Source organism: Flavobacterium psychrophilum (assembly GCA_001708385.1).
Classification (GTDB): domain Bacteria; phylum Bacteroidota; class Bacteroidia; order Flavobacteriales; family Flavobacteriaceae; genus Flavobacterium; species Flavobacterium psychrophilum_A.
On record CP012388.1, the window covers coordinates 980,418 to 1,095,760 of the forward strand.

Here is a 115,343-nt window from a genome sequence, read left to right on the forward strand (position 1 = left end):
GCTACAGCCCTGAACTTGTTGTACATAGGGAAATGTTCTATAAAGAAGTTCGTTAGTATTGGGAAATGTTTACCCCACGATAACAGCAACGACATTATAGCACCGGCTAAAAAAGCATATTTGATCTTTCTTTCTTCTGCAAACATCGCCAGTACAAAAAGGAAGAACACTATAGCACCAATGTAGGCAGGAGCTGCAACGCTGTACTGGTCTCCCCAATAAGTAGGAATACCCGAACCTGCAATTTCCATAGCCTGCTGCTTAGAGATATATTCGTTTTCAGCAATCTGTTGTGTCTGAAGGAATTCTACTAGATGAGAATCTTCAGGAACCCTGTCATGGCCTGACGATCCGCCGAATAACCTTGGTGAAATTAGATCAAGGCTCTCTGCAATACCGTAACTATAGTCGGTAATATACTCATATGACATAGCATTAGTGCTTGCTTTAGGATTACCCTGGGGATCTACCGTAAGCTCACTATCGCTTCGTGTACTGTATTTAGCGTATTCTGCTGTAGCCATAAGGTTAGTAGTATTGGTACCTACAGCCAGTAAACCTGCCAGTAAAAAGATACCTAACGATATACCTAAATGCTTATACTCTTTCTTTTTAATGATATCAATAAGGAACCATATTCCCATAACCAATAGTAAAAGGAACAGGTAATACGTCATTTGTATGTGGTTGGCATTCAGCTCAAGTGCGGCCGCAGCCATTGTAAGCAATCCTCCTTTAACGTATCGCTTCTGGAAAACCAATACGAAACCGGCTATAACCAAAGGCATATAAGCAATAGCGTGGGCCTTTGCATTGTGCCCAACACCCAATATTACAATAAGATAGGTAGAAAAACCAAACGCCAACGCTCCAAAGAAAGCTTTTAGCGGATCTATTTTGAGGGTACATAACAGTACATAGAAACCTATGAAATAGATAAAAAGGTAATCTGCTGGTCGTGGCAAAAAGCGTATTGTCTCATCGATCTGCTTTACGTAGTTGTGTGGGTATTTTGCCCCTAACTGATAGGTTGGCATACCTCCGAAGGCACTATTTGTCCAATAAGGCTCTTGACCTGTTTCTTTCCTGAAATCATTTTGTTCCTTAGCCATTCCCGTGTATTGGGCAATGTCTGACTGGTATATTTTTTTACCTTGCAGTACAGGGTAAAAATAGATTAACGAAATGACTACAAATCCTAAAATGGCAAGTAAATGCGGATAAAACCTATTGATATTTTTCATAAAGTAGTTTTGTAAAAAACGCCGTGAAGATACTTAATTTTCTACAAATGCCCTTTGCTAATGTTTTCAAATTAGAAACAAAATTTAAAACTCCATACGATTATTTCACAGCAATGTGTAAAGAAATGCAAAAGTTAAAAAAAAGCCATTTTAGTATTTACAACAGTAGCGTATAATTAAAGGGCATAAAAAAACCTTTCTTTTCAGAAAGGTTTTTTTTGATATTATTCAATCTCCTCGTAGTCAATATATTCTCCAACTTTTTTCTTTTCATGGGGAATATCTTTCTTTGGAGGTGTGTTTGTCTGTTGCTGGTATTGCTGGCTCTTTTGTTGCTGCTGATTCTGAAACTGTTGGTACATGTTTTTCTCTGCCTTTCTTACAGCAGTCTGCAAGATTGCAGGCCCAAAAAGCTTAAAAAATATTTTAAATGCATAATATATAAATAAGATCCAGACTAATGTCTTTACAAGACCATAAAATGATGCGGTTTCCATTGGCAATAAAATTTTGTCAAAAATACGTAATCTGTTATTTAAAAATAAAACATGGCCTCTAAATTAATAATAAAATATACTACTTTTGGAAAACCATACGTTAAAGTATAACCAATAAACGAGCCAAACATGACCGTTTTCAGCAAATTTTTTCCACTCGCCTTACTTTTTAGCACCGGAATTGCCAGTGCACAATATACCGACCAGATCAACTCTAACCGTCCCGGCGAATCTATGGGCGGCTTCTCGGTAGGTAAAACTGTAATGCAGGTAGAAACCGGTGTTTATGGTATTAAAGAGAAGCACGACATACTTAATACCGAGACGAAAGGACTTGGTTTAGACCTCCAGCTTCGTTATGGTGCTTTCCTTGAACAGCTTGAATTTATTGCCGATATGCAATACCAGTTCGACCAGTTTGAAGATGCAATTTATACAACTAACCGTAACGATTTCAGGCAGTTTACCATTGGAGCAAAGTACCTTATCTATGATCCGATGAAAAATTACAATCCCGAGGTAAACATATACAGCTGGAAGGAAAATCACAAATTTAAATGGCACAGCCTAATACCGGCAATATCGGTATATGCAGGTGTAAATCTTATAGGTAAAAACAACCCGTATACCTTTCCTGATGATGGCTTTAGCCCAAAGATAATGGCCATCACCCAAAACCGTTTTGGAAATGTGATCTGGGTAAATAATATTATAGCTGACAAAATTACCACCGACTACCCTAGCTATGGCATAATTTCTACCCTGACAAGGGCATTTGCTGCCAAATGGTCGGGTTTTGTAGAGTTGCAGGGTTATAAGAGCGACTATTATGCTGACGTAATTGGACGTGTTGGCGCTGCTTACCTGCTAAACGACAATATGCAGCTTGATGCATCTATAAGTAAAAACTTCAAGAATACTCCATCTATATTATATGGTGGTGTTGGCTTCTCATGGCGTTTTGATGCCGACTACAGGGATATATTACTTCCAGGTAAGGCCGATGCCGAGAAAGACCAAAGTGACATGGACAAGAAGATGAAAAAGCAAAAAGAGAAGCAGGAAAAAGAAAGACTTGATAACGTACTACCCGAAGGAGAATAATAAAATGATAACGATTAAAGAAGCTAAGACCAGGAAAGAACTGAAAGATTTTGTAAAGTTCTCTTTTGAGTTGTATAAAGACAATCCGTACTGGATACCACCTATTATAAACGAAGAGCTTGACAGTTTTGATAAAACTAAAAACCCTGCTTTTGAGCATGCCGATGCTAAATTTTACCTTGCTTACAAAGATGGTAAGATAGTTGGCAAAACAGCTGCCATTGTTAATTGGCAGGAAATAAACGAGCAGCAGAAAAAGAAAGTACGTTTTGGCTGGTTTGATGTTATTAATGACATTGAAGTTACCAAAGCCCTGCTTGAAAAAGTATACGAACTGGGTCGCGAACACAACCTTGAATATGTAGAGGGACCAATGGGTTTTTCTAATCTGGATAAAGTAGGTGTGCTTATTGAAGGTTTTGACCAGATGGGCAACATGATAACCTGGTACAGCCACCCCTACTACAAAGAGCATTTTGAGAAGCTTGGCTATGTAAAAGAGAAGGAATACATCGAAAGTATTTTCAGCTTTAGTAATGTACACCCTACTGTATTTGAGAAAGCTGCCGAACTGGTTAAAAGGCGTTATGGACTTAAAGCTCTTGACTTTAAGACTACAGCAGATGTTATGCCACATGTAGACAAAATGTTTGACCTATTTAATGATTCATACAAAGACCTGTCTTCTTTTGTTGCCATTACAGATGTTCAGAAAGAGTATTTTAAAAAGAAGTACATCAGCTTTATCAATCCTGAATATATTAAGTTCGTAGAAGATAAAGACCACAAGCTGGTTGCTTTTAGCATTGTTATGCCTTCGTTTTCGGAAGCATTAAAGAAGGCGAACGGAAAACTATTCCCTTTTGGATTCCTTCACCTTTTAAAGGCCAGAAAGAAGAGCAAGGACGTTGTTTTCTATTTGATTGGTGTTGACCCGGAATATCAGAATAAAGGCGTTACAGCTATTATATTCGAAGAGTATTTTAAAGTATTTACAGAAAATAAGATAGAGAACTGCATACGTACGCCCGAACTGGAAGATAACCACGCGATACAAAACCTCTGGAAACACTTTGACCCAAAAGTTAACAAACGCAGAAGGACATACAGGAAAGATTTATAATAAATCCTTGTCAATATAAAACTCCGGAACCGTAAGTTTCGGAGTTTTTTTATAGCTATACCGACCAATAAAAAAAGCCCACGCAGTGCGTGGGCTTCAATACTATATATAAACTGCTTATTGAGCAGAAACGTCTACTTTAGTTTGTGCAGCGATTTCTTTGTACGTACCGTTTTCTAATTTAGTACGGATAGCCTCATATGCAGCAAGGGTCTCATCGATATCTGCAATAGTGTGTGTAGCTGTAGGTATCATCCTTAAAAGAATAATTCCTTTAGGTATTACCGGATACACAACAATTGAAAGGAATATACTGTAGTTCTCTCTAAGGTCGTTAACCATTACCATTGCTTCAGGAATACTTCCTTCAAGGTAAACCGGAGTAACACAAGTGTTAGTATCACCAATATTAAAACCTTTAGCTTTAAGTCCGTTTTGCAGGTAATCTACATTCTCCCAAAGTTTATCTTTAAGCTCCGGAGTAGTTTTAAGCAACTCAAGACGTTTAAGTGCTCCTTTTACCAATAGCATCGGAAGCGCTTTAGCAAACATCTGAGAACGAAGGTTGTATTTAAGGAAGTCGATAATATCTTTATCAGCCGCCACAAATGCGCCTATACTAGCCATAGATTTTGCGAACGTAGAAAAGTAAACATCAATACCATCCTGGCATTCCTGCTCCTCACCTGCTCCTGCACCTGTTTTACCAAGTGTACCAAAACCATGTGCATCATCTACCAATAGCCTGAAATTGTATTTTTCTTTAAGGGCAACGATCTCTTTAAGTTTACCTTGCTGGCCTCTCATACCAAAAACACCTTCGGTAATAACAAGGATACCACCACCGGTAGTTTCAGCCATGTTTGTAGCGCGCTCAAGGTTTTTCTCAAGGCTCTCTACATCGTTATGTTTGTATGTAAAACGTTTACCCATATGAAGACGCACACCATCAATAATACAAGCGTGAGAATCTACATCATAAACAATTACGTCGTTTTTAGAAACAAGGGCATCAATAGTAGATACCATCCCCTGATAACCGAAGTTTAATAGGTAAGCTGATTCTTTTTGTACAAAAGACGCCAGTTCCTGCTCCAGTTTTTCGTGCCATGAAGTATGGCCGCTCATCATCCTCGCTCCCATTGGGTAAGCCGCACCATATTCGGCAGCAGCCTCAGCATCAACTTTACGAACTTCAGGGTGGTTAGCCAATCCTAAATAATCGTTTATACTCCAGTTAATAACCTCTTTACCGTGAAACTGCATCCTGTTTGCCAGAGGGCCTTCCAGTTTAGGAAAAACGAAATACCCTTCAGCCTGAGAAGCCCACATTCCTAAAGGGCCTTTATTCTTCTGTATTCTTTCAAAAAGATCTTTTACCATAATTCAAGTTTTGTGCTTTTAAAAAACGCACCAAAAGTAATTATTAAATCGGTCACATCATAATAATTTTTAACAATCAATATAATAATTACACAACAGCTAAAACAATTCTAAAAATTAAATATATATTTGAAAAAAGTTACACAAATTTAAGCCGAAAACGGTTTGGGCACAGCAAAAATTGTCTGGATAATAGGTTCTACATGCGGTATAGTAGTACTGTGCATCAGCTTGTTTGTACCCTACGACACTGTGCTTACTATTACACCAACATGCTATAGTGTAAAGCAATTTGGTAAAGAATGTTTTATGTGCGGCTCCACACGTAGTTTCCTTCAGTTATCGGCAGGAAATTTTAAGGAAGGAATAGCACTCAACCGCCTCGCAGCCCTACTATATTTAATAACAGCAATCAATACAATACTTTTTATAACCTATTTTACAATCATCAATCTAAAACAACAATCAAAATGAAACAGGCCAGCTTAATTATTGGAATCTTCGCCATCGTAGGAATGTGCATAGGGTTTATCCCCTGCCTCGGATGGTTCAACTGGTTCAATATACCACTTGCAATTGTCGGTATTATACTTGGCGCATTAGCCTACAATGAGCAGCGAAATATTGATTACAGATATGACGACCCAATGATACGCCGAAACAACGATGTGCCAATCGGACTGATACTTTGTAGTGTTGCCTTTGTATTCGGAGCTTTCAGACTTGTAATTGGCCTTGGCGTTTTTTAATATCAAAACCTAATATATTTTAATGAGACTCGTTTTTGCATCCAATAATAAAAATAAGATCCAGGAAATAAAGCATCAGCTTCCTGCCGAGATAGATCTATTAAGCCTTGAAGACATAGGCTGCCATGAAGAAATTCCTGAAACCGCAGACACTATAAAAGGTAATGCCATCCTTAAAGCAGACTATGTTACCAAAAACTATGGCTATGATTGCTTTGCAGATGACACCGGACTTGAAGTTAACGCACTTAACGGTGCTCCGGGTGTATATTCTGCCCGCTATGCCGGCGAACAGAAGAATGCTGACGATAATATGAACAAATTGCTTACCGAACTGGTCGGAAAAACCAACCGTGAGGCGCGCTTTAAAACAGTGATTGCATTAAATCTTAACGGAGAACAGCATCTTTTTACGGGAATTGTAGACGGAAACATTGCTACAGAAAGGACAGGAAACGAAGGTTTTGGCTATGATCCTGTATTTAAACCTGAAGGTTTAGGTGTTACTTTTGCGCAGATTTCACTCGGCGAAAAGGCGCTCCTAAGTCATCGTGGAAGGGCTGTGAAGCAGCTTATCGACTTCCTTAAAAGTTAACTTTCTGATTTTCAAATATATTTATTAAAATAAAACTATAAACTGTATTAGTTTATCTCGCTAATAAACAGTACCTTTGCACCTATTTTAAAAATATATATGAACAAATTTGAACAATTAGGATTGAATGAATCGCTTCTGAAGGCGATAGCCGATCTAGGATTTGAAAATCCGTCAGAAGTACAGGAGAAAGCGATTCCCCTATTATTGGAAAAAGACACAGATATAGTAGCGTTAGCCCAGACGGGTACAGGGAAAACCGCTGCTTTTGGTTTTCCGCTTATCCAAAAAATAGATCCTGAAAACAGGAACACACAGGCGCTTATCTTATCGCCGACACGTGAGCTTTGCTTACAGATTACAAACGAAATTAAGCTTTACTCTAAGTACATCAAAGGCATCAACACTGTTGCTGTGTATGGTGGAGCAAGCATTACAGAACAAGCAAGAGACATTAAACGTGGTGCACAAATTATTGTTGCTACACCGGGTAGGATGCAGGACATGATTAACCGTGGACTTGTAGATGTGTCTAAAATTGATTTCTGTATTCTTGATGAGGCAGATGAAATGCTTAACATGGGATTCTATGATGATATCGTAAACATATTATCTACATCTCCAGACGATAAGAGCACATGGTTATTCTCAGCTACTATGCCGCAGGAAGTTGCACGTATCGCTAAAGAATTCATGAGAAAGCCGCTTGAAATTACAGTAGGCCACAAAAACTCTGGTTCATCTACGGTATCTCACGAATTTTACCTTGTAAATGCACGTGACCGTTATGAAGCACTTAAGCGTCTTGCTGACTCTAATCCGGACATTTTCTCGGTTGTATTTTGCCGTACTAAAAGAGACACTCAGGCAGTTGCCGAAAAACTTATTGAAGACGGATACAACGCAGCAGCACTTCACGGTGACCTTTCTCAGGCACAGCGTGATTCTGTAATGAAATCGTTCCGTAATAGGCAGATACAAATGCTTGTTGCTACAGACGTTGCAGCAAGGGGTATTGACGTTGACAACATTACACACGTTGTTAACTATCAGCTTCCTGACGAGATTGAAACATACAACCACCGTAGTGGACGTACAGGCCGTGCAGGTAAATTAGGTACATCTATTGTAATTATCACTAAAAGTGAATTACGTAAAATATCTGCTATTGAAAGGATCATCCAGCAAAAATTCCAGGAAAAAACAATTCCTTCAGGAATGGAGATCTGCGAAATTCAGCTTTTCCACTTAGCAAACAGAATTAAAGACGTTGAAATTGACCACGAAATCGACTCTTACCTTCCTGCTATCTATGAAGTAATGAAAGATCTTACGAAAGAAGAGCTTATCAAGAAAATGGTATCAGTAGAATTTAACCGTTTCATCAACTACTACAAGAAAAACCGTGACCTTTCTGCACAATCTGCAGGAGACAGGGCAGACAGAGGTGTTTCAAGAGGTAATGATGGCGCTACGCGTTATTTCATTAATATAGGATCAAGAGACAATTATGACTGGATGAGCCTTAAGGATTTCCTTCGTGACACTCTTGGACTTGGACGTGACGATGTGTTTAAAGTGGATGTAAAAGAAGGTTTCTCTTTCTTTAATACAGATGCTGAACACAGCGAAAAAGTACTTGACATATTAAACAGCTTCCAGATGGATGGCCGTAGAATTAATGTTGAGATCTCTAAAAACGACGGAAGAGACAACAATGGCGGACGCAGAGACCACAACAACAGAGGCGGCGGTGGCGGCTTTAGAGGAAACTCTGACCGTGGCGGAAGCTCTGACCGTGGTGGAAGAGGCGGCGAAAGAAGAGGCGAATCATCATCATTTGGTGGTGGAAGAAGCGGTGCAAGAAGTGCAGGTTCTGGTTCAGGATCAGGAGCAGGAAGCAGCCGCCCTCCAAGAAGAGGCGACTCTAACCGTGATTCTTCAGCTTCAAGAGAAAGAAGACCAAGAAGAAGCTAAATAAAGCTAGATTATAAACTTGTTTAAGATTTTTTGCTTCAGTCAAAAAAAATTAAACAAGTTCACATACTAACTACAAAATATCCCGTTTGTTTATTACTTTTACAAAACATAAACATTCAATGAGATATTTTGTAGTTTTTTTATTGGCTTTACTTTCGTTAAGCACCTATGCGCAGGACGCACCGGCTCCTGATAAGATTTCTGGCATTATTATTAATGAAGCCACCTTACAGCCTGTGTCTAATGCCAGCATCATAAACATTAACCGTGTAAAAGCTACAGTTACCGATAATCGTGGTAATTTCAGCATTGAAGCCGCTGCAAACGATACGCTACACGTTTCACTTGTAGGCTATCAGGCCATTAAAGTCCGCGTATCTGCCGACTGGATACGATTTAAAAACGTTACAAAAATTGAACTTACCGAAAGGGCTTATACCCTTGAGGAAGTTATCATCTCCAAATACAATCTTACAGGCTACCTTCAGATCGACTCTAAACTGGCTCCCGTAAGAGAGAACTACCGTTACGCGATATCAGGATTACCGCAAGGCTACGAAGGCGGCGGAAGCAGCTCATTTAAAAAGATTATCAGCTCGGTATTTAACCCGGCAGATTTACTACATAATATATTCGGAAAAAAGCCAACAGAAATGCGTAGGCTTAGAGAAATGAAAAAAGACGACACTGTTCGTAATGCACTAGCCGAAAAATACGACCGTGAAACACTTGCTGCACTACTTGGCGTTAATAAAAAAGACATAGCCGATATTTTAGAGCGTTGTAATTACTCCGAAGAATTCATAAAAAACTCTAACGACCTCCAGATCATGGATGCCATAAGCGGATGTTATGAAGAATATAAAGCTACAAACAGGAACTAAGTTCCTGTTTTTTTTATTTAATCAGTAAGGTATCTTTCGGTAATAAAATCAATATCCTTAATAGATTTTCGCGCCCAGTCAATGCGCTTCTCCAAAATCTCTTCGGCAGTAAGCTGCCACTGAATATCAGAACTCCTCAACTTACTACTTAGATGCTGTATGATAATAGCGGCCGATGACGACACATTGATACTCTCAGTAAACCCAAACATCGGTATCTTTAAAAAGCCATCAGCCTGGCTTAAAACTTCCTCTGAAAGCCCAAGACGCTCTGTACCAAAAAACAATGCAGCAGGCTGCGAAATATCAAAATCTTCCAACAGGCACGATTCTTCATGTGGCGAGGTAGCTATAATTCTGTAGCCTTTAGCTTTTAAGTCGGCTATACAATCGCCTATAGCATTATAACGGTTTACATCTACCCATTTCTGGGCTCCCATGGCAATTTCTTTGTCAATTGTTTTTCCGTACTTCTCCTCTATTACATTCAATTCCTGTATACCGAAGATCTCGCAGCTACGCATAACCGCACTGGTATTATGAAGCTGGAAAAGATCTTCTATAGCAACCGTAAAATGCTTTGTACGTTGCGATAGCACATTTAAGAACTTATCCCTTCGATTTTCTGTAATAATGGTTTCTAGATAATTAAGATAGTTTATATCGAAAGTATTTTTCATGGACTCAATTTGCCGTTTAAAATTTTTATATATTAGGGGTACCTAAACCAACCATAATATAAATGACACAGGAAGAATTACTGGAGCAAATCTACAAAAAAGACAGCAATGCTTTCAACTCGCTGTACAACATGTATTCAAAAAGCCTTTATGGGGTAATCTTTAATCTGATAAAAAACAAAGAAGAATCTGAAGATGTGCTTCAGGAAGTTTTTATTAAGATCTGGAAGAATATAGATTCCTATAACGATACAAAAGGTCGATTTTTTACATGGATACTGAATATTGCGAGAAATTCAGCCATTGATAAATTGAGATCTAAAGATCATAATAAGAATTTAAAAAACCTCTCCGTTGATAATTTCGTACATATCCTTGACCACAATGCCACGGTAGTCAATAAGATAGATGCCATTGGTATTCGTGAGTTCGTAAAGAAACTTAAACCTACCTGCGTACGCATTATCGAGTTATTATTTTTCAAAGGTTACACCCAACAGGAAGCCTCGGATGAACTCGCTATGCCCTTAGGTACGGTAAAGACACAAAACAGGAATTGCATTAAGGATTTAAGAACGATATTAGAAGTATAATGAACAGAGAGTATATTGAATCGGGCATTTTAGAACTTTATGTCTTTGGTGTAACAACCGAAGAAGAAAATAAAGAGGTGCAGGATATGGCCAGGCAGCATGAAGATGTTCAGGCCGAGATCCTTTCTATAGAAAAAGCCGTAATAGACCTATCTTACGCCGTATCTCCGGATCTTTCGCCGGAAGTATACCATAGGGTGCGCATGCAGCTTATAGAGAAACATTCGGGCGTGGTGCCAATGGAATCGCGCAAAAGCAGCACAGCATCGTATCTTGGATGGGCAGCAGCCGTCATATTCCTTTTCGGCATAGGCGCGCAGTACTATATGTATAACCAGGAAACACAGGAGGCACAATCGGCATCGGCTGCGCAGCGTAATAAATACGAACAGATGGTAGCCAGCCTGACCAAGGATAATACACAGAGTGAAAAAGCATTAAGCGTTATTCGTGCTAAAAACAGCAGCGTGGTTACACTTGCGGGACAGGAAGCAGCACCTGATGCTTACGCAAAAATGTACGTAAACAACGATAAGAAAGAAATTTACGTTGATATAGCAGGTCTTCCCGAAGCTCCTGAGGGTAAGGTATACCAGGTTTGGGCGATAATGCTCGACCCGCTTACCCCAACCAGTATAGGTGTGCTTGATAAAAACAAAGTAGCCGAAAGCAAAGGCATTATAGCAGTAGACAACTTTAACGGCGCACAAGCCTTTGGTATTACCCTTGAGCCCGCGGGCGGAAGTCCTTCACCTACAATGGAAATGCTTTATACTTTAGGAAAAGTATAATTTAAAAATGATATTCTAAGTAGATAATTTCTGATTTTGAAATCAGTACAACATACAATTTAAAAAGTGCACTTTGTGAAATATCTTAGTGCACTTTTTTTTACATTCTGACGCCGTTTTTACAGTACACACTTAGCATTGCTAAGTCTCTGTAATTAATACGATTGTGAAATTCCATTATAAACAATTTTAATTTATTTTTGAAAATGCAGACGTAGCAGTGCTACGTCCCTACAAAAACTAAATTGATTTAAAATGAAAAAACTGGTAATACTTTCAGGTGCAGGCATGAGTGCCGAAAGCGGCATTAAAACCTTTCGCGACGCCGGAGGACTTTGGGAAGGCCATGACGTTATGGAAGTTGCATCACCCGAAGGCTGGCGCAAAAACCAGGCTCTGGTACTGGATTTTTACAATAAACGCCGCCAGCAGCTGTTTGAAGTGCAACCCAACCAGGGACACATAATTGCTGCCGAACTTGAAAAAGACTTTGATGTACACATAATTACCCAAAACGTAGATGACCTGCACGAACGCGCGGGTAGCACAAATGTTTTACACCTGCATGGCGAACTCCTTAAAGCCCGCAGCATTCACAACGAATTTGATATTGTAGACTGGAAAACCGATATAAACACAGGCGATCTGCATACCGATGGGCATCAGTTGCGCCCGCATATTGTGTGGTTTGGCGAGGCTGTTCCGGCAATTGCCGATGCCATAGACATCATTGAAGATGCCGACTATGTAATTATCGTTGGTACATCTATGCAGGTATACCCCGCTGCAGGCTTAATAGAATATGCCCAACGTGACACTCTTTTATTTTACATAGACCCCAACCCGGCAAGCATCCCTAACTTAAAGAATGCTCTGGAAGTTATTCCTATGACTGCCAGCGAAGGCATGGCGGTGGTAAGGGAAAGATTGAGAGCATTTTAAAAATTGCACAACTACTTATTTTACTACTTTATTCATCTAGATATTTATTAATCAACTTTTTAAGATCCTTACTGCAACGGGGAGCATTAGCTTAAACAAGTTTTCCTTGCTTATCTGTTATCATATATCTTGGTATAGCCTGCACGGTTTGCCCTTTTAATATTTTAGATACTTTAGCCTGACTGCTTATTAAATTATACGCGCTGGATATTCCTTCCTCTTCAATTGCCTGTTTCCATTTTGCTTCATCTATATCAAGGGAAATGTAAACATAAACCACACCCTTCCCCTCAAAACTCTTTTTAAACTTTGGTAGTTTCATTAGTTCCTCACGGCAGGGTTTGAACCAGCTCGCCCAAAAGTCGACAAGTATTACTTTGCCTTTGTTCTCTTGGGCAATCTGGTATAAATTTTTAGGTTTGGATGTAAATCCGATCAGGAAAAATAACAGGAATGGTAAAATAAAATTTTTTTTTATAATTGTACGGTTAGGTTGGTTAAAACAAACGTTAAAATATACAACGCAGGGCATAAAAACTTATTTTAAGAGCTGTTCTTATTTTTGAATTAGGCCTTAAAAGATTATATTTGCGGAAATACCATTTTTTAGCAAATAAAACAAATGCAACAACTATCTGAACTTAATGCCATATCGCCGATAGACGGACGGTACAGGAGCAAAACGGCAGCGTTGTCAGGCTATTTCTCTGAAGAAGCACTGATTAAATACCGCGTGCTGGTAGAAATTGAATATTTTATCGCCCTGTGCGAACTGCCTTTACCGCAGCTTGCAGGTGTAGATAAAAGCACATTTGGACCGCTTCGCGACCTTTACAAAAACTTTTCTAGCGAGGATGCGCTTCAGATAAAAGAAATCGAGAAAACGACCAACCACGATGTTAAAGCCGTGGAATATTTTATAAAAGCAGGATTTGATAAACTTGGGCTTAACGAGTACAAAGAATTTATTCACTTTGGACTTACATCTCAGGACATCAACAACACTGCGATACCGCTTTCTACCAAAGAAGCGTTTGAAAACGTATACATGCCATCGCTTATAGCTGTTATCGCTAAACTGAAAGAGCTTAGCGTAGAATGGAAAGACATACCAATGCTTGCCCGTACTCACGGACAGCCTGCTTCTCCTACCCGTCTGGGTAAAGAGATACTAGTATTTGTAGAGCGTCTTGAAGAGCAGTTACGCCTTCTGTTTATGGTTCCTTTTGCTGCCAAATTTGGTGGTGCTACGGGTAACTTTAACGCACACTTTATTGCTTATCCTAAAAACGACTGGAGAAAATTCGGTAATGATTTCGTAGAAGGTACACTTGGGCTTAAGCATTCGTTCCCAACAACTCAAATTGAGCATTACGACCACTTTGCAGCATTTTTTGATGCACTTAAGCGCATCAATACAATACTTATTGACCTTGACAGGGATATCTGGACATATGTGTCTATGGATTACTTCAAGCAAAAAATTAAAGAAGGCGAAATAGGTTCATCGGCAATGCCACACAAGGTTAACCCAATTGACTTTGAAAACTCTGAAGGTAACTTAGGTATTGCTAACGCTATATTCGAACACCTTTCTGCCAAGCTGCCTGTATCAAGATTACAGCGCGACCTTACAGACAGTACCGTTCTAAGAAATATCGGTGTACCGATGGGCCATACCATCATTTCGTTTGAGGCTACACTTAAAGGACTTAACAAACTATTGCTTAACGAAGATAAGTTTGCAGAAGACCTTGAAAGGAACTGGGCTGTTGTAGCCGAGGCTATACAGACCATACTTCGCCGTGAGGCTTATCCTAACCCTTATGAGGCACTTAAAGACCTTACAAGGACGAATACGGTTATAAACAAGGAGTCTATGCACGCCTTTATTGGTAACTTAAATGTTAGCGACGAAATTAAAGAAGAACTATTACAGATAACCCCTGGTAACTATCTTGGGATCTCACCCTAATTTATAGAATATGTTAGACAGTAACACAGCAGCCGAGACATCACATCACCTGTATCCGCTAATTGGGGATTTAGGTTTGATATTAATGACAGCCGGCGTTGCTGTGTTATTGTTTAAAAAAATAAGGCAGCCCCTTGTTTTGGGCTACCTGATAGCCGGTTTCTTAGCCGGTCCGCACTTTCATTTTTTCCCTTCGGTAAAAGACACTCACAATGTAGAAGTCTGGGCAGAAATTGGGGTAATTATCCTCTTATTTAGCTTAGGACTCGAATTCAGCTTTAAAAAGCTTATGAAGGTGGGAGGTTCGGCATCTATTACCGCCGCCACCCAGATTACCTGTATGATAGGCCTCGGCTATCTTACCGGTCAGCTCCTCGGCTGGTCACAAATGGACAGCATCTTTCTGGGTGCTATACTCTCCATATCATCAACAACTATTATTATCCGTGCTTTTGAAGAACTCGGCGTTAAAAGCCAAAAGTTTGCAGGCATTGTTTTCGGTACGCTTATCGTAGAAGACATTGTAGCCATATTGCTGCTTGTATTGCTTTCTACCATAGCGGTAAGCCAGCAGTTCTCGGGTATAGAGTTACTGGAATCGGCATTGAAACTGGTTTTTTTCCTCATATTATGGTTTGTGTCAGGTATATTCTTTATCCCTACACTGCTCAGGAAAGCCAAAAATCTACTTAACGACGAAACCATGCTTATCGTTTCGCTGGCGTTATGCCTTATGATGGTTATACTGGCTACAAAAGCAGGCTTCTCTCCTGCCCTTGGTGCTTTCATCATGGGGTCTATTATTGCCGAAACAACTAAAGCAGAACGCATAGAACACCTTGTAAAACCTGTAAAAGATTTATTCGGGGCTGTATTCTTTGTATCGGTGGGTATGCTAATTAACCCTGATACACTTGCAGAATACTGGCTTCCTGTACTTATAATTACCATGGTAACAATAGTTGGTAAATCAATGTCTACCACTCTGGGATCATTAATATCAGGACAACCTTTAAAACAATCGGTACAGGCAGGTGTGAGCCTTGCACAGATAGGTGAATTCTCTTTTATTATCGCCACACTGGGTACATCGCTAAAAGTAACAAGCGAATTTCTGTACCCCATTATCGTAGCAATTTCTGCGGTGACAACCTTTACAACGCCTTTCCTTATAAAATCCTCAGGAACAATTTATAAAGTACTTGAAAAGATACTTCCGGAACGCGTATTGAAAAAAATTGAAGATTACAGTTATAGTACACAGACTATTAAATCTGAAAGCAGCTGGAAAATATTCCTTAAAGCTAACGTTACCCAAATCGTTATTCACTCGGTGATAATACTTGGCGTAATATTACTGGCATCAAACTACATTATACCGGATTCAGGCGATTCACAATGGGATCATATCCTCATCACAGGTATTATGTTCGTGATAATATCGCCTTTCCTTTGGGCTCTTGCCCTGCGAAGGGTTGCCGCTAAAGCAATGGAAGATATCAGAAGAAACAGGAAATACAGAGGCCCTGTAACCTTCATTCTGTTTATAAGGATATGCCTGGCACTATTTTACCTGGGGTTACTGTTGAATAGCTTCCTATCGCCAATTGTAGCACTATCTGCACTGGCCATTATGATTATTGCGGGTATAGCATTCCCTAAAAAACTGCAACAGGTATATTACTATCTCGAAAATCACTTTATAAAAAACCTCAACAGCAGGGAGATATCCGAAAGGATACGAAAAAAGAGCGAGCTTACCCCATGGGATGGACACATGGCAATTTTTGAAATTCCGTCAGAAAGCAATATAGCAGGTAAAACACTGAATGACTTACAGCTACGGGAAGAAATAGGCATCAATATTGCCATTATAAAACGTGGTGAAAAGACTATAAATGTTCCGCCCCGTAATGAGGTAGTATATCCTAAAGATATTTTATATGTTATTGGAACGGATGAACAGATAAAAGTGTTTGAAAGTTACCTTGACAAAAGCCGTGAAACCGCTACTCCAACTGCTTCGGAAGTTGTACTTCAGAAAATACTGCTTACCAGCGATGCTATTGTTGGCAAAAGTATAAGGGATGCACAGCTTAGGGAAAAAACCAACGGACTTGTAGTTGGTATTGAGCGTAATAATGAAAGGATATTGAACCCTGAATCGCACACGCTCCTAAAAAAGAACGATATTGTATGGCTTGTTGGCGACAAGCAATTAATAAATCAGTATTGTAAATAGTATGAATGTATGGCGAATAAGATATTAATCATTTTTGCACACCCATTGTTTGAGAAATCAAACGCTAATACTGCGCTTGTAAACAGCATACCCAATTCGCCTAATATCACTTTTCACGACCTGTACCAGGAATATCCTGATTTTGACATTGATATGAAGCGCGAACAGGAACTGCTAATGCTTCATGACATTGTTGTCTGGCATCATCCTATGTATTGGTACAGCTGCCCACCGCTTTTGAAGCAGTGGATAGACATTGTACTGGAACATGGCTGGGCATACGGAAAAGAAGGTTTTGCACTTAAAGGCAAAATTTTGCTGCAAGCCATTACTACGGGTGGAAAAAAAGAGAATTACAGCCCAATGGGCCGCGAACACTTTACAATACCTCAGCTATTAGAGCCTTTCTGCCAGACGGCGAAAGTATGCAACATGATATACCTGCCGCCTTTTGTTATACATGGCACACACGCCATGAACGAAGCAGGTTACAAAAAAAATGCTGACTTATACTCGCATGCGCTTCATTATCTCGAAAACCAGCCATTAAACGTTGCAGAGGTGGCGCAATTTCACTATTTTAACGACTGGCTTAAAACTAAACTGGTATAACACATGCAAGAAGGTTTCTTTTTCCAGGCTATAATATATCTTGCCGCAGCTGTTATATGCGTGCCTATTGCCAAAAAAATAGGCCTTAGCTCTATATTGGGCTATCTGTTTGCGGGAATCATCATCGGGCCGTATGTACTTGGCTTTATCGGTCAGGAGGGTCAGGATATCATGCACTTTGCCGAATTTGGCGTTATAATGATGCTATTCGTTATTGGACTAGAACTCGATCCTGATAAGTTTTGGCGCATGCGGCGACTCATTGTAGGTATGGGTATGCTGCAGGTAGTAGGTACTGCTGCCGTACTTTTCATAGCATGCTCCATAGTGTTGCGATGGGAGTGGCGCGCCACCCTTATCATATCGCTTGCGCTTACGTTATCATCCACCGCTATTGTAATGCAGACCTTAAAAGAAAAAGGACTCACTAACACTTCTATGGGGCGTTCGTCTTTTAGCATACTCTTATTTCAGGATATAGCGGTAATCCCTATTATGGCAATATTGCCACTACTGGCACATGGTGCTATTGAGAACGAAGGCATTAACCAATCCCTTATCACTGATTTGGATGGATGGTTGCAAACTGTTATCGTACTGGGCACCATTGTTCTTGTCTATTTCAGCGGACGCTTTCTTATCGTTCCATTATTACATATCGTTGCCAAAACAAGGTTACAGGAATTATTCACCGCTTCTGCACTGCTTTTGGTTATGGGTGTATCGTACGTTATGCAGATCGTTGGGTTGAGCCCGGCACTGGGTGCGTTCATGGCAGGACTTGTATTAGCCAACAGCGAATTTAGGCACGAACTTGAGGGCGATATCGCGCCGTTTAAAGGATTACTCTTAGGATTGTTTTTTATAGGAGTTGGAGCCTCTATTAACTTTCAGCTTATTATGGCCGATCCTGCCTTTATTATAGTATTTACAACCATATTCAACAGTATAAAATTCTTTGTACTGCTTGTTGTAGGGAAGATATACAAAAAGAGTTCCGACCAAAACCTGCTTTTCTCCTTTGCATTAAGCCAGGCTGGGGAATTCGGTTTCGTAATATTAGGCTTTGCCATACAGCTTAACCTTATCCAAAGCATTCTTGCCAACCAGATGATGGCTGTTATTGCCATTAGTATGATAGGTACGCCTTTCTTACTGCTTATCAACGAAAAGTGGATAGACCCCTACTTTGGCGTAAAGGAAAAACAATCGAAAAAGAAATTTGATAAGATAGACGAGCAGAATGATGTTATTATTGCCGGTTTCGGAAATTTCGGAAGCACAATTGTGCGTTTACTAAAAACCAATGGTATACTGGCTACCGTATTGGATATGGACTCTGACAGGGTTGATTCACTCCGAAAAATGGGCTTTAAGGTATATTATGGTGATGCCTCACGCCTTGAACTGCTAAAGGCAGCGGGTTGCGAGAACGCCAAACTATTTATAGCCGCGATAGATAACCCCCGTGTAAATCTTGAAGTAGTAGAAATGATCAAGAAACACTTCCCTAACCTAAAAATACTTGCCCGTGCCCGTAACCGAAGCGACGCGTTTGAATTGGTCGACATGGGTGTAAAAGATTTTTACAGGGAAAATATGTATAGTGCCGTTCACCTAGGTGTAGATGCCCTGGTAGAGATGGGACACAGGCGCTACACTGCCACAAGGCAGGGACAACGTTTTATTAAATATGACGAAGAGTCTATTTTAAGGCTGGCACAGAAAAGACACGATAAAAAAGCTTTCCTTATGTCTACCCTTGAAGAGATAGAACTACAGGAGCAACTGCTTCGTAACGACTTATACGCGCAGCTTGGTGCTAACGATCATGCCTGGGAAAGTGCCGAACTTAAGAAGGAACAGCAAGGCGATGTAGATGCCGTTACTGACGATTTTTAAAAACTATAAAACGTAAAAAAGGCATAAGACCGAAGCTTTGCAGCTACTGACTTACGCCTTTTCATTTACTATGTATGTCTTCGGACTTCCGACCTTAGACTTTAAAACTTATCTTGAATAATTTGGAGCCTCTTTTGTTATTGTTACATTGTGAGGGTGGCTTTCTGCGATACCACTTGATGTAAGGCGAACAAAACGGCTGCTTTCCTGTAGTGTAGGGATGTCTTTAGCACCACAATATCCCATACCTGCACGAAGGCCTCCAACAAACTGAAGCATGCTTTCAAAAAGCTCTCCTTTGTAAGGTACACGCCCTACGATACCTTCCGGAACCAGTTTTTTAACATCGTCCTCAACATCCTGGAAGTAACGGTCTTTAGAACCTTCTTTCATAGCTTCTACAGAACCCATACCACGGTATGATTTGAATTTTCTTCCTTCAAAGATGATAGTTTCTCCCGGAGACTCTTTAGTACCGGCAAGAAGTGAGCCTAGCATTACACAGTCAGCTCCGGCAGCAAGTGCTTTAGGAATATCACCGGTGTAACGGATACCACCATCTGCAATTACAGGAACACCAGTGCCTTTAAGGGCAGCAGCAACTTCAAGAACCGCAGAGAACTGAGGGAAACCAACACCTGCAACAACACGGGTTGTACAGATAGAACCCGGACCAATACCAACTTTTACAGCATCAGCACCATTTTCTGCAAGGTAAAGTGCAGCCTCCGGCGTTGCGATGTTACCAACAACAACGTCAAGTTCAGGAAACCTTGCTTTTACTTCTTTAAGAACTGTTATCACACCTTTAGTGTGTCCGTGAGCCGTATCAATAATAACAGCATCAACACCTGCATTTACAAGAGCTTCAGCACGCTGAACAGCATCGGCAGTAACCCCAAGGGCAGCTGCAACACGTAGCCTTCCGAATTTATCTTTGTTAGCAATAGGCTTTTGGGTAAGTTTTGTTATATCCCTGAAAGTGATCAGGCCAACCAGTTTATAATCTGCATTAACAACCGGTAATTTTTCGATTTTATTTTTCTGAAGAATACCTTCTGCAACCTGAAGCGTAGTACCTTCAGCAGCAGTAACAAGGTTTTCAGTTGTCATTACTTCAAGTATAGAACGGTTGTTATCTTTTTCGAACCTAAGGTCACGGTTAGTAACAATACCTTTTAGTATACCATCTGCATCAACTACAGGAATACCACCAATACCATACTCGCGCATAACATTTTTAGCATCACCTACGTTAGAAGTTAAAGGAAGCGTTACAGGATCTATGATCATTCCTGACTCTGCCCTTTTTACTTTACGAACCTCAGTTGCCTGCTGCTCGATTGTCATATTTTTGTGTAAAACGCCTATTCCACCTTCGCGTGCCATAGCAATTGCCATCGCACTTTCGGTAACAGTATCCATAGCTGCAGATACAATAGGAACGTTTAGCATTATGTTTCTTGAAAATTTAGACTGAATGCTAACTTCGCGTGGTAATATTTCGGAGTAGTTAGGAACTAGCAGGACATCATCGTAAGTAAGACCTTCGCCGATGATTTTATTAGTGTGTGCTTTCATGCTGCAATTTGTAGTTAAATTGCGTGCAAATATAACACTTTTTAACGTAATACCCAAATGGGCATTTGATAATATAAATTTATGTTAAGATAGACAATATTTATATTATTTTCGCAAGCAATTACAAAACGGCCTTATTATGGATAACTTAAAACAAAGGTTGAGATATATTATGCCTTCATATATAATTATATGTTTAGGTTTAACAATCGGTTACGCGTTATTTTATTGGTATTGGATATTTAATGCGGGGAATAAAGATATTGATGTTACTATATATGATATTCTTATTCCTATACTGCTTCCGGGTATACCGGTATTGGTCTTTTTAAGGCCTAAATTTAAGCAGTTAATAATGAAAAAAGAAAAGCAAAACATGATCTACGTTATGTTTGCCTGGATTCTATTAATGTGGCCATTGCTATGTGTAGTTTACTTTGTGGACATCAAATCGGGTGGTGTCACCACATTAAATACTATTGATATTACTACAAAAACAGAGAATACGTGGTTTTATAAGATACCCACTTTTGATACTGACAATAGAATGGCTAATTATGATTATACGGTATCTGAATATGGCAAAAAATATAACAGAAGCCTAGCTCTAGACATATATTTTGTAGCGCCTATTATAACAAAAGGTCAAATGTACGCTTCTGACTTTAAATATAAATATTGGATAAGTGAAAATTACCACCTTAGTAGAAGAAAGAACAGCAGCGACGAAGTAATTCTTGGTGAATTTCAGGAATTTACTAAAAAATCGGCTGAAGATTTTTATAGTGGTAATAGCCTTGTAAACATAGATCACTTTGAGAAAATGCAAATTGACGGGCCCAGAGACACAAGCCTGGCGGCAGCTAAAAAAATAGCCCCAAATAATATTGCGGAAAGTCCGGTATTCTTAATGCCTGAAACCAGAACTATGGCAGAAAGAAGTAATTATTATTTATTACTAACGCTTGGTGGCTTAATTGGTAACATTATTGCCTTTGTACTTCTTCTTCTAATTCCGAAATTCAAAGGCATTCCTGCAAAACCGGATGAGTTTAGTGAAACTCGCCAAAAAGTTTAGTTGCTTCGTTATAAGCACTTTCAAAACTTATTGGGTGCATATTAGTATCTGCTTTATTTGCTGTGAAATAAGAAAGTAAACGTTCGGTAGGCATATTGCCCGTAAGATCATCTTTTGCCATTGGGCATCCGCCGAAACCCTGTATAGCACCGTCAAAACGTTTGCAGCCTGCTTTATAAGCAGCATCTACTTTTTCAAACCATTTATCGGGAGTGGTATGTAGGTGCGCTCCAAATTCAATACCAGGGTATTTAGGGATCAGGTTTGCAAAAAGGTAATCGATAACATCGGGTGTAGAGCTTCCTACGGTATCGCTTAGAGAAAGTATCTTCACGCCCATAGCAGCCAGTTTCTCTGTCCACTCTCCTACTATCTCTACATTCCAGGGGTCACCGTACGGATTACCAAAGCCCATAGAAAGATAAGCAACTACTTCTTTATTAGAAGAATCGGCGATGTTTAGAATTTCCTGAAGCGTAACTATAGATTCGGCGATAGTTTTATGGGTATTACGCATCTGGAAGTTCTCTGAAATAGAGAAAGGATAACCTAGATAACGTATTTCGGCATGCTGGGCAGCAAGCTGTGCACCCTGCGTATTGGCAATAATTGCCAGTAATTTACTTTGTGTTGAAGAAAGATCAAGACCTGCCAAAACCTCAGCCGTATCCTGCATTTGCGGAATAGCCTTTGGCGACACAAAACTGCCAAAATCGATAGTATCATACCCTATTCGTAAAAGCGACTGGATATAATCTATTTTTTTCTTTGTAGGTATAAATGCCTTGATGCCTTGCATAGCATCTCTGGGACATTCTATAATTTTAATCTTTTCCATAAAGGTTCAAAGATAATAAGATTTGGCTGTTTACGAAAACGTTTTCTTTAAGGAGTTGCTTAAGTTTCTTAGGAACTCAGGTACTGAGGTATCCCCTGCACCAATCTATTTCCAACTTAAAACCTAAAAATTCAACAACTTAGCAACTAAGAACCTTTTAAGAGGCGCTTATTAATATCCTTTATTAAGCCGGGACCTTCGTAAATAAAACCTGTATACAATTGAATAAGGCTTGCACCTGCTTCAAGTTTCTCTATAGCATCTTCGGGAGTATGTATACCTCCTACTCCAATAATAGGGAATGATTTATTACTCTTCTCTGCAAGAAAACGGATAACCTCTGTAGACCGCTTAGTAAGCGGTTTACCGCTTAATCCTCCGGTTTCGTTTTTATCGGGAGATATAAGCCCTTCACGTGATATTGTCGTGTTGGTAGCAATAACGCCTGCAATTTTAGTCGTATTTACAATATCGATAATATCAAGCAACTGATCGTCGGTTAAATCAGGTGCAATCTTTAATAGTATCGGTTTTTGCTTTGGCTTTGCAGCGTTTTTATCCTGTAACGTTTGTAACAGCCTTGTCAGCGGCTCTTTATCCTGTAGTTCGCGTAGGTTTGGCGTATTAGGCGAGCTTACGTTCACCACAAAATAATCTACATGGTCATAAAGTGCATCAAAACAAATCTCGTAATCGCTTACGGCATCTTCGTTTGGCGTAACCTTGTTCTTACCTATATTACCACCTATCAGCACATGGCCTTTGACTTTAGGATTCTTTTTAAGGCGCTCTACAGCGGCTTCAACGCCACCATTATTAAAGCCCATACGGTTAATAATAGCACTATCCTGCCTAAGCCTGAACGATCTTTTTTTAGGGTTACCATCCTGCGCTTTTGGAGTAAGTGTACCAATCTCTATAAAACCAAATCCAAGATCTGAAAACTCCTTAAACATCTTCGCATCTTTATCCATACCTGCAGCAAGGCCCACAGGATTTTTGAATTTAAGTCCGAATACCTCACGCTCAAGACGCGGATCTTTTACTTCGTAGATAGACCTGAACAACGCGGGAAACCCCGGAATGCTATCTAAAAATCGTATCGACGAAAATGTAAAATGATGTATTTTTTCCGGATCAAAACGGAACAGTATCGGCCTTATTAAGGATTTGTACATAGGAGATGGTTTGGGTGCAAATTTAATACTATACTCGAAATATTACATTATAATTAAAATTAAACTATAAAAAGTTACATAAACTTGATATTACCTTGCATATGTCAATTCATGATTTCAAAAATCTGAAACAAACCCGGAAAAAGCTCATAGATAATTCTTACATTTAATATTCTATTCATGCGCGTACAAATTATGCAGAAGAGGTAATTAAAAAATGCATCAGCAAAAAATAAATATGATTCTAAAAGATATTTTCACAAACCTTGTTAGTAAGTATTCGCAGAAGGATATTTTTGAAAAATTATGGCTTGACGTTGAAAAGCACTATTCGCTACCTAAAAGATACTATCATACATTACAACATTTAGAAAACCTGTATACCCAACTGGAATCCTGCCGGGAACAGATTACCGACCTGGACACTGTATTGTTTTCATTATTCTACCATGACATTATTTATAAAGCCACGTCAAAAGATAACGAGGAAAAAAGTGCCCTTATGGCTATAAAAGTGCTTCAGGAAATTAATTATCCTAAAGAAAAGATACGGCTTTGCGGAGAACAGATACTGGCTACTAAGGATCATACAGTTAGCACTGATAACGACACTAATCTCTTTACCGATGCCGACCTTTCTATTCTTGGCAGCGATTGGAATTCATACTTTGACTACAGCAAGCAAATTCGAAAGGAATATTCCATCTACCCTGATTTTATGTACAACCCCGGAAGAATAAAAGTAATACAGTATTTTCTTGGCATGGAATCTATATTCAAAACACCGCAGTTTACACATAAGTTCGAAAAACAGGCACGTGAAAATTTAATGAACGAACTTGAGCTTCTTAAATAAATTTTAACACCCGTTTAATTATCTTTGGTTAAGGCTCCAACCGAAAAATCAACTTACTATGTCTGGCAGAAAAGACACAAACACCATTCCTGATTTCCTTACTTCAGAAGGCCAGTTAGGCGAAATGATTCGCAACTTTAATTGGGCTTCCACTTCGCTAGGGCCTATATCGCAATGGCCGCAGAGTTTGAAGACCACTATTAACCTAATGCTGAATTCCAAAAACCCGATATGGATTGGATGGGGATCGGAAAATACCTTTCTATATAACGATGCCTACATCGACGTTCTGGGTATAGATAAGCACGATTGGGCACTGGGGCAGCCTGCATCTGTTGTCTGGGAAGAAATATGGGATATTTGCGGGCCTTTATCAGACAAGGTTTATAATGAAAGTCTATCTACCAATAATGATGATGTGCAGCTTTTCATGCAAAGGGGTGATTTTCTGGAAGAAGTTTTTTACTCTTTCTCGTACAGCCCAATATTTGACGAATTTGGAAAAGTAGCCGGACTTTTTTGTCCCAATTTTGAAACAACAGCTAAACTACTTAACGCGAGGCGAAGTCGCACACTGTCTGAACTTGCTGCAAAATCGCTCATAGAAAAAACCATTGAAGCTGCGTTTGCATCTGCCGTAGCGACACTGGAAAAAAACAAAGAAGACGTACCATTTGCGCTGTTCTACCTTCTCGACGGATCAGGAAAAAAAGCTGCATTAGTGCAGCATGCAGGTATCGAGTTAGAAACAATTTCAATATTCCCGGCTCAGTTTAAAATAAGTGATAGCAATAGTTTATCGGAGGTTTTAAAAAACGGGAAACCACAAATAGTAAGCCTTAAAGAAAACCCCAACCTTATAACAGGACAGGCAGGCAAGCCGGTCAATAACGCAATTGCATTATTACTTACAACAACAGTAGGTAAACCTGCCGGCGTTTTAGTATGCGGAATTAACCCTACCCGAAGACTGGATAGTGATTATGTTGCTTTTTACGAAACGGTCGCTGCACATATTTCTGCAGCGATACAAAATGTAACAGCTATAGAAAATGAGCGCAAACGACTTGAGGAACTTGCTAAAATAGATCGTTCTAAAACCGCATTCTTCAGTAATATAAGCCATGAGTTCAGGACCCCGCTGACACTTATGCTTGGCCCTTTGGAAGAACTACTGCAAAGGGAAAACTTAAACGAAGAGGATAAAGAAACTATTAACACAACCCACCGTAATGCATTGCGATTACTGAAACTAGTAAATACATTACTTGACTTCAGCCTAATGGAAAGTGGAAGGCTAAAGGCAAAATTTACTCCTGTGAATATGGCAGCTGTAACCGAAAACCTTGCAGGGAATTTCAGAGCCATAATCGAAAAAGCAGGCCTTAGATTAATTGTTACCGCATCGCCGCTTAGCGAAAAGGTATACCTCGACAATGAGATGTGGGAGAAGATTGTCTTTAACCTTCTTTCAAACGCATTTAAATATACGCTTCAGGGAAGTATCACGGTGTCAATAACTGAAGAAAGTGATAAAGCTGTACTTAAGGTTGCCGACACAGGGGTTGGTATACCTCAAAATGAAATACCAAATATGTTTACGCGCTTTCACCGTATAAGAAATACTACCGGAAGAAGCTTTGAAGGATCGGGTATTGGCCTTTCTATGATTAAAGAACTTATTCAGCAACATGGTGGTACCATTAGCGTCGAAAGCACCGAGGGCATTGGAAGTACTTTTACGGTTACAATTCCGTTTGGAAAAGAACACCTTGCAGAAGACGCTATAACCGAAAGTTCATTAGATACTAACGATATGATTTCCGGGCATTTTCTTCGTGAAGCCGATGCCATGGTAAATGGAGAGAAGGCTGACAATAAGAAAAATTTAAGCGTAAACAACAGCAATCGCGAAAAGATACTTATTGTTGACGACAATATGGATATGAGGAAGCATTTAACCTCTATCCTTGAAAATGACTATACAATTATTTCTGCCACTAATGGACAGGAAGCTCTGGACACTATCCGCCAAATAAAACCTTCGCTTATTGTAAGCGATGTAATGATGCCCGTTATGGACGGAATAGAATTACTTAAGGAAATAAAACAAGATGAGGATATAGCCCACATACCTGTTATACTACTTACAGCCCGTGCCGGGGAAGAATCGCGGATTGAGGGTTATGAAACCGGAGCGGATGATTATCTGGTAAAACCATTTTCTGCTAAAGAAATACTGGCCAGGATTCGTTCTCAAATCAAAATTACAAAAGCAAGGGAAAGAGCATCTAAACAAATAAAGAACCTGTTTATGCAGGCACCTGTAGCCATTTGCATACTTCGCGGTGAAAACTTTATTGTAGAGATGGCAAATGAAAATATCCTTGAGTTATGGGCTAAACCGGCATCCTTAATGCTAAATAAGCCTCTACTTGAAGGGCTTCCTGAAGCGGGCGAACAAGGATATGGAAAGTTACTGGAAAAAGTATTTAAAACTGGGATTCCATATATAGATGAAGAATCACCGTTTTACTCTTTTACAAACGGCATCAAGAAGGAGGTTTATGTAAAATTCGTTTATCAACCTCTATATGAGGATGACGGTAAAATATCCGGCATAATGGTACTGGCACACGATATTACATTACAGGTTGTTTCACGTAAAAAAATTGAAGAAAGTGAAACAAAATTCCGTAACCTGATCCGACTTGCTCCTATTGGAATTGTGATCGTAAGGGGTAAAGATTTTGTGTTTGAGGTCAGTAACGATGTATACCTAAACATTCATAGTAAAAAAGCCGAAGATCTTATAGGCAACAGCATTTTTGATGTATTCCCTATTTACAGGGGCACGGGTATCGAAAAAGACCTTAACTATGTTAGAGATACAGGCAATACCGTGAACAATACAAGCAGAGCTGTTGTTTTTACAGAAAACGGAAAAACAATTACCCGTTATTTCACATCGGTTTACCAACCGTTAATAGAAAATAATAAAATTGAAGGCGTTGTTGCTGTTGTTACAGAAGTTACCGATCAATACCTTGCAGAAAAATTGAGGGAGCAAAACGAAAAAGATCTTCGCCTTATATTAGAAACCATGCCGCATATTACATTCAGGGCAGCTCCTGATGGTATGATCAATTATTATAACAATCGTTATTTCGATTATACAGGACTTACATTTGAACAGGCCAAAGGCATGGGCTGGAAAAATGTTATTCATCCTGATATGCTGGACGAAGTGTATTCAAGCTGGATGAGCTCTATAGGCAACGGCGAAGACTACAATCATTTCTTTTTAATGAAAAGGCGCGATGGTATTTATAGATGGCACATGGCACGAACAATTCCGCTACGTGATGACAAAGGTCAGATAACCGAATGGGTTGGAACACTTACAGACATCCATGAACAAAAAATGTTTGAGGAAGAACTTGAAGCGATAGTAAACGACAGGACTCAAAAATTAAATGCCACAAACAAACTATTGGGTCAAAAGAATATTGAACTGGAAAAGACCAATAAAGAGCTGGAATCTTTCAACTACGTTGCCAGCCACGATTTACAGGAGCCGCTACGCAAAATACAGACTTTTATAAGTATGATACGCGAATGGCACCTGGAAGGAGAAGCTGCCGAAAACTACATGACAAAAATATTTAATTCGGCAGGAAGAATGTCGCAGCTGATACAGGATGTACTTACGTACAGCCGAATTGCAGCCGAAGACCAATTTTCGCAAACAGATCTTAATACAATACTGGACTATGTATTTGCCGACTATGAATTGCTCATAGCCGAAAAAGGTGCTGTAATAGAAAAAGGTTACCTACCCGATGTAAAAGCAGTTCCGTTGCAAATTCACCAGTTGTTCTCCAATCTTGTAAGCAACGCATTAAAATACAGCAGTGAACATCCCGTAATTAAAATTTCAGGAGAAATGTCTACCCACCAGAATGCTGAAGGCAAAACAAAGAAATGCGTACAGATAACCTTCTCAGATAACGGTATCGGATTTGAAAATCAGTACAACGAACAGATATTTAAATTATTCCAGCGTTTGCATGGCAAAACCGAGTACAATGGTACAGGTATCGGGCTAAGTATTTGTAAAAAAATTATAGAACAGCACAAGGGCAGCATTACAGCACAATCGGCACCCGGTGAGGGCGCTACTTTCGTAATTAAACTTCCTGTTTAAACGCTGTATTGTGATTTGTAAACACGGTTAAAAAATAAATAAATCGTAAATTTGTGCTTCATTTTAAATCAAAATTAAAACATGCAGCATATTATAGACCGTTTTATCAGCTATGTTACTGTTGATACGGAATCTGATCCAAACTCTGAAACTACTCCAAGTACTGCAAAACAATGGGATCTTGCCAATAAGTTAGCTGAAGAGCTTAAAGCTATTGGTATGACCGATGTTACCATAGACGATCATTCGTATGTAATGGCTACCCTGCCATCTAACGTAGATCATGAAGTACCTGTAATTGGTTTTGTATCGCACTTTGATACGACTCCGGATTTTACAGGCGCGAACGTTAAGCCACAGATTATACCTAACTATGACGGTGGTGATATTATCCTGAACAAAGAGCTAAACATTGTACTTTCTCCTGGATATTTCAAAGATATGCTGCAATATAAGGGCCAGACGCTTATTACTACAGATGGCACTACCCTTCTTGGTGCTGATGATAAAGCCGGTATTACAGAGATTGTTACTGCAATGGAATATATGATTCAGCATCCTGAAATTAAGCACGGTAAGATACGTGTCTGCTTTACTCCGGATGAAGAGATCGGACGTGGGGCTGACCTGTTTGATGTAGCGAAATTTGGCGCTGAATGGGCTTACACTATGGATGGCAGCCAGATTGGAGAACTTGAATATGAGAACTTTAATGCTGCAGGAGCTAAAATTACCTTTAAAGGTATCAGTGTACACCCGGGCTATGCAAAAGGCAAAATGATAAACTCTATGCTTTTGGCGAACCAGTTCATTAGCCAGTTACCTGCCGGAGAAGTTCCTGAAAAAACGAAAGATTACGAAGGATTCTTCCATGTAGTAGGCATTACAGGAAGCATCGAAGAAACTACAGTACAGCTTATCATCCGTGACCACGACCGAACTAAGTTTGAGGAAAGAAAAGTAACGATCCAGACAATTACTGATGGAATTAACGCTGAATACCAAAAACAGTTTGGTGGCGATGTAGTTATACCTGAAATTAAAGATTACTACTATAACATGAAAGAAATGGTAGAGCCTGTAATGCACATTGTAGACATTGCAGAGAAAGCCATGAAAGAATTAGGTATCGAGCCTCTTATCAAACCTATTCGTGGCGGTACAGATGGTTCAAGGTTATCGTACATGGGGCTTCCTTGTCCGAATATATTTGCAGGTGGGCATAACTTCCACGGTAAATATGAGTACGTCCCTGTAGAGAGCATGCAGAAAGCTGTAGAAGTTATCGTTAAGATCGCCGAACTTACTGCTGAAAAGAAATAATTACCACCCTACAAGCTTATTGCTTGATGAGTATAAAAAAACCCAATCTTACGATTGGGTTTTTCTTTTTTATTTTGTCTCCGTTTTAAGAGGAGCATTTAATTTCTGGCTTAGTTCAAGCGATATTGCAGAACGCTCCATTTTAAGCTTTCCTGCCATCGTTTCTATCACAACAGAATCCTCAGCTAATTCAGATATCCTTCCGTGGATACCACTCTTAGTAATGATTTTGTCGCCTGTTTTTAAATTCCTTTCGAATTCTTTTTCATTTTTTTGCCTTTTCTGCTGAGGGCGTATCATTAAAAAATACACTACCACAAACATTAAAAGTATTGGTGCAAATTGTCCTAATTGTCCCATAGTAAATATTAGTGAGTTGCAGGTGTAACGCCAATTCCTCCGGCCGGAGCAGCAACGTTTGCCTTAAATTTAAGAACTTCTGAAGCTTTTTCAGTATTCACTGTTACAGTAACAGTTTTTTCCTGGTTACCGCTTTTACCTGTAGAATCAAAAATTACTTTGATATCTCCTGTAGCACCCGGTTTAATAGGCTCTTTAGTAAAATCAGGAACTGTACATCCGCAGCTTGGTTTCGCCTCGCTGATAACAAGATCTGCAGTACCTTCGTTAGTTACTTTAAATGTGTGCTCTACTTTTTCGCCTGCAGTGATAGTACCAAAATCATGTTCTGGGTTATCAAATTTAGCAACAGGAAGTGCTCCTGACTGTGCGTGTGCAACTTCAGCTTGTTTAGCTGTTTCATCATCTATGCGTAATGCTGCATTTTCTTTTTTACATGCTGTAAGCACTAAAGATGCTATGGCAAGCATAGCTGCTGTTTTTTTCAACATAACTTAAAAATTTAATCTGTTTTACATTAAACCTCTACCGGCTTTTATTAATTTATTATTGGCCTGATAATCTTTAACAAGGTTATCAAGTATTCCGTTTATAAAAATACTACTTTTTGGCGTAGAATATTCTTTGGCGATTTCAAGATATTCGTTGATCGTAACCTTAACAGGGATAGATGGGAACTTTAGGAATTCGCAAATAGCCATTTTAAGGATGATAGCATCAATCTCGGCAATACGCTCTGTATCCCAGTTTGGAGTTTTATCAATAAACTCCTTAGCCAGCTCTACATTATTAAGTACCGTTTTACGGAAAAGATCTTTTACAAAATCCTTATCATCGTGATCTTTATAAAGCCTTGGCACTCGGAATTCGTCTTTACCTTCCTGCGTGAGCTGTGTAAGCTGTTTAGCAATAAGCGTATTCACTACAGGAATATCGTCTACCCATGTAAGCTTATTATCTTCAAGGTACTCATACAATTTGTCGTTAGGCGCTACCACTTCTGTAAACAGGTTGGCTACAAAATCGCGGTCTTCCTCAAAACTGCTGGTTTTAGTGCTCATGTAGTTTTCATACACTTCGCTTTTCTTTACATCTTCAAGAAGCAGGAGAATATAATCATCATTATTTTTCCAGTTGTTTATATTACGGTCTGCCATAGCAATACTAAGCGGATTGCTTTCTGCAAGTAAATGTAATACCTGGTTATCGATGAATTTTTTGTTGGGATTGCGCTCTTCGGCAGTTGCAAGGTGTTTTTTAGACGATTTTTCTACAAAATCCTCTTCACTGTTTCTTAGCTCAACCAATGCGGAGAGCATAATAAGATACAGGTCTCGAATGTTTTCAATACTATTAAAAAGGAATTTCTCTTCCTTTTCAAGATTGTCTGAATCGTTTTGATGCATAGCATAAATTGACTGCATCACTTTAACCCGAATATGTCTTCTGTTTAACATTCGCCTATAAGAACTTTAAAAATTAAGGGAGCGAAAGAATAGTTCTTCCGCTCCGCAAAATTAAGAATAATATTTTTGTACGCTAATTATTTAGCGGTTTCTTTTTTCCTGTCATCAACACGTTTTTGCGCGATTGCCATAGCAGCCTGCTGAGTTGTGATGTTTTGAATTTCAGCAACGGTGAAGATCTCAAGGGTTGTATTGTAGATATTTTCAGTTCTTCTCATAGCTTCAGCCGAGTCATAACCTACAATTTCTGCATATACGTTAATAATACCACCTGCATTAATAAGGAAGTCAGGAGCGTAAAGAATACCTTTTTCTTTAAGTATCTGTCCGTGAACAACCTCGTTAGCAAGCTGGTTGTTTGCAGCGCCTGCAATAACTCTTGCTTTGATATTGTTGATAGTAGCATCATTAATAGTCGCACCAAGCGCACATGGAGCATAGATATCTACATCTGCACTGTAAACATCGTTACCACTATAAATAGTAGCACCATATTTGGCAGACATTTCCTGCATTCTTGCTTCGTTGATATCTGATATCTGAACCAGAGCACCTTCTTTAGTAAGGTAATCAATAAGTGTTTCACCTACGTGACCTGTACCTTGTACCAATACTTTTTTACCTGCAAGCTTATCGCTTCCAAACTGGTGCATGGCAGCGGCTTTCATACCCATGTAAACACCGTAAGCTGTTACAGGAGATGGGTTACCAGAACCACCTCTTTCTACAGATATACCTGTAACATATGGAGTAACATCGCGGATAAGATCCATATCGGCAGTTGTTGTACCTACATCTTCAGCAGTAATATATTTTCCGCTAAGAGAGTTAACATACTCACCGAATTTAGTGATCATTTCCGGAGTTTTGTCAATTTTAGAATCGCCTATGATAACAGCTTTACCTCCACCAAGGTTTAGTCCGGATATAGCCGACTTAAAAGTCATCCCGCGAGAAAGCCTTAAAACATCGTTAAGCGCTTCCCACTCATTAGCGTACTTCCACATTCTTGTTCCGCCTAATGCCGGACCTAAAACTGTATTGTGAACACCAATTATTGCTTTTAAACCAGTATCTTTGTCATGGCAAAAAACGATCTGCTCATGATCATTAAAAGATGCTTGTCCAAAAACAGGGTCTACTTTAGCTAGCTCGTTCGCCTTAATAACTTCTGTTACCATAATAATATTTTTTAAATTTGAAATTATTCAAAAACAGAAGACAAAATTACACATTTAATTAATATAAGATAAAATAAAAGCCTTTTTTTATCGATTCTACAATAATCGGTAGCTAATTTATATATATCAAAAAACCTTTAACAGAAGGGATTTTAACAAATAAGCTTAAATAAAAAACGCGTTTCGAAAAATACCATGAAAGAACTTCAGTATTTAAACAAATATTTTGTAAAATATAAATTTCAATTTCTTCTAGGAATTTTAATAACAATTGTAGCACAAATCTTCTCTTTGTTTACTCCCGAGTATATTAAAGATTCGATCACCGCTATAGAAAATTTTAAAAAAGGAGCCGCAACAGCAACAGATGTTCGTGCTGAGCTACTTACAAGCATATTAATGATTGTAGGCACAACACTTATTGCCGGTTTTTTAACCTTTTTAATGAGGCAGACGCTTATCGTAATGTCACGCCATGTAGAGTTTGACCTTAAAAATGAAGTATTTAGGCAATACGAAAACCTATCTCCAAGTTTCTACAAAAAAAATCGTACCGGCGACCTTATGAATCGTATCAGTGAAGATGTAGGCCGTGTACGTCAGTATGTGGGTCCCGCTATAATGTATACATTAAATACCGTGATAAGCTTTGCAGTGATCACGACACACATGTTTACTATATCGCCAAAACTTACTTTTTACACCCTGCTGCCGCTACCTATACTTGCCTACTCTATTTTCTGGATCAGCCAGCAGATAAATAAACGAAGTACTTTATACCAACAGAACCTTTCCAAACTTTCTACTTTTACACAGGAGATGTTTTCGGGCATACGTATAGTTAAAGCCTATTCACTGGAAAAGCAAAAAGGCGAAGACTTTAAAGCGCTTTCAAGGGACAGTGTTGCCAAAAATCTTAGCCTGGCAAAGGTAAACGCGCTTTTTGGACCATTCATGATATTACTAATAGGTATAAGCAACCTGGTTGTAATATATGTAGGTGGTATGATGTACCTTAATGGCAGCATTGCCGAAATTGGTATCATAGCCCAGTTTATACTATACATTAACCGACTTACATGGCCGGTAGCCTCTTTAGGATGGATATCTTCTATGATACAGGAAGCAGAAGCTTCTCAAAAAAGAATTAATGAGTTCCTTAAAATACAACCGGATATTCAAAACAATAATCCAAACCATACTCCTGTATTAGGACAAATTGAATTTAACGATGTAACCTTTACTTATGAGGACACCAACATCACCGCGCTCAAAAACGTATCGTTCTCTGTAAATAAAGGCGAGACACTTGCTATATTAGGACGTACGGGGTCCGGAAAATCTACCATACTCTCATTAATAAGCAGATTATATGATGTTGAGAAAGGTGAAATCTGCGTTGATGGTGAAAATGTAGAAGACCTAAACTTATACGACCTGCGCAATAGCGTTGGTTTTGTACCGCAGGATGCGTTCCTGTTTTCGGACAGCATAAGCAATAACATTAAGTTTGGTAAAGAAGAAGCTACCTACGATGAAATAGTAAGTGTTTCCCAAAAAGCTATGGTACACAATAACATTATAGCCTTCAACAAACAGTATGAAACCATACTTGGAGAACGCGGTATTACATTATCGGGTGGGCAAAAACAGCGTGTATCTATCGCAAGGGCAATGATAAAAGACGCACCTATATTATTGCTTGACGACTGCCTTTCTGCTGTAGATACAGAAACAGAAGAAGCAATACTTAATAACCTGCTGGAGTTCTGTAGAGATAAAACGACAATTATAGTGAGCCATAGGGTATCGTCTGCTAAAAATGCTGACAGGATCATCATTTTAGAAGACGGAGAAATACTGCAACAAGGCACTCACAACCAGTTAGTAAACCAACCCGGTTATTACAAAGAATTGTACTTAAAGCAACTTTCTGAAAAAGAAATGCAATAATTTGTTGGTTTATTTAGATTTTTTTTAGATTTTTGGTTTCTACATAAACCAAATTAAAAGAACGAAGGATTATGAGGGAAAATGACATGCTCGAAAAGGAAGAGATCTTTTCAAAAGTACTGAGGGCAGGGAGAAGGACATATTTCTTTGACGTAAGAGCTACTAAGGCTGATGATTATTACATAACCATTACCGAAAGCAAAAAGTTTACTGAAGAAGACGGTTCTTTCCATTTCAAGAAGCATAAAATCTATCTTTATAAAGAAGATTTCGCTGCTTTTACCGAAATACTTGAGGAAATGACCTCTTATGTACTGAACAACAAAGGCGAGGAAGTAATCTCTGAAAGACACCAAAAGGACTTTAGGAGACTGTTTGGTGAAAAAGGCGAAGAAGCCATTACCAGCGAAAGCTTTACCGATGTAAATTTTGACGATATTTAACCAACACCAACCGTCAAAAAACTAAAAAAATTATGAAGTCCGGATTCCGCTAAGGTTTTTGGACTTTTTTTATAGAATGAATTGTGCGGTAGTAGTGTCATTCTGAGCGCAGTGTAACGGAGTCGAAGAATCTCTCTCGTTAATTAGATCTCTCCACTCCGCGATGCTACTTACGAATGACAGCAGTGCTAAGATTGAAGCGTTTAGCTGCACCGCGATCACAATAAACATTACCCGCAACTCAATAGCTTCTCTAACCGATTCTCAATCCATTTTCTACTTTAAAATCGGGAGCCAGTAAAATAACATCGCCCTCCTGCCCTACAGCACCCAGTACCAGGCATTCACTCATAAACTTACCTATTTGCTTTTTAGGAAAGTTTACTACTGCAACAATCTGCCTGCCTGCCAAATCCTCCTTATTATAGCGTTTGGTAATCTGCGCTGATGATTTTCGTATGCCAATTTCAGCACCAAAATCAATAGTCAATTGGTATGCAGGTTTACGCGCCTCAGGAAAATCATTTGCTTCAATAATAGTTCCAACACGCATTTCCGTTTTTTCAAATTCTTCCCAGGTCAGCATTATCAATTCTTTTAGTTTAAAGTTAAAATCCTTATCTTGCTAAGATAACAGATTCTTACAAAATGGCAAACACATCATCAAACATGCTGCCTTTGGGCACAACTGCACCTGCATTCTGGCTTAAGAACACAAATTCCAACGGCCACTACTCTTTTGCACAGCTAAAAGGCGAAAAAGGTACACTTGTCATGTTTATATGCAACCATTGCCCTTTTGTACATCATGTTATGGAAGAGATCATTATGATTGCCAACGACTACCGCGTACAGGGCATTGGCATTCTAGCCATAAGCAGTAATGATATCGACCGATACCCTATGGATGGGCCGGAAAAAATGGCTGAATTTGCGTTTGAAAATAAAATGGATTTCCCTTACCTGTATGATGTTACCCAGGAAGTTGCAAAGGCTTTTGATGCTGCGTGCACCCCAGATTTTTACCTTTTCGACAGTGAAGACAAACTGGTATATCGTGGACAGATAGACGATTCACGCCCGGGAAACAATATTCCTTTAAGCGGTACCGACCTGAGAACTGCTATCGATGGCGTACTATACAACAGGAGTATACCTGAAAATCAAAAACCAAGCGTAGGTTGTGGAATTAAGTGGAAAATTGTAACGAAATAATTATTCTTGTTCAAGAACAATATCAATCGGCTTATTCATTTTTCTACCGAATTTAATAGCCGCCTGCTGGCTTTCGTTAGAACATAACACATACATATTGTAACTGTGTATTGGCAGTATAAGTGTTTTAAATTTACCTCCGTTTTCTTTACCGTCGATATCTACAATCTTTATGGCAAAACGATCTGCCTGAAATGTATTTGCAACCGATAAAAGGTAGTTATCTTTAGCAAACGGGAAAAAGTAACGCTCTTTCTTCGCTACAGCGCCTTCTTCAAGCCTTTTATTATCATCCCCGATACGATAATTCGATGTAAACTCCATTGGTTTGTTAGCACCTTTAAAGCTGTACATATTATTTATATTTATAAGATCTCTTCCAAGACTATCAACAACTGTAATCTTAAGGTTTTTGATGTTTTCTTTCTTACCCGCTTCGTGCACATCTAAAACAACATAGGATGTAAAATCGTAACCGCAATGCATAGCATTACCGCCGGGAAGCTGTGCCTTTACAGATAAAGCCAAAAGAGAAAGTATAATAAGTAACGTGTATTTCATAATATATGTGTTGTTGCAAAAGTATGATTATACCCTGTTACTTTCAAAAAGTATTCCAATATTGTTTATTATTACTGGTTGTTGGTTGGCAAATAAAAAAAGAAGGCCGCCCTTACCGGACAGCCTTCTAATATCTCATATCTCAATACTGAGAACTATTTTACATCTACAAGCTCAACATCAAAGATGAGTGTAGCTCCCGGAGGAATAACACCACCTGCACCACGCTCACCGTAACCTAAGTGAGATGGGATAACGAAACGAGCTTTATCACCTACCTGAAGTAAGGCAATACCTTCATCCCATCCTTCGATAACATGCCCTTTTCCAAGAGGAAAATCAATTGGCTGTTTTCTTTTGTATGAAGAATCAAATTCCTGACCGTTTTCAAGAGCACCTTTATAGTGTACAGAAACCGTTTTACCTTTTTCAGCTTGTTTTCCGTTACCTTTCTGGATGATTTTGTAACGTAGTCCGCTTTCGGTTTGCTCAAAACCTGCAGCAAGTTTCTCCATAGCTTCCTCAGCTTGTTTTTTAGCTTCAGCAAGGCGTTTTTCACGAGAACCTTCAAAAGTCCTGAACGCTTCAATAGCATTCCATTTCTGAGCTTCCTCACCTACACGGATAATTTCAACGCTTTCAAGAGCATCGCTACCCTGAATAGCATCAACTACATCCTGACCTTCAACAACTTTACCAAATACGGTATGCTTGTCATCTAACCATGGCGTAGCCACGTGAGTGATAAAAAATTGAGAACCATTTGAACCCGGACCTGCATTAGCCATAGAAAGAACACCCGGTGCATCATGCCTAAGCGATGGGTGGAATTCATCATCAAATTGGTAACCTGGGCCACCTGTACCTGTTCCAAGGGGGCATCCACCCTGAATCATGAAATCAGCGATAACACGGTGAAATTTAAGTCCGTCGTAATATGGTTTGCCCTGAGGCTTAATATCGTTTTCAAGGTTACCTTCTGCAAGGCCAACGAAGTTACCAACCGTACCCGGTGTAAGATCGTGTGTAAGTTTCACAAGGATAGCACCTTTAGCTGTATTGAATTTTGCGTAAATTCCGTTTTCCATTATGTCTGTTGTTTATTTTGAAGAGGCAAATTTACGAATTAATTCACTATTTTCAGTATCTCATTTTCATAACAAAAAGGTAAATTTGGAATTAAGAAAGCTAATCAATCAAAAAAGATGAAAAAAGAAGACGACTATCTATCTATAAATAAAAAAGCGTGGAACGATAAAACCGAAGTGCATGTAAATTCCGGATTTTATGACCTGCCGGGTTTTCTTGCCGGAAAATCAACCCTACAAGACATTGAACTGGCATTACTAGGTGATGTATCAGGCAAAAAGATATTACACCTGCAATGCCATTTTGGACAGGACACTATATCCTTCGCCCGTATGGGTGCCGAAGCTACCGGCGTAGACTTTTCTGAAAAAGCCATTGAAACCGCCCGTGATCTGTCTATTAAAACGGAAGCCTACACACGTTTTATCTGCTCTGATATTTACAGCCTCCATGAACATCTAAATGAAGAATTCGATATCGTGTTTACGAGCTATGGCACTATCGGCTGGCTGCCAGATCTTGAAAAATGGGCTTGGACAGTTTCTAAATTCCTGAAACCGGGTGGTACATTTGTATTTGCCGAATTTCACCCCGTTGTATGGATGTTTGATCCTGCCTTTGACAAAATAGCCTATCGCTATTTTAAAAGCGATGCCATTATAGAAACAGAACTGGGCACTTACGCAGACCTAACCACACCTGCCGAATACGAAATGGTAACCTGGAATCATAGCATAAGCGAAGTGGTTAACAACCTTATAGGGGCCGGACTTGAGATCAATTCGCTTAATGAATACGACTACTCACCATACAATTGTTTCCGCAGTACCGAAGAGTTTGCACCTGGCAAATACAGGATTGCGCATTTAGGCAACAATATACCTATGGTATACTCTATCAAAGCTACAAAAAAGTAATGCTTATTATTACTACTTTTGCGTAAACCTAAGTTAACAATGGAAAGCATATTCACCCCTCAGGGAAATAAAAATATAATAGACCGCATCGAGCAGCTAAGCCCAATAAGCCTCTCTCAATGGGGTAAAATGACAGTTAGCCAGATGCTGGAACACTGCCAACAACCTATAAAGGTAGCCTACGGCACGCTACACGTAAAACCGCAACGCCTTATGAGTTTCTTATTTGGCAAATCGGCTAAAAAGAAACTAGCTACCAAACAGCCGTTTGGAAAAGGAATGCCGACAGCGCAAGAGTTTAAAATATCGCACGAGCCTAATTTTGAGTCTGCCAAAAAGGAACTTATTGAACTTATTGAAGTGTTCGCGAAAGAAGGCCATGCAGCAATAAAGTTAGAAAAACACCCTTTCTTCGGCCACATGACCCACCATGAATGGGATTTACTTCAATGGAAACACCTTGACCACCATCTAAGGCAGTTTGGAGTATAAAAGTTATCTTGTTGTTGTGGATTTGATTATTCGTTATCAAATAACCGTATAATCAAATCCACAAACCAACAATCTTTGTAACTTTGCCACTCTGAAACTCTGAAACTTTATAAATGCGCATAGATATCATTACCGTACTTCCTGAATTGTTAAGAAGCCCATTTGAGGCCTCTATTCTTAAACGTGCACAAGACAAAGGCATCGTAGAAGTACACCTACACAATCTTAGGGATTACAGCACCAACAAACACAAAAACGTAGACGACTACCAGTTTGGCGGCGGCGCAGGCATGGTAATGAGCATTGAGCCTATAGACGCATGCATATCTAAACTAAAAGCAGAACGCGAATACGACGAGGTTATTTATATGAGCCCCGATGGCGAGACCCTTAATCAGGGAATGGCCAACCGCATGTCGCTTTTAAAAAACATCATTATACTTTGCGGACACTATAAAGGAGTAGACCAGCGTGTACGCGATCATTTTATTACAAAAGAGATTTCTATTGGTGATTTTGTACTTTCCGGTGGCGAACTGGCAGCCGCCGTTGTAGCCGATAGCATTATCCGTCTTATACCGGGAGTACTGAGCAACGAAACGTCAGCATTGACGGATAGTTTTCAGGATAACCTATTATCCCCTCCTATATACACACGCCCTGCGGAATATAAAGGATGGAAAGTTCCCGATGTATTGCTTAGCGGCAACTTTGCGGTTATAGACAAATGGCGTGAAGATATGGCGATGGAACACACAAAAACCAGAAGACCCGATCTATTAGAGTAGTTTAAAGTTTAGGATTTAAAGTTGCTTTGACTGTAGTAAAAAAACGCTACCGTTGAATCCCGAACATTTTCAGGAAAAAAACTTTAAAAATAAACGTCAAACATTAAACTTTAAACAAAAAAAATTATATTTGCACCCTAATTCGGATCAACCTCTGGCGAAAATCGTGAATGTTGCTTTGAATCAACTATTTAAAAATAAAAATCATGTCTGATTTAATTAAATTTGTACAAGACGAATTTGTAACAAAAAAAGATTTCCCTGAATTTAACGCAGGAGACACTATCACCGTTTATTATGAAATTAAAGAGGGTGAAAAAACAAGAACTCAGTTCTTTAAAGGTGTTGTAATCCAAAAAAGAGGCCCTGGAAGTACTCAAACATTTACTATCCGTAAAATGTCTGGTGCAGTTGGTGTAGAGCGTATTTTCCCGCTTAACATGCCGGCACTTCAAAAAATTGAACTTAACCAAAGAGGTAAAGTTAGAAGAGCTCGTATATTCTACTTCCGTGAACTTACTGGTAAAAAAGCTAAGATCAAAGAAAGAAGAAGAAGATAGTCTTCCCTCTTGGAACATATACAGAAACCTGCGCATTGCGCAGGTTTTTTTATGCCTTAAAATGAATGTGCTACAATTGCACAAATTATATACTCTATGATGGAGCAGCCATGTAAAAGAATTGGTGAAAATCTGTGGAATTCGTGGCTAAACTTTTTTTCTTTACTACCTTTGGGGTATGGATCCGATTTTTATTAAAATAGCCGACATTCGCGGCGGTGTACACTTTGTAAATATCAAGCATATTTATGAAGTAGAAGAAGTTACAAGCGCAAAAGCAAAACTTACCCACGTAAGATATTATTCAATTCCCGACTGCAAAGGACAGATAAACAAGGTAATCACAAAAGAATTTACCAATGTGCTGCTGGAAAGGATCAATCAGCTTAAGGAAAAGCCGTAACACTAATATCGGAAGGTCTTACTTAAAATATTGCGAATAGTAAAATAACTACAACGTTTTTTTACTAATTTACCAACACCCTGTTACATAAGATTTTCCTATATTTGCGAGCCTTGTTTTCTGTTGGGCTGCAGAAACTGCGACTGAGGGAAAACAACTCAAACAAACACACAAATAATATTAATAATCAGCCTTTCAGCGTTTGCCGAAAGGGTCATTAAACAACAAACACAATGTCCAAAACATCAAAAATCATTTATACGATAACTGATGAGGCCCCTATGCTGGCTACCCATTCATTACTTCCTATCGTGCAGGCGTTTACTGCACCTGCAGGAATAGAAGTTGAAACACGTGACATATCTCTTGCCGGAAGGATACTTGCCAACTTCCCGGAAAACCTAACCGAAAGCCAGAAAATTGGCGACGCGCTTACAGAACTTGGCCAACTGGCTAACACTCCTGAAGCTAACATCATCAAGCTTCCGAACATTTCGGCTTCTGTACCTCAGCTTAAAGCTGCTATCAAAGAACTTCAGTCTCAAGGTTATAACATCCCTAACCTTCCCGAAGAAGCAAAAACTGACGAAGAAAAAGCTGTAAAAGCTAAATACGCTAAAGTATTAGGATCTGCTGTTAACCCGGTATTACGTGAAGGTAACTCCGACCGTAGGGCACCAAAAGCAGTTAAAAACTACGCTAAAGCGCACCCGCACTCTATGGGTAAATGGGCTTCTGACTCTAAAACCCACGTTGCAAGTATGACAGAAGGTGACTTCTACGGCAGCGAAAAATCGGTTACTGTAAAAGAAGCTACCGATGTGAAAATTGAATTTACTGCTAACGACGGTACTGTTACCGTTCTTAAAGCAAGTACGCCGCTTAAAGCCGAAGAAGTTATTGACAGCTCTGCATTAAGCATTAATAAACTTAAAGCTTTTATTGCTGAAGAAGTAGAAAGCGCTAAACAACAGGGCGTTTTATTCTCTGTTCACCTTAAAGCTACCATGATGAAGGTTTCAGACCCTATCATTTTTGGTGCTATTGTAGAAGTATTCTTCAAAGATGTATTTGAAAAATATGCTGCATTATTTAAAGAGCTGGGCGTTGATACCCGCAACGGTCTTGGTGATGTTTATGCTAAAATTGCAGGACATGCCCAGGAAGCTGAAGTTAAAGCGGCTATCGATGCGGTTTACACTAAAGGCCCTGCTATTGCAATGGTAAACTCTGACAACGGAATCACTAACCTTCACGTGCCAAGCGATGTTATTGTTGATGCTTCTATGCCGGCAATGATTCGTACATCAGGACAGATGTGGAACGCTGAAGGAAAAAGCCAGGATACTAAAGCTATTATCCCGGACAGATGTTACTCTGGCGTTTATGTTGCTACAATTGAAGACTGTAAACTTCACGGTGCATTTAACCCGTCTACTATGGGAAGCGTACCAAACGTTGGGCTTATGGCTCAAAAAGCAGAAGAGTACGGATCTCATGATAAAACATTCCAGGCTACGTCTGACGGCGTTGTTAAAGTTGTAGACAACAATAATGGTACTGTATATATGGAGCAGAAAGTTGAGGCTGGTGATATCTTCAGAATGTGCCAGACTAAAGATGCACCTATTCAGGACTGGGTTAAACTTGCTGTAAACCGTGCAAGATTATCTGCTACTCCGGCTATCTTCTGGTTAGACGAGAACAGGGCTCACGATGTACAGATCATCGAAAAAGTAAAAACATACCTTAAAGACCACGATACTAACGGACTTGATATTCGTATCATGAACCCGGTTGATGCTACTAAATTCTCTCTTGAGAGAATCCGTAAAGGTGAGGACACAATATCGGTAACAGGAAATGTACTACGTGACTACCTTACTGACCTGTTCCCTATCCTTGAACTTGGTACGTCTGCAAAAATGCTTTCTATCGTTCCGTTAATGAACGGTGGCGGATTGTTTGAAACCGGTGCGGGAGGTTCTGCCCCTAAACACGTTCAGCAATTTGTAGAAGAAGGTTACCTTCGTTGGGATTCTCTTGGTGAATTCCTTGCGCTTGGTGTATCTTTAGAGCACCTTGGTCAGACTTTAGGTAACGATAAAGCACTTGTATTAAGCGAAACGCTTGATGCTGCTAACGAGAAATTCCTTGAAAACGACAAGTCTCCTGCTCGTAGGGTTGGCGAAATTGATAACCGTGGTTCTCATTTTTACCTTGCTCTTTACTGGGCACAGGCACTTGCTGCACAAACTAAAGATGCCGAACTAAAAGCTAAGTTTACAGAGATTGCAAAAGACCTTACTGAAAACGAAGCTAAAATTGACGCTGAACTTATTGGTTCGCAAGGTAAAGCTCAGGAAATAGGCGGTTACTACCACCCTAACTATGAGCTTACAGACAAAGCAATGAGGCCTAGTGCAACATTTAATGCTATACTTTCTAAACTGGTTTAATCCCTGGTTTATCATATTATTTAGAAGCTATCCGAAAGGGTAGCTTTTTTTATGTAAAAAACTACACTCCTACTACGTGCTAACCTTTACTCACACCAGTTAGTATAATAAATAGGCTATTTCGTATTAATTAATTGTAATATAATGTAACATATGATACTTTAGCTCGTCTAATGCCGTTATAACAAAGGTTCAGAAACAAACCGTAATTATTTGGGGAAATAATCATATTCTGAATAAGAGTTCAATCATCAATCAATCCCGGATTGCCTAACCACAATCTGAAAAACAAACAAAGCATGATCTTACAAAAAAAAGGATACTTTACCGTACTCCTTCTGTTGATTTTTAGTACTGTATTTGCACAGGAAAAATTCACACTAAGCGGCACCATCGCCGACGACAGCAGCAACGAAACCCTTATTGGCGCCAGCATATATATTAAGGAACTGCAAAAAGGAATCACTACTAATGAATATGGCTTTTATTCCATTTCGCTTCCCGCAGGAACTTATACGGTTCAGGTTAGCTACGTAAGCTTTATTACACGTGAAGAAACTATTACACTAAACAGCAACATCCGTAAAAACTACAACCTGTCTACCGACAGCAAGGAGTTGGAAGAGATAGTAATATCTGATAATGTAAAAAGGGCTGATATAAAGCGGCCTGAAATGAGCGTTAACAGGCTATCGGCAGAAGAAATAAAGAAAATGCCGGTAGTGATGGGGGAAGTAGATGTTTTAAAATCGCTGCTGACTTTACCCGGAGTAACTAACGCAGGCGAAGGCGCTTCAGGCTTCAATGTACGTGGAGGATCTGCAGATCAAAATCTTATACTGCTTGATGAAGCCACCATTTATAATTCTTCCCACTTATTTGGGTTTTTCTCTGTTTTTAATTCAGACGCTATAAAAGAACTTAAGCTTTACAAAGGTGGTATTCCTGCCCGTTTTGGCGGAAGGTTATCTTCGGTTCTTGATATTTACCAAAAGGAAGGCAATAAGAAAGATTTTCATATGACGGGCGGTATCGGTGCAATTTCAAGCCGCATACTGGCGGAAGGGCCTATCGTTAAAGACAAAGCATCTTTTCTTATAGGCGGAAGGGCATCGTATGCTCACCTGTTCCTTAAACTCGCAGACAACGACAACTCTGCTTACTTCTACGACCTCAATACTAAATTAAGCTATAAGCTAGGAGAGAATGACAACCTGTACCTTTCAGGTTATTTTGGGCGTGATTTACTTGACATCAGCGATAATTTCAGCAATGTATATGGTAATGCCGTTTTAAACCTTCGTTGGAATCACCTGTTCAGCGACAAGCTATTCTCAAACACCAGTTTGATATATAGCGATTACTATTATGGACTTGAACTTGGCTTTATTGGTTTGAAATGGGATTCAGGAATCAAGAATTACAACTTTAAATACGACCTTAAACATTACCTTACCGATAAGCTGAAACTGAATTATGGTGTTAATGCCATTTACTACGATTTCAACCCCGGTACTGTAAAGCCTGTCGGAGAAGATTCTGCTATTAATTTCAGGCAATTGGAAAAGAAACATGCCTTTGAGCCTGCGTTGTATATTGATGCCGAACAGGAACTTACTGACAATATTTCGGTAAGTTACGGACTACGTTACAGTATGTTTTATCGTTTAGGCCAGCAAAATGTAAATGTTTATGCTAATAACCAGGCGGTAACTTTTGACAATGAACTTAAAATATATGAAAAGGCTACGCCAACAGGTACGCAGCATTACGGCAGCGGTAAAACTATAGCCGATTTCAACAATTTTGAACCGCGTGTGGGCGTTGCCTTTAAACTTGACAATAACCAGTCGATTAAAGCGAGTTACAACCGCATGGTGCAATACCTTCACCTCATAACAAACACCTCATCTCCTACTCCACTTGATGTTTGGGCACCTAGTGATAACTTTACCAAACCGGAATTATTGGATCAGGTTGCTTTGGGATATTTTAGGAATTTTAAAGATGACACTTACACCCTTGAAGTTGAGTCATTTTATAAAAAGGTAAAGAACAAACTGGACTATATAGACGGTGCCGACCTTATTGCTAATGAAGCTATTGAGCAGGTGTTACTTAACGGACGCGCAAGATCGTATGGCTTAGAAGTGCTTTTCCGCAAGAATAAAGGAAAGCTGACAGGCTGGGTGTCCTATACGCTCTCGCGAACTGAACAACAAACTCCCGGCAGGACTCTTGAGGAGACAGGTATTAATAATGGCCAATGGTACCGTGCAGGTTATGACAAGACACACAACCTATCCATTACCGGATCATACCAGCATACCGACAAATGGTCGTTTGGGGCGATTTTCGCACTACAATCGGGACAGCCGGCAACCTTTCCCGACGGTCAGTACCAGTATGGCAACATAAATATTCCTGTATTTGGAGCACGTAACGAAGACCGCCTGCCTATGTACCACCACTTAGATGTTTCGGCAACGTATGTTCCGAAGCCCGAAAAGAAAAAAGGATGGCAGGGCGAATGGGTGTTTAGTATCTATAACCTGTACAACAGGCAGAATGCTGCATCTATGACTTTCAGGCAGAATGAAGACAGCGGAAGAAACGAAGCCGTAAGGCTTTCAATCTTCGGTGTGATTCCGAGCGTTACGTACAACTTTAAATTTTAAGCATCATGAAAAACATAAAATATATACTCCTCTTAACTATTGGTTTGCTGTTCACCGCCTGTGAAGAAGTCGTAGACGTAGACCTTGATACAGCAGAGCCACGCCTTGTGGTTGATGCGAACATCAATTGGATTAAAGGAACAGACGGCAGCCAGCAAACTGTTAGGCTTACCACTACCGGAAGCTATTATGAAGATATTGTACCTGTAGTATCGGGCGCAACGGTTTTTGTAACCAATAATGACACTAATACTGTATTTACCTTTACTGAAGACGCAGGAACAGGAAACTACAACTGCACTAACTTTGTGCCGGTAATAGGCAATAATTATACATTGACCGTTGTATATGAAGGTGAGACTTATAATGCGACAGACAAACTCTACACAACGCCGGATATCACAAGGATTGTTCAGAACAACGAGGGTGGTTTCCTTAACGAAGACGTTGAAGTAAGGTTGTTCTTTATGGATGATGGCAATGAAGACAATTACTACCTTACACGTTACGATACTGATGTATTGCCGTTTCCTGACTATGATGTTCTTGATGACGAATTTTTCCAGGGAAATGAAATGTTCAATTTCATTTCAGATGAAGACTTTAAAGCCGGTGATGTTATCCATATCAAGCTCCAAGGCATTTCTGAACGCTACTATAATTACATGAGCATACTTACCGAACTCGCCGGTGGCGGTGCGGGAGGTGGTCCTTTCCAGACACCACCTGTAAATGTGAGAGGGAATATCCTTAATCAAACGAATCAGGGCAATTTCGCGTTAGGATATTTCAGGCTTGGCGAAGTAACCGCTGTTGATTACACAATTGAGTAATTACGGCATTATGTTTGTGCCTTGTTGGTAAACAAAAGCTTATGAAAAAATTTACGCTGTTGTTAATCATACTTTGTGCGTCATTACACTCCTGTGAAGAAGTGGTAGATGTACAAACCGGTACTATGGAACCAAAATTGGTTGTAGACGCTTCTATCAACTGGATAAAAGGTACATCAGGTAAATATCAGGTCATAAGGCTTAGTACAACTGCAGATTATTATGATGAACAGGCTCCATCGGCAAGTGGTGCTATAGTAGAAGTTAGTGCCGGTAATGGCCAAAGATTCACTTTTTTGGAAGATGATGCTATAGCCGGTAACTATTTGTGCGATGATTTTGTCCCGCTGCTTTACGAAACCTATACATTAACAGTAATATATAAAGGTGAGACATATACGGCTTCGGAAACCTTATATCCGGCTCCCGATTTACTATATACTACTCAGGAAAAAGGAGGTTTTTTAGGCGATGGTAAAATTATAAAGGCCTTTTTTATGGATACGCCTAATCAGGAAAACTTTTATATCCACCAGTTTTCGCGAGAAGGAAAATTATCTCAGGTTGCAGTATTTGACGATTCTTTCGTAGACGGAAATGAAACCTTTACTGTCCGCTTCTTTGACGAGCTTCCTAAAGACCAGATAGTACAAATTAACCTTATAAGTATTTCTGAACGGTATTACAATTATATGAATAAGATACTCACCACTGTTTCAGATGGTAATATCGGTCCGTTTCAGGTAGCCCCTGCTCAACTGCGGGGAAACATTATCAATCAAACTAATGAAGAAGATACTGCCTTTGGCTATTTCAGGCTATCGGAAGTTTCGCAGATAGAACATACCGTAGAGTAAACGATTTTATGTTAACTTTGTAAAAGGATCAATCAGTACCATCTGGCTGATCCTTTTTAATTTGCCTAAAACTTTAGACCTAAGATATGTCATCACACCATATAGTACGCGACGACCAGGAACCCGCTTTAATTATTGCCAATGGCGCCGAATGCAGCAGGGAATTGCTGGGTCAGCTACTGGAGTGGTCGCCGCTTGTTATTGTGCTTGACAATGCCATGCCCAGGGTTATGGAACTTGGCATAAAAGTAGATGTACTTTTAGGGGATTTTGACCGTGGTTTTGATGCCGAATATTATCGTTCGCAACAGTATCCGCTTGAAATTGTACACACACCAGATCAGGATAAAACCGATCTTGAAAAGGCCTTTGAATATCTTATAGGCCGTGGCTTTCCTGCGGTAAATGTAATCTGGGCTACGGGGCGCCGTGCAGATCATACCATCACTAACATCACCAACATTGTACGTTTTAGAGGTCAACTTAAAATTGTTGTACTCGACGATCATTCAAAAATATTTTTGTTGCCTTCAAAGTTTGAAAAATGGTATCCTTCGGGTACTCCTTTGTCGCTTATTCCCATAGGGAAAGTTTCTGGTATCAACAGTAAAAACCTTAAATATGAATTGAATAACGACGAACTGACTATTGGTTACCGTACCGGAAGCAGCAATGAAGCCCTTGCTGATGGCGTTGTAACGATAGAACACAAAGAAGGTGATTTGCTGATGATGGAATGCTTTGATTAGATATGGATTTGGTTATCTGGTTATTCGAAGTGTTACAAATAACCAAATGGACAAATAACCAAATCAACATTTTAGTATCTTTGTAAATAAAGCCAAACAGAATGAAATTCAACGTAGTATCTGACTATAAGCCAACGGGCGACCAGCCTGCGGCTATTAAACAACTGAGTGCGGGGATAAATGAAGGAGAACGTTTCCAGACGCTGCTGGGTGTTACAGGATCGGGTAAGACTTTTACCATGGCTAATGTAATACAGGAAGTGCAAAAACCTACATTGGTGCTTGCCCATAATAAAACACTTGCGGCTCAGCTGTACAGTGAATTCAAACAATTTTTCCCTAATAATGCGGTGGAGTATTTCGTATCATACTACGACTACTACCAGCCCGAAGCCTATATTCCGGTTACAGGAACATACATAGAAAAAGACCTTTCCATTAACGAGGAACTGGAAAAGATGCGTCTTAGCACCACCTCTTCCCTGCTTTCAGGGCGAAGGGATATTATTGTGGTAGCATCGGTATCATGCCTTTATGGTATTGGTAACCCTGTGGAATTCCAAAAAAACGTGGTATCTATTGCGCGTGGTGAAATGATATCGCGTACAAAGCTATTGCACCGTTTGGTACAAAGTTTATATGCGCGTACTGAAGCCGACTTTACCCCCGGGACGTTCCGCATAAAAGGTGATACGGTAGAGGTTTTTCCAAGCTATGGGGACGAGCCATTTAGAATCCACTTTTTTGGTGATGAAATTGAAGAGATTGAAGCGTTTGACAAAGCATCATCTAAAGTAATTGAGAAATACGACCGGTTGAATATATATCCTGCCAACATGTTTGTTACGAGTCCGGATGTGCTTCAGGGTGCTATATGGGACATTCAGCAGGATCTTGTAAAACAGGTAGACTACTTTAAGCAGATAGGCAAACACCTTGAAGCAAAGCGTCTTGAAGAACGTACTAACTTCGACCTTGAAATGATACGTGAGCTAGGCTACTGTTCGGGTATTGAAAACTATTCCCGCTACCTGGACCGCCGTTTGCCGGGTACACGACCGTTCTGTCTGTTAGATTACTTCCCGAAAGACTTCCTTATGGTAATTGACGAAAGTCACGTTACCGTGAGCCAGGTGCATGCCATGTACGGCGGTGACCGCTCGCGTAAGGAGAACCTCGTGGAATTTGGGTTCAGGCTTCCCGCTGCGATGGATAACCGTCCGCTTAAGTTTGAGGAGTTTGAAGCAATGCAGAATCAGGTAGTTTACGTAAGTGCTACCCCTGCCGATTACGAGATGCAAAAATCGGGAGGTGTATTTGTAGAACAGATTATCAGGCCTACCGGACTTTTAGATCCGATTATTGAAATTCGCCCGAGCCTTAACCAGATAGACGACCTGATTGAAGAAATTCAGCAGCGTGTAGAACTTGACGAACGTGTACTTGTTACTACCCTGACCAAGCGTATGGCCGAAGAACTCGCCAAATACCTGACTAAAGTATCTATCCGATGCCGATACATTCACTCTGAAGTGGATACGCTGGAACGTGTAGAGATCATGCAGGATTTACGCCGCGGTATATTCGATGTACTCATAGGTGTTAACCTTTTAAGGGAGGGGCTTGACTTACCTGAAGTTTCGTTAGTCGCAATTCTCGATGCCGACAAAGAAGGTTTCCTACGTAGCAATCGTTCACTGACACAGACTGTTGGTCGTGCCGCGCGTAACGTAAATGGTAAAGCCATAATGTATGCCGACAAAATAACCGACAGTATGCAGCGTACCATAGACGAAACAAACTACAAACGTGAAAAGCAGCACAACTATAATGTAGCTCACGGTAAAGTGCCAATGTCGCTGAATAAAAAGATAGAGAAAAATACGCTGGGTAAAAGCGAGGCTTATAAAATTGAACACGCGCCTAAAATTGCTGCCGAACCCGATACTACGTATATGGCAAAAGGCGATATTGAGAAAATCATCCGCGACAAGCGTAAAGCTATGGAGAAAGCCGCCAAAGAACTCGACTTTTTAATGGCTGCGAAACTGAGGGATGAAATTAAAGCATTACAGGAGAAAGTGTAGTAGTACTATACATCAATATAATTTTAAAAAAAAGACTGCAATTGTTTGTGGTCTTTTTTATTTTATTAAATTTCAGCAACCTAAAACCAATTAAACCTAACTATATGAAAAACTTAGCCGCCTTGCTAATCATCTGCCTTGTAACAGTAACAGCTTCTGCACAAAGGGTAAACTCTGACTATTTCAAGTACAATGATGCTGTGGATTTTAAAGTTAAATTCTTTACAAGTTCCAAAACCAGCAACACAGGCAATGACGTTGCAGGAACCCTGAACGTAGCCCGAAAAGGAGAATCTTTTAAACAGGGTGTTTTTGAATTCAGGAATAATACAGACCAGGATCAGGTTATAAATTTTAGCGAGCTTTTTATTGTAGACAATGCAGGGCAGAAACACCAGGCAAAAGTGGTAACACAAGCAATGAAAATGACATCTAACCCCGAAAAACTGGAAATGACCCTAAAATCTAAAAAAGAGAAAACCTTTATTATTGAATTTTGGCCGCCATTCCCAAAAGACCAGTTACCAAAACTTATGGTTAGAGATGTATTGATCGATTTACCGGGAGCAGCGAAGTAATTATCTATAACATATGATAAAGCTATACTTTGTTGCAATTTATTTCATTTTTGGCTACAACGTTTGTTCGGCACAATTTGCAGTTGTTAATGACCCTGACGGTTATAGTAACTTGAGAGAAGCGCCTGGAAAATCTAAAATTATAACCCAATTAAGAAATGGCGCAATCGTTTATGGGCTACCTGAGTATCGTCAGATAGCAAAGGAATGGGCTGCTTTGGTGAAATCAACACTAAATACCTGGATAATAACAAATAGCAATGAAAAAAAATATTACCATCCTTTTATTTTTATGTATAAGTTCTATAATTGTTAATGCACAAAGTATAAACAACAAAAATTGTAATATTCAAAGCTATAATTTAATCAAATCTGACTTTGAAGGATTTACCGTATATAAACAAATTAAAGAAAGTAATGACACCTTAGTTTCTAAAAACTTTATTGCTGACAGCGAAAATTATTTTGATTTGATGGCTATCAAAATAAATAAAAGAAAATATAGAATAATAGTTATCGAATACAGTCCTAAAGTTAAAACAAGTTGCAAAGCAACGACATACATATACAACAATAAAACAACTAATATTAGTATTGAAAGATTATCCTATTCTATGAAATGGGAATGTATTGGCATCCCCGAAAATTATGATTGGGATAAAGAACTAAAATATTCTAAATTAATTAATGAGGCAGTAACCGTTAAACTTTTTAAAGAGTTGTTAGCTAATAATTAAGTCGTAATTGGGCTTCAATAATGTAAATTTTCTTTCTCAATAACATTTCAACCTGATCAACTACCTGTTAAACAAATCTTAAACAATCTTACGGTAATATACAGCACCTCAATTTTTTATATCTTTAGCTATCAACACATAAGATATGAATTCAATAGCCTACTTTGAGATTCAGGCGCACGAGCCGGAAAAAGCAATTGCATTTTACAATACAGTATTCGGATGGAAATTTACACAGGACAAAGACCTGCCTATTGAATACTACCGTATTGAAACCAACGGCATGCACGGCGGACTTTTAAAACGCCCCGCCCCTGCTCCAGGAACCGAAAATGGAACGAATGCCTACACCTGCTCTATAGAAGTAGAAAACTTTGACGATACTGCCGACAAGATAATGGCTAACGGTGGCGATGTAGCTTTACCTAAATTTGCTATTCACGGCAAGTGCTGGCAAGGTTATTTTATAGATACAGATAACAATACTTTCGGAATTTTTCAGGTAGATGAAACCGCTGACAATTCTACTTTTTAAGTCATAACAATAATATAATCAGAAACTTCAGGTATTTTTTATACATTCGCCGTCAGTTAATTAAACTAATCTGACCCGATAGTATGAAATACACTGTTGTAAAAATGCCGGTAAGAAAAATCGTTTTTATACTATTCAGCATACTGCTCTTTCAGGGGTTGGCTGCTCAGGATACTATTCAACGTAAGTCTATAGTTACTTTAAACGTATTTTCAGTCCTGGCTAGCCAGGCACCACGCTGGGAAGTAGGGTATATTCGTAATATTAGCAAAAGGGTATGGCTTGGTGTAGAGCTGGGTTACGGCAACCACGATATCACTATTAATGATGTAAGCGGTAGGGACAGGCTTAATGATGACTATCAGATTTTCGAGATAAGACCCGCAGTATATTTTGACCTTCGTCCTGAAAAGAAGCTGAAACACCTGGCCTCATTCGAATTGTACTTTATTCATCATACCGATACTTTTGAGCGATCGAGTTACTATGCCCCTTCTGAATTCATGTCGTACAGGTACGATATCGCAGACTACAAACGAATTAAATATGGTTTCAACCTGAATTACAATCTATTGTATAACTTCGGGAGCAGAATATCGCTAATGCAGACAATTGGTTTAGGGCTACGCATCAGGGATGTTAGCTTTCGCAACGTTGTAAATAAAACCGAAGACCCCTACAATGATGACAATGAAAGCTTTATTTTTCCGGTAATCGACAGATACCTTAATACTACAGGAACAGCAAGCGCCTTCAACTTTAATTTAGATCTGAAATTACTGTACAGGTTTAAATAGAAAATGCTCCGGTTAAGGAGCATTTCTTTTGTAAGTTAAGTATCGTATTACTTATAGTATTCTGCAATCATTTCAATAAGTTTTTCTTCACTCATTTTGTTGGATGTACTCTCGCTGGAAACTGCATTTTTATATTGCGGAGTTTCTGACAGGAACTTTATAAACTGTTCCTGAGAATCGCCGGTACCGGTAATGTGTATCTCGTCTACATTTTGCATTAAGGCTGCAATTTCTTTAAAGAACTTTTGAGTTAATCCTCTTTCGTGGTTATTCTTGGTGTTTTCGTTAGAATTACCTTCTGCGCCGGGATTACTTACATGACCTACTACCGTAAAATCATCATTACTAGATGTTTCTCTTGCTATCACAGTTGCACTATGGGAATCCATCCATACACCGAATTGTTTTTTATCAGACATAATTTATTATTTCTATAAATGTACCTCTTATCAACTCCTTATTATTTTAATTGTGTTAAGATTATGATTGTCTGTTATTTGTAAAATCTGTTATCATTCTTTTGAGCAAAAAAAAATGTTCTCATAAGAGAACATTGAAACTGTATGCATTAATTTTGCTGCGCCCTGAAAAGCGCATATAGCAAATCGGGATCTATCATTCCGGTTGGCGAAAGCTTCATTTCATTCAGTACACCTTTCATAGCGTATGGGCTAAGCCCCATGTTAATACCCATTTCACGAATAGCCACCTGCTCATTATCATGCAGTATTCCGTCTGCCTGCATCAATAATGCAAGTCTATAAAATTGTAATATTCGCTGATGTTCAGATTTTATAACCACCTTCTCTGCCGGTTCGTTAAAAAGTCCATCAAAAGTATCGGGGTCAATTCTAAGCTGTTTGGCTACAAGCGCAAGAAACTGATGTTCCCTTTCATGTATGCTTCCGTCAATTTTAGCAAAAGCGATCATTTCGGTCAGCAGGCTCAGTTTTTCTTTGTAGGTATTCATTGCAATAGTTAATTTTAGCTAAATTATCGTTTTGGTTAAAAAAAACAAACATATGAGCCACAAATTTCTACTATTCCTTTTGTATCTTTCTTATATGAATACAAACGCACAAAACCATACCTATTCTAAAAACGTTACTACGTTTACCATACACTCACCCGAACTCAATACAGACAAAAAGATATGGGTGTACCTCCCTGAAAATAATGGAACTGACTCCGTAAAATATCCTGTGCTGTATATGCATGACGGACAAAACCTGTTTGACAGTGCAACGGCTTTTTCCGGCGAATGGCGTATCGATGAGCAGCTGGACAGCCTGCAAGCTCAGACAATTGTTATTGGTATTGAACACGGTGGCGATAAACGTATTGACGAGCTTACCCCCTACACAAATGAAAAATATGGCGGCGGACAGGCAGACAAATACCTTGATTTCCTCGTTAATACCTTAAAACCATACATTGATAGTAACTATCATACAAAGCCGGATAAAGAAAACACAGCTATCCTCGGAAGCTCTGTGGGTGGGCTGATTTCATTTTATGCCGTTTTAAAATATCCTAAAGTATTCGGGAAAGCAGGGATATTCTCACCTTCATTTTGGTTTAATGATGCCATATACGACGATGCCATTAACACACCCCGCATTGAAACACGCCTTTATTTTATGGCGGGCGACCATGAAAGCACCGAAATGATTGCCGATCTTGACCGTATGCTTGAAATTGTAAATACAAAGGTGAGTAATAAAAATATCCATAAGAAGATAGTTCACAACGGCAGGCATAATGAGGAACTTTGGGCAAAAGAATTTAAAGAAGCGTATTTGTGGTTATTTAATTAGGTCAATATGTGGATTGGGTTATTTGGTTTTGATCCCCAGATGATTACGCTAATCTCTTTTCAACCGGATTGAGTACCATATAACCAAATCTACAAATAACCAAATCACTATGAAACAGACAACCAAATCCACGAAAAAACATTACTTTTGCTAAAAATAAGCAAGAATGAATAACAACGATGTATTTAAAAAGCTGCGTGTAGCACTTCAATTAAGGGATGACCAAATAGTGGAAATATTAGAACTGGTTGACTTTAGGATATCTAAAGCCGAACTTGGTGCTTTTTTCCGTGCTGAAGATCACCCTAATTTTATGGAGTGTGGCGACCAGGTATTGCGTAACTTTTTAAACGGACTAATTATTCACTTACGCGGAACGAAGGAAGCGCCTAAAAATGCTATGGACGTAATTAACCAAAATAGTGAGGCTGTAGCTGCCGCTAAAAAAGAAAGGCCTGCTACGTCATCTGCACCTTTCGAAAAACCTAAAAAGCCTGCTGCAAAAAAGCAGCCTATGAAAGGTCCGCCACAACGCCCTAAAAAACCGGCACCGGTAGTTGAAAAAGTAAAGTTCAACAACGGAAAGGCTAAGAAAAAATAATCTTAACTTGATTTATAGCATAAAAAAAGAGCCTTAAGGCTCTTTTTGTGTTTCTTAGGGAATCTGCTTATTCCGGCGCTATTACTGGCCCATCCCACTGGGATATACCACCTATAAGGTTATAAGTCGTTTCAAAACCAAGCTGTCCCATTATGTTGCACGCCTGTCCGCTACGGGCTCCGGCAGCACAGTATACGTAATAATTCTTGCTCTTATCAAGTTCTTCAACGGCATAGATAAAACCCTGCCCTTTGTAAATATCGATATTAATTGCTCCGGGTATAATTCCGCGGTTCCATTCGTCTTCAGTGCGAACGTCCAGTATTACAGCATTGCTGTCTGCCTGCGACTGTGCCCACCATTCTTCCTGAGATATATTCATTTGTTCGTTGTTTTGTGCAAAGGTATTATGCTTTTATAGAACAGCCAATAGCCTTAGTCTCTTTTACGCTTACTTCTTTACCTTTTACAAGGGCATCAACAGCGTTTTCTACATATTTTGTTTTTACAGCAGCGGCGTCTTCGTAGTTATCATCTATAGCACCAATGTATTTTACCACATTGCCTTTAGCTGTTTTTTGAAGCACATACACATGAGGTGTTTTTGTCGCACCATACTGAGGATATATTTTTTGTCCTTCATCAAAAAGGTATGGGAAAGTAAATTTCTTAGCTTTAGCTTTCTCCTGCATTTTAGCAAAACTGTCTTCTTTTTGCTTCTCCGGATTATTAGGATTAATGGCCACTACAGGGTATCCAAGTTTCTTGTATTTTTTATCTAAAGCGTTGATCCTATCCTCATAAGCCTGAGCATACGGACAATGGTTGCATGTAAACACAACGATATAACCTTTTGCATCTTTAATATCTTTTAAAGATACTTTTTTGTTATCTACATTCTTTAAGCTGAAGTCGGTGGCTATATCTCCTACTTTATAGCCTTCGGCAGGTTTGGTAAATGCAGCAAGAAAGGTAACAAGCATTACTGCTCCAAAAATTTTTATTGTTTTCATTGATTATATATTTATTTAAAATTACTTACTTCTTTTTCCAGTTCTGCATAAGTGAAAGACTTTTCATAAAACTTACGCATGTCCTTATTATATATAAGTGTCGCCGGAAGCGCGCCACTCCATGTGGAATCTACTTTTGGAAGCCATGTATTCTGATCGGGATCTCTTAAATACACCACATCGCTTTTAAGCTGTTTCTCCTTAATAAAAGGAAGTAGTTTGCTCTCTACCATCTTGTACATATCAAGGCTAACAAGCATGACCTTAATCTTATCTTTCTTGTATTTAGCATTTAGCTCTTCAAAATACGGCAGTTCTTCAACGCATGGCACACACCAGGTTGCCCAGAAATTTACTACATAGGTAGTATCATTTTTCTGAGTCAGGAAGTACTCCAGCTTATCAAAGTCGTACGCTTTTACACTCACACCATCTTTAGAATATACTTTTAACGGTGCCGGAGCGTCAGGTTTAGAAACCTCCGGAACTTCTGTAACCGGTTCTTCCGTAATCTTTGGCGCCTCTGTCTCTACTTTTTTATTACATGATGCTATAAGCATCCCTGCAAGCATCAGCATGATGGCTTTATTTTTGTATCGCTTCATAAGCATATTTGTCTTTTGGATTAATCCACTAAAATTAAGCCCTAAAAGCGCATCAAAAAAAAATTAAGAAAATTTTAACACAACATTTGTATGTACAAACATAAATTTACATACATTTGTACATACAAATTTTGTAATTACAAATATGAAAATAGAAGATATCATAAAATCAACTACTGCGATGACTCCTTCAAAAAGGACGACGCTTAATATTTTGTACACACAAAATGTTATCGCAGAAAACTTTAACGAAACAATGAAGCGTTACGATATATCGTCAGAACAATTTAACGTACTGAGGATATTGAGAGGCCAGAAAGGTAAACCATGCAATATGGGGCTTATACAGGACAGGATGATAGCCAAAACCAGCAACACTACGCGACTGGTTGACAAACTGCTACTTAAAGATCTTGTTACACGTGGCGTTTGCGAAGAAAACAGAAGGAAAATGGAGGTACTTATTACCGAGAAAGGCCTTGAATTACTAAAAGAACTTGACCCGATAGTGACAGCGCACGAAGATAAATTTGCAAATAACCTGACTATCGAAGAACTGGAACAATTAAATAATTTGTTAGAAAAATATAGAACAATATAAATAAATAGTACGATGTTAAATTATATAGACAGCCTTAATTGGCGTTATGCTACAAAAAAATATGATGCTTCTAAGAAAGTATCTAGCGAAGATCTTGAAACATTAAAAGAAGCTGTAAGGCTTAGTGTTTCTTCAGTAGGGCTTCAGCCTTATAAAATATTTGTTGTTGAAAGCCAGGAAATGCGCGACAAACTTAAAGTTGCAGCCGGCGGAAACAACCAAAATATTATTGCAGAATCATCTGCAGTGTTTGTATTTGCGAATGAACTTAATGTTGGCGACCAACAGGTTGAAGCTTACATTAATAACATAAGCCAGATACGTGGTGTTGCTAAAGAAAGCGTAAAAGGTTTTGGCGATTATATCTCAGGATTTTTAGGAAGCCTTACCGAAGAGCAGAAAAACATCTGGACTGCAAAACAGTCTTATATTGCTCTTTCTACTCTTATAAATGCTGCCGCACTGCTAAAAATTGACACTACAGCTATGGAAGGCTTTAACGCAGAAGAGTTCAACACGATTTTAGGTCTTGACAAACTAGGACTTAACGCTGCTGTTATTGCTGCAGTAGGTTACAGGCATGAAGAAGATGCTATGCAGCATGCTGTTAAGGTAAGAAAACCAAAAGATCAATTATTCGTAACTCTTTAATTAGTAATTTAATAACCCAAAATAATTTTTAAAAACAATGAAAAATCTAAAATCAATTGCAATTGCATTAGTAGCGCTTGTAACTATTACAGCTAACGCTCAGGATAAAAAAATTAACGCAGCGAAAAGTAAAATCAGCTGGGTTGGTGAAAAAGTAACCGGAAAACACGAAGGTACTATCAACGTTAAAGACGGTGTTCTTACTTTTAAAGCTGATAAACTTACAGGTGGTAATGTAACTGTAGATATGACTTCTGTACAGGTAACTGATCTTAAAGCTGGTGAAGGTAAAGAAAAACTTGAAGGCCACTTAAAAGCTGCTGATTTCTTTGGCACTGACAAACATGCGACTTCTAAGATCGTTTTCAAATCTGCAAAAGCTAAATCTGCAGGTGTTTACACTGTAACAGGTGACCTTACAATCAAAAACATTACAAAACCTGTAACTTTTGATCTTACTGTAGGTAAAAACACTGCTACTTCTACTTTTAAAGTTGACAGAACTAAATATGATATTACTTACGGATCTAAAAGCTTCTTCGACAGCATTGGAGACAAAGCTATCTACGATGAGTTTACTTTAACTGTAAACCTTGCTTTCTAATATCCAAAAGATATTTAAATTGAACAAACCCACGCATTGCGTGGGTTTTTGTTTATTTATACGTTACTACGATTCTAAATTACTTGTTTACTGAACTCGTCAGGGCAAGCCATTGTAACTAATCTGAAACTATTTAAAACCTCAACATTTAAGTCACTTTAAAACAGCCCTTCAATAGAAAGATAACGCTCCCCTGTATCGTAATTAAAAGTGACAACTACCGCATCTTCAGGAATTTCAGCCAGTTTTTTATTCACGGCGGCTAATGAAGCCCCTGTAGATATACCTGCAAGCAGCCCTTCTTTTTTGGCGGCGTCACGCGAAAATTCAAAAGCCTCATCTTTTCCTACCTGAATTACACCGTCAATAAGGCCGCTTTGGTAAATAGATGGTACAAATCCTGCCCCTATTCCCTGAATCGGATGCGGCGCCGGGCTTCCTCCGCTTAATACAGGCGATAATTCAGGCTCAACCGCAAAGACCTTCAGGTTAGGGAATTTTTCTTTTAAAACAGCCGCTACGCCTGTTATATGTCCTCCGGTTCCCACTCCTGTAATTAAATAATCTATTCCATCAGGAAAATCTTCCAACAATTCTTTAGCCGTAGTACGCTTATGCACCTCAACATTAGCCTGGTTATCAAACTGGCTTGGCGACCATCCGTTTGGTGTAGCTGCTGTTAACTCAGCAGCCCTTTCAATAGCCCCTTTCATGCCCTTTTCACGTGGTGTCAGCTCAAACTCTGCCCCGTAAATAGACATTAGTTTCCTTCGCTCAACGCTCATACTTTCGGGCATAACAAGAATCAGCTTATAGCCTTTTACAGCTGCCACAAGAGCCAGACCGATACCGGTATTACCCGATGTAGGTTCTATAATAACGCTGTCTTTTGTCAGTATGCCTTTAGCCTCGGCATCTTCAATCATAGCTAGGGCAACCCTGTCTTTAATGCTGTTTCCCGGATTGTTTCGCTCTAATTTAATCCAGACATTTCGGTTTGGGAATAAGTTATTTAAATGTAAATGTGGCGTGTTGCCTATAGTTTCTAAAATGCTTTGCGCTTTCATATATATGGTGAATTTTAGATTACAAAATTTAATGGTTCAGGGAAATTATCCCTTGTTTTAATTGTTATTTCGCTTTTATGATATACCAATGAGTTAACGGGAACCGAATTGGTTACCCATACGTTTCCGCCAATAATGCTTCCATCGCCTATTACTGTACTACCACCAAGGATAGTCGCGTTGGCGTAAATGGTAACATTATTTCCAATGGTAGGATGACGTTTTACCGATGCTTCGGCTTTGCTTACACTTAGCGCACCAAGTGTAACACCCTGGTAAATTTTTACATCATTACCTATAAGCGAAGTTTCCCCGATTACGATACCCGTACCATGATCTATAAAGAAACGTTCGCCTATTACAGCACCGGGATGAATGTCAATTCCGGTTTTGCCATGAACATATTCACTTAGCATTCTCGGCAGTAGTGGAATGTTATTTTGCCACAACTCATGAGCTATCCGGTAAACCGATATTGCAAAGAATCCGGGATATGAAATAAGTACCTCAGCACGCGATTTAGCCGCAGGATCGAACTCAAAAATAGCTTTTAAATCATCTTCAAGTTTTTGATGAAGTTTGTCTACTTTGTACTTTAAGGATAAGACAAATGCATTTGCTTTATAGACTTCTAATCCTGCCACTTGTAACAAGTAGGAAAGTGTGTCTTCAAGTTCTTTTTCTTTCGCCAGAAAATAGTCGTAATCGGCATATTCCTCACCTATACAAAAGAGCCATTTAAAGAATTCTTCTATCCAGTTTTCGGTTTTAGACCGGTCCGGAAGCACACCCGCTTTTAAATAATTTGCGGTATAAATAGAGTGTTTCATAGTTAATGTAAAAAATAAAAGCCTCCCGTAACGAGAAGCTTTTGCAGTTATTTAAAGGCTTTTAAACCCGAATTTACGCCACAGCAAATGCTTCTTTTGTATAAAGACAACACAGGCAAACAGCGATATTTTGGTTTAATGCTCTCATGATTTTTAATTTATAGCCTAACAAATGTAAACAAAAAACTTTAATAGTCTACCACTTTAGTAGATTTATAACAGTAATAATTCAGCAGATATGTTTCATACATTTGCGGCATTATTACTACCCTACTTATGAAAAACATACTTGTTATAGACAATTACGACAGCTTTACATACAATCTTGTACACTACCTGGAAGACCTTGACTGTAAAGTTAGTGTGCTGAGAAACGATGAAATTGATATTGACGAACCCAAATATTATGACAAAATATTACTTTCTCCGGGTCCCGGAATTCCGGATGAAGCAGGGCTTTTAAAAGACATAATTAAAGAGTACGCATCTACAAAAAGCATCCTCGGAATATGCCTCGGACAACAGGCAATCGGGGAGGTTTTTGGAGGCACACTAATCAACCTGAATGAGGTGCATCACGGGGTAGCAGCGACCATTAAAATTGTAGTGGAAAATGAGCCGCTTTTTACAGGAATGGGTAATAAGATCGAAGTAGGCAGATACCATTCATGGAGTGTAAATAATGATGCTTTTCCTGAGGTGTTAGAGGTAACATCTGTGGACAAAAATGGAAGTATTATGTCGCTAAGGCATCGCTTCTACGATGTAAGAGGTGTGCAATTTCACCCCGAATCGATACTCACACCACAAGGAAAACAAATTTTAGCAAATTGGATCAATCTTAATTTATAGATAAACATATACTTTAATGAAAGCATTTAAAACTACTGAATAATAATACGATAAAAATTAACTATAGATAAATACTATTGCTGTTTTCGAAAACGTTTTTTGTTAAAAAATTGTTAACAACACCATTAAACAAACGTTTAATTTAAACAAGTGTTTAACTTTGCGTCGCAATTAACAAAGACAAAAAATGACGGAGTTTAACGACAAACAAACTGACATACTGCTGGCCGCGGAAAAGCTGTTTGCAGAAGAAGGGTTTGACGGCGCTTCCATCAGGACCATAGCAAAAGAAGCCAATGTAAATATTGCGATGATATCGTACTATTTTGGCTCTAAAGAAAAGCTACTTGAAGCGCTCATCATCCACCGCACATCAGGCATGAAAATGCAGCTTGAAAACATCTTCAAAGAAGACCTCTCCCCGCTTGAAAAAGTAGATAGGTTAATAGACCTTTACATATCGAGAATTCACAAAAACAAATGCATGTACCAGATACTGCATTTTGAACTTTCTACCAAAAAAAGAATTATGGATATGCAGTCTTTTATAGACATCAAAATCCAAAACCTTGAAGCATTTCACAGAATAATCCGCGAAGGGCAGGACCGCGGCGTATTCAGGAAAGATGTAAACATTATGCTTATTCCACCAACCATCATGGGAACACTGGTTCATTTCCAGATGAACAGGCTTTTCTTTGAGAAGTTTATAGACCTCAGCACAGAAGAAGCTTACGAACTCTACATAAGTAACGAGCTTACCGCTCACATTAAACAAACCATTAAAGCGCTTTTAGTACATGAAAATTAAGCACATACTGCCAGGCGGCCTCCTACTCTTTACACTTGCCTTTCAGGCACAGGAAAAGAAACCACTTTCGCTGGACGAGGCGATATCGCTTGCAGTTACAAAAAGTACCGAGGCTAACCTTGCCGACACTAAGGTAGCCACATCTAAATTTGACCTTGATAACACCAAGAACAATCAGTACCCTGATTTTAAGGTTTCGGGCCAATATATGAGAATCACGAACCCAACGGTTAAACTAAGGCTGCCCATAAGCAGTGCTGAACCGGCAGAAGGTGAAGAAGAAACCGCAACGGCGTCTCCAAAAGTAAACCAGATTATGTTTGCACAGGCAAGCTTTAGCATGCCCCTGTTTTCAGGCTTTAAGCTTAGAAACAGCGTAGATGCTTCAGAAAACATTTACAAGGCACAAACTTTTAATGCTGCCAGCACAAAAGAGCAACTTGCCATGCAGGCCATTGCACTTTATGTAAACCTTTACAAAGCGCAGGAATCGGTTACCCTGATACAGGAAAACTTAAAAAGTGCCAAACAACGTGTTACAGACTTTACAGCAATGGAGCAAAACGGGCTTTTAGCACGTAACGATTTCTTAAGAGCGCAGCTACAAGCCAGCAATGTGCAATTATCGCTTGATGACGCCCTTAAAAACGTTTCGACGATCAATTACCAGTTGGTGACACTTTTAAAGCTTCCTGAGGGCACGCAGATCGTTCCGAGTGGAGATTACTTTAAAAAACCGGACGGTATTACACCTTCGGTAACTTTAGAAGAAGCTATTGGGCAACGCAGCGACCTTGAAGCATTACGCTTTCAACATAAAGCAAGCGAGTCGAACGTTAAAATCGCAAAAGGAGACTACTACCCTTCTATCGCTTTATCTGCAGGTTACGTTGCACTTGATATTCAGAATGTAGCCCAGGTATACAATGCTGTTAACTTCGGTGTTGGTGTATCGTATGATATTGCAAACATTTTTAAGAACAGTAAAAAAGTAAAAGCAGCACAAAGCCGCGCCGAAGAAACACGCCAGCAGGTAGAGATACTTACCGACCGCGTTAAGATACAGGTACAGCAGGCGCAGGAAAACTATAACCTTAGCCTAAAACAAGACAAGGTATACACGGAGGCTGTTGAGCAGGCTACAGAAAACTATAGGATCGTTAAAGACAAATATGAAAACGGACTGAACGACACTAACGACCTTCTTGAGGCCGATGTTGAGCAGCTGCAGGCTAAAATAAACGAAGCATTCTCTAAAGGGGATATTACTCAGCGCTATTATGAACTGCTTAATGCTTCCGGAAAATTAACCAACTCTTTTAATCTTACACAAAACAAAAATTAATTATATCCAATCATGGAAGATACTAATAAGAAAAAAACAAACAAGAAGTTTATCGTAATCCTGGCTGTACTGGTTATTGTTGGTGGTGGTTACGGAATTTATAAATACATGCAATCCCTGGCTCACGAAACTACGGATGATGCTCAGGTAGAGAAAAACATGAACCCTATTATTCCGCGTGTAACCGGATACATTACAAAAGTATTGGTTAAGGATAACCAGTTTGTTAAGAAGGGTGATACGCTTTTTGTGATAGACGACAAAGATTATGTTGTACGTGTTGAAGATGCAAAAGCAGCTCTTGCAGCAGCTGAAGGAAGCTATGCAGCAGCCAAAGCAGACATTAGTGGTGCATCTGCAAATATTTCTACCTCTGAAGCTAATGTACTATCATCTAAAGGAAACATTGAAGCTGCCAAAGTTAGGCTTTGGAGAGCTACCAACGACTTTCAGCGTTTTGAAAACCTGTACAAAAACCACTCTATAACCAAACAACAGTTTGAGCAGGCACAGGCGACCAAACAGGAAGCTGAAGCTAACCTTAGGGTTTTACAACAGGCAGAAGCGGCGAGTAGATCGCAAAGGGCTGCCAGCGTTTCAAGATCTGACGTTTCGGGAAAACAGACAGAAGTTGCATCGGCTAACATCAAAAAAGCACAGGCTGCTTTAGATGCTGCTAACCTTACACTAAGCTATACTGTTGTTACTGCTGCTGTAGACGGACAGGTTTCTACTGTAGATATTCAACCGGGTCAACTGGTACAACCGGGTCAGGCATTGTTTTATATCATCAACAGTGAAAATGCATGGGTTGTAGCTAACTTTAAAGAAACTCAGCTTACAAAAATGAAAGAAGGACAGAAAGTAACCATCAGTGCAGATGCTTACCCTGATGTTGAGTTTGAAGGTGAAGTTACAAGCTTCTCTCCTGCTACAGGTGCACGTTTCTCTCTACTGCCTCCTGATAACGCTACAGGTAACTTTGTTAAGACCATTCAGAGGCTTCCTGTAAAAATAAGCCTTACACAAAACAACGATAAAGAAAAAGTAAAACTGCTTCGCCCGGGTATGAACGTTGAAGTAGATGTACATTTAAAATAAAATTATGGCAGGAGCAGCAACAGCAGCTGACGACAGCTTAGTAGAATATGGTTTCAGGCGTGTTATCATTACGATAACGGCGGTACTTTGTGCCCTGCTTGAAATTGTAGATACTACAATTGTTAACGTTGCATTAAACGATATGCGTGGTACGCTTGGAGCAACTCTTACCGATGTTGCCTGGGTTATTACAGCATATGCAATTGCAAACGTAATTGTAATACCCATGACAAGCTGGCTTTCGCAGCAATTTGGGCGACGAAATTACTTTGCAGCCTCAATTATACTATTTACCGTAGCATCCTTTCTATGTGGTAATGCCACGAACATCTGGGAGCTTGTAGCCTTTAGGTTTATTCAGGGTATGGGTGGTGGTGCCCTGCTGGTAACAGCACAAACCATTATCACCGAAAGTTACCCTGCTGCAAAACGAGGCATGGCACAGGCTATTTATGGTATGGGTGTAATTGTAGGCCCTACCCTTGGTCCGCCATTAGGTGGATGGATTGTAGATAACTACTCTTGGGGTTGGATATTTTACATTAACGTGCCGCTTGGCATCATTGCCACTATACTAACGATAATGTTCGTAAAAAGCCCTAAGTACGGTGAAAAACTAAAAGCGAGTCAGGTCGACTGGTGGGGAATCATCTTCCTTGCATCTTTTATCGGGTCACTTCAGTTTGTGCTTGAGCATGGGCAACAGGACGACTGGTTTGAAGATCACCTGATCATTACGTTAAGTGTTGTGACATTATTTGGCCTTGTAGCCTTTATTTGGCGCGAACTGGTATACGAACACCCAATAGTTAACTTGCGTGTCTTAAAAGACAGCAATTTGCGAATAGGAACCATTATGTGTTTCATCCTTGGGTTTGGTTTGTACGGATCTACATTCATTATACCAATTTATACGCAGTCGGTTTTAGGATGGACAGCACTTGATGCAGGTTTATTACTTATACCAAGTTCTATTACAACAGCGTTGATGATGCCTATTATTGGTAATCTTATTCAGAAAGGTGTAAAACAAACCTACATGGTCGCATTAGGTTTCCTTATATTTTTTGTCTTTACAACCTGGATGCATAACATAATGACACCGGACACAGGAACAGAGCATATGTTCTGGCCGCTTATTATGCGTGGAATCGGATTAGGATTACTTTTTGTACCCATCACAACAATGGCGCTTTCTACCCTTAAAGGAAAAAGCATTGGTGAAGGGGCGGCATTTACAGGTATGATGCGTCAGTTAGGTGGTTCATTTGGTATTGCCATTATCACCACTTTTGTAACACGTTTTACACAAATGCACAGGGTAAACCTTGTGAGCCATGAGCAGGTAACCGATTTTGCCACACAACAAAGGGTTATGCAACTGCAACAAGGCTTTATGGCAAAAGGTTTCAGTGCTTCCGAAGCTTTAGCTAAAGCATACAAAGCTATGGAGGGTGCTGTTATGAAACAGGCTACTGTACTTTCGTATATGGATGTATTTATGTATCTGGGTATCCTGTTCCTTGTATGTATACCGTTTATCCTGCTTGTTAGACAGGGTAAAGGAAAAATAGACATGAGTGAAGCGATGCACTAATAAGTGCTTGGCATTCAGTCACATTTGGCAATAGGCCGCTATATATAATATTAGGCCTGTCAGAAATGATGGGCCTTATTTTTAATCATCAGAAGAAATCAAAAAAATGGACAAAAATTACAATCACTATAAAATTACGCTGGAAGAAATAGGCGAAGAACAAAAAGAGCCTGTTAGCGTTGAGTTTGAAAACAAAGACGGACTGATGTCGGTTTTGCGTAAACTGCTTGGAAAAGACAAAAACCAGGCTGACCTGGAAGACCTTTCACGGTTTGCATGGCCATAAATCAGTATACAGTCACAGTAAACAGTAAAATCATATTCATATGAATCCAAAATACAATCATTACAAAATAACGCTTGAACATACTTTCAGTCCGAAAGAAGAAGACCTCAACCCTGCAGTCGTTCTGGAGTTTGATAATCATGATGAAATATTCGCTATTATCACAAGGCTTCAGGAGAAAAATCATTTTGATGATGCAGATCAGTCGGCGCAATTTGCAATCGGGCTTAAAATATTTAGTGAAGTTATGCTAAAGAACAAAAACAACAACCTATTCTCAGAATTTTTGCCTGAGTTTAAAAATTTCATGACTAAGCTTAAAAGCAATTAATTCTCAACCGGAAATTGGCGTGAATTAATAATTAATGAAGAGCTGAAAAAACTCCGTAAAGTATATCCCTACTTTACGGAGTTTTTTTTGTATGCCGTTGTAATTACTCAAAAAAACTTAAAAAAATAATGTTTATTTCAAGTGTTCTATATTATAATATCTGACCTTAATGAAAATGTATTAAAAAGTTTTGATGAAGCAGGTGTAGATTTACTTTCTCCACAGTTTTATCCGCGAAGCAAAGCATGAGCTGGTTATCAAGCAAATCTGCAGCCTATTCCAGTATGAAATCTATTTCGGGTGCCGATGCATCCCTCCTGTCGCCAAAGCGAAGGCAAACCTCAGCCTTCTTCATAAACGGAGCCTGCAATAATACCGGACGGATAGCCTTAAATAATTCTTCCGCATTGTGGGCATATAGGTATAGCGTACCGTCAGATCCATTCATGTTTATCTCATGGCCGTCCAGCTCCCCTATTCCTTTATTGTATAGAAATACACGTAGCTTACTTTCAAGGTCATGAAGTTCTTCAAGCCCTTCATAACCATAATAAAAGTTGATGAGTATAGATTGCTTATACTCCATCTCTGAATTTTCGGGGTTAAATAAATCCTGTATACGCATGCGTCTTCTATCTATTCAAATGTCTAACGGGTAAACACCAATGTATTTCCTTTACTAAGTTTGGCATCAAAAGCATAGCCATCGTAATTAAAGCCCTGAAGTCCTTTTAGCGTCTTTACGTTTTTGTCTATAATATAACGTACCATCATGCCTCTGGCCTTTTTAGCAAAAAAGCTTATCATTTTTAGCTTGCCATCTTTATAATCCCTGAATTCGGGTACTATAACGGGTACTTTTAGTACTTTAGCATCCACCGCATCAAAATATTCTTTACTGGCAAGGTTTACAAAAAGTTCACCGTCTTCCAATTCATCGTTTAAAGCTTTGGTTATGGTTTGCTTCCAATATTCATATAAATTCTTACTGTCTTCTACCGGAAGATGCGTACCCATTTCAAGGCGGTACGGCTGAATTAAATCTAAAGGCTTTAGTAATCCGTACAATCCCGAAAGTATTCTTAAAGAATCCTGAAGCTTATTAATTTTAGCAGCAGGAATGGTATAAGCATCAAGCCCTGTATATACGTCGCCATTAAAAGCGTACATAGCAGGACGTGCATTTTTTGGCGTAAAAGGTGTTGCCCAATCCTGGTTGCGCTGCCAGTTGAGTTCGGCAAGCTTATCAGATATATCCATAAGTTCACGCAATTCGGCAGGCGATTTCTCTTTCACGGCTTTGTGCACGACTTCGGCATTTGCCAAAAAAGCAGGCTCTGTATATTTTTTTGAAGGAAGTTTAGTTTCGTAGTCCAACGACTTTGCGGGGGATATTACAATTTTCATACATACTAATTATACATCAAAGTTAGTGATTGTATTATTATAGTCAAAATCAGGTATTTTTCGTTATGAGTAAATTCTTATATTGCAGTATCAAACCAACCAACTAATTTCCTATGGCTGAATTTATAATCCAGACAAAATCTCTTAATTTTCGTTACGGAAAGCAGCGCAAAGTGCTTGACGATGTTTCCCTAAACATACCTAAAGGATCTATTTACGGATTTTTAGGACCTAATGGTGCCGGAAAATCTACTACTATGAGGCTGCTTACCGGCATACTTGCCGAACAGGATGAAGCGATATCTATTTTTGGCAAACCTTTAAAAACGCAGTTGCCCCAGGTTTTTGAAAATATCGGGTCGCTCGTCGAAAGCCCTGCGTTATATCTGCATCTTAGCGGCTACAATAACCTAAAGTATATTGCTAAACTTCGAAACGTTCCTGAAACACGAATAGCCGAAGTTTTAGAATTGGTAGACCTTACCCGAGATGCCAAACGCAAGGCAAAACAATATTCGTTAGGTATGAAACAGCGCCTTGCCATTGCCATGGCATTGTTAAGTGAGCCCGAATTGCTTTTGCTGGATGAGCCTGTAAACGGCCTGGATCCTAACGGTATTCAGGATATTCGTAAACTGCTCGTAAAACTTAACCGTGAAAAAGGAGTTACCATATTTGTATCGAGCCACCTTTTGGCTGAAATTGAAAAGATGTGTACCCATGTAGGTATAATTAGTAACGGAAAGCTTCGTTTTGAAGGCACTATAGAAGACCTGTCAAAAAAATCAGGACTTTGTAAAATTCAGCTTACGGTAAAAGAAGCACCACAATGGCACGAAAAGCTGTTGGTTGAGTTTCCTGAAGCTAAACTTGAAAATGCGACACAAATTAGCCTCGAACTGCCTGACAGGGAAGCGATACCCGTATTTACCAAAAATCTGGTAGAACGTGGTGCACGCCTGTATGAACTAAAGATTCTTGAAGGCCTTGAAGAATGGTTCATGAGTTTAGTCAATCAAAAATAACATCCAACCAATTACTATTACGATGCAAAATTTTACAACAGCTCTCAAAGCTGAGCATATAAAGAAAAAAGGTACAGGCATTTATATTACCGCTATTATACTGGGTGCATTAAGCCCGCTTATTATGGCGTTGGTTAAAATAGCCAATGCCGAACCCTCGGCTGCAGGCATACCTTACAATTATTTTACCGGGTTCTTAAGAGGATGTATGGATCCGTTTGCAGGATTCTTTTTACCCCTTATCATCATTATCACTGTAAGCCGGGTTACGCAACTTGATCATAAAAATGGCGGATGGCAGCTTATGGAAACGCAGCCCTTAAAAAAAATAGCTATTTACTTTTCTAAGTTTACCGTTATTTTACTTTCAAACATAATAGCCATACTTAGCGTTATTGTTTGTGCCTACCTTTTTGGTTGGATTGTTTCCCTTATAGTTAAAGTACCTAAAGAAGCCTCGTTTGCTTTTGAAGCCGGAGAAGTAGCTTTACTGTTTGCCCGCTTATTTTTAGCCGCTTTATTTTTCACAGCGTTTCAATACATTATATCAGTATTACTGCCAAGCTTTATATGGTCGCTGCTAATAGGTATCTTCCTTTTACTATTGTATTTATTCCTTCTCAGCTTTAACATACTGCCGGACTGGTATCCTATTTCGTTCTTCGGCAAGATTACCGATTTCCCTAACGGAAGTGATCTGGGCTACTGGGTTACGTATTCTGAAGTATTGAGTGTCTTATTATCTGCATTGGCACTTTATATCGGTTTTACATGGTACAGGCACAAGAGCTTTAAGAGAGCCTTTATTGGAAAGAGACATACATTACAATTGGTTATAGTTTTACTTGTACTGGGAGGCGCAATAGCATTTGTAGCTACACCTAATACAATGGAGCAATATGGTAAAACAGTAGTAAGCGGAACTATTGAAAGCGACATACCGTTTAATAATGTGTATATAACCGATCGTTTTATAAATGACACTATTGCCGTTATCCCGATTAAGAATAACAAATTTAATTTTGCCATTACTAAAAATGTACCGCTTGATTACTATCAACTTGCTTTTGATGAGAAAATGGCAATTAATGCTATACTAAGCAACAAAGACAATACTGTTTTAAAAGTAAAATGGTATAATGGTACCGGTAAAGCTGACATATCTGGCAGCCGTTTAGCTGAAAACAGGTTTAAGGATAAACAAACAATGTCCTACAGTATGGTTAATTATTTTTTACAACAAAACCTGATGCTGGACAACGCAAAATACTTAACCGACGAGCTGGTAGACGAATGGGAAGATGCCCTTGATGAAACCTCTACATTTAAAACCGCCGACAATTATATACCCCGCGCTGATTTTACCGAAATAAGCAAAAAGCTGGTTACAATTCGACACCTTGCTATGTGGAACGATATTGTCAAAAAGAGAGCGGCATTATATCCTGACCAGAAAACGCCCGAAACTGCCGGGATAAAAACCATGAAGTCTAAAGTTTCGCTTAACGACGAAAGCCTGCTAAGCTCTAAAGATTATTTTAATTATGTCATTGGTCAGCTTACAGCATCTAATAAAAATGATATAGACGAAAACACAAAAGCACTGTTAGCAATCAGCAAAATGCCTGCCGGAGCATTTAAAGATAAAATGCTTTACTGGCAGATCGAAAAGAGCCTTAATGAATCGGCAACTGCCGAAGAACGGGCAAAAGTACTTGACGGCTACGGTAACAACTTTACCGACAAAAAGTACCTTGCCATAGCTATGGGTAAAAACAGCATCTTTAACAGGCTAAGTAAAGGTATGCCTGCTCCCGGTTTCGACGCCGTTAGTATAAATAAAGAACAGTTTAACCTGGAACAACTTAAAGGTAAATTTGTTGCTATAGATGTATGGGCTACGTGGTGTGGACCATGTAAGGAGCAATCTCCACATTTCGAGAGAATGGCCCTTAAATATAAAAATGAAAAGATACAGTTTGTTGCACTAAGTACCGATAGAAAAATTGAAAGCTGGTACATCGAAGCTAAATCAAAATCAAAAAGTGTTTTGCAACTGCATATTAATAATGACGCGCAGTTTAGCAAAAATTATAATGTGGAGTTTATTCCGAGATTTATACTAATAGATCCGCAGGGTAACTTTGTAAATTCTTCTATGCCTGGTCCCGACAGTCCTCCTTTTGAAAAAGAGATACGCCAGGCTTTAGGATTGGCTGAGCAAAAATAATTTAATTCCCCCTATTGCATCAGTTCAGCCTGTAACGCCAACGCTTTACAGGCTGAACCATTTTAAAGAAATACCTATCTTTGTAAGAAAGCTTGTTATTATGGATATGTACGCACAAATAGACAGCAGCATTAGCCGTTACGTTACTTTTTCTAAGGAAGAACTTGATACTTTTAATTCTTTACTGGAATACAAGACTGTACCAAAGAAAACGATTATGCTTCATGAAGGCGAAATGTGCAACTTTGAGGCTTTTGTAATTAAAGGCTGCGTACGTAAATATTACATCGACCCTAACGGTTTCGAGGTTATACTTCAGTTTGCCATAGAAAACGCATGGGTTAGTGATATCTCATTCAGTAACTACGAAACCAAACCCAGCAGGATCTTTATCGAAACAATGGAAGATTGTGAATTCCTGGTTTTTAACCCTGAAACCAAAGAAGAACTTTTGGAGCGTGTACCACGATTTGAAAGAGCTTTCAGAATATTGTTTGAACGCCATTTATCTGTAACCCAAAACAGGCTGTTTAATACTATATCTAAAACGGCAATGGACAAGTACCTTGAATTCATGGAACTGTACCCTACCCTGCCCCAACGCGTAGCCCAGCATTATATAGCTTCTTACCTTGGTATATCTGCCGAATTTTTAAGCAAGGTCAGGACTAAGTTGGCCAAGCAATAGCCTGCTAGTTTTTTTACTTTTACTAAAAATCTCATTTTCTCACTATAATGTTTTTCTTGTCCTAGTTCAATGCCGGGGTGTTTAATATACCGCAACTTTGCATAGTAATATTAAAACAACCACTACTATGGACAGAAAAGATTTTATCAGAAAAGGCCTTATGGGTACCGGAATGTTTATCACTTCGGCAGCCATAGGAGAAACCCTAACCAACGATATAGACGAGATTAAACCGTTAGAACCGATAGGCTACAACCACCTGCCAAACGAAAGCGCACTTGTATTAGAGAATACCGTTTTACATAAAGCCGGCAGCCGCGGACATGCCAATCATGGCTGGCTGGACTCTCACCACTCTTTTAGTTTTGCCAATTATTATAATCCCGACAGAATGCACTTTGGTGTGCTTAGGGTATTAAATGACGACCGTGTAGATGCAGGTATGGGCTTTGGCACTCACCCACACGACAACATGGAGATTATCTCTATTCCGCTTGAGGGAGATTTAGAACATAAAGACAGCATGGGCAATACTGCCGTTATTAAAAAAGGTGATATTCAGATAATGAGTGCCGGAACAGGTATTTACCATAGCGAATACAACAAGAACAAAGACCAGCTTACCAAGTTCTTACAGATATGGGTATATCCCAACAAAAAGAATGTTACCCCACGTTACGACCAGATTTCGCTTAACGAAGCCGACCGCCACAACAAACTACAACAGATACTTTCACCCAATGCTAACGACGAAGGCGTCTGGATCCATCAGGATGCATGGTTTCACTTAGGCAAGTTCGACAAAGACTTTACAACCGAATATAAACTTAACAAAAGCGGCAACGGTATTTATGCCTTTGTAATTAAAGGTGATATTACTATAGGTAGTGTTCAGCTAAATCAACGCGATGCCCTTGGTATTTGGGATACAGCAGCTATAAACATCACCGCAGCTTCTCAGGATGCAGAGCTTCTTCTTATAGAAGTGCCAATGTCAATATAATTTTTTTCTAATAATCAATTGCGTAACAAAATTTAATTCATAAATTTGTATATACAAATATTGTGCATACAATTAATTCCAACTTTTACAAATAATAAAAATCACTAGAATATGTCAACTACAAAATGGGCAGTAGACCCAACCCACTCAGAAATAGGATTTAAAGTAAAACACATGATGTTTACTAACGTATCCGGTAACTTTACAAAATTTACCGCAGAAGCAGATACAGAAGGTGATCATTTTGATAATGCTAAGTTTTCATTTAGTGCGGACATCGATTCTGTAAGCACAGGAAATGCAGATCGTGACGGACACCTTTTAAGCGGAGACTTTTTTGATTCTGCTCAATTCCCGAAAATCACATTTGAATCGACTTCATTTGATAAGAAAAACGAAGGAGAATATACACTTAACGGAAACCTTAGCTTGCATGGCGAAACTAAAGCCGTAAGCCTTGATGTAGAGTTTGGCGGTATCGCTAAAGACCCTTGGGGTAACACAAAAGCAGGTTTTAGTATTACAGGAAAACTAAACCGTAAAGATTTTGGCCTTACATGGAACTCTGCCCTTGAAACAGGTGGCGTACTTGTAGGTGAAGAAGTAAAACTGGCAATTGAATTGCAGTTTGTAAAACAATAATTATTGTTTGGTATATGTTTGGTTAAAAACCTGCAGTGCGAAAGTGCTGCAGGTTTTTTGTTTTATGTTGTCTTGGAATAAGTAACAGGGCTGCACTGTGCAAATTTTTCCGGTGCCGAATTTCCGAATTTGTGGTCTTTCACATACTCATACAAAAGCCTTCTGAATTCTTTTTCCTTCTCTGCGGGAAGGTTTTTAAAGGAATACAGAAAATAATCAATTGTACCATCGGGCTTCATGTAAATCCTGTTCCACCCTTTGGTAACCTCTTCCCATTTAAAATTATTTTTAAAAAGGTATCCTCCAAATGATTTCAGGAAATTATAGTACGTTTCAATATGTTTTTGCTGATCGGCTTCCGTTTTAAAGATACCATTATCACCCAATGCTTCCTTATATTCCTTTTCGACTTTGATTAATAAGCCGTTTTGTTTTGCTTCTTCAACCGGCATTACCGTCTGGCTGTATCCAAAAACAGAAGCCAGGAGTAAAGTAGTCAGCAATAATTTCATAAGTAAATGATTTACGTTGTTAGTACAAGTAACGAAAATTATCACAGAAAAATTATTCGGCATCAATAAAAAATCCCGAAGCTTTCACTTCGGGATCTCTAATTTAATCTTCTTCCTCTTCTATAGTATGCGACTTAGAATAGGTGCGCCACTTCTCTATGCACTCCTGCATATCGTTTGGAATTTCGCTGTCAAAGCGCATAAACTCTTTTGTTGTTGGGTGTTCAAAGCCCAGTGTTTTTGCGTGTAGTGCCTGGCGTGGCAATATTTTAAAACAGTTGTCTATAAACTGTTTGTATTTAGTAAATGTAGTTCCCTTAAGTATAAGGTCTCCACCATAGCGGGCATCATTAAATAAGGTATGTCCTATGTGTTTCATGTGTACACGTATCTGGTGTGTACGCCCTGTTTCCAGTTTACATGAAACCAAAGTCACATAACCCAGACGCTCAAGTACTTTGTAATGCGTTACAGCGTGTTTGCCTTGATCTCCATCAGGAAAAACAGCCATTTGCATACGGTCTTTTACGTGGCGGTCTATATTACCTTCAATAGTTCCTTCATCTTCGTCTACATTCCCCCAAACAATAGCAACATACTCCCTTTCAGAAGTTTTGTCGGCAAATTGTTTTGTAAGGTGGGTCATTGCTTGTTCAGTCTTTGCTATAACCAGTAGACCCGATGTATCTTTATCGATACGGTGTACAAGACCCGGTCTTTCGCTACTGTTCATTGGTAGGTTCTCAAAGTGGTACGCAAGCGCATTTACCAGGGTACCCGAATAATTTCCGTGTCCCGGGTGAACAACCATACCCGGCTCCTTATTTACAATAAGCAACTGGTCATCTTCGTAAACAATATTTAATGGAATATTCTCCGGTTCAAGAAGGTATTCATAGGGTGGGTGCTCTAACAGTACCCTTACAATATCATTGGCCTTAACCTTATGGTTAGACTTTACAGCAACATCGTTTACATAGATGTTTCCCGACTCTGCAGCCTTTTGTATCTTATTACGTGTAGCATTCTCTACCAGGTTCATAAGAAATTTATCAACCCTTAGGGGCGATTGTCCTTTGCCTGCTTCAAAACGGAAATGTTCATATAACTCCTCGTCTGATTCCTGTTCTATAATTGGTATATTACTCATTTGTCTCCGTTTCTGTCCTGTCTTCTAATACTTTTACAGAATCTGTATCTGCTTCTTCATAACCTGTTTTCCCGTCGCCAAGCACAAGGTCAATTTTAGATGCTTTAAGCACCTTATCCCCTGCCTTAAGTTTTTTACCATTCTGCCATACTTCAAGAACAACATCTTTAGCTAAATAGGGCTTGTAGGTTTTTTTACCTTCATCAAGACCTACTGTTTTTAACGCCGGAAGAGCCGCCCTATATGTTTTCTGAATAATATCCGGTACACTAACCTGAGCATATCCTGCCGAGTTTATTTTAAGGTATACTTTTCTTCCGTCCTTTACATTTACCTTCGGAAGCGGGTCTTGCTGCACAATAGTATACGGCGGAAAATCTTTATTAAAGTCTATGGTGTCCAGTACCACATAATCAAGATCTACTGCGTCAAGTGTTTCTTCTGCTTTTTCAACAGTCATTTTTCGTAAGTCAGGAACAGGTATTTCCTCTCCGTGATTTGTAGCATAACTAAGGTATTGCAGCAATAAAAATATCACTACAACTACAATTAAAAATGCAAATGCTAACTGTTTGAAAAAAACTTTACTCTGTAAAAAATCTTTAAGGGTCATGTAGTATGAATTTTGGGCAAAGATAGGAATAATACCAAACCTTGCATATAAAAGAATAGCTGCCCGAAAAATAAAAACATCTTATTCCATGTTTTCCATTTCCTGTAACTTATCTAATATAGTCCGGGAATATTGATCTATAGTAACTTTTTTTCCTTTAACGGGTATTTTAATAGAAAAATTGTCTTTCCCGTTAAGGATTATCTTAGAACATAATATTGTTGATACCGGAGTATTTACCTCGAGTATAAGCCCTGGAAGACCCCAATACGCTTTAGGCCCTTGGTTTACAGGAATATCCGGCGTATACCATGCGGTTATAATTTCAGAATTAGTATCTGATTCCTTAGCAAAAGTTTTATTTGAAGCTTTCATTTTTTTTCTTATAAAATCCTCAACTTCATTTCCTGTTACTTCTGCAACAGCTTTATAACATAAGTAATCACCTATTTGTTTTGTTTCATTTTTAAAAGTCCATTGCAATGGCTGTAAAGAATCTGAAACCAAAAAGCTCTTACCCAGAAAATCTTTTTCAATAAGAAGAATTTTATTTTTTATATCCTTATATATTTTACCTGACTGATCTTGCAGCGAGCTCGAAGTACGGGTAATCCTCATTTTACCAACCGGAGAGATAAGTGCCAAATCTTCCTGATATACCGATCTTGTCTTATCAAAATTGAGAATATAAAATTGTTTAGATGCATCGCTTACCTTTTCTAAAAGTTTTTTCTTAGCATCGTCACTAACATCTTCTCCAAACTTTAGATCAGGGGTGTTATTTTTTAATATGTATACAGCACTTCCATGAAAGTCCTGAGCTTTGAGAGCCATAAACTGAATAAAAAAAAGAAATATAATTAAACCCTTTTTCATTTCGCTTTTACTTTAGGTGTCATGTGATATTTAAATACTGTGCCATCATCATATTTGGTTTCGTATACAAATTCACTTACCGAAAGCTTAAGCACCTTTAGCTTAGTTTTAATTCCTAGTGCAGTAATATCAAGTTCAAGCTGTTTTTTTGCTTCATTGTATTTCCAGGTTCCATTTAATTGCTGCCCTTCCTGGAACATAGTAAACCCAAAATTCTTCTGAAAAACAATACCGTCATTCACCTGGTTTTTTGATGGGATTTCCTTTTTACCATTTTCAAATAAATATTGAACTTTCCAGTTATTTATCAGCCACTTTTCTGCCTGTTGTTTATTTTGTCCGTTCATTGCGAAACCAATAATCATAAACAGAAATATATATTTTATTTTACTTTTCATATTATTTTTATTTTTCAATTACAACATCAATTCCAAGAAGAAAATTTATAAAATCTTTTCTTACTCTTGACTTGTGCGTGTCTACATTCCATTTCTTATTCCTAAACCTGCTCCAGCTTACTATTTCCATTGGAGAATGTGTAAAGTTAATGCGAGGGCCTACTAATGCCATCGATTTCAGCTTGCCTGTATATTTGGTATTTATAATTTCCACACCTACACAAATACCATTTTTAGGAAATGCAATACCAAGACTATCAACTGGAATTTTTAATTTATAGGTTTTATTTTCAGGATATATAATTAAGTTTTTATCGTATAACTCGTTACCGGGCTTTTTAAGATTTTCATCATACTCATAGAATTTTATATTATATGTAGCTATATAATCAGCGTTCGACTCTTTCTGTAGGTCAAGCCAAATATTTTTAAGCAATCCTTTCTTATGATATGTATTTTTTATATAACTGCAAATTTCATTGCCAAACGGAAGCCCTGTGGATACTTTTGCTTTTTTAGGCAGACCTAAGCTTTTAACCCTCGAATATTTTGTTTTCTTATTATCAAGAACTATCTCATTTAATTCATTAGCTTTCTGAGATAATGCTACTATTATATTTGGATCACTAACCAATAACGAGATATCCAGTTCTTTTTCTTCGTAACCTATAGATGAAACAACAAGTAAGCCTGTTTCATTTTGCAAGTCAAATTCAAATTTTCCATCTATAGTAGCCGAAACACCAAGGTTTTTATCCCTTAAAACAATGTTAGCATAAGGTACTGGTTCATTAGTGTTATTGTCAAGCACCACACCTCTAATTGTTTGAGCAAATAAACAAAAATGAATGCCGGACAAAAAAAATAAAGAATATAAATATTTCATATTATATTAGAGAAAGAGAGAGTGGGTAAAACCACTCTCCCCTTTATAAATTAAAAGTTGCTGTCGAAGCCTTCTTCAACTAGTCCGAAATCCACTGGACTTCCGTCACTGTTACAAAATTTAGTTTCATGATAGCTTGTCCTTATACCCAGGAAGTATGTTGCTTCCCAAACAATTAAACAACCTTCACTATTAACATAGTTACCATTACGAGGCTTACGCGCATCAGCTGGTAGAGAAAACATTAGGCACATCATTAATGCGCCAACTAAGATAGATTTTTTTTTCATGGTTGGTTGAAAATTATAAATTACCTACTCTTTCGTTTTTCGGTTTACACGACAACAATTTAATGGCCATAAAATTAAATGCAGGTAAACTTATCGAAAAAAAAGCCTCGCAATAATAAACTTACAAACTTTAACATATTCAGAAAATAACTACAAAAAATTCATTTTTTAACTGATATTAGTAAAATAGCTATTGGGAAATTAATTAGTTTACAGTTCGGGAAATAGTAATACTTTTGTGATAGTATTAAATATCTAAAATAAATGAATGTAGCAGTAGTAATGGGCGGATATTCAGACGAATCCGTTATTTCTATCCGAAGCGGCCAGCTTATATTAAAAAATCTTGACCGTAATAAATATACCCCTTATGAGATACATATCCTTCCTGAAGGATGGAATGTGCTTGTAGATGGCAACAAATATCCTATAAACAAAGGAGATTTTTCTTTTGAAAAAGAGGGCGGCAAAGTTACTTTCGACGTTGCGGTAAATACTATTCACGGAACACCGGGCGAAGACGGACACATGCAATCGTATTGGGAACTGATAGACCTTCCATACACCGGATGCGGTTTTTACCAATCGGCACTTACATTCAATAAAAGAGATACCTTATCGGTACTTTCAAAATTCAATATACCCAAAGCAAAATCAATCTATCTTTCTAAAGGAGATGTTGTAACTGCCCAACAGATAGTCGAAACGCTTGGCCTGCCTTTTATGGTAAAGCCAAACCAAAGCGGAAGCAGCCTTGGCGTTTCTAAAGTAAATGAAATTTCAGAATTTGATAAAGCTTTGAATTTTGCATTTGCTGAAGATTCAGATATCCTTATCGAAGAATATATTAAAGGTACAGAAGTATCTGTCGGGGTGCTTAACCTTAACGGAAAAACAACCGTTCTTGGTTTAACCGAAATTGTATCGCACAACGACTTTTTTGACTACGAGGCCAAATACCAGGGAAAATCGGATGAAATAACACCTGCACGTATTGATGCCGAAACGGAAAGGAAAGTGCGCGAAACAGCAGCCAAAGCTTATGAAGCTTTGGGAATGAGTGGCTTTTCCCGTACCGATTTTATAATCAGAAACGGCGAACCTCATTTTATAGAAATAAATACCAACCCGGGACTATCACAACAAAGTATTTTTCCGCAGCAAGCTCAGCATGCCGATATACCGTTTACTGAATTGCTCGACAGCGAAATTAAACTGGCGTTACAGCGTAAAGTACTTTGGAAGAAATAAATCAGACGGTTGCAGTGATTTCTCTTCCCGGCAAAAAAAAGCGGAGTCGAAGAATCTCATATTTTTAATCTAAAAAATATACAATGAAAATAGCAGTATTTCCCGGATCATTCGATCCTATTACACTTGGCCATCACGACATTATTAAACGTGGTATAAGCCTGTTTGATAAGGTAATTATAGCTATTGGGGTTAATGCCGAAAAAAAATACATGTTTTCGCTGGAAGAGCGTAAGCGTTTTATTGAAAAATCGTTTGCAGGTGATCCTAAAGTGGAAGTGGTTACTTATGAAGGGCTAACTATCGACCTGTGCCGAAAAGTAGGTGCAGGCTTTATATTACGCGGACTACGTAATCCTGCCGACTTTGAATTTGAAAAAGCGATTGCGCATACTAACAGGCAGCTTTCTAAAATTGAAACGGTATTCTTACTTACTGCTGCCAGCACTTCTTACATCAGTTCGAGTATTGTACGCGACGTGCTTCGCAATGGCGGAGATTACACCATATTGGTACCCGATGCTGTAAGGGTGGTTAAATAATATTTATGAAGCAATTTTTACTGTTATTGTTTTTTACCTGCTCACTTTCAGCACAAAAAAAGCCTATGTACCAAACCCCATATGAAAAAGGGAACGGGAACCAAACCGCTACCTATGCCGAAACAATAGCCTTTTTCAAGCTGTTGGATGAAAATTTTGAAACCATACAAATGCTTGAAATGGGGCCTACTGACAGTGGGGAACCATTACATATTGTTATTTACAACCCTGACAAAAAATTTGATTTTAATCAGATACATAAAAATAAAGCTGTACTGCTTCTTAACAATGGTATTCATCCTGGTGAGCCGGACGGTATAGACGCTACGATGATGCTGTATCGCGATCTGGCAATAGGAAAATTAAAAGCACCTTCCAACACAGTTCTCGTAAACATTCCTATATACAATATTGGAGGGGCCTTAAACCGAAACTCATACACAAGAGCCAATCAAAACGGACCTGAAAGCTATGGTTTTCGTGGCAACGAAAGAAATTACGACCTTAACCGTGACTTCCTGAAAAGCGACACCCGAAATGCCAGGAGCTTTGCTCAGATTTTTCATAAAGTAAATCCCGATGTTTTTATAGACAACCACGTTAGCAATGGTGCCGACTATCAATATGTATTTACCTATATAGCCACACATCATCAAAAACTTGGAGGAGAACTAGGTACCTATTTTAAAGAAGAGCTATTGCCGCAGGTGTTATCTGCAATGAAAGCAAAAGGTATTGAGGCGACACCGTACGTAAATGTACATGACACTAAGCCCGATGCTGCAGGATTTGAACAATTTATGGACTATCCCCGTTATTCCACAGGATATGCATCTATGTTTAATGTTCCGGGATCTATGCCCGAGACACACATGCTTAAAGATTATGCTTCACGTGTAAAGGTTACTTACGAATATATGGCGGAGTCATTATCATATATCGATAAAAACCACAACAGGATAAAATTACTGCGATCTGAAAATCTGGAGAATTATAAACCGGGCTCACGCTACACATTGCAATGGGAGATAGACTCCACACAGGTTACTACCCTACCCTTTTTAGGATATCATGGCGATTATAAAACAAGTGAGGTTACCAGTAAACAAAGATTATATTATGATCGTAAAAAGCCATTTAGTAAAATGTTGCCTTATTACCAAACATATCAGCCTGTTATAGAAGTTACCATTCCGCAAGCCTACATCATACCGAAATCATGGTGGAATGCTATTGAGCTGTTAAAGATCAACAATATCGTAATGGAGTCACTTGCTAACAATACTGAAATAGAGGTTGAAAGCTACAGGATTAAAGATTTTAAAACATCTAAATCTGCTTATGAAGGGCATTATCCCCATAATAGTATAACGCTGGAAACTGCAACACGAAAAGTACTGTTCCAAAAGGGCGATTTCGTTATTAATACACAACAGCCCGGAGTTAAATATCTTTTAGAAACTTTAGAGCCGCAAGGTGTAGATTCTTACTTTGCGTGGAACTTTTTTGATGCAATCCTTCAGCAGAAAGAATATTTCTCAGACTATGTTTTTGAAGACACCGCTGCTGAACTTCTAAAGAAAGACAAAGGTTTAAAAGCTAAATTCGAACAAAAAAAACAAGATGATAAAGCATTTGCAGATAATGCCGATGCCCAGTTAGACTGGATTTACCGTCACTCTGTGTATTATGAAAAAACACATATGGAGTATCCGGTATACAGAAAGGTCAAATAAAGTATACAATACAAAAAAGCAGGCTACGTTAATCCGTAGCCTGCTTTTTTGTATTGTATACTAACTATTTCTCTACCTCAGAAGGTTCAAATAGCAATTTAATATTGTCATACGAGTTCGTAAGAGCTTCTTTAATCTGATCAGGATTAAGCCACGCCACTTTTTCAATACCTTCTTCAAGCTGGCCCTGAAGCTTTCCGTCAAAGCTTGTTTTCATCTCAAACCAATGGGTAATTTTTAACCTGTACGTACCATTACGTTTAAAAATATGGTAGGTTTTTTGAAGTTTGTTGGTAATTTTAAGTCCGCCTACACCGGTTTCCTCCTCTACTTCACGCATAGCGGTATCCTCAATTTCCTCGTGTTTTTCTATACCTCCCTTCGGAAGATCCCATTTTCCGTTACGGAAAATAAAAAGCACCTCGCCTTTCTTATTATAAACGAGTCCGCCCCCGGCCTTCGCCACAGGTATTTTCTCCTTTAATTTCTTAAGAGTTTCCTTCTCATCAGGATGGTAAAGAAATGCTTTCTTTACCTTGTTATTGAACATATTTACTATCAATTGCTCAATATCAACACTCTCCAGTAAAAACATCCTGAAATCAGTTTCTTTTTCAACAGTATTTGTCAAAAAAAGTGGTTTATCGTTTACAAAAACTTTATACATTTGCAATATGATTTTCAATATAGACACCGCCAAAAAAACAGCCGAATTGCTTTTACAAATAAACGCAATTAAATTAAATCCTAAAAATCCTTTTACATGGGCTTCAGGATGGAAATCTCCTATTTACTGCGACAATAGGATAACTCTCTCATTTCCACCTATTAGGAATTACATTCGTGAAGAATTTTCCAAACATATTGAGAAAGAATTTGGAAAACCAGACGTTATTGCAGGGGTTGCAACCGGTGCAATAGGCATTGGAATTCTTGTTGCGGAGTATATGGGGCTACCGTTTGTATACGTAAGGCCGGAAGCGAAAAAACACGGACGCCAAAACCAGGTCGAAGGTTTTCTTCAAAAAGGTCAGAACGTTGTAGTTGTAGAAGACCTTATAAGCACAGGAAACAGTAGCCTAATGGCTGTTGAAGCGCTTAAAGCAGCCGGAGCAAACGTAAAAGGCATGGTAGCTATATTTACTTATGGTTTTGATATATCTGTAGAAAACTTTAAGAAAGCAAACGTTACCCTGCATACCCTTGGCAACTACGAAACACTTCTTGACCTGGCTGTAGCAAAACAATATATCACTGAAGAAGAGCAGGAAACTCTTATAGAATGGAGCAAAAGCCCGTCTACATGGGGACAGGAAGTTTAGTATTTTCAATTAATTTAATTTAATCTTTACTCGCTTTTTTAGCGGGAAGGAATCCATTTCCATTTTTCTTACGATACAATTTTAACATATTAAACGATAATTTAATTTAAACCAATTTTCACACAAACCAATCATGAAAAAAATCACTTTATTATTAGTATTACTTACAACATCATTATCTTTTGCTCAGTTGAAAAAAGTTGAAAAAAGCGCTACAACAACTGAAACTATCGGTAAAGCTCAGCAGTTTGGCGCCCCTCTTGAAGCTGAAATAACTAAATCTGAGAATATTTACACCGTAAGAATAAAAGATTCTAAATTCAAACAGCTTGAGCAATATGAAAGTTTTTCTTTTGAGGATGTAGACAACACTTTTAACGATCTTTATGCAGCAATTGAGGAGGGATTCAAAACAATGCCAAAAGAAAGTGTAATGCTTGAACTACCAAACCGCTATCTTTGGCTTAGTTTTCAAAAATTCCTTGGTACACCAACTTTAAGGATTTCTTTTTCATCAGACAAAAACGAAAATGCTCAGGTTTACATGTCCAATGAAATAGGGAAGAAACAAGTTGAAAAACTTTTTGGAAAGAAAAAATAATAACAAAAAGTATTATACATTAGCGATAAAACAATAGCATGAATTTAGATAGTCCTAAAGTTACGGTAGAGAAACCCGCTCAATATATTTTCGAACAGCTTATTGATGTTAAAAATTTCGAGAAGTTAATGCCTGATAATATTGCAAAATTTGAAGTTACCGGAGAGGAATCTTTTATTTTTGCACTTAAAGGTATGCCGGAAATAAAACTGAAACTGAAAGAAAAAACAGCACCAAACAAAGTGGTTCTTGGAGCTGCAAGTGATAAACTTCCGTTTACACTTACAGGAAAGATAAATTCAGTATCAGATGCTTCGAGCGAAGTACAGCTTCATTTTGAAGGTGAATTCAATGCTATGATGGCTATGATGATAAAAGGCCCAATAACCAAATTTATTGAGACCTTAGCGCAAAACATGCACAAACTGTAAATCAGTATACTTCATAAAAAAAGCCTTTTAGCATTTACTAAAAGGCTTTTTTTATATTTTTATGCGATAAAACATTGTATATAAAAATGAAAAAAAAATTAATGATACTACTCATCCTTTTGGCACTACCCTTAGCTGTAATGGCTCAGGACGATACTGCTATGGTAACAAAAATGCTGCAGCAGGCAGATGATATGGGTAAAAAATTCATTGCTAAAGATTATAAAGCATTTCTTAAGTACAGCCACCCTGCCGTTATTAAATCTATGGGAGGCGAAGACAGAGTTTACGACCAAACCGTTCGTGACCTTAAAGATCTGGAAAATAAGGAGGTTACTTTTGCAGCTATAAAATTTGGAGTTCCATCTAAAATTATTGCTGTTGGCGATGAGCGACAGGCAGTAATACCTGAGATAATAGAGATGTATATTCCCGGCGGCAAGCTAACAAATACCGCAAGCATGCTGGCGATTTCTTTAGATAAAGGTGCGAACTGGTATTTTGTAGACACCGGAGGCCACAACCTTTTAAACATGAAAGCTTTATTACCCTCATTATCAGAAGAACTTGTCATACCCGAACCGCAGGACGCTTCTTTTGAAGAAATAAAAGCAGAGTAATAAAACAGCCGTTAAAGATTTTATAAAAACGCCTTTCATGATAAAGCTTTTGAGTACATTTAAGCATCAAAAAAAACATCCATGAAAGACATAAACGACTTTGAATTGCACTATGACCTAGATGATGAGATGAACTCTCAGGAACTCACAGAAATTCACATAGGCGATCTAAATCTACCAACTGGAAAGATTATCGTTTCCGACCCATTTTTCTCATTAGAACAAAGACCTTTTTCAAGAACAGTAGAACCTGATAAATACCCAGTATTTATTTACGTTTCTGAAATTGACAAACTTCACCACAGGATTGCGTATGCAAAAATAAAATTCAGGTCTGAAGAAGCTAAAAAATGGATTCTCGCACTTACAGACGATCTTACGAATGAAGAACTTACCGACTTAGGTGAAGATGAGTTTTATGGTTTCCCTGTAGAATCGGGTCTTGCGTGTTTTCTTGATGAAGAAACGAATGTACGTTTTATTGCTAAAATGGATGAACTACAGGAGAAAAACCCTGAATCGAATTATTATGATGATGTGTTATCAAAAGAATTCATTGAATACTCGGGTAAAAATAACTTTTCGAGAGAATTAGGCGACTGGAATGACCACCGCCCAGATGCTGACTCCGACAATAATGTCGTAATGTTTGCTTCAGGCTGGGGAGATGGTTACTACCCTGCTTACTGGGGACTTGATGAAAATGGAGACACCGTAGAATTGGTTGTTGATTTCCTTATTAATGAGTTTGACCCCGAAGGTGATGATGAAGAATTTGACGAAGAAGAAAATGATGGCTTAAAAATAGTATAAGCCAAAATAATATCAATATTTAAAAAGCCGGCTCATGAATATGAGCCGGCTTTTTGTACTGTCTATATTCGGATTAATAAAGAAGCTGAACTTCTTTAAGTCCATATTCTGAAATAGAATCATCTTCAAGCTGTACTATTAGGTTACCACCATTAGAGACTCCTTTTATGATTCCCATAAAACGAACTCCTTCTTTTTCAAAAGGCATTGGAGTGTTTTTTTTATATAATTTTTTATGGTATTTCTGCCAAATAACATTTGTATTCTTATTAAGAATTGCCGCTACATTGCGTTTTAAGTTTTCGGCAATAGCAAACATAATTTCTTCTTTGTCATATTCCCTGCCAGACAATACAGCAAGTGAACAAGCTTTAGAAAGCCCATCAAATTTTTTCTGATTGACATTCAACCCTATACCAACAACAGAGTAAATCTCTCCGTTGTTTTTAATGCTGTTCTCTATTAGTATGCCACCAATTTTTTTGTTTCCTGCCAAAATGTCGTTAGGCCATTTTATACAAATATCAGACAGATGAAGACCGTCCAATGCATCGGCAACACTCACTGCGACAGCTGCATTCAGGTTAAAAATCTCATCGATCTGCAACAACAAATCTTTAATTAAAACACTAAATGTAAGGTTCTTACCCGGCTCGACACTCCACTCCGCCCCCATTTGCCCACGTCCGGCAGTTTGATTCTCGGCAGTTACGAGGGTAAAGTTCTCTACATACTGCCTTGAAGATAGTTCTTTTAAGTAGTCGTTTGTGGAGTTAATGGCACTGAGTTTGATGATATTCATTACAAATAACTTTGTATTGCTTTTTTATGCAGTAATCTTTGATGTAAAAGGTCAAAAGTAAATACAAAAAATGATAACTTTGCGAAAACACATAATTTTAAATGGCGAAAAAAAATGTAAGTAATGATGATTTATTAGCCTCTATCATCAAAGGTATTGAAGAAGTGAAAGGAAATGATATTGATATTCTTGATCTTAGAGATATAGACAATACTGTTTGTGACTACTTTGTAATATGTAACGGTACCTCTAATACTCAGGTGAACGCTATTGTTCACTCCATCCAAAAAACTGTTTCCAAAGCATTGAAAGATAAGCCATGGCATGTTGAAGGCACCGAGAACGGTGAATGGGTTCTTATGGATTACGTAAACATTGTTGTACACGTGTTCCAGAAACACATTCGTGAATACTACAACATAGAAAGCCTTTGGGGAGATGCACGCATCACATCAATAGGAAACAACTATTAATAAAACAAATTCATGTCAAAAGATAATAAACCTACAAAGTTTAGAATAAGCCCGTTGTTTATTTACGCCGGGATTATACTCATATTCGTAGCTATAAATTTTGTAGCAAGCGGATCGAGCTGGAATGACCCTAAACCTATCTCTCTCGCGAGATTTTATAAATATCTGGACGAAGGAGAAATTAATAAAGTTACATACACAAAAACCAATGCAGAGGTATACCTTAAGTCGGACGCACTTAAGTTGCCTGAGCACGAAAAAGTACAAAAAGATATATTCGACAAGCCTAACAAAGGCCCTCATTACACATTACAGACTGGTAATGCTGAAGAGTTTCAGAAAAGGCTTGACCTTGCCCGTGAATCAGGCAAGCTAAACGATTATGATCCGCAGGCAGACAGTAACTGGGGTGAACTTTTATTAACGCTTTTACCAATACTCGTAATTGTTGGAATTTGGATTTTCATGATGCGACGTATGTCAGGTGGCGGTGCAGGTGGCGGTGGCGGCCAGATATTTAATATCGGTAAGTCTAAAGCCAAACTGTTTGACGAAAAGAACGACATCAAAGTAACATTTAAAGATGTTGCAGGCCTTGAAGGTGCTAAGGAAGAGATCCAGGAGATCGTTGAATTCCTTAGAAACCCTGAAAAGTACACCAGCATTGGTGGTAAAATACCTAAAGGTGCGTTACTTGTAGGCCCTCCGGGAACAGGCAAAACCCTACTGGCTAAAGCTGTTGCAGGTGAAGCCAAAGTTCCATTCTTCTCGCTGTCAGGTTCTGACTTCGTAGAGATGTTTGTAGGTGTTGGTGCATCACGTGTACGTGACCTGTTCAAACAAGCTAAAGAAAAATCTCCGGCTATTATCTTCATCGATGAAATTGATGCCGTAGGTCGTGCCCGTGGAAAAAACAACTTCTCAGGATCTAATGACGAACGTGAAAACACCCTTAACCAGCTTCTTACAGAGATGGATGGTTTTGGAACTAACACTAACGTTATTGTTCTTGCAGCGACTAACCGCGCCGATGTACTTGATAAAGCACTTATGCGTGCAGGTCGTTTTGACAGGCAGATTTATGTTGACCTTCCGGACATTCGTGAAAGAAGGGAAATATTTGAAGTACATTTAAAACCTCTTAAAAAAGGTGACGATCTTGATACCGAATTCCTTGCTAAACAAACACCTGGCTTCTCGGGTGCAGACATTGCAAATGTTTGTAACGAAGCTGCCCTTGTAGCTGCAAGAAAAGACAAGAAACTGGTAGAGAAACAGGATTTCCTTGATGCGGTTGACCGTATTGTAGGTGGTCTTGAGAAGAAAAACAAGATTGTTTCGCCTGAAGAAAAAAGAGCTATTGCTATACACGAAGCAGGACATGCAACTGTTAGCTGGATGCTTGAGCATGCTGCGCCTCTTGTAAAAGTTACTATTGTACCACGAGGCCAAAGCCTTGGTGCTGCATGGTATTTACCTGAAGAAAGGCTTATTGTAAGACCTGACCAGATGATGGACGAAATGTGTGCTACAATGGGTGGGCGTGCTGCTGAGAAAGTAATTTTCAACAGGATATCTACCGGTGCATTAAGCGATCTTGAAAAGGTAACAAAACAGGCCCGTGCCATGGTTACCGTTTACGGTCTTAATGAGAAGATAGGGAACGTTACATATTATGACTCATCAGGGCAAAGTGAATACAACTTCTCTAAGCCCTACTCCGAGGATACTGCAAAGCTAATAGACCAGGAAATCTCTACTCTTATAGAAGACCAGTACAAAAGAGCAATACAATTGCTTGAGGATAATAAAGACAAGTTACTTAAGCTTGCCGACATACTTATTGAGAAAGAAGTTATTTTTAAAGATGACCTTGAGGAAATTTTTGGGAAAAGACCTTTCGACAAACATGAGCATGAGGTAATTACAGAAGCATAACCAAAATTTTTGCTAATATTTATAAAAATCTTAATTCAATCCCCAAATTGAATTAAGATTTTTTTATCTTTGAGCATATCAGGAGTAATAAGGGATTGAAGGTATGAGTCTTTTCAAGAAAATTTTTGGCGCTGTTAACGATGTTTCTAACGAGGAAAGGAACCCTGACGGGAACCCTTATCTTCCGGAACAACAACTTCCTGTTGACGAGCTTTTTATGCTTAATTTCAAGAAGAACGGCGGTAAATTTATTTACTGTGATAACCTTACCGAAGTACACGAACAGTTTCTTAATGTACTTGAAGAAAACGACTGGTTTGAATGTGAAGCCATGTGCCTTGAGCCTAAACTTTACAGCCTGCTCGACGAAAACAAGCTAAATTACACAAAACCGGTAAATCCTAAGTTCATCTTAGCATCATGCGAAAACCTGATTGCCGACGAAGGTTCTATACTGTTTTCATCTAACCAGATAAAACAAAATAAGCCTAATGAGTTACCTGCAAATATTGTAATATTTGCCACTACAAGCCAGATTCTTGCTAATAAGAGCGATGGTCTTAGGGAAATCAAAAAGAAATACGACAAAGATTACCCTACCAATATTACCACCATTAAATATTTTGAAAAAGTAAAAGAAGAAGATTTCCTGCATTACGGTAGTTCTGCTAAAAATCTCTACCTGTTACTTTTAGAAGACCTGTAGTATGAATGAAAGCATCGTCAGGGCGCTGTCAGGCATAGTATATATAGTACTCCTTATAGGTGCTACCCTCTTCCACCCTTTTAGTTACATTGCGTTATTTGGCATTTTTATGTTAATAGCTATTGTTGAATTCTGCCGACTGGTAAATCTTCAACAAACAACACCGATTATTTTAGGAGTAGCCGGTATTATTTTATTCTCTCCGTTTATACAGGCCGATATATACACAAACCTTCTTTTAGATGCGGGTGCATTGCTTATAGCGATATCATTACTTGTAGAATTGTTTGGAAAGGCTAAACCGACACCACGAGACAATACAGGAAAACTGGCTAAGTTGATAGGTTATGTAATTCTACCATTTATTTTAATAATAAGACTGCCTTTTTTAATAGCCGACGTTTATACTCCCCATGTAATTATTGGAAGTTTTATCCTTATATGGTCTAACGACACTTTTGCCTACATTGTAGGTAAAACTATGGGTAAACGTAAGCTGTTTGAACGCATATCTCCCAAAAAAACTGTCGAAGGCTTTTTAGGGGGAATGATTTTCGCGATAGCTGCTGCTTATATCCTTAGTCAGTTTGACGTATTTATAACACCTGTTTTCAACTCTCCCGCCACATGGATGGGAGCCGCTATACTACTTGTAATCTTTGGTACGCTTGGCGATTTGGTTGAATCGCAGCTTAAAAGAAAAGCAGGTGTAAAAGACAGTGGAAAAATTATGCCAGGCCATGGAGGTATATTAGACAGGCTGGATAGTATTATATTTGCAATACCTTTTCTATTTTTGTATTACCAAATCTTAACGTATGTTTCATAAAGAAGGAGCTAAACTTATTTTTATCGGGTTATTTGTAACAGTAGCCATTGCATTGCTTGCAGAACGTTTTATACCAAGTGCAACGCTTAAACTTATCGTTCAGCTTGTAGCTGTAGCGTTTTTAATTCTAATCCTGCAATTTTTCAGGAATCCAAAACGCTATGTTCAGGCCGCTGACCACAACATTATTGCACCAGTAGACGGTAAAGTAGTTGTTATCGAAGAGGTGTATGAGCCGGAATACTTTAAAGACAAACGTCTTCAGGTTTCTATTTTCATGTCACCCATCAACGTTCACGTTACGCGTTACGCCGTAAACGGACTTATAAAATTCAGTAAATACCACCCTGGTAAATACCTTGTGGCGTGGCATCCAAAAGCCAGCGAAGAAAACGAGCGTACAACCATCGTTATCGAAAACGTGCTTTTTGGCGAGATACTATACAGGCAAATTGCAGGAGCTCTTGCAAGGCGTATTGTAAATTATGCTCAGGAAGGCATGCAGGTAGTTCAGGGGACAGATGCCGGATTTATTAAATTTGGCTCGAGAGTAGATTTATTCTTACCTTTAGGTACAGAGGTAAATGTAAAGCTTGGTGAAAAAGCTATTGGCGGTAAAACAATAATTGCAACAAAAGCTTAATGCAGGAAAAAGATCTGGACACCTTGTTTCAGGAAGCTTATGAAAAAGCATCCGGTATGACCGAAGCGCTTCCGCAAGATGTCATGCTGCGTATTTATGCTTATTATAAGCAGGCGACACAAGGGATGGCCTATATGAACCATTACCAAAGTTTCGACTTACGTAACGCCTTTAAAATGAACGCATGGATGCAGGTAAGGCACCTTACCGCAGATGAAGCAAAAGAATTATACATAGAGACAATAAATTCTATAATTAAATAAAATTTCGTATTATGAAAAAAGTAAGAATACTACTTTCGGCTTTTGTAGTAATGACAGCATTACAGTCATGTAAGGACAAGAACAACCTTGAAGAAGTGGTTGCTGTACCAGAACCTCAAAAAGAAACGGCAGCACCAATTGGTAGTCCTGATGATGTTAAGGCAGAAGGCGGTCCTTTTCAGGTTGCTAAACTAGGTTACGCTTATGATGCCCTTGCACCTCACATTGATGCTAAAACAATGGAAGTACACTATTCTAAGCATTATAAAAAATATACAGACGAGCTAAACAAGGCTATAAAAGGTACCGATCTTGAAAAGAAAACAATCGAGGAGATATTAGCAACCCTAAATCCGGAAAATAAAACTGTTAGAAATAACGGTGGTGGTTTTTACAACCATACTTTCTTTTGGGAAGTTATGGGACCAAATGGTGGCGGTACTCCAAAAGGTGCTCTAGCAGAAGCTATCAATAAAGATTTTGGTTCTTACGAGAATTTTAAAACGCAATTTACTGAAGCTGCTACAAAACAGTTTGGTTCAGGATGGGCATGGTTGGTACTGGACAAAACTGGCAAGCTTGTTATTGGCAGTACTCCTAACCAGGATAACCCGCTAATGCCTAACACAGGTATTTCGGGCAAACCCGTTCTTGCACTTGATGTATGGGAACACGCTTATTATTTAGAATACCAAAACAAAAGACCTGACTATATTACCGCTTTTTTTAATGTAATTAACTGGGATGCAGTTAGCAAAAAATATGATGCTGCAGTAGCTGTAAAGTAATCGCAGGCATTTAATTTATATTTAATCCGCCCTAATGTAACATTAGGGCGGATTTTGTTTTTATCCATTATTTAAATACCAGTCCAACATTTCAAAACTTGCCTGTTTCAAAAAAAATACCCATTTTTGAAACCTTTAACAAAAATCCATAAAACTAACGATACAAATAAATGAAGTACTTCTACCCCTTTATAGCTTTACTAATTTTAGCTTCATGCCAAAAAGATGAAAAGAAAATAATTGACCATAAAGACACAGACTGGGCATTTTACAAGCTTAACGCAAATGTAAAAAGCATCAGCACACAATCATGGCAGGTTAACGAAAAACTTGAAAAGCTAAAGACACTTCATGAAGATCATAGCAGCCGGAATTCAGATTTAAACTTTGATGAAGATGGCCTTCTTACAAATGAAAAATTATACATTACTGAAGCTCCACTTGAAACCATCAAATACAGAGGACGCAACAAAAAGCTGGAAGTTGTACAGTACATAAATAATTCACCTGCAATTAAAACCTCTTATGATTGGGATGCATCCGGAGAGAACAATATTGCCATTACCCGCCGTAATGCCGATAACTCTCAAATAGACAGGGTTGAAATGGAGTATCAAAAAGATAAGCTTGCAAAAAAAACAACATTATCGTCACAAAATACACTTAATGAAAAAACCACCTATATATATGATGGTAAAGGAAATGTAATTGAAGAAAGTTTTTACAATTCTACAGGCGAAGTTCAATATAAGGCTGTATTTAAATACGATAAAAAAGGTAATAAAATTTCTGATGCGCGATATACCGGAGATGGCAAAAAGAGCTATGAGACAATCTCAAATTATGATGGTGACAACCTAACGCGAAAATTTGTTAATAACAGTAACGGTGAAATAGAATTTTCTGAAGATTTTACCTATGATAAAAAAGGTAATATGCTTACACATCTTACCTACGAAAATATTGATAAAACTAAAACACTTGAGAAGTTTGGTTATGATGACAAGGGCAACAGGCTTGAATGGCAAGTTTATAAGAATGATATCCCTTTTATGGCAGGAAGATTTACTTATGACAGCCATAGCAACCAAATATCTGTAATTGGAGTTGATGCTAATAACAAAGAAGTCGATAAAAGAGAATATGCATATACATATGATGCCAAAGGCAACTGGACAAAGAAAATAGTAAAAATAAATGGTATTCCTCAATTCGTTGCAGAAAGAACAATAACTTATTTCGACAAAAAATAGTTACCCTATAAAGCAAAAAAAGTCGGCCATAGGCCGACTTTTTTAATATCATGAATGACTATCTTAAGCTTTCAAGACTTTGCTCGATTGTTGCAATTTTAGCTAACGCATCAGCCTCTTTTTGCCTCTCCATAGCTACAACTTTTTCCGGAGCACTACCTACAAACTTTTCATTTGAAAGCTTTGCCTGAACCGATTTTAAGAACCCACGGTTATAATTTAGTTCTTCGGTAAGTTTAGCTATTTCTTCCTCAACATTTACAGAACCGGTTACAGGAACAAAGTACTCGTTAGATCGTACCCTGAACGTTAGTGCTCCCGAAACTTTTTCTGCAACATATTCTAAGTCCGAAATATTACCAAGCTTAACAATAATACTGTCATACTCACTTGGTAAACCTTCGTTATTAACAACTTTAAGCTCTATAGCATCTTTCTGAGGGATATTTTTCTCTTTTCTGATGGTACGGATACCTGCAATGACTTCAGCAGCCACATCAAAGCCTGAGATAAGTCTTTCATCAGCTTGTTTTAGCGTAGGCCATTTAGAAATAATCAATGCCTCATCAGTACTTCTTTCCGCAATATGATGCCATATTTCCTCTGTAAGGAAAGGCATAAACGGATGCAGCAATTTCAGGTTATTCTCAAGCATTTCTATAGCGCTGTTAAAAGTAACCCTGTCAATAGGCTGCTGATAAGCCGGCTTGATCATTTCAAGGAACCACGAACAGAAGTCATCCCAAACCAGTTTATAGATTGCCATAAGCGCATCTGATATCCTGTATTTTTCAAAATGATCATCAATTTCCGCAAGTGTTTTATTCACCTTCGCTTCATACCAGTTAACTGCTTTTCTAGCGTAATCCGGTTGTTCAATATCAGCTACTTCCCACCCTTTTATCAGTCGGAAAGCATTCCATATTTTATTTGTAAACGCTTTACCCTGATTACAAAGTTCTTCATCAAAAAGAATATCATTACCGGCAGCAGCACTTAACAATAATCCTACACGAACGCCATCTGCACCAAATTTCTCAATAAGATCTAAAGGATCAGGTGAATTACCTAATGATTTAGACATTTTTCGGCGTTGGCTATCACGAACAAGTCCGGTAAGGTAAACATTGCTAAAAGGTTTTTCGCCCGCAAATTCATAACCTGCCATAACCATTCTTGCTACCCAGAAGAATAAAATATCCGGACCGGTTACAAGGTCGTTAGTTGGGTAATAGTATTTAAAATCTTCATTTTCAGGATTAACAACACCATCAAAAACCGACATTGGCCATAACCATGCAGAGAACCATGTATCAAGCGTATCGGGATCCTGTCTTAAATTCTCAACAGTAAGATTTTGATTTCCTGTAGTTTGTTTCGCCAAAACCAATGCGTCTTCAGCCGTTTGCGCTACAACAAAATCTTCTTTTCCTTCACCATAATAGTAAGCAGGAATCTGCTGGCCCCACCAAAGCTGACGTGAAATATTCCAGTCACGGATGTTTTCCATCCAATGGCGGTAGGTATTATTAAAACGGTTGGGGTATAATTTTACTTCTTCCGACTCAAGCACAGCTTTGATAGCAGGCTTAGCAAGGTCTTCCATTTTAAGGAACCACTGGTCCGAAAGTCTTGGCTCAATAACCGCTTTAGTTCTTTCAGAAGTACCTACCTTATTAATATGGTTTTCTATTTTTTCAAGATTCCCAATTGTCTCAAGATCTTTCGCAATTTCATCTCTTACAACAAAACGGTCTTTACCGGCATACTGAAGCCCAAAGCTGTTCAGTGTAGCATCGTCATTAAAAATATCTATTATTTCAAGATTGTGTCTTTCGCCAAGTTCTTTATCGTTTACATCATGCGCAGGTGTAACTTTAAGACAGCCTGTACCAAACTCCATATCCACATACTCATCAAAGATGATAGGTATAACACGGTTAGCAATAGGTACGATGGCTTTTTTACCTTTAAGGTGCGTATAACGCTCATCGTTAGGATTAATACATATAGCAGTATCACCTAAAATAGTTTCAGGACGTGTAGTAGCTACAATTACAAAATCTTCTGTACCTTCAATCTGATACTTCAAATGGTATAACTTACCCTGTCTTTCTTCATAAATAACTTCTTCGTCCGAAAGTGTAGTTTTCGCTTCCGGATCCCAGTTCACCATACGGTAACCGCGATAAATAAGCCCTTTATTATAAAAATCAACAAACGATTTTATAACCGCTGCCGACATATCATCATCCATTGTAAACTTAGTACGCTCCCAATCGCATGAAGCACCCAGCTTTTTAAGCTGCTCCAGGATAACACCTCCATACTTATGAGTCCAGTCCCAGGCATGCGTAAGAAACTCTTCACGGGTAAGGTCATTTTTATTAATGCCTTCTTCTTTAAGCTTCGCTACAACCTTAGCCTCTGTTGCAATAGAAGCGTGATCTGTTCCAGGTACCCAGCAGGCATTATAGCCTCTAAGGCGCGCGCGTCTTATAAGTACATCCTGAATTGTATTGTTAAGCATATGCCCCATGTGCAGCACCCCTGTTACGTTAGGTGGTGGTATTACAATTGTATACGGCGTTCTATGGTCCGGTTCTGAGTGAAAATAATTATTTTTCATCCAGTAGCCGTACCATTTGCTTTCAGCTGTTTTGGCGTCAAATTGAGATGGGATCGTCATAGCTTATAGTGGTATATATTATTCCAAAAAAATATTGGTATGTTTTTTGCAAATTGTATGCAAAAGTAACTATATAAGTACAATTTTAAAAAAACATACACCAATATTTGCACTTTAATTTAAACTCAGTATTTTTACTAAATCAAAATAATTTATCATGAAAAGAATTTTAAGCCTTATCGCAGTTATCCTTATTACTACAGCCACTTATGCGCAGTCGGGCGCTAAACTGGATTTAAAGTCTGACACTGTAGACTACGGCACGACAAACAAGGATGATGATAACGGATTAAGGACATTTGAATTCAAAAACACAGGAGACGCTCCTCTGGTTATTAAAGACGTGAAATCTACATGCGGATGCACTGTACCTACATGGACTAAAGACCCTATACCACCGGGAAAAACAGGAAAAATCGATGTTAAATACAATATGGGCTTAGGTCCAATACGTAAAACTATCACAGTTCAATCTAATGCGGTTAACTATCCTGATGGTGTTGTGGCTCTTAAATTAAAAGGTGAAGTTGTTAAAAAAGACGAGGTTAATATTCTTGAAAAAAAGAAAACACTTCCTAATCAGTAATACCAATTTTTAAAATATACCCAAGCCCTGCAATTGCAGGGCTTTTTTATTTATAACTTTTTTATTATCAATTGTTATGCTATAAAAAATTTGACACTATCAAAATTATTAAATCTCTAAAAAAAGTTGCAAATTTGCGCCAATCATTATAAAATTAAAATACAATGCCTCAAGTATCTAATAAAGGCAGGCAAATGCCTGAATCTCCTATCAGGAAACTGGTTCCTTATGCAGAAATAGCAAAAAAGAAAGGTAATAAGGTATACCACCTTAATATTGGCCAGCCAGATATTAAAACTCCCGAAGTGGCGCTGGAAGCTATTAAAAACAATACTGTAAAAATATTAGAATACAGCCACTCTGCGGGCTTTGAAAGCTACAGGACTAAACTGGCTGATTATTATACAAACCATGGTGTTAGCGTTAGCACACCGGACATCATAATTACAACCGGCGGATCTGAAGCACTTATGTTTGCTTTAGGAAGCACTATGGATGCAGGCGATGAAATTATTATCCCTGAACCGTTTTATGCAAATTACAACGGATTTTCTGTAGCATCGGGGGTAACTGTTGTACCGGTTATTTCAACGATAGACGAAGGTTTTGCCCTTCCTCCTATTGCTGATTTTGAAAAACTTATCACTCCTAAAACCAAAGCCATACTTATCTGTAATCCGGGTAACCCAACAGGATACTTATATACCCAGGAAGAAATACACCAATTGGCAGAACTGGTTAAAAAACACGACCTTTTCCTAATTGCAGATGAAGTATACCGTGAGTTTACTTACGATGGCGACCAGCATTACTCTGTAATGAATGTTCCGGGTATTGAAAACAATGCTATAATGATTGATTCAGTATCTAAACGTTACAGTATGTGTGGCGCAAGGATAGGCTGTATCGTTTCTAAAAATAAAGATGTGATGGCTACTGCAATGAAATTTGCACAGGCGCGTCTTAGCCCTCCTACCTTTGCACAAATTGCAAGTGAGGCAGCCCTTGAAACACCTCAGAGTTATTTCGATGAAGTAATCGAAGAATATAAAGAACGAAGAGACACCTTAATCGCCGAGCTTAATAAGATTGAAGGCGTTAAAGTTGCAACTCCAAAAGGAGCTTTCTACTGTATAGCAAAGCTGCCTATAGCAAATGCAGATGCATTCGCGCAATGGCTTCTTGAATCTTACGATTTAAATGGAGAAACAGTAATGGTTGCTCCTGCGGCTGGCTTTTACTCTACACCAAACGTTGGCCTTGACGAAATAAGAATTGCTTACGTTCTTAAAAAAGAAGATCTGGTACGATCAGTAGAAATACTTGCCGACGCTCTTAAAAAATACAACAGCAAATAATATTGCTTACTCTTTAAAGCCTCACAATTGTGAGGCTTTTTTATTACATTTATATTAAATATTTAAATTTAATATCGTGTATAGCAAGCAGTATCAATTAAATAAAGTAATCAATTTTCTTAAATCTATAGGCATAGAAGTTATTGAAAAAGAGTTAACGCAGACAACTTTCCTGCCGGGGTTAATGCTTGGGCCTAATACTATATATATTGATATGAAGAAGCTGTTATATCCCGGGGATATTCTTCACGAAGCAGGCCATATTGCAGTAACCCCACTGCTACAAAGGCAACTTATAGGAAGTGATGAGATGCCTGCCGACTGGCCTACAATGGGTGATGAAATTACAGCGATCTTATGGTCATTTGCAGCCGTTACGCATTTAGATTTGCCACCTGAATTTGTGTTTCATGGAAATGGTTATAAAGATAGCTCCGATTGGTTTATTGAGAATTTCACTAGCGGTAATTATATCGGACTACCTCTTTTACAATATTTTAAAATGGCAAATTCTCCCGAAGAATCATTACAAAATTCGGAAACTGCATTTCCTTATATGGTAAACTGGCTGAGACCAGAATAAACCTAAGCAAGATATTTTTTATAAAGCCCATCTAAGCGCATTTATTAAAAGCTATTTCCTGCTATCGGCTGTATCTGCCCTTTGGCCTTGCCGGGCAGGATGCCGCCTCTATCAGGGCTAGGCACAAACTGTAACACTTTCTTTAAACTTTTTTTCTGCCGTTTTAACTTTTACATTACTTATAAAAACAAACCCCGGGCAGCTTTCGCTGTCCGGGGTTCTTAGTTATTATGGTTTTCTATTTGTTTATCTCTTCAGTGAGAAATGCGATTTAAATTCTTTGGTTACCGTTGTGGTGCCATCAAACTCAGGGTAGGTAACGGTGAACCAGTAGTCCGTTGCCGGTACCGGGGTACCGTTTAGTGTTCCGTCCCATCCGCTGCTCTCAAGGTCCGGGCTTATCTGTTTGATAAGCTTGCCATAGCGGTCAAAGATATAGATCACCGATCCTGTACCACTCAACCCTATGATGTTCCACGTGTCATGGAAACCATCACCGTTAGGGGTAAAGAAGTTAGGGTAGTCTACAATGCTTACCCCATTTAAGATTAGCTCCTGGCATGGAAAATCTGTTTTCTCATCCCATACCGTAACCGTGTGGTAGCCCGGGGATACATTGGTGAATACCGGAGATTCCTGCCTTGGGCCGTTATCCAGCTGGTAGGTGTACTCCCCGTTTCCTTCTATGGTTACCGTTATGGTCTGGTTATCGCTAAAGTAGTTGGTTACATAGTACCCCTGGCCTATTGCTGATGCCTGCCCTGATTCGATTACCGTAAAGCCTGCCGATTCATCCGACACACATTCCAGTGGCGCAGGGCCCGTTACTACTACGGTGTATACGCCGCCTGTTTTGGCGATGTAGCTTCCTGAGTCATCACTATCGGTTAGCAGTACCCCGTCTTTGTACCAAAGATAGGTGTGCCCGTTTGGTACTACACCACTGTTAAGTTCCAGCTCGCCTTCGCTTGCCCCCCATTCGATACATACTGTATCGCTGCCATCTGCTGTGGTGATAACAGGCTCTGCCCTGCGCTCTACCCTTAGGGTTACCGTAGTGGTGGCACTGCATGGAGTGTCCTGTACCGTATCGCTGTTGGTTACTACGATCCAGATCACCTGGCTCTCCGGAGTCTGGTTGGTATAGTTTTCAGGGTCTTGTATCGGTTGCGGTGCAGGTACTGTAGACGGGTCAATATCGTAATAGCTTACAAGGAACACAGCCGGGTCCTGAGCGCCAAGTACTTCAGGTGCAAGTAGGGTTAAATCCCATCCTGAGGCCCTGCCGTCATTCTGGTCGTCGGTATCACATACCGCCGCAGGGTCTGCCACAGGGTTGGCTACTGCCTGCTGCTCTACGATAAGCTCAAGCTCTTTTACGATCCTGCACCCTGTGTCGTTGTTCACTACTTCTATGTATACCGTTGCACTGCCTGTTACTACATACCCTGTTATTGGCGTGGCACGTGTGGTAAGGGCTGCATCGCTAAAGTAGCCTATAGTGTAAATGGTACCTGTATTACCGCCAAGGGCTGTCTCTACATACTCCTTCAGGTTAAAGGCTGTCGGGGATGCAGGGGTGTCGTTACAGATACCATAGTCGGCAAGGTCGGCTATCGGTGGCAGTGGGTTCACTATTAGTTCAAGCTCCACTATCTGGAAGCACCTCAAATCAGATGGGTTATTGGTATTGGCCTCAACCCTTACCCATACACTGCCACTGGCACTGTTGTGGCTGGTTGGGTCAGGTATCGCATTGGTGCCTGCCTGGGCATCCTCTTCTGTGGTATAATAGCTGAACAGGTAGTTAGTACCGTTGTTGCGGATATCATCCTGTGCAAGGGTCAGGTCAAAGGGCTCACTGCCTACCTCTGTAGTATCCTGGTCGCATACCTCAAGTGGGGCTGGGTTAAAGTTGGGTACAGGTAGCGGAAGCACCCTTATGGTTAGGGTGGTATAGCTAACACACCCTTGGGTGGTGGTTACCCTTACCCAGATCGTTCTTGGGTTTTGGGCTGCTCCATTGCTGTCTGTATTTACATACGCCTTAGGGTCAGCGATTGCCACGGCGGTGCTGTCTGTTTTTGGGTCGGTGGTAAAGTAGTCTACAACGTAGTCCATGCCTACCCCATCAGGGCCCAGTATCTCATCGTCTTTTTGTGTAAGGTCAAATTCTGCAATACCGTCATTTGGCAGTGCCTCGTTACATACGGCAAGGGGTGTTGGGGTTACCAACTGGTGTGGCTTGTTGATATGGATGGTAAAGCTCGTAAGGCTATAGCAGCCTGCGGTATTCTCTACCCTTACCCAGATCACCTGCCCATCCCTGGCAATGTGCCTTGCAGGGCTGGCAATACCGTTACTACCCGCATCAGCATCAGCCTTGGAAAGGTAATAGGTGATTGTTACTTCCACAGGGGCTACTGCTTCTTTTATCTGTGTTTCATATACTGTAAGGTCTGTCCTTAGCGCCCCGTCCTGCCCATTGTTGTCGGTATCATCACAAAGGGTGATATCCTGTAGCTTTGGTGCCTGCGGTGCAGGGGTTACTATAAGGGTAACCGGGAATGGCGTGGTGTTAAAGCAGCCTGTAGTACTGCTCACTGCCCTTACCCAAAGGGTTTGTGTGCCCGGGTGGTCATTCCTGTAGTCGGTCGTATTACCGATCGGGTTGGCCCCCGATAGTGCTTCCTCCGCCGTTAGGTGGAAGGTGATCACAAGGCTTGTATCACCATTGGCAAGGGTTTCTTTTAAGGCTTCAAGGTTAAACTCACCGATACCGTTGCCATCGGTATCACATACCGTTAGCTCATCCTGTGAGGGAAGGGTAAGTACCGGCTGCGGCTCTACCCTGATATCAAGGTAGCCAAGCCTGAAGCAGCCTGTAGTGGTTACCGTAAAGCGCACATAAAGGCTCTGTACCTGTGAAGTGTTCTCATACGCCTGTGCCTGGGCGTCGGTAAGGGCATTGGTGCCCCCTTGCGCATCGGCAAGGGTGGTATGGAAGGTTACCGCTACACCGTTTAGGTTTTCATCGGTGATGAATTTATCGATGGTAGTGGTAAGGTCAAAGGTCTCTTTGTTGGCCGGCAGTGTGGTATCACACAGCGAGTAGCTGTACTCATTGGTAATAAGCACCGGAAGGGCATTCACCACAAGGCGTACCGCTACGATATAGAAACAGCCTGTGGCTGTATTGGTTACTTTGGCATACACCGTAGCTGTTGCCGATGGGTAGTTGCCCGGTGTACCGATAAGGCTGGCAGGTGTAGCTGCAGCGTCGGTGTAATAGTCTACTGTGTACTGCGCAGGGTCTAAGCCTGCAAGTATCTCAGCACTCTGGCTGTTCAGGTTAAAATGGGCTATGCCATCAGTATCGCTGGTACCGTCATCACACAGCGCATAAGGCTGCGCCGGGCTGTGGGCATCAGGCCTTGGGTTTACAATCAGCACAAGGGTTACCGTATCATAGCAGTCCGTAAGGTCCGACTGTACCCTTAGGTACAGGGTCTGGGTACCTGCTACGATATTGTCATAGGCCTCGGGTGACGGTATCGCATTTACATTTAGGTCGGCATCGCTCTGGGTCTCAAAGGCGCTTACCGTTACATCGGGGATAGCAGCCTCAATAGCCTGCATTGTAGGTACAAGGTTAAACCTTGCAAAGCCGTCGTTGTTGTCATCACACTCTGCAATGGGCGCAGGGGTGGTGGCAATAGGTGCAGGGATGACATTTAACTCCACACGGGCTACCCTTACGCAGTTCGTGGTAGGGTTAATTACCCTGGCCCAGATATCGGCATCGCCTGACAGGTAGGTTGGGCCCGGTTCAAAATCAGCGCCACCGGCCAGTGCCTGGGCTTCTGTCTGGTAGAAATACACCACATAGCTTGCTGAGCCTGCCGTTACCGCTGTTGCAATTTCATCAAGGTCAAAATCAGCCTCGCCAGGCAGTTCTTCACACTCGGTGGCAATGAAGTCTGCAGGGTCGGTGCTTAATACAGGTAACGGGTTTACTAAAATGGTAAATGAAGATACACTGCGGCAGCCAAAGGTTGTTGCTACCCCTACCCAGATTGTCTGCTGGTTAGGGGTTGCATTTGGATAGTTCTGCGGTGTTGTTATCGGGCTGGTATTGTTTTGTGCGTCTGCCTGGGTAAGGTAATACTGAACCGTAAGGCTCGCATCCCCGCCCCTTGCTGCATCGTCGTTTAAGGTTAAGTCAAATTCTTCTATACCGTCAGGTGAATTGTTGTCATCACACAGGGTAAGCTGGCTTACAACAGGTACAGCCGGGCGTGGGTGTACTATCAGTGTCAGCGGTACTATGCTGCGGCAGCCTGTTGTGGTGCCTTCCTGTACTACACCTGCATATACCACTGTCGAGTTGCTGTAATGGCTCGATGGGTCCGGGATGGCATTTACATTTAGCTGTGCATCACTCAATGTTGGGTACCATGTAATAGTTAATCCCGACTGACCGTTTAGCACTTCGGCATTTCTTTGGGTCAGATCAAAAGTGGCAAAACCTGCATTGTCAACTTCGCATGCTTCTAATACAGTGGGCTCAACTATGGTTGGGGCATTATTTATCGTAACTACGAAATCAGAATCATCTGTACAAACCGTAGTAGCATCTCCGGTTACAGCATGAATATAAACTGTCTGGGTTTCGGTTATGATAGTTCCTGCAGGAAGAAGGTCTCCCGTTCCTCCTGGGCCGGTGTAGTAATTACCAACAGTTAATGGCTGTAATTCATATCCGTCACAAGCAGCAACATCTGCAAGTTCCTGAACAACAGGTGCAGGATAAATAGTTACAACAAAACTGTCTTCACTTGTACAATTTTCAGGTGTTGAGTTAGAAGCTGCAAAAACATATACGGTTTGAGAAGTATATAAAGTAGAATTTGCTGCTAACTGAGTACCGGCTCCTCCGGGAGCGGTAAAATAATTTCCTGTTGCAAGAACAGGTAAGGTATAACCAACATTACTACAAGCAAATGCATCATCAGGCGCAACAGCCTGTGGTGTTGGTGTAAGTATAAGATCTAACGATGTTACATCGAAACAAGTTGTACTCTTAGTATTGCTAACACGTGCGAAAACAGTACCACCTGTAGAAGTATAAGCCGTTGGATCCGGAATTGAAAGATCATTATCATTAGCTCCCGGCAAAGTAGTGTGATAGGTAACCGCATAGTCCGTTGCAGGAGTAAGGGCACTTAAGATAGCGGCATTCCTAATTGTTAAGTCAAACACTTCAGAACCACTATTGTCTGTATCACATTTCTGGATATCGACTGGTTCTGTAGCTGTAGGATAATTGCTTACCTTAACTTTATATTCGAAATACACACGGCAGCCGGTTGCAATTTCGTCCGAAATTCTACCATATAACGTACGTTCTTCACCTTGATTAATAACGTAATTCTGCATCTCAGCAGTACTCATAGGAGGCCAACCAATCTGCGCCTCTTCAGCCGTAGCATAAAGAGTTAGCATATAATAATCAGGATCAAGTCCGTTAAGTACCTGATCATTAATTTCCGTTAAATCTACAGTCGCCACAGGTTCATCAGTACAGATCACAACATCATCGACATCATTAAACTCAAATGGAACAGTTTCTACATCCACCTCGTCTTCAACAACATAAGTAGAAAGATCACACATAGTGTAAGTAGCTCGTCCTATATAAGTAGTTGGCTCTGTAGGGCAAACCTCAAAAGGCATCCCCGATCCTATCGATACTGTAGGATTTGCAGCGTCATACCATTTGATATCAACAACACTGGGACCATCAGGAGTAAACCTCATTGCCCTATTATGCGCGGTAAAATTAATATTGTTCATTCCTGGAGCGTATAGAGATGTAGTTGCATCCTTACGTACACCAACAGCAGCTCTTCCCTCATTCCAGGTACAACCGGTGCTAAACTCTCTATCCTTAATATAAACTTCGATAACATTAGTGGTTTCATACAACACCATCATACTTGTCATCGTATTACCGTCTGGACAACTAAAATGTTTTGTATTAAAAATACTGAATACAAGAACCCTGTTGGGTGCCGCACCTTTAACACTCCAAAGGATATTGTGATCAACCGGATTTTTTATGCTGGGTTCATCGCCGGGTTGCGTATCCTGTAAAACTCCAAAAATAGAATAATTAGTTATCGCCGGAGGATTAGCACCCTGTAAATTCCATGGTGCCTGAGAGTTAACAGCAGGAATTGGCGGAATAGCTGTAGGATCACCCGGAAGGGATGGCTGATACTGCCCACCAGGCACAACGCCTGCAATACTAAAAGTAATAGCTCCATTAGTATTTATAAGTGCCTTATCATACATCTGCCCGTAAAAGCAAAATTTAAAAGGTAAATCCAGCACACGAGACCATATATCATCAATTTTAATAGACTCTACTGCCCCACCATCTGTACCGTCAAATTTAAAAGGCGGCGACCATGGTATCTCATCAACCTTGTACTGTGTTGTAGCCCCTGTATCAAAATAAACAGCATTTAGGGTTGTACAGTCACCGGGTTTACAAATCGGAGCTCCCGTGTATACAGTAACATCTGGTTGCGGCTGGGCAAACATGTTTAAACTAATGAAACTGAACAAAAGCAATAATAGGTACTTATTCTTCATTTGGGCTAAATTTTTGGAACGCGAAAATTACACAAATTTGACACAAAAAAAACAAAAAAAGTTTTATTTTTTTATATGATAACAGGTAAGCGGTTAAATACCCTACCTAAAGCTCAAAAAAAGTTATAATTTTTTGTAAAGTATATTTATATGGACTTTACCTTTTCTTAATAATTAGACAAGACTATCAACTACATTTTAGGCGTAAGTACAGAATAACCTATATATGTATCAATTTAGAATCAACTTTTATAGTTATCTTTGCCCCCATTAATTTTCACAATACCGTATATAAACATTATATAATGACCCATAACGACGATACTAAAGACGAGATTGGAGATAACCATTTTGCTACAAGCGCTCAAACTCCTTTACGTGATGATGCTTTTGAAATGTCTGATGATGACAAGATTGCTGCTATTAAGCAGGATGTTGAAAGCATATTAAGAACCCTGGGCATGGATCTTACCGATGATAGCATTAAAGGCACACCCAACCGTGTTGCAAAAATGTTTGTAAAAGAAATATTCGGCGGACTTAACCCAGCGAAAAAACCGGGATCATCTACCTTTGAAAATAAATATAAGTACAACGAAATGCTGGTTGAGAAAAACATTACCGTGTACTCTACCTGCGAACACCACCTTTTACCTATAGTAGGCAGAGCTCACGTTGCTTATATTTCTAATGGTAATGTTGTTGGACTTAGTAAAATGAACCGTATTGTTGATTATTTTGCTAAAAGACCGCAAGTTCAGGAAAGGCTAACAATACAAATTGTTCAGGAACTTAAAAAAGTACTTAACACTGAAGACGTTGCCTGCGTGATTGATGCGAAACACCTTTGCGTTAACTCCCGCGGAATACGCGATATCGAAAGCAGCACTGTTACTTCTGAATTTGGAGGCAGATTTAAAGAAGAAAGTGTAAGAAGGGAATTTTTAGATTATATTAAACTGGATACACAGTTTTAAATATCTTTGAGAATATATTAGTCTTCAATCTAACAAACTATGCATTTATACCAAAATCAGGCTTTAAAGCTTTACAATACACTAAGTGGTGAAAAAGAAACATTTGTTCCCCTGCATGAAGGTGCTGTGGGTATGTATGTGTGCGGACCAACCGTATACAGTAATGTTCACTTAGGAAACTGTAGAACTTTTATTTCTTTTGACCTGATATTTAGATACCTTAAGCATTTAGGCTTTAAGGTAAGATACGTGCGTAACATTACCGATGTAGGCCACATTGAAGACGATGCTGATGAAGGCGAAGACAAAATCGCTAAAAAAGCAAGACTTGAAAAACTTGAGCCAATGGAGATTGTACAACAGTATTCGGTAGATTTTCACCAGATACTGGAATTGTTCAACAATCTTCTTCCAAGCATAGAGCCTACCGCTACAGGACATATTATAGAGCAGATAGAAACGGTAAAGCAAATTATTGCAAATGGTTATGCTTACGAGTCTAACGGGTCTGTTTATTTCGACGTAGTAAAATTCAACGAAACTCACGATTACGGAAGGCTAAGCGGAAGAAATCTGGAAGATATGATTTCTAATACCCGCGACCTTAGCGGACAGGACGAAAAAAGAAACCCTCAGGATTTCGCACTTTGGAAAAAGGCAGAACCGGAACATATAATGCGCTGGCCATCGCCGTGGGGAGACGGTTTTCCGGGATGGCACCTGGAATGTACAGCTATGAGCACCAAATATCTTGGTAATCATTTTGATATACATGGCGGAGGTATGGATCTTAAGTTCCCTCACCATGAATGTGAAATTGCACAAAACGAAGCATGTACAGGACAAGCTCCGGTGAATTACTGGATGCATGCCAATATGCTTACGCTTAACGGCAAAAAAATGTCTAAATCTACTGGAAATAATATCCTCCCAAGGGAGATATTTTCCGGAAACAATGATAAGCTTAGTAAATCGTTTACGCCATCGGTAACACGTTTCTTTATTCTTCAGGCACACTACCGTAGTATACTTGATTTCTCTAACGATGCTATTGTAGCAGCCGAAAAAGGTTTTAACCGCCTTATGGATTCTTTAGAGAACATAAAAGAGGTACAGGATTCAGCAACTTCAACATTAAACATTGCAGCGTGGAAGCAATCGTGCTATGATGCCATGAATGATGACTTTAACAGCCCTATACTTATCGCTCAGTTGTTTGAAGCTGTTAAATATATCAACCTTCTAAAGGATGGAAAAGAAACACTTACCGCACAGGATATTGAGACACTATCTAAAGCGATGAATGCCTTTGTTTTTGATATATTAGGCCTTAAAAACGAAGCTGCCGGAGAAGGAAGTAACGACAAACTTGAAAGTGTGGTAAACATGCTTATAGGCATGCGTAATGAAGCGCGTGCCAATAAAGATTTTGCCTTATCCGACCAAATAAGAAACAAACTTACCGATCTTGGCATAGAACTGAAAGACTCTAAGGAAGGTACTACGTTTTCTGTAAATCAATAATTTTGACTATCAAAAGCTTACTTACAGCTCCTTTTATAGGTTTGGTTCGCTTTTATCAGGTGGCTATATCGCCCTTAACTCCCGGCGTATGCCGTTACTCCCCTACCTGCTCTCAATACACTATTGAAGCATTACGGATGCACGGACTATTTAAAGGGAGCTGGCTTAGCCTAAAACGAATTGCAAGCTGCAATCCCTGGGGTGGCAGCGGTTATGATCCGGTTCCGCAGAAAGAATGTAATCATAACCATTAGTTGAAGTTATTAACTTTGGAGACGGACACATTTACTTAAATTTACAGCACAAATATAAATTACATGATACATAGTTTAAGCATCATATGGAATCAGCCTGAAGGCTTTAACCTTGGGCCAATTATGCTACGTTACTATAGCCTGGGCTTTGTTATAGCATTTGGACTTGGATGGTACGTAATGAAAAAGATCTACGACCGTGAGGGAGAATCGGTTGAAAAACTGGATAAGTTATTTATTTACACTCTTATCGCTACACTCTTAGGCGCAAGACTTGGACATGTATTTTTCTATGATTGGGCTTACTTTAGCCAGCACCCTGCCGAAATACTTTTACCGGTACGTTTTAAACCTGAATTTGAGTTTACAGGATTTGCCGGGCTTGCAAGCCACGGAGCCGCTATAGCGATAATACTTGCAATGATATGGTACAGTAAAAAAATTATTCACCGACCATTGTTATGGATGCTTGACAGGGTTGTAATCCCTGTAACCAGCGGAGGTATTTTTGTTAGGCTGGGTAATTTCTTTAATAGTGAAATACTTGGTAAAGAAACAACTGCAGATACACCAACTTCCATAAAATTCATACGTGGTGAAGAATGGTTAGGCAAACGCGAGGTCGTTGCTCGAACCAAAATAGAGGACTACAACGCAGCATACGAAGCTGTGGAGAAAAACCCTCAGTTTACCGATATATTTGCAAAGATACCTTTCAGGCATCCTGCCCAGCTTTACGAGGCAGCAGGTTACGTAGTTGTATTTGCAATTATCTATTATATGTACTGGAAAACCGATGCACGTAAAAAACACGGTCTTATTTTCGGTGTATTCCTTGTACTACTTTGGGCTGTACGTTTTTTTGTTGAATTCGTTAAGGAAAGTCAGGGTGGTTTTGAAGGAGAAAACCCAATATTACTAACGGGCCAGTGGTTAAGCATACCGTTTATCCTTGCAGGTTTTTACCTGATATTTACCGCAAAGAACAGGACAGAGACTTTATAAGATACAAAACCGCCACGAGGCGGTTTTTTTTATGCCTTCAAGCCTTTCATATCTATCGGCTTTACCTATTTTTACCGAAAATCTTACTATTAAAATGACACACGCTTTAAGCATTGTATGGAATCCTCCTAAGGGGATCGATCTGGGTTTTATAACAATCCACTTTTACAGCCTTTTATGGATGGCCGCCTTTGCCCTTGGATGGTTTATTATGAAGAAAGTCTTCGACCGTGAAGGTGAATCTACCGAAAAACTTGACAAACTATTTATCTACACTTTGGTCGCTACAATGATTGGAGCACGTTTGGGCCATGTGATCTTTTACGAATCTGAACTGTTCACTAAAGATTTTTTCAGTGTGTTTCTGCCCGTTAGTTTTAATCCGAAATTCGAATTTACAGGCTTTAGAGGACTTGCCAGTCACGGCGCTGCAATAGGCGTTGTCCTGGCAATGATATGGTTTAGCCGAAAAGTAATCCATCGCCCTTTTTTGTGGGTAATGGACAGGGTTGCTTTACCTGTTACCAGTGGTGGAGTTTTGATACGCCTTGCTAACTTTGTAAACTCTGAAATACTGGGTAGCGAAACCACAAAAGATGTTCCTACAGCCGTTAAATTTATAAGAGGCGAAGACAGATTATCAGAAAGCCATGCTATGCAGATTACAGGAGAGCAAAATGCAAATGCAGCTTATGAAATGATAGAGCACAACCCCAAATTTACATCTATACTGGAACAAATTCCTTACAGACACCCTGCGCAGTTGTACGAAGCATTCGGATACGTTATTGTTTTCGCAATTGTTTACTATATGTACTGGAAAACTGATGCCCGAAAAAAACACGGACTTATCTTTGGTGTATTCCTTATTCTTCTTTGGGCCGTACGCTTTATCGTTGAATTTGTAAAACAAAGCCAGGGAGGTATAGAAAGCGACCTTCCGGGTGGACTATTAACAGGACAATGGTTAAGCATACCATTTATACTGGTAGGATTCTATTTGGTATTTACCGCGAAGAACAGAACCGAAACATTATAAGTATTACATTCCGGAAAACAAATAAGCCACGCAATGCGTGGCTTATTTGTTTTATATCCTCAATAAGAGTTAATCCGTCAATTTAAAGTTGTAGATAATTTTACCTACCTGCGTATCCGGAGCTGAAGCACTGCTTTCAAATTTAGTATCTAAAGCAGCCTGTTTCGCCTGGTCAAAAAGACATTGTGCTGAATTGGTAGTACCTCTTCCACGCTCTGCTTTTATAACCCTTCCGCTTTTATCCACCGTAATTGTTATTACTACAGTACCTTCTTCGTTACATCTGTACTGCGGCTTAGGCGTATTCAGGTTTTTTCTTCCTGCCAGTTGATAGTTACCTACCCCTGTACCACGACCAGCACCACTACCACCACCGGAACCGCTTCCTGAACCCGGACCTGTACCTGTTCCGTTACCGGAACCATTACCGCCACCTGTTCCTCCGCCGCTTCCGCCATCGCCGTAATAACTGCCTGAGTTTTTATCACCCCCGGCTTTACCTTTATTGCCTGCAACGCCATCATCACCATCGCCACCTTTATTGTTTCCGTTAAGAATACTTGACAAGGCATCAGAAGTAGTTTTAGATGGGTGTGGCTTCTCTTTTATAGCAACCGGCTTCGTCTCTACCTTTTTCGGTTCTTTCTTCTCTACAGGCTTTGTTTTTACAACCGTAGGCGCATCATCAAGGTCACTTGCAACAACTTCCTCTTCATCTGCAGGTGTCGATGCCTGAGGTACCTGTTTTACCTTCTCGGTCACGTTAAGCACCTCACTGCGAAAATCCGCACCAGATCCGACATCGCTGTCGCCGAAGTTAACGGTTACACCGCCACCTCCACCTCCGCCTTCAAGTTCTGAAAGATCGACAAGGTCGGCTTTTTGCGTATATTTTATAATAAAAAGCAATAGCAATAACACCCCGAAACTTATCGTGGTAATTACTAATGATTTTTTTTCTTCTCCTGTTAAGTTAGCCATAACTCAATTATTTAGTAGTAGCGATGGAAAACTTCAGTTTATTCTTCTGTCCTATCTGCAATATATCTACCATATCCTGCACCTGAAGCTCCTTAGGCAGCCTCACGATAACCACATTATCTCCGCTTTCGCTAATCCTGGCCATAAGCGTACCTTCCAATTCTTCAAAAGGCACCTGCTGCTTATCTATAAAATACAACTTCTCAGGCGTTACAGATATTGTAACGTGCGCTTTGTCTGTTGTTTTATTAGAATCTGCTTTTGGCAAAGCCAGATCAATTACGTTAGGGTTTGCCAGTGTAGAGATAATAAGAAAGAACAGTAGCAAAAAGAACATGATGTCGCTAAGTGCCGACGCAGCAATTTCCGCATGAAAACGTTTATTTCTTTTAACTCTCATCTTATTTTCCTGTTGTAATTACATTAACAAACTGTATTACCTGTTTTTGCACTTTTAATGCAAATCCGTCAATCAACATATTAAAAAAGTGGTAGCCCGAATAAGCAATAACACCAACAATAAGTCCCAAACCGGAACTGATCATCTTTTCATAAAGTCCACCCGAAATACTACCAATACTAATGTTCTCTGTAATAGAGATCGTATAGAATATCTTGATAACTCCGGAGATCGTACCAATGAAACCAAGAATCGGAGCAATACCGGCCACAAGACCTAACCATCCCAGTTTCTTTTCCATAAGACCAATCTCTACGTTGGTTGTTTTTTCCATCATACCCTCAATTTCACTCAAAGGCCTTCCCACTAAAGCAATACCGCTTTCAAGGATATTACCAAAAGCTGTACCCGATTTACTGGCAGTAATTTGAGCTGCCTCTATTTTTCCTGAATTTAACTGGTAACGCACATCATTTATAAGTCCTGTATCTTCTTTACTGTGTTTACTGATATACAAAGCTCTTTCTATGATCACATATACGGTAAAAAACAAAAGTATAAGGATTGGTACAACCATAACCCCACCTTTCATAAGCATAGAAAAGAAATTAATAGATTGCTCTGTACCTGCTGCAGCTGCATCAACAGGAGCATCCTTAGCAACTGCAAGAGAGTCCTGAAGTAAGAAAATTAAGTTTGTCATGTTCTGAAAAAGATTTCTTTTAGATGTAAAATGTGCCCTCCGGCTGTAATTGTTGTTTATAAATGATAACGAATATATGCTTTTTTGAGTATGCGCAAAAGCAAAATAAAAAAAACCTGCCCATTTTCATGAGCAGGTTTTGGTATAATTTAACAGATAATATTAAACCTCTTCATTGTGTTGTTTCACAATCAGGTCTTTATCTTTTCTTGACATTGAATCTACAAGTACCGGCGTAGCGATAAATAGTGAAGAATATGTTCCGACTATAATACCGATTAGCATTGCAAATATGAATCCACGGATAGAATCACCACCAAAGATGAACATAATTGCCAATACAAGGATCATCGTTAATGATGTGTTGATCGTTCTTGACATTGTAGTATTTACCGACTGGTTAACGATTTGCTCGAAGTTACCTTTTGTATGACCTGCAAGGTATTCCCTTACCCTGTCAAATACAATTACGGTATCATTCATCGAGTATCCAATAACCGTTAGGATAGCCGCGATAAAGTGCTGGTCCATTTCCATATGGAAAGGCATGAATTTGTAGCAAAGTGAGTAGATACCCAGAACGAATATAACGTCGTGCGCTACAGCCGCGATAGCACCTAAGCTATACTGCCATTTTCTAAAACTTAACATCAGGTAGATAAATACGATAGCCATTGAACCTAATACTGCCCAAACTGAGTTAGCTTTGATATCATCAGCTACCACACCACTCACTTTAGAAGCAGATACAATCCCTAGTTGTTTACCTTCGTAAGTATTAACAAACTGATCGTAAGTTAATTCTTTTGTGTAATATTTCTTAAGACCTTCGTAAAGCATTTTGTTTACTTCAGTATCAGCAGCAACAGTATTCTGGTCAACTTTATATTTAGTTGTAATTCTTAACTGAGAATCGTTACCAAAGATTTTAGCATCTACAGTTCCGCCAAAAACCTCTCCTAGTTCATTTTTAACATCCTCAGTCGAAACTGATTTGTCAAATTTCACCTGGAATGTTCTACCTCCGGCAAAATCGATACCTTCATCAAGACCGTTAAAGTAGAAAGAAGCACAGCTTACAATAACTACTAAAGAAGAGAAGATGTAAGTAAATTTCTTAGCTCCAAGGAAGTTAAAATGGAAGTTTGTAAACCAGTTTTTAGACATTGGTGTTACAAATGTAAGTTTATCACCTCTTCTTACACTCCAGTCAAGCATAAGTCTTGTAATGAAGATAGATGTAAATAATGATGTGAATATACCTATAAGTAGTGTAGTCGCGAAACCTTTAACAGGACCTGTACCAAAAATCAATAGTACTAAACCTGTAAGAACGTGTGTCACGTTAGCATCTGTAATAGATGACATTGCACCTCTCCAGCTGAATGACGTTTTAATAGCCTCATCTAATGTTTTACCATGACGCAGCTCTTCTTTAGCACGTTCGTAGATAATGATGTTAGCATCTACTGCTGTACCCATTGTTAATACGATACCCGCAATACCCGGTAGTGTTAATACAGCACCAATACTTGCAAGGAAACCAAAAAGGAATAGTAAGTTAACTATAAGGGCAACGTTAGCATACCAACCTGATTTACCATAATAAATAACCATCCAAAGCGATACTAAAAGTAAACCTGCAA

General features: G+C 39.2%; 113 protein-coding genes and 4 pseudogenes (2 of these 117 cut by a window edge). 78 read left to right on the forward strand and 39 right to left on the reverse strand.

Translation table 11 applies throughout. The annotated features are described in order from the left end of the window. Positions 1 to 1,244 carry the 5' portion of a hypothetical protein gene (locus ALW18_04150; protein AOE51777.1) on the reverse strand. It extends 1,213 nt beyond the left edge of the window, so the window shows 1,244 of its 2,457 coding nt (coding positions 1–1,244); it begins with the start codon at positions 1,242 to 1,244; its stop codon lies beyond the left edge, outside the window. Between the two features lie 224 nt (positions 1,245 to 1,468). Beyond that, positions 1,469 to 1,741: a hypothetical protein gene (locus ALW18_04155; GenBank protein AOE51778.1), complete on the reverse strand. Its 273-nt coding sequence runs from the start codon at positions 1,739 to 1,741 to the stop codon at positions 1,469 to 1,471. Between the two features lie 129 nt (positions 1,742 to 1,870). Between ALW18_04155 and ALW18_04160 the strand changes: the two genes are divergently transcribed. Further along, a complete protein-coding gene (locus ALW18_04160) occupies positions 1,871 to 2,845 on the forward strand; it encodes a hypothetical protein (protein AOE51779.1) in 975 nt (324 codons plus the stop codon). 4 nt (positions 2,846 to 2,849) lie between these two features. Further along, the gene (locus ALW18_04165) at positions 2,850 to 3,968 is read left to right on the forward strand and encodes a GTP cyclohydrolase (GenBank protein AOE51780.1); all 1,119 of its coding nucleotides are present in this window, start codon (positions 2,850 to 2,852) and stop codon (positions 3,966 to 3,968) included. Between the two features lie 117 nt (positions 3,969 to 4,085). Here the strand turns inward: ALW18_04165 and ALW18_04170 are convergent, their stop codons facing one another. Beyond that, a complete protein-coding gene (locus ALW18_04170) occupies positions 4,086 to 5,351 on the reverse strand; it encodes an 8-amino-7-oxononanoate synthase (GenBank protein AOE51781.1) in 1,266 nt (421 codons plus the stop codon). Positions 5,352 to 5,516: 165 nt separating this feature from the next. Here ALW18_04170 and ALW18_04175 point away from each other — a divergent pair, with 165 nt between their 5' ends. The 5 genes from ALW18_04175 to ALW18_04195 all read left to right on the forward strand — a co-directional run bounded on the left by ALW18_04175 (position 5,517) and on the right by ALW18_04195 (position 9,559). Next, the gene (locus tag ALW18_04175; GenBank protein AOE51782.1) at positions 5,517 to 5,825 is read left to right on the forward strand and encodes a hypothetical protein; all 309 of its coding nucleotides are present in this window, start codon (positions 5,517 to 5,519) and stop codon (positions 5,823 to 5,825) included. After that, positions 5,822 to 6,100 carry a hypothetical protein gene (locus ALW18_04180; protein ID AOE51783.1) on the forward strand — a complete coding sequence of 93 codons (279 nt, stop codon included), beginning with the start codon at positions 5,822 to 5,824 and terminating at the stop codon, positions 6,098 to 6,100. Before ALW18_04175 ends, ALW18_04180 begins: the two co-directional genes overlap by 4 nt. Positions 6,101 to 6,122: 22 nt before the next feature. Beyond that, positions 6,123 to 6,695, forward strand: a complete 573-nt coding sequence (locus ALW18_04185) for a deoxyribonucleotide triphosphate pyrophosphatase (protein ID AOE51784.1) — start codon at positions 6,123 to 6,125, stop codon at positions 6,693 to 6,695. A gap of 99 nt (positions 6,696 to 6,794) precedes the next feature. Beyond that, positions 6,795 to 8,672 carry a DEAD/DEAH box helicase gene (locus tag ALW18_04190; protein AOE51785.1) on the forward strand — a complete coding sequence of 626 codons (1,878 nt, stop codon included), beginning with the start codon at positions 6,795 to 6,797 and terminating at the stop codon, positions 8,670 to 8,672. Between the two features lie 122 nt (positions 8,673 to 8,794). Next, positions 8,795 to 9,559, forward strand: a complete 765-nt coding sequence (locus tag ALW18_04195) for a hypothetical protein (protein AOE51786.1) — start codon at positions 8,795 to 8,797, stop codon at positions 9,557 to 9,559. Positions 9,560 to 9,576: 17 nt separating this feature from the next. Here the strand turns inward: ALW18_04195 and ALW18_04200 are convergent, their stop codons facing one another. Further along, positions 9,577 to 10,239, reverse strand: a complete 663-nt coding sequence (locus tag ALW18_04200; protein ID AOE51787.1) for an rRNA methyltransferase — start codon at positions 10,237 to 10,239, stop codon at positions 9,577 to 9,579. A 62-nt stretch (positions 10,240 to 10,301) separates the two neighbouring features. On the opposite strand from ALW18_04200, the gene ALW18_04205 reads away from it, so the two are divergent. The 3 genes from ALW18_04205 to ALW18_04215 all read left to right on the forward strand — a co-directional run bounded on the left by ALW18_04205 (position 10,302) and on the right by ALW18_04215 (position 12,565). Then, positions 10,302 to 10,832 carry an RNA polymerase subunit sigma-70 gene (locus ALW18_04205; GenBank protein ID AOE51788.1) on the forward strand — a complete coding sequence of 177 codons (531 nt, stop codon included), beginning with the start codon at positions 10,302 to 10,304 and terminating at the stop codon, positions 10,830 to 10,832. Then, the gene (locus ALW18_04210; GenBank protein AOE51789.1) at positions 10,832 to 11,623 is read left to right on the forward strand and encodes an anti-sigma factor; all 792 of its coding nucleotides are present in this window, start codon (positions 10,832 to 10,834) and stop codon (positions 11,621 to 11,623) included. The genes ALW18_04205 and ALW18_04210 overlap by 1 nt, the downstream gene beginning before the upstream one ends. Positions 11,624 to 11,878: 255 nt before the next feature. Further along, positions 11,879 to 12,565: an NAD-dependent deacetylase gene (locus ALW18_04215; GenBank protein AOE51790.1), complete on the forward strand. Its 687-nt coding sequence runs from the start codon at positions 11,879 to 11,881 to the stop codon at positions 12,563 to 12,565. A gap of 94 nt (positions 12,566 to 12,659) precedes the next feature. Here ALW18_04215 and ALW18_04220 read toward each other — a convergent pair. Then, a pseudogene (locus ALW18_04220) lies at positions 12,660 to 12,977 on the reverse strand (hypothetical protein). Positions 12,978 to 13,187: 210 nt separating this feature from the next. On the opposite strand from ALW18_04220, the gene ALW18_04225 reads away from it, so the two are divergent. The 4 genes from ALW18_04225 to ALW18_04240 are packed head-to-tail and all read left to right on the forward strand — an operon-like array spanning position 13,188 to position 19,296. Then, a complete protein-coding gene (locus ALW18_04225; protein AOE51791.1) occupies positions 13,188 to 14,540 on the forward strand; it encodes an adenylosuccinate lyase in 1,353 nt (450 codons plus the stop codon). Positions 14,541 to 14,550: 10 nt separating this feature from the next. Beyond that, complete coding sequence (locus tag ALW18_04230) at positions 14,551 to 16,782, forward strand: sodium:proton antiporter (protein ID AOE51792.1); 2,232 nt, start codon at positions 14,551 to 14,553, stop codon at positions 16,780 to 16,782. Positions 16,783 to 16,791: 9 nt separating this feature from the next. After that, the gene (locus ALW18_04235) at positions 16,792 to 17,394 is read left to right on the forward strand and encodes an NAD(P)H oxidoreductase (GenBank protein AOE51793.1); all 603 of its coding nucleotides are present in this window, start codon (positions 16,792 to 16,794) and stop codon (positions 17,392 to 17,394) included. A 3-nt stretch (positions 17,395 to 17,397) separates the two neighbouring features. Continuing rightward, positions 17,398 to 19,296, forward strand: a complete 1,899-nt coding sequence (locus tag ALW18_04240; GenBank protein AOE51794.1) for a potassium transporter — start codon at positions 17,398 to 17,400, stop codon at positions 19,294 to 19,296. A 108-nt stretch (positions 19,297 to 19,404) separates the two neighbouring features. On the opposite strand, the gene ALW18_04245 is transcribed toward ALW18_04240, so the two are convergent. Further along, a complete protein-coding gene (locus ALW18_04245; protein ID AOE51795.1) occupies positions 19,405 to 20,877 on the reverse strand; it encodes an inosine-5-monophosphate dehydrogenase in 1,473 nt (490 codons plus the stop codon). Positions 20,878 to 21,016: 139 nt separating this feature from the next. On the opposite strand from ALW18_04245, the gene ALW18_04250 reads away from it, so the two are divergent. Next, positions 21,017 to 21,955, forward strand: coding sequence for a hypothetical protein (locus tag ALW18_04250; GenBank protein ID AOE51796.1), 939 nt, complete (start codon positions 21,017 to 21,019; stop codon positions 21,953 to 21,955). On the opposite strand, the gene ALW18_04255 is transcribed toward ALW18_04250, so the two are convergent. Further along, complete coding sequence (locus ALW18_04255; protein ID AOE51797.1) at positions 21,930 to 22,793, reverse strand: hydroxymethylglutaryl-CoA lyase; 864 nt, start codon at positions 22,791 to 22,793, stop codon at positions 21,930 to 21,932. The two genes, ALW18_04250 and ALW18_04255, sit on opposite strands and share 26 nt — an antisense overlap. A 146-nt stretch (positions 22,794 to 22,939) precedes the next feature. Next, positions 22,940 to 23,971, reverse strand: a complete 1,032-nt coding sequence (locus ALW18_04260; GenBank protein ID AOE51798.1) for a dihydroorotate dehydrogenase — start codon at positions 23,969 to 23,971, stop codon at positions 22,940 to 22,942. A 232-nt stretch (positions 23,972 to 24,203) separates the two neighbouring features. Here ALW18_04260 and ALW18_04265 point away from each other — a divergent pair, with 232 nt between their 5' ends. The 3 genes from ALW18_04265 (at position 24,204) to ALW18_04275 (ending at position 30,357) form a co-directional block, all read left to right on the forward strand. After that, complete coding sequence (locus ALW18_04265) at positions 24,204 to 24,827, forward strand: hypothetical protein (GenBank protein ID AOE54304.1); 624 nt, start codon at positions 24,204 to 24,206, stop codon at positions 24,825 to 24,827. Positions 24,828 to 24,885: 58 nt separating this feature from the next. Continuing rightward, entirely contained in the window at positions 24,886 to 29,034 is a 4,149-nt protein-coding gene (locus ALW18_04270; GenBank protein AOE51799.1) for a hypothetical protein, read from the forward strand. An 81-nt stretch (positions 29,035 to 29,115) separates the two neighbouring features. Further along, positions 29,116 to 30,357, forward strand: coding sequence for a peptidase T (locus ALW18_04275; protein AOE51800.1), 1,242 nt, complete (start codon positions 29,116 to 29,118; stop codon positions 30,355 to 30,357). Between the two features lie 69 nt (positions 30,358 to 30,426). Here the strand turns inward: ALW18_04275 and ALW18_04280 are convergent, their stop codons facing one another. The 4 genes from ALW18_04280 to ALW18_04295 all read right to left on the reverse strand — a co-directional run bounded on the left by ALW18_04280 (position 30,427) and on the right by ALW18_04295 (position 33,364). Beyond that, positions 30,427 to 30,717: a hypothetical protein gene (locus ALW18_04280; GenBank protein ID AOE51801.1), complete on the reverse strand. Its 291-nt coding sequence runs from the start codon at positions 30,715 to 30,717 to the stop codon at positions 30,427 to 30,429. A gap of 8 nt (positions 30,718 to 30,725) precedes the next feature. Next, complete coding sequence (locus tag ALW18_04285; protein AOE51802.1) at positions 30,726 to 31,208, reverse strand: hypothetical protein; 483 nt, start codon at positions 31,206 to 31,208, stop codon at positions 30,726 to 30,728. 21 nt (positions 31,209 to 31,229) lie between these two features. Then, positions 31,230 to 32,141 carry an antitermination protein NusB gene (locus tag ALW18_04290; protein ID AOE54305.1) on the reverse strand — a complete coding sequence of 304 codons (912 nt, stop codon included), beginning with the start codon at positions 32,139 to 32,141 and terminating at the stop codon, positions 31,230 to 31,232. A gap of 119 nt (positions 32,142 to 32,260) precedes the next feature. Beyond that, positions 32,261 to 33,364 carry a leucine dehydrogenase gene (locus tag ALW18_04295; GenBank protein ID AOE51803.1) on the reverse strand — a complete coding sequence of 368 codons (1,104 nt, stop codon included), beginning with the start codon at positions 33,362 to 33,364 and terminating at the stop codon, positions 32,261 to 32,263. 195 nt (positions 33,365 to 33,559) lie between these two features. On the opposite strand from ALW18_04295, the gene ALW18_04300 reads away from it, so the two are divergent. After that, the gene (locus ALW18_04300; GenBank protein ID AOE51804.1) at positions 33,560 to 35,317 is read left to right on the forward strand and encodes an ABC transporter; all 1,758 of its coding nucleotides are present in this window, start codon (positions 33,560 to 33,562) and stop codon (positions 35,315 to 35,317) included. Positions 35,318 to 35,388: 71 nt separating this feature from the next. Then, entirely contained in the window at positions 35,389 to 35,760 is a 372-nt protein-coding gene (locus ALW18_04305; GenBank protein AOE51805.1) for a DNA-binding protein, read from the forward strand. A gap of 253 nt (positions 35,761 to 36,013) precedes the next feature. Here the strand turns inward: ALW18_04305 and ALW18_04310 are convergent, their stop codons facing one another. Next, a complete protein-coding gene (locus ALW18_04310; protein AOE54306.1) occupies positions 36,014 to 36,349 on the reverse strand; it encodes a tRNA-binding protein in 336 nt (111 codons plus the stop codon). Positions 36,350 to 36,408: 59 nt separating this feature from the next. On the opposite strand from ALW18_04310, the gene ALW18_04315 reads away from it, so the two are divergent. After that, positions 36,409 to 36,975 carry an alkyl hydroperoxide reductase gene (locus ALW18_04315; protein AOE51806.1) on the forward strand — a complete coding sequence of 189 codons (567 nt, stop codon included), beginning with the start codon at positions 36,409 to 36,411 and terminating at the stop codon, positions 36,973 to 36,975. On the opposite strand, the gene ALW18_04320 is transcribed toward ALW18_04315, so the two are convergent. Both ALW18_04320 and ALW18_04325 read right to left on the reverse strand, forming a co-directional pair. Beyond that, positions 36,976 to 37,536, reverse strand: a complete 561-nt coding sequence (locus ALW18_04320) for a hypothetical protein (GenBank protein ID AOE51807.1) — start codon at positions 37,534 to 37,536, stop codon at positions 36,976 to 36,978. A gap of 155 nt (positions 37,537 to 37,691) precedes the next feature. Then, positions 37,692 to 38,624, reverse strand: coding sequence for a peptidylprolyl isomerase (locus ALW18_04325; GenBank protein AOE51808.1), 933 nt, complete (start codon positions 38,622 to 38,624; stop codon positions 37,692 to 37,694). Between the two features lie 117 nt (positions 38,625 to 38,741). On the opposite strand from ALW18_04325, the gene ALW18_04330 reads away from it, so the two are divergent. The 16 genes from ALW18_04330 (at position 38,742) to ALW18_04405 (ending at position 54,095) form a co-directional block, all read left to right on the forward strand. Continuing rightward, positions 38,742 to 39,542 (forward strand): methyltransferase type 12, encoded by an 801-nt coding sequence (locus ALW18_04330; protein AOE51809.1) that lies wholly within the window; start codon positions 38,742 to 38,744, stop codon positions 39,540 to 39,542. A 39-nt stretch (positions 39,543 to 39,581) separates the two neighbouring features. After that, positions 39,582 to 40,034: a hypothetical protein gene (locus tag ALW18_04335; protein ID AOE51810.1), complete on the forward strand. Its 453-nt coding sequence runs from the start codon at positions 39,582 to 39,584 to the stop codon at positions 40,032 to 40,034. A gap of 113 nt (positions 40,035 to 40,147) precedes the next feature. Then, the gene (locus ALW18_04340) at positions 40,148 to 40,822 is read left to right on the forward strand and encodes a tRNA (guanine-N1)-methyltransferase (protein AOE51811.1); all 675 of its coding nucleotides are present in this window, start codon (positions 40,148 to 40,150) and stop codon (positions 40,820 to 40,822) included. A 206-nt stretch (positions 40,823 to 41,028) separates the two neighbouring features. Beyond that, positions 41,029 to 41,382, forward strand: a complete 354-nt coding sequence (locus tag ALW18_04345; GenBank protein ID AOE51812.1) for a 50S ribosomal protein L19 — start codon at positions 41,029 to 41,031, stop codon at positions 41,380 to 41,382. Positions 41,383 to 41,560: 178 nt separating this feature from the next. Next, positions 41,561 to 41,785 carry a hypothetical protein gene (locus ALW18_04350; protein ID AOE51813.1) on the forward strand — a complete coding sequence of 75 codons (225 nt, stop codon included), beginning with the start codon at positions 41,561 to 41,563 and terminating at the stop codon, positions 41,783 to 41,785. 233 nt (positions 41,786 to 42,018) lie between these two features. Continuing rightward, a complete protein-coding gene (locus tag ALW18_04355; GenBank protein ID AOE51814.1) occupies positions 42,019 to 44,244 on the forward strand; it encodes an isocitrate dehydrogenase in 2,226 nt (741 codons plus the stop codon). A gap of 299 nt (positions 44,245 to 44,543) precedes the next feature. Further along, positions 44,544 to 46,922 (forward strand): collagen-binding protein, encoded by a 2,379-nt coding sequence (locus ALW18_04360; protein AOE51815.1) that lies wholly within the window; start codon positions 44,544 to 44,546, stop codon positions 46,920 to 46,922. 5 nt (positions 46,923 to 46,927) lie between these two features. Further along, a complete protein-coding gene (locus tag ALW18_04365; GenBank protein ID AOE51816.1) occupies positions 46,928 to 47,755 on the forward strand; it encodes a hypothetical protein in 828 nt (275 codons plus the stop codon). Positions 47,756 to 47,796: 41 nt separating this feature from the next. Then, positions 47,797 to 48,612, forward strand: coding sequence for a hypothetical protein (locus tag ALW18_04370; protein ID AOE51817.1), 816 nt, complete (start codon positions 47,797 to 47,799; stop codon positions 48,610 to 48,612). A gap of 86 nt (positions 48,613 to 48,698) precedes the next feature. Then, positions 48,699 to 49,361: a thiamine pyrophosphokinase gene (locus ALW18_04375; protein AOE51818.1), complete on the forward strand. Its 663-nt coding sequence runs from the start codon at positions 48,699 to 48,701 to the stop codon at positions 49,359 to 49,361. Positions 49,362 to 49,462: 101 nt separating this feature from the next. Continuing rightward, entirely contained in the window at positions 49,463 to 51,448 is a 1,986-nt protein-coding gene (locus ALW18_04380) for an excinuclease ABC subunit B (protein ID AOE51819.1), read from the forward strand. A 104-nt stretch (positions 51,449 to 51,552) separates the two neighbouring features. Further along, positions 51,553 to 52,026 (forward strand): hypothetical protein, encoded by a 474-nt coding sequence (locus ALW18_04385; protein AOE51820.1) that lies wholly within the window; start codon positions 51,553 to 51,555, stop codon positions 52,024 to 52,026. A gap of 13 nt (positions 52,027 to 52,039) precedes the next feature. Continuing rightward, positions 52,040 to 52,342, forward strand: a complete 303-nt coding sequence (locus tag ALW18_04390) for a hypothetical protein (protein ID AOE51821.1) — start codon at positions 52,040 to 52,042, stop codon at positions 52,340 to 52,342. Further along, positions 52,287 to 52,763: a hypothetical protein gene (locus ALW18_04395; protein AOE51822.1), complete on the forward strand. Its 477-nt coding sequence runs from the start codon at positions 52,287 to 52,289 to the stop codon at positions 52,761 to 52,763. Before ALW18_04390 ends, ALW18_04395 begins: the two co-directional genes overlap by 56 nt. Positions 52,764 to 52,908: 145 nt before the next feature. Then, positions 52,909 to 53,298: a lactoylglutathione lyase gene (locus ALW18_04400; GenBank protein AOE51823.1), complete on the forward strand. Its 390-nt coding sequence runs from the start codon at positions 52,909 to 52,911 to the stop codon at positions 53,296 to 53,298. 83 nt (positions 53,299 to 53,381) lie between these two features. After that, on the forward strand, positions 53,382 to 54,095 hold the full coding sequence (locus ALW18_04405) for a hypothetical protein (GenBank protein ID AOE51824.1): 714 nt from the start codon (positions 53,382 to 53,384) through the stop codon (positions 54,093 to 54,095). Between the two features lie 47 nt (positions 54,096 to 54,142). On the opposite strand, the gene ALW18_04410 is transcribed toward ALW18_04405, so the two are convergent. Together ALW18_04410 and ALW18_04415 are read right to left on the reverse strand one after the other, a co-directional pair. Then, positions 54,143 to 54,514, reverse strand: coding sequence for a hypothetical protein (locus ALW18_04410; protein ID AOE51825.1), 372 nt, complete (start codon positions 54,512 to 54,514; stop codon positions 54,143 to 54,145). A 149-nt stretch (positions 54,515 to 54,663) separates the two neighbouring features. Beyond that, positions 54,664 to 55,065, reverse strand: a complete 402-nt coding sequence (locus ALW18_04415; GenBank protein AOE51826.1) for an excinuclease ABC subunit B — start codon at positions 55,063 to 55,065, stop codon at positions 54,664 to 54,666. Positions 55,066 to 55,159: 94 nt separating this feature from the next. On the opposite strand from ALW18_04415, the gene ALW18_04420 reads away from it, so the two are divergent. Continuing rightward, positions 55,160 to 55,912 carry an alpha-mannosidase gene (locus tag ALW18_04420; GenBank protein ID AOE51827.1) on the forward strand — a complete coding sequence of 251 codons (753 nt, stop codon included), beginning with the start codon at positions 55,160 to 55,162 and terminating at the stop codon, positions 55,910 to 55,912. 166 nt (positions 55,913 to 56,078) lie between these two features. After that, positions 56,079 to 56,513, forward strand: coding sequence for a hypothetical protein (locus ALW18_04425; GenBank protein ID AOE51828.1), 435 nt, complete (start codon positions 56,079 to 56,081; stop codon positions 56,511 to 56,513). A 67-nt stretch (positions 56,514 to 56,580) separates the two neighbouring features. Here the strand turns inward: ALW18_04425 and ALW18_04430 are convergent, their stop codons facing one another. From ALW18_04430 to ALW18_04440, 3 genes are read right to left on the reverse strand one after another with little or no spacing between them, the layout of a single operon-like run. Further along, positions 56,581 to 56,895: a rhodanese gene (locus ALW18_04430; protein AOE51829.1), complete on the reverse strand. Its 315-nt coding sequence runs from the start codon at positions 56,893 to 56,895 to the stop codon at positions 56,581 to 56,583. A 25-nt stretch (positions 56,896 to 56,920) separates the two neighbouring features. Beyond that, complete coding sequence (locus ALW18_04435; protein AOE51830.1) at positions 56,921 to 57,526, reverse strand: redoxin; 606 nt, start codon at positions 57,524 to 57,526, stop codon at positions 56,921 to 56,923. Between the two features lie 11 nt (positions 57,527 to 57,537). Next, on the reverse strand, positions 57,538 to 58,137 hold the full coding sequence (locus ALW18_04440; protein ID AOE51831.1) for a hypothetical protein: 600 nt from the start codon (positions 58,135 to 58,137) through the stop codon (positions 57,538 to 57,540). Positions 58,138 to 58,276: 139 nt separating this feature from the next. Here ALW18_04440 and ALW18_04445 point away from each other — a divergent pair, with 139 nt between their 5' ends. The 3 genes from ALW18_04445 to ALW18_04455 are packed head-to-tail and all read left to right on the forward strand — an operon-like array spanning position 58,277 to position 59,987. Continuing rightward, positions 58,277 to 58,732 (forward strand): MarR family transcriptional regulator, encoded by a 456-nt coding sequence (locus ALW18_04445; GenBank protein ID AOE51832.1) that lies wholly within the window; start codon positions 58,277 to 58,279, stop codon positions 58,730 to 58,732. A 12-nt stretch (positions 58,733 to 58,744) separates the two neighbouring features. Beyond that, on the forward strand, positions 58,745 to 59,383 hold the full coding sequence (locus ALW18_04450) for a nitroreductase (GenBank protein ID AOE51833.1): 639 nt from the start codon (positions 58,745 to 58,747) through the stop codon (positions 59,381 to 59,383). Between the two features lie 37 nt (positions 59,384 to 59,420). After that, on the forward strand, positions 59,421 to 59,987 hold the full coding sequence (locus tag ALW18_04455) for a lipid-binding protein (protein AOE51834.1): 567 nt from the start codon (positions 59,421 to 59,423) through the stop codon (positions 59,985 to 59,987). A 158-nt stretch (positions 59,988 to 60,145) separates the two neighbouring features. Here ALW18_04455 and ALW18_04460 read toward each other — a convergent pair whose 3' ends face one another. Both ALW18_04460 and ALW18_04465 read right to left on the reverse strand, forming a co-directional pair. Further along, a complete protein-coding gene (locus tag ALW18_04460) occupies positions 60,146 to 61,054 on the reverse strand; it encodes a cysteine synthase (protein AOE51835.1) in 909 nt (302 codons plus the stop codon). 14 nt (positions 61,055 to 61,068) lie between these two features. Beyond that, positions 61,069 to 61,884, reverse strand: a complete 816-nt coding sequence (locus tag ALW18_04465) for a serine acetyltransferase (protein ID AOE51836.1) — start codon at positions 61,882 to 61,884, stop codon at positions 61,069 to 61,071. A 276-nt stretch (positions 61,885 to 62,160) separates the two neighbouring features. Here ALW18_04465 and ALW18_04470 point away from each other — a divergent pair, with 276 nt between their 5' ends. The 7 genes from ALW18_04470 (at position 62,161) to ALW18_04500 (ending at position 68,207) form a co-directional block, all read left to right on the forward strand. Further along, entirely contained in the window at positions 62,161 to 62,736 is a 576-nt protein-coding gene (locus tag ALW18_04470) for an anthranilate synthase subunit II (GenBank protein AOE51837.1), read from the forward strand. A gap of 187 nt (positions 62,737 to 62,923) precedes the next feature. Then, complete coding sequence (locus ALW18_04475; protein ID AOE51838.1) at positions 62,924 to 63,547, forward strand: transcriptional regulator; 624 nt, start codon at positions 62,924 to 62,926, stop codon at positions 63,545 to 63,547. Continuing rightward, on the forward strand, positions 63,537 to 64,892 hold the full coding sequence (locus ALW18_04480) for a transporter (protein ID AOE51839.1): 1,356 nt from the start codon (positions 63,537 to 63,539) through the stop codon (positions 64,890 to 64,892). The genes ALW18_04475 and ALW18_04480 overlap by 11 nt, the downstream gene beginning before the upstream one ends. Before the next feature lie 12 nt (positions 64,893 to 64,904). Next, a complete protein-coding gene (locus tag ALW18_04485; protein AOE51840.1) occupies positions 64,905 to 65,993 on the forward strand; it encodes a secretion protein HlyD in 1,089 nt (362 codons plus the stop codon). A 4-nt stretch (positions 65,994 to 65,997) separates the two neighbouring features. Further along, positions 65,998 to 67,590, forward strand: coding sequence for an MFS transporter (locus tag ALW18_04490; protein AOE51841.1), 1,593 nt, complete (start codon positions 65,998 to 66,000; stop codon positions 67,588 to 67,590). Between the two features lie 106 nt (positions 67,591 to 67,696). Then, positions 67,697 to 67,876: a hypothetical protein gene (locus ALW18_04495; GenBank protein AOE51842.1), complete on the forward strand. Its 180-nt coding sequence runs from the start codon at positions 67,697 to 67,699 to the stop codon at positions 67,874 to 67,876. A gap of 40 nt (positions 67,877 to 67,916) precedes the next feature. Beyond that, complete coding sequence (locus ALW18_04500) at positions 67,917 to 68,207, forward strand: hypothetical protein (protein ID AOE51843.1); 291 nt, start codon at positions 67,917 to 67,919, stop codon at positions 68,205 to 68,207. 274 nt (positions 68,208 to 68,481) lie between these two features. Here ALW18_04500 and ALW18_04505 read toward each other — a convergent pair whose 3' ends face one another. After that, on the reverse strand, positions 68,482 to 68,832 hold the full coding sequence (locus tag ALW18_04505; GenBank protein ID AOE51844.1) for a hypothetical protein: 351 nt from the start codon (positions 68,830 to 68,832) through the stop codon (positions 68,482 to 68,484). Between the two features lie 23 nt (positions 68,833 to 68,855). After that, the gene (locus ALW18_04510; protein ID AOE51845.1) at positions 68,856 to 69,614 is read right to left on the reverse strand and encodes a hypothetical protein; all 759 of its coding nucleotides are present in this window, start codon (positions 69,612 to 69,614) and stop codon (positions 68,856 to 68,858) included. Between the two features lie 113 nt (positions 69,615 to 69,727). Here ALW18_04510 and ALW18_04515 point away from each other — a divergent pair, with 113 nt between their 5' ends. The 5 genes and pseudogenes from ALW18_04515 (at position 69,728) to ALW18_04535 (ending at position 75,202) form a co-directional block, all read left to right on the forward strand. Beyond that, a complete protein-coding gene (locus ALW18_04515; protein ID AOE51846.1) occupies positions 69,728 to 70,639 on the forward strand; it encodes a hypothetical protein in 912 nt (303 codons plus the stop codon). Positions 70,640 to 72,404: 1,765 nt separating this feature from the next. After that, a pseudogene (locus tag ALW18_04520) lies at positions 72,405 to 72,869 on the forward strand (hypothetical protein). A 106-nt stretch (positions 72,870 to 72,975) separates the two neighbouring features. Beyond that, positions 72,976 to 73,557, forward strand: a complete 582-nt coding sequence (locus tag ALW18_04525; protein AOE54307.1) for a Crp/Fnr family transcriptional regulator — start codon at positions 72,976 to 72,978, stop codon at positions 73,555 to 73,557. A 127-nt stretch (positions 73,558 to 73,684) separates the two neighbouring features. Beyond that, positions 73,685 to 74,560 carry a pirin gene (locus ALW18_04530; GenBank protein AOE51847.1) on the forward strand — a complete coding sequence of 292 codons (876 nt, stop codon included), beginning with the start codon at positions 73,685 to 73,687 and terminating at the stop codon, positions 74,558 to 74,560. A gap of 111 nt (positions 74,561 to 74,671) precedes the next feature. Further along, on the forward strand, positions 74,672 to 75,202 hold the full coding sequence (locus ALW18_04535; protein ID AOE51848.1) for a hypothetical protein: 531 nt from the start codon (positions 74,672 to 74,674) through the stop codon (positions 75,200 to 75,202). Between the two features lie 62 nt (positions 75,203 to 75,264). Here ALW18_04535 and ALW18_04540 read toward each other — a convergent pair whose 3' ends face one another. The 7 genes from ALW18_04540 to ALW18_04570 form a co-directional block, all read right to left on the reverse strand. Continuing rightward, positions 75,265 to 75,714: a hypothetical protein gene (locus ALW18_04540; GenBank protein AOE51849.1), complete on the reverse strand. Its 450-nt coding sequence runs from the start codon at positions 75,712 to 75,714 to the stop codon at positions 75,265 to 75,267. A 103-nt stretch (positions 75,715 to 75,817) separates the two neighbouring features. Continuing rightward, positions 75,818 to 76,864 (reverse strand): pseudouridine synthase, encoded by a 1,047-nt coding sequence (locus ALW18_04545; protein ID AOE51850.1) that lies wholly within the window; start codon positions 76,862 to 76,864, stop codon positions 75,818 to 75,820. Continuing rightward, complete coding sequence (locus tag ALW18_04550; protein ID AOE51851.1) at positions 76,857 to 77,477, reverse strand: hypothetical protein; 621 nt, start codon at positions 77,475 to 77,477, stop codon at positions 76,857 to 76,859. Before ALW18_04550 ends, ALW18_04545 begins: the two co-directional genes overlap by 8 nt. Positions 77,478 to 77,558: 81 nt before the next feature. Further along, the gene (locus ALW18_04555) at positions 77,559 to 78,353 is read right to left on the reverse strand and encodes a hypothetical protein (GenBank protein AOE51852.1); all 795 of its coding nucleotides are present in this window, start codon (positions 78,351 to 78,353) and stop codon (positions 77,559 to 77,561) included. Further along, positions 78,350 to 78,769: a hypothetical protein gene (locus ALW18_04560; protein AOE51853.1), complete on the reverse strand. Its 420-nt coding sequence runs from the start codon at positions 78,767 to 78,769 to the stop codon at positions 78,350 to 78,352. Before ALW18_04560 ends, ALW18_04555 begins: the two co-directional genes overlap by 4 nt. Continuing rightward, positions 78,759 to 79,637, reverse strand: a complete 879-nt coding sequence (locus ALW18_04565) for a hypothetical protein (GenBank protein ID AOE51854.1) — start codon at positions 79,635 to 79,637, stop codon at positions 78,759 to 78,761. Before ALW18_04565 ends, ALW18_04560 begins: the two co-directional genes overlap by 11 nt. Positions 79,638 to 79,687: 50 nt before the next feature. Further along, positions 79,688 to 79,927: a hypothetical protein gene (locus ALW18_04570; GenBank protein ID AOE51855.1), complete on the reverse strand. Its 240-nt coding sequence runs from the start codon at positions 79,925 to 79,927 to the stop codon at positions 79,688 to 79,690. Between the two features lie 264 nt (positions 79,928 to 80,191). Between ALW18_04570 and ALW18_04575 the strand changes: the two genes are divergently transcribed. The 3 genes from ALW18_04575 to ALW18_04585 all read left to right on the forward strand — a co-directional run bounded on the left by ALW18_04575 (position 80,192) and on the right by ALW18_04585 (position 83,456). Then, a complete protein-coding gene (locus ALW18_04575) occupies positions 80,192 to 81,178 on the forward strand; it encodes a D-alanine--D-alanine ligase (GenBank protein AOE51856.1) in 987 nt (328 codons plus the stop codon). Between the two features lie 83 nt (positions 81,179 to 81,261). Then, positions 81,262 to 81,720, forward strand: coding sequence for a phosphopantetheine adenylyltransferase (locus ALW18_04580; GenBank protein ID AOE51857.1), 459 nt, complete (start codon positions 81,262 to 81,264; stop codon positions 81,718 to 81,720). A 5-nt stretch (positions 81,721 to 81,725) separates the two neighbouring features. Next, positions 81,726 to 83,456 carry a hypothetical protein gene (locus tag ALW18_04585; protein AOE51858.1) on the forward strand — a complete coding sequence of 577 codons (1,731 nt, stop codon included), beginning with the start codon at positions 81,726 to 81,728 and terminating at the stop codon, positions 83,454 to 83,456. A 64-nt stretch (positions 83,457 to 83,520) separates the two neighbouring features. Here the strand turns inward: ALW18_04585 and ALW18_04590 are convergent, their stop codons facing one another. Beyond that, a complete protein-coding gene (locus ALW18_04590; GenBank protein AOE51859.1) occupies positions 83,521 to 84,123 on the reverse strand; it encodes an NUDIX hydrolase in 603 nt (200 codons plus the stop codon). 7 nt (positions 84,124 to 84,130) lie between these two features. On the opposite strand from ALW18_04590, the gene ALW18_04595 reads away from it, so the two are divergent. The 5 genes and pseudogenes from ALW18_04595 (at position 84,131) to ALW18_04615 (ending at position 87,141) form a co-directional block, all read left to right on the forward strand. Then, positions 84,131 to 84,778 (forward strand): orotate phosphoribosyltransferase, encoded by a 648-nt coding sequence (locus tag ALW18_04595; protein AOE51860.1) that lies wholly within the window; start codon positions 84,131 to 84,133, stop codon positions 84,776 to 84,778. A 268-nt stretch (positions 84,779 to 85,046) separates the two neighbouring features. After that, a pseudogene (locus ALW18_04600) lies at positions 85,047 to 85,226 on the forward strand (hypothetical protein). A 191-nt stretch (positions 85,227 to 85,417) separates the two neighbouring features. Further along, positions 85,418 to 85,810, forward strand: a complete 393-nt coding sequence (locus ALW18_04605; protein ID AOE51861.1) for an orotate phosphoribosyltransferase — start codon at positions 85,418 to 85,420, stop codon at positions 85,808 to 85,810. A gap of 86 nt (positions 85,811 to 85,896) precedes the next feature. Further along, positions 85,897 to 86,430 (forward strand): hypothetical protein, encoded by a 534-nt coding sequence (locus tag ALW18_04610; GenBank protein AOE51862.1) that lies wholly within the window; start codon positions 85,897 to 85,899, stop codon positions 86,428 to 86,430. Between the two features lie 81 nt (positions 86,431 to 86,511). Continuing rightward, positions 86,512 to 87,141: pseudogene (locus ALW18_04615) on the forward strand (hypothetical protein). Between the two features lie 175 nt (positions 87,142 to 87,316). Here the strand turns inward: ALW18_04615 and ALW18_04620 are convergent. Beyond that, complete coding sequence (locus tag ALW18_04620; GenBank protein ID AOE51863.1) at positions 87,317 to 88,045, reverse strand: biotin--acetyl-CoA-carboxylase ligase; 729 nt, start codon at positions 88,043 to 88,045, stop codon at positions 87,317 to 87,319. A gap of 101 nt (positions 88,046 to 88,146) precedes the next feature. Between ALW18_04620 and ALW18_04625 the strand changes: the two genes are divergently transcribed. The 8 genes from ALW18_04625 to ALW18_04660 all read left to right on the forward strand — a co-directional run bounded on the left by ALW18_04625 (position 88,147) and on the right by ALW18_04660 (position 94,938). Further along, positions 88,147 to 88,518 carry a ribosome-associated protein IOJAP gene (locus ALW18_04625; protein AOE51864.1) on the forward strand — a complete coding sequence of 124 codons (372 nt, stop codon included), beginning with the start codon at positions 88,147 to 88,149 and terminating at the stop codon, positions 88,516 to 88,518. A gap of 12 nt (positions 88,519 to 88,530) precedes the next feature. Beyond that, complete coding sequence (locus tag ALW18_04630) at positions 88,531 to 90,456, forward strand: peptidase M41 (protein AOE51865.1); 1,926 nt, start codon at positions 88,531 to 88,533, stop codon at positions 90,454 to 90,456. Between the two features lie 103 nt (positions 90,457 to 90,559). Further along, positions 90,560 to 91,162 (forward strand): lactate utilization protein B/C, encoded by a 603-nt coding sequence (locus ALW18_04635; protein ID AOE51866.1) that lies wholly within the window; start codon positions 90,560 to 90,562, stop codon positions 91,160 to 91,162. A 1-nt stretch (position 91,163) separates the two neighbouring features. Then, entirely contained in the window at positions 91,164 to 91,991 is an 828-nt protein-coding gene (locus ALW18_04640) for a phosphatidate cytidylyltransferase (GenBank protein AOE51867.1), read from the forward strand. Next, positions 91,981 to 92,634: a phosphatidylserine decarboxylase gene (locus ALW18_04645; GenBank protein ID AOE51868.1), complete on the forward strand. Its 654-nt coding sequence runs from the start codon at positions 91,981 to 91,983 to the stop codon at positions 92,632 to 92,634. Before ALW18_04640 ends, ALW18_04645 begins: the two co-directional genes overlap by 11 nt. Continuing rightward, positions 92,634 to 92,897 carry a phosphatidylserine decarboxylase gene (locus ALW18_04650; GenBank protein ID AOE51869.1) on the forward strand — a complete coding sequence of 88 codons (264 nt, stop codon included), beginning with the start codon at positions 92,634 to 92,636 and terminating at the stop codon, positions 92,895 to 92,897. Before ALW18_04645 ends, ALW18_04650 begins: the two co-directional genes overlap by 1 nt. 11 nt (positions 92,898 to 92,908) lie before the next feature. Continuing rightward, entirely contained in the window at positions 92,909 to 93,685 is a 777-nt protein-coding gene (locus tag ALW18_04655) for a superoxide dismutase (GenBank protein ID AOE51870.1), read from the forward strand. Positions 93,686 to 93,855: 170 nt separating this feature from the next. Continuing rightward, on the forward strand, positions 93,856 to 94,938 hold the full coding sequence (locus tag ALW18_04660) for a hypothetical protein (protein ID AOE51871.1): 1,083 nt from the start codon (positions 93,856 to 93,858) through the stop codon (positions 94,936 to 94,938). Between the two features lie 58 nt (positions 94,939 to 94,996). Here the strand turns inward: ALW18_04660 and ALW18_04665 are convergent, their stop codons facing one another. Beyond that, complete coding sequence (locus ALW18_04665) at positions 94,997 to 97,627, reverse strand: valyl-tRNA synthetase (protein ID AOE51872.1); 2,631 nt, start codon at positions 97,625 to 97,627, stop codon at positions 94,997 to 94,999. A 157-nt stretch (positions 97,628 to 97,784) separates the two neighbouring features. On the opposite strand from ALW18_04665, the gene ALW18_04670 reads away from it, so the two are divergent. The 3 genes from ALW18_04670 to ALW18_04680 all read left to right on the forward strand — a co-directional run bounded on the left by ALW18_04670 (position 97,785) and on the right by ALW18_04680 (position 100,154). Then, the gene (locus ALW18_04670; protein AOE51873.1) at positions 97,785 to 98,213 is read left to right on the forward strand and encodes a hypothetical protein; all 429 of its coding nucleotides are present in this window, start codon (positions 97,785 to 97,787) and stop codon (positions 98,211 to 98,213) included. Between the two features lie 164 nt (positions 98,214 to 98,377). After that, entirely contained in the window at positions 98,378 to 99,571 is a 1,194-nt protein-coding gene (locus tag ALW18_04675; GenBank protein ID AOE51874.1) for an aspartate aminotransferase, read from the forward strand. 76 nt (positions 99,572 to 99,647) lie between these two features. After that, complete coding sequence (locus ALW18_04680; GenBank protein AOE51875.1) at positions 99,648 to 100,154, forward strand: hypothetical protein; 507 nt, start codon at positions 99,648 to 99,650, stop codon at positions 100,152 to 100,154. A 246-nt stretch (positions 100,155 to 100,400) separates the two neighbouring features. On the opposite strand, the gene ALW18_04685 is transcribed toward ALW18_04680, so the two are convergent. Next, a complete protein-coding gene (locus ALW18_04685) occupies positions 100,401 to 106,763 on the reverse strand; it encodes a hypothetical protein (GenBank protein ID AOE51876.1) in 6,363 nt (2,120 codons plus the stop codon). 356 nt (positions 106,764 to 107,119) lie between these two features. Here ALW18_04685 and ALW18_04690 point away from each other — a divergent pair, with 356 nt between their 5' ends. The 5 genes from ALW18_04690 (at position 107,120) to ALW18_04710 (ending at position 111,613) form a co-directional block, all read left to right on the forward strand. Further along, on the forward strand, positions 107,120 to 107,791 hold the full coding sequence (locus tag ALW18_04690; protein AOE51877.1) for a GTP cyclohydrolase: 672 nt from the start codon (positions 107,120 to 107,122) through the stop codon (positions 107,789 to 107,791). A gap of 39 nt (positions 107,792 to 107,830) precedes the next feature. Then, positions 107,831 to 109,315 carry a cysteine--tRNA ligase gene (locus ALW18_04695; protein AOE51878.1) on the forward strand — a complete coding sequence of 495 codons (1,485 nt, stop codon included), beginning with the start codon at positions 107,831 to 107,833 and terminating at the stop codon, positions 109,313 to 109,315. 8 nt (positions 109,316 to 109,323) lie between these two features. Then, positions 109,324 to 109,569, forward strand: coding sequence for a hypothetical protein (locus tag ALW18_04700; GenBank protein ID AOE54308.1), 246 nt, complete (start codon positions 109,324 to 109,326; stop codon positions 109,567 to 109,569). 63 nt (positions 109,570 to 109,632) lie between these two features. After that, on the forward strand, positions 109,633 to 110,574 hold the full coding sequence (locus ALW18_04705; protein ID AOE51879.1) for a diacylglyceryl transferase: 942 nt from the start codon (positions 109,633 to 109,635) through the stop codon (positions 110,572 to 110,574). Positions 110,575 to 110,668: 94 nt separating this feature from the next. Further along, on the forward strand, positions 110,669 to 111,613 hold the full coding sequence (locus ALW18_04710) for a diacylglyceryl transferase (protein AOE54309.1): 945 nt from the start codon (positions 110,669 to 110,671) through the stop codon (positions 111,611 to 111,613). 69 nt (positions 111,614 to 111,682) lie between these two features. On the opposite strand, the gene ALW18_04715 is transcribed toward ALW18_04710, so the two are convergent. From ALW18_04715 to ALW18_04730, 4 genes are all read right to left on the reverse strand, one after another. After that, on the reverse strand, positions 111,683 to 112,594 hold the full coding sequence (locus tag ALW18_04715) for a hypothetical protein (protein ID AOE51880.1): 912 nt from the start codon (positions 112,592 to 112,594) through the stop codon (positions 111,683 to 111,685). A 7-nt stretch (positions 112,595 to 112,601) separates the two neighbouring features. Then, positions 112,602 to 112,994, reverse strand: a complete 393-nt coding sequence (locus ALW18_04720; GenBank protein AOE51881.1) for a biopolymer transporter ExbD — start codon at positions 112,992 to 112,994, stop codon at positions 112,602 to 112,604. A 1-nt stretch (position 112,995) separates the two neighbouring features. After that, entirely contained in the window at positions 112,996 to 113,697 is a 702-nt protein-coding gene (locus ALW18_04725) for a biopolymer transporter ExbB (protein AOE51882.1), read from the reverse strand. A gap of 162 nt (positions 113,698 to 113,859) precedes the next feature. After that, positions 113,860 to 115,343, reverse strand: partial view of a preprotein translocase subunit SecD gene (locus tag ALW18_04730; GenBank protein AOE51883.1) — the 3' portion only. 1,462 nt of this gene lie beyond the right edge of the window; the window shows 1,484 of its 2,946 coding nt (coding positions 1,463–2,946); its start codon lies beyond the right edge, outside the window — the gene reads right to left on this strand; the stop codon is at positions 113,860 to 113,862.

What these genes read in the sequence shown, in the direction of transcription:
- ALW18_04155 (AOE51778.1), bottom strand. Translation starts at nt 1,741, where the DNA reads ATGGAAACCGCATCATTTTATGGTCTTGTAAAGACATTAGTCTGGATC.
- ALW18_04160 (AOE51779.1), top strand. Translation starts at nt 1,871, where the DNA reads ATGACCGTTTTCAGCAAATTTTTTCCACTCGCCTTACTTTTTAGCACC.
- ALW18_04165 (AOE51780.1), top strand. Translation starts at nt 2,850, where the DNA reads ATGATAACGATTAAAGAAGCTAAGACCAGGAAAGAACTGAAAGATTTT.
- ALW18_04170 (AOE51781.1), bottom strand. Translation starts at nt 5,351, where the DNA reads ATGGTAAAAGATCTTTTTGAAAGAATACAGAAGAATAAAGGCCCTTTA.
- ALW18_04180 (AOE51783.1), top strand. Translation starts at nt 5,822, where the DNA reads ATGAAACAGGCCAGCTTAATTATTGGAATCTTCGCCATCGTAGGAATG.
- ALW18_04185 (AOE51784.1), top strand. Translation starts at nt 6,123, where the DNA reads ATGAGACTCGTTTTTGCATCCAATAATAAAAATAAGATCCAGGAAATA.
- ALW18_04190 (AOE51785.1), top strand. Translation starts at nt 6,795, where the DNA reads ATGAACAAATTTGAACAATTAGGATTGAATGAATCGCTTCTGAAGGCG.
- ALW18_04195 (AOE51786.1), top strand. Translation starts at nt 8,795, where the DNA reads ATGAGATATTTTGTAGTTTTTTTATTGGCTTTACTTTCGTTAAGCACC.
- ALW18_04200 (AOE51787.1), bottom strand. Translation starts at nt 10,239, where the DNA reads ATGAAAAATACTTTCGATATAAACTATCTTAATTATCTAGAAACCATT.
- ALW18_04205 (AOE51788.1), top strand. Translation starts at nt 10,302, where the DNA reads ATGACACAGGAAGAATTACTGGAGCAAATCTACAAAAAAGACAGCAAT.
- ALW18_04210 (AOE51789.1), top strand. Translation starts at nt 10,832, where the DNA reads ATGAACAGAGAGTATATTGAATCGGGCATTTTAGAACTTTATGTCTTT.
- ALW18_04215 (AOE51790.1), top strand. Translation starts at nt 11,879, where the DNA reads ATGAAAAAACTGGTAATACTTTCAGGTGCAGGCATGAGTGCCGAAAGC.
- ALW18_04225 (AOE51791.1), top strand. Translation starts at nt 13,188, where the DNA reads ATGCAACAACTATCTGAACTTAATGCCATATCGCCGATAGACGGACGG.
- ALW18_04230 (AOE51792.1), top strand. Translation starts at nt 14,551, where the DNA reads ATGTTAGACAGTAACACAGCAGCCGAGACATCACATCACCTGTATCCG.
- ALW18_04235 (AOE51793.1), top strand. Translation starts at nt 16,792, where the DNA reads ATGGCGAATAAGATATTAATCATTTTTGCACACCCATTGTTTGAGAAA.
- ALW18_04240 (AOE51794.1), top strand. Translation starts at nt 17,398, where the DNA reads ATGCAAGAAGGTTTCTTTTTCCAGGCTATAATATATCTTGCCGCAGCT.
- ALW18_04245 (AOE51795.1), bottom strand. Translation starts at nt 20,877, where the DNA reads ATGAAAGCACACACTAATAAAATCATCGGCGAAGGTCTTACTTACGAT.
- ALW18_04250 (AOE51796.1), top strand. Translation starts at nt 21,017, where the DNA reads ATGGATAACTTAAAACAAAGGTTGAGATATATTATGCCTTCATATATA.
- ALW18_04255 (AOE51797.1), bottom strand. Translation starts at nt 22,793, where the DNA reads ATGGAAAAGATTAAAATTATAGAATGTCCCAGAGATGCTATGCAAGGC.
- ALW18_04260 (AOE51798.1), bottom strand. Translation starts at nt 23,971, where the DNA reads ATGTACAAATCCTTAATAAGGCCGATACTGTTCCGTTTTGATCCGGAA.
- ALW18_04270 (AOE51799.1), top strand. Translation starts at nt 24,886, where the DNA reads ATGTCTGGCAGAAAAGACACAAACACCATTCCTGATTTCCTTACTTCA.
- ALW18_04275 (AOE51800.1), top strand. Translation starts at nt 29,116, where the DNA reads ATGCAGCATATTATAGACCGTTTTATCAGCTATGTTACTGTTGATACG.
- ALW18_04280 (AOE51801.1), bottom strand. Translation starts at nt 30,717, where the DNA reads ATGGGACAATTAGGACAATTTGCACCAATACTTTTAATGTTTGTGGTA.
- ALW18_04285 (AOE51802.1), bottom strand. Translation starts at nt 31,208, where the DNA reads ATGTTGAAAAAAACAGCAGCTATGCTTGCCATAGCATCTTTAGTGCTT.
- ALW18_04290 (AOE54305.1), bottom strand. Translation starts at nt 32,141, where the DNA reads ATGCAGTCAATTTATGCTATGCATCAAAACGATTCAGACAATCTTGAA.
- ALW18_04295 (AOE51803.1), bottom strand. Translation starts at nt 33,364, where the DNA reads ATGGTAACAGAAGTTATTAAGGCGAACGAGCTAGCTAAAGTAGACCCT.
- ALW18_04300 (AOE51804.1), top strand. Translation starts at nt 33,560, where the DNA reads ATGAAAGAACTTCAGTATTTAAACAAATATTTTGTAAAATATAAATTT.
- ALW18_04305 (AOE51805.1), top strand. Translation starts at nt 35,389, where the DNA reads ATGAGGGAAAATGACATGCTCGAAAAGGAAGAGATCTTTTCAAAAGTA.
- ALW18_04315 (AOE51806.1), top strand. Translation starts at nt 36,409, where the DNA reads ATGGCAAACACATCATCAAACATGCTGCCTTTGGGCACAACTGCACCT.
- ALW18_04320 (AOE51807.1), bottom strand. Translation starts at nt 37,536, where the DNA reads ATGAAATACACGTTACTTATTATACTTTCTCTTTTGGCTTTATCTGTA.
- ALW18_04325 (AOE51808.1), bottom strand. Translation starts at nt 38,624, where the DNA reads ATGGAAAACGGAATTTACGCAAAATTCAATACAGCTAAAGGTGCTATC.
- ALW18_04330 (AOE51809.1), top strand. Translation starts at nt 38,742, where the DNA reads ATGAAAAAAGAAGACGACTATCTATCTATAAATAAAAAAGCGTGGAAC.
- ALW18_04335 (AOE51810.1), top strand. Translation starts at nt 39,582, where the DNA reads ATGGAAAGCATATTCACCCCTCAGGGAAATAAAAATATAATAGACCGC.
- ALW18_04340 (AOE51811.1), top strand. Translation starts at nt 40,148, where the DNA reads ATGCGCATAGATATCATTACCGTACTTCCTGAATTGTTAAGAAGCCCA.
- ALW18_04345 (AOE51812.1), top strand. Translation starts at nt 41,029, where the DNA reads ATGTCTGATTTAATTAAATTTGTACAAGACGAATTTGTAACAAAAAAA.
- ALW18_04350 (AOE51813.1), top strand. Translation starts at nt 41,561, where the DNA reads ATGGATCCGATTTTTATTAAAATAGCCGACATTCGCGGCGGTGTACAC.
- ALW18_04355 (AOE51814.1), top strand. Translation starts at nt 42,019, where the DNA reads ATGTCCAAAACATCAAAAATCATTTATACGATAACTGATGAGGCCCCT.
- ALW18_04360 (AOE51815.1), top strand. Translation starts at nt 44,544, where the DNA reads ATGATCTTACAAAAAAAAGGATACTTTACCGTACTCCTTCTGTTGATT.
- ALW18_04365 (AOE51816.1), top strand. Translation starts at nt 46,928, where the DNA reads ATGAAAAACATAAAATATATACTCCTCTTAACTATTGGTTTGCTGTTC.
- ALW18_04370 (AOE51817.1), top strand. Translation starts at nt 47,797, where the DNA reads ATGAAAAAATTTACGCTGTTGTTAATCATACTTTGTGCGTCATTACAC.
- ALW18_04375 (AOE51818.1), top strand. Translation starts at nt 48,699, where the DNA reads ATGTCATCACACCATATAGTACGCGACGACCAGGAACCCGCTTTAATT.
- ALW18_04380 (AOE51819.1), top strand. Translation starts at nt 49,463, where the DNA reads ATGAAATTCAACGTAGTATCTGACTATAAGCCAACGGGCGACCAGCCT.
- ALW18_04385 (AOE51820.1), top strand. Translation starts at nt 51,553, where the DNA reads ATGAAAAACTTAGCCGCCTTGCTAATCATCTGCCTTGTAACAGTAACA.
- ALW18_04390 (AOE51821.1), top strand. Translation starts at nt 52,040, where the DNA reads ATGATAAAGCTATACTTTGTTGCAATTTATTTCATTTTTGGCTACAAC.
- ALW18_04395 (AOE51822.1), top strand. Translation starts at nt 52,287, where the DNA reads ATGAAAAAAAATATTACCATCCTTTTATTTTTATGTATAAGTTCTATA.
- ALW18_04400 (AOE51823.1), top strand. Translation starts at nt 52,909, where the DNA reads ATGAATTCAATAGCCTACTTTGAGATTCAGGCGCACGAGCCGGAAAAA.
- ALW18_04405 (AOE51824.1), top strand. Translation starts at nt 53,382, where the DNA reads ATGAAATACACTGTTGTAAAAATGCCGGTAAGAAAAATCGTTTTTATA.
- ALW18_04410 (AOE51825.1), bottom strand. Translation starts at nt 54,514, where the DNA reads ATGTCTGATAAAAAACAATTCGGTGTATGGATGGATTCCCATAGTGCA.
- ALW18_04415 (AOE51826.1), bottom strand. Translation starts at nt 55,065, where the DNA reads ATGAATACCTACAAAGAAAAACTGAGCCTGCTGACCGAAATGATCGCT.
- ALW18_04420 (AOE51827.1), top strand. Translation starts at nt 55,160, where the DNA reads ATGAATACAAACGCACAAAACCATACCTATTCTAAAAACGTTACTACG.
- ALW18_04425 (AOE51828.1), top strand. Translation starts at nt 56,079, where the DNA reads ATGAATAACAACGATGTATTTAAAAAGCTGCGTGTAGCACTTCAATTA.
- ALW18_04430 (AOE51829.1), bottom strand. Translation starts at nt 56,895, where the DNA reads ATGAATATATCTCAGGAAGAATGGTGGGCACAGTCGCAGGCAGACAGC.
- ALW18_04435 (AOE51830.1), bottom strand. Translation starts at nt 57,526, where the DNA reads ATGAAAACAATAAAAATTTTTGGAGCAGTAATGCTTGTTACCTTTCTT.
- ALW18_04440 (AOE51831.1), bottom strand. Translation starts at nt 58,137, where the DNA reads ATGCTTATGAAGCGATACAAAAATAAAGCCATCATGCTGATGCTTGCA.
- ALW18_04445 (AOE51832.1), top strand. Translation starts at nt 58,277, where the DNA reads ATGAAAATAGAAGATATCATAAAATCAACTACTGCGATGACTCCTTCA.
- ALW18_04450 (AOE51833.1), top strand. Translation starts at nt 58,745, where the DNA reads ATGTTAAATTATATAGACAGCCTTAATTGGCGTTATGCTACAAAAAAA.
- ALW18_04455 (AOE51834.1), top strand. Translation starts at nt 59,421, where the DNA reads ATGAAAAATCTAAAATCAATTGCAATTGCATTAGTAGCGCTTGTAACT.
- ALW18_04460 (AOE51835.1), bottom strand. Translation starts at nt 61,054, where the DNA reads ATGAAAGCGCAAAGCATTTTAGAAACTATAGGCAACACGCCACATTTA.
- ALW18_04465 (AOE51836.1), bottom strand. Translation starts at nt 61,884, where the DNA reads ATGAAACACTCTATTTATACCGCAAATTATTTAAAAGCGGGTGTGCTT.
- ALW18_04470 (AOE51837.1), top strand. Translation starts at nt 62,161, where the DNA reads ATGAAAAACATACTTGTTATAGACAATTACGACAGCTTTACATACAAT.
- ALW18_04475 (AOE51838.1), top strand. Translation starts at nt 62,924, where the DNA reads ATGACGGAGTTTAACGACAAACAAACTGACATACTGCTGGCCGCGGAA.
- ALW18_04480 (AOE51839.1), top strand. Translation starts at nt 63,537, where the DNA reads ATGAAAATTAAGCACATACTGCCAGGCGGCCTCCTACTCTTTACACTT.
- ALW18_04485 (AOE51840.1), top strand. Translation starts at nt 64,905, where the DNA reads ATGGAAGATACTAATAAGAAAAAAACAAACAAGAAGTTTATCGTAATC.
- ALW18_04490 (AOE51841.1), top strand. Translation starts at nt 65,998, where the DNA reads ATGGCAGGAGCAGCAACAGCAGCTGACGACAGCTTAGTAGAATATGGT.
- ALW18_04495 (AOE51842.1), top strand. Translation starts at nt 67,697, where the DNA reads ATGGACAAAAATTACAATCACTATAAAATTACGCTGGAAGAAATAGGC.
- ALW18_04500 (AOE51843.1), top strand. Translation starts at nt 67,917, where the DNA reads ATGAATCCAAAATACAATCATTACAAAATAACGCTTGAACATACTTTC.
- ALW18_04505 (AOE51844.1), bottom strand. Translation starts at nt 68,832, where the DNA reads ATGCGTATACAGGATTTATTTAACCCCGAAAATTCAGAGATGGAGTAT.
- ALW18_04510 (AOE51845.1), bottom strand. Translation starts at nt 69,614, where the DNA reads ATGAAAATTGTAATATCCCCCGCAAAGTCGTTGGACTACGAAACTAAA.
- ALW18_04515 (AOE51846.1), top strand. Translation starts at nt 69,728, where the DNA reads ATGGCTGAATTTATAATCCAGACAAAATCTCTTAATTTTCGTTACGGA.
- ALW18_04525 (AOE54307.1), top strand. Translation starts at nt 72,976, where the DNA reads ATGTACGCACAAATAGACAGCAGCATTAGCCGTTACGTTACTTTTTCT.
- ALW18_04530 (AOE51847.1), top strand. Translation starts at nt 73,685, where the DNA reads ATGGACAGAAAAGATTTTATCAGAAAAGGCCTTATGGGTACCGGAATG.
- ALW18_04535 (AOE51848.1), top strand. Translation starts at nt 74,672, where the DNA reads ATGTCAACTACAAAATGGGCAGTAGACCCAACCCACTCAGAAATAGGA.
- ALW18_04540 (AOE51849.1), bottom strand. Translation starts at nt 75,714, where the DNA reads ATGAAATTATTGCTGACTACTTTACTCCTGGCTTCTGTTTTTGGATAC.
- ALW18_04545 (AOE51850.1), bottom strand. Translation starts at nt 76,864, where the DNA reads ATGAGTAATATACCAATTATAGAACAGGAATCAGACGAGGAGTTATAT.
- ALW18_04550 (AOE51851.1), bottom strand. Translation starts at nt 77,477, where the DNA reads ATGACCCTTAAAGATTTTTTACAGAGTAAAGTTTTTTTCAAACAGTTA.
- ALW18_04555 (AOE51852.1), bottom strand. Translation starts at nt 78,353, where the DNA reads ATGAAAAAGGGTTTAATTATATTTCTTTTTTTTATTCAGTTTATGGCT.
- ALW18_04565 (AOE51854.1), bottom strand. Translation starts at nt 79,637, where the DNA reads ATGAAATATTTATATTCTTTATTTTTTTTGTCCGGCATTCATTTTTGT.
- ALW18_04570 (AOE51855.1), bottom strand. Translation starts at nt 79,927, where the DNA reads ATGAAAAAAAAATCTATCTTAGTTGGCGCATTAATGATGTGCCTAATG.
- ALW18_04575 (AOE51856.1), top strand. Translation starts at nt 80,192, where the DNA reads ATGAATGTAGCAGTAGTAATGGGCGGATATTCAGACGAATCCGTTATT.
- ALW18_04580 (AOE51857.1), top strand. Translation starts at nt 81,262, where the DNA reads ATGAAAATAGCAGTATTTCCCGGATCATTCGATCCTATTACACTTGGC.
- ALW18_04585 (AOE51858.1), top strand. Translation starts at nt 81,726, where the DNA reads ATGAAGCAATTTTTACTGTTATTGTTTTTTACCTGCTCACTTTCAGCA.
- ALW18_04590 (AOE51859.1), bottom strand. Translation starts at nt 84,123, where the DNA reads ATGTATAAAGTTTTTGTAAACGATAAACCACTTTTTTTGACAAATACT.
- ALW18_04595 (AOE51860.1), top strand. Translation starts at nt 84,131, where the DNA reads ATGATTTTCAATATAGACACCGCCAAAAAAACAGCCGAATTGCTTTTA.
- ALW18_04605 (AOE51861.1), top strand. Translation starts at nt 85,418, where the DNA reads ATGAATTTAGATAGTCCTAAAGTTACGGTAGAGAAACCCGCTCAATAT.
- ALW18_04610 (AOE51862.1), top strand. Translation starts at nt 85,897, where the DNA reads ATGAAAAAAAAATTAATGATACTACTCATCCTTTTGGCACTACCCTTA.
- ALW18_04620 (AOE51863.1), bottom strand. Translation starts at nt 88,045, where the DNA reads ATGAATATCATCAAACTCAGTGCCATTAACTCCACAAACGACTACTTA.
- ALW18_04625 (AOE51864.1), top strand. Translation starts at nt 88,147, where the DNA reads ATGGCGAAAAAAAATGTAAGTAATGATGATTTATTAGCCTCTATCATC.
- ALW18_04630 (AOE51865.1), top strand. Translation starts at nt 88,531, where the DNA reads ATGTCAAAAGATAATAAACCTACAAAGTTTAGAATAAGCCCGTTGTTT.
- ALW18_04635 (AOE51866.1), top strand. Translation starts at nt 90,560, where the DNA reads ATGAGTCTTTTCAAGAAAATTTTTGGCGCTGTTAACGATGTTTCTAAC.
- ALW18_04640 (AOE51867.1), top strand. Translation starts at nt 91,164, where the DNA reads ATGAATGAAAGCATCGTCAGGGCGCTGTCAGGCATAGTATATATAGTA.
- ALW18_04645 (AOE51868.1), top strand. Translation starts at nt 91,981, where the DNA reads ATGTTTCATAAAGAAGGAGCTAAACTTATTTTTATCGGGTTATTTGTA.
- ALW18_04650 (AOE51869.1), top strand. Translation starts at nt 92,634, where the DNA reads ATGCAGGAAAAAGATCTGGACACCTTGTTTCAGGAAGCTTATGAAAAA.
- ALW18_04655 (AOE51870.1), top strand. Translation starts at nt 92,909, where the DNA reads ATGAAAAAAGTAAGAATACTACTTTCGGCTTTTGTAGTAATGACAGCA.
- ALW18_04660 (AOE51871.1), top strand. Translation starts at nt 93,856, where the DNA reads ATGAAGTACTTCTACCCCTTTATAGCTTTACTAATTTTAGCTTCATGC.
- ALW18_04665 (AOE51872.1), bottom strand. Translation starts at nt 97,627, where the DNA reads ATGACGATCCCATCTCAATTTGACGCCAAAACAGCTGAAAGCAAATGG.
- ALW18_04670 (AOE51873.1), top strand. Translation starts at nt 97,785, where the DNA reads ATGAAAAGAATTTTAAGCCTTATCGCAGTTATCCTTATTACTACAGCC.
- ALW18_04675 (AOE51874.1), top strand. Translation starts at nt 98,378, where the DNA reads ATGCCTCAAGTATCTAATAAAGGCAGGCAAATGCCTGAATCTCCTATC.
- ALW18_04685 (AOE51876.1), bottom strand. Translation starts at nt 106,763, where the DNA reads ATGTTTGCCCAGCCGCAACCAGATGTTACTGTATACACGGGAGCTCCG.
- ALW18_04690 (AOE51877.1), top strand. Translation starts at nt 107,120, where the DNA reads ATGACCCATAACGACGATACTAAAGACGAGATTGGAGATAACCATTTT.
- ALW18_04695 (AOE51878.1), top strand. Translation starts at nt 107,831, where the DNA reads ATGCATTTATACCAAAATCAGGCTTTAAAGCTTTACAATACACTAAGT.
- ALW18_04705 (AOE51879.1), top strand. Translation starts at nt 109,633, where the DNA reads ATGATACATAGTTTAAGCATCATATGGAATCAGCCTGAAGGCTTTAAC.
- ALW18_04710 (AOE54309.1), top strand. Translation starts at nt 110,669, where the DNA reads ATGACACACGCTTTAAGCATTGTATGGAATCCTCCTAAGGGGATCGAT.
- ALW18_04715 (AOE51880.1), bottom strand. Translation starts at nt 112,594, where the DNA reads ATGGCTAACTTAACAGGAGAAGAAAAAAAATCATTAGTAATTACCACG.
- ALW18_04720 (AOE51881.1), bottom strand. Translation starts at nt 112,994, where the DNA reads ATGAGAGTTAAAAGAAATAAACGTTTTCATGCGGAAATTGCTGCGTCG.
- ALW18_04725 (AOE51882.1), bottom strand. Translation starts at nt 113,697, where the DNA reads ATGACAAACTTAATTTTCTTACTTCAGGACTCTCTTGCAGTTGCTAAG.